General features: G+C 69.0%; 73 protein-coding genes, 1 rRNA gene, 1 pseudogene and 1 riboswitch. Of the genes and pseudogenes, 45 read left to right on the forward strand and 30 right to left on the reverse strand.

What is annotated here, in order from left to right:
* The 6 genes from VKQ35_RS00800 to VKQ35_RS00825 form a co-directional block, all read left to right on the forward strand.
* Nucleotides 1–888: potassium-transporting ATPase subunit KdpA (locus tag VKQ35_RS00800; protein ID WP_324358035.1), on the forward strand; the 888-nt coding region annotated here is incomplete at its 5' end.
* A 109-nt stretch (nucleotides 889–997) separates the two neighbouring features.
* Nucleotides 998–2,983 carry a potassium-transporting ATPase subunit KdpB gene (kdpB, locus tag VKQ35_RS00805; RefSeq protein WP_324358152.1) on the forward strand — a complete coding sequence of 662 codons (1,986 nt, stop codon included), beginning with the start codon at nucleotides 998–1,000 and terminating at the stop codon, nucleotides 2,981–2,983.
* A 41-nt stretch (nucleotides 2,984–3,024) separates the two neighbouring features.
* Nucleotides 3,025–3,618, forward strand: a complete 594-nt coding sequence (gene kdpC, locus VKQ35_RS00810) for a potassium-transporting ATPase subunit KdpC (RefSeq protein WP_324358037.1) — start codon at nucleotides 3,025–3,027, stop codon at nucleotides 3,616–3,618.
* Between the two features lie 42 nt (nucleotides 3,619–3,660).
* A complete protein-coding gene (locus VKQ35_RS00815) occupies nucleotides 3,661–6,351 on the forward strand; it encodes a sensor histidine kinase KdpD (protein ID WP_324358039.1) in 2,691 nt (896 codons plus the stop codon).
* Entirely contained in the window at nucleotides 6,348–7,070 is a 723-nt protein-coding gene (locus VKQ35_RS00820; protein WP_324358041.1) for a response regulator, read from the forward strand. The genes VKQ35_RS00815 and VKQ35_RS00820 overlap by 4 nt, the downstream gene beginning before the upstream one ends.
* A 202-nt stretch (nucleotides 7,071–7,272) precedes the next feature.
* The gene (locus tag VKQ35_RS00825) at nucleotides 7,273–9,693 is read left to right on the forward strand and encodes a TonB-dependent receptor (protein WP_324358042.1); all 2,421 of its coding nucleotides are present in this window, start codon (nucleotides 7,273–7,275) and stop codon (nucleotides 9,691–9,693) included.
* A 48-nt stretch (nucleotides 9,694–9,741) separates the two neighbouring features.
* Here VKQ35_RS00825 and VKQ35_RS00830 read toward each other — a convergent pair whose 3' ends face one another.
* Nucleotides 9,742–10,185 carry a hypothetical protein gene (locus tag VKQ35_RS00830; RefSeq protein WP_324358043.1) on the reverse strand — a complete coding sequence of 148 codons (444 nt, stop codon included), beginning with the start codon at nucleotides 10,183–10,185 and terminating at the stop codon, nucleotides 9,742–9,744.
* 359 nt (nucleotides 10,186–10,544) lie between these two features.
* Between VKQ35_RS00830 and VKQ35_RS00835 the strand changes: the two genes are divergently transcribed.
* Nucleotides 10,545–11,258 carry a response regulator transcription factor gene (locus VKQ35_RS00835; RefSeq protein WP_324358045.1) on the forward strand — a complete coding sequence of 238 codons (714 nt, stop codon included), beginning with the start codon at nucleotides 10,545–10,547 and terminating at the stop codon, nucleotides 11,256–11,258.
* Nucleotides 11,259–11,365: 107 nt separating this feature from the next.
* Here VKQ35_RS00835 and VKQ35_RS00840 read toward each other — a convergent pair whose 3' ends face one another.
* On the reverse strand, nucleotides 11,366–11,773 hold the full coding sequence (locus VKQ35_RS00840) for a heavy metal-binding domain-containing protein (RefSeq protein WP_324358047.1): 408 nt from the start codon (nucleotides 11,771–11,773) through the stop codon (nucleotides 11,366–11,368).
* A 440-nt stretch (nucleotides 11,774–12,213) separates the two neighbouring features.
* On the opposite strand from VKQ35_RS00840, the gene VKQ35_RS00845 reads away from it, so the two are divergent.
* The 3 genes from VKQ35_RS00845 to VKQ35_RS00855 all read left to right on the forward strand — a co-directional run bounded on the left by VKQ35_RS00845 (nucleotide 12,214) and on the right by VKQ35_RS00855 (nucleotide 15,183).
* The gene (locus tag VKQ35_RS00845; RefSeq protein ID WP_324358049.1) at nucleotides 12,214–13,881 is read left to right on the forward strand and encodes an outer membrane beta-barrel protein; all 1,668 of its coding nucleotides are present in this window, start codon (nucleotides 12,214–12,216) and stop codon (nucleotides 13,879–13,881) included.
* Nucleotides 13,882–13,925: 44 nt separating this feature from the next.
* Nucleotides 13,926–14,579 carry a TetR-like C-terminal domain-containing protein gene (locus tag VKQ35_RS00850; RefSeq protein WP_324358051.1) on the forward strand — a complete coding sequence of 218 codons (654 nt, stop codon included), beginning with the start codon at nucleotides 13,926–13,928 and terminating at the stop codon, nucleotides 14,577–14,579.
* Nucleotides 14,580–14,712: 133 nt separating this feature from the next.
* Nucleotides 14,713–15,183, forward strand: a complete 471-nt coding sequence (locus VKQ35_RS00855; protein WP_324358052.1) for a hypothetical protein — start codon at nucleotides 14,713–14,715, stop codon at nucleotides 15,181–15,183.
* 4 nt (nucleotides 15,184–15,187) lie between these two features.
* Here the strand turns inward: VKQ35_RS00855 and VKQ35_RS00860 are convergent, their stop codons facing one another.
* Complete coding sequence (locus VKQ35_RS00860) at nucleotides 15,188–16,042, reverse strand: DUF4118 domain-containing protein (RefSeq protein ID WP_324358053.1); 855 nt, start codon at nucleotides 16,040–16,042, stop codon at nucleotides 15,188–15,190.
* A 231-nt stretch (nucleotides 16,043–16,273) separates the two neighbouring features.
* On the opposite strand from VKQ35_RS00860, the gene VKQ35_RS00865 reads away from it, so the two are divergent.
* Entirely contained in the window at nucleotides 16,274–18,409 is a 2,136-nt protein-coding gene (locus VKQ35_RS00865; RefSeq protein WP_324358054.1) for a TonB-dependent receptor, read from the forward strand.
* 21 nt (nucleotides 18,410–18,430) lie between these two features.
* Here VKQ35_RS00865 and VKQ35_RS00870 read toward each other — a convergent pair whose 3' ends face one another.
* Nucleotides 18,431–21,106: a TonB-dependent receptor gene (locus tag VKQ35_RS00870; RefSeq protein ID WP_324358056.1), complete on the reverse strand. Its 2,676-nt coding sequence runs from the start codon at nucleotides 21,104–21,106 to the stop codon at nucleotides 18,431–18,433.
* A 257-nt stretch (nucleotides 21,107–21,363) separates the two neighbouring features.
* Here VKQ35_RS00870 and VKQ35_RS00875 point away from each other — a divergent pair, with 257 nt between their 5' ends.
* Nucleotides 21,364–22,395 (forward strand): YncE family protein, encoded by a 1,032-nt coding sequence (locus tag VKQ35_RS00875; RefSeq protein WP_324358058.1) that lies wholly within the window; start codon nucleotides 21,364–21,366, stop codon nucleotides 22,393–22,395.
* A 10-nt stretch (nucleotides 22,396–22,405) separates the two neighbouring features.
* Here VKQ35_RS00875 and VKQ35_RS00880 read toward each other — a convergent pair whose 3' ends face one another.
* Nucleotides 22,406–23,461 (reverse strand): hypothetical protein, encoded by a 1,056-nt coding sequence (locus tag VKQ35_RS00880; protein ID WP_324358059.1) that lies wholly within the window; start codon nucleotides 23,459–23,461, stop codon nucleotides 22,406–22,408.
* Between the two features lie 253 nt (nucleotides 23,462–23,714).
* Here VKQ35_RS00880 and VKQ35_RS22015 point away from each other — a divergent pair.
* Nucleotides 23,715–23,912: pseudogene (locus VKQ35_RS22015) on the forward strand (TetR family transcriptional regulator); the annotation flags it as partial.
* Between the two features lie 34 nt (nucleotides 23,913–23,946).
* Nucleotides 23,947–24,387 carry a hypothetical protein gene (locus VKQ35_RS00885; protein ID WP_324358060.1) on the forward strand — a complete coding sequence of 147 codons (441 nt, stop codon included), beginning with the start codon at nucleotides 23,947–23,949 and terminating at the stop codon, nucleotides 24,385–24,387.
* A gap of 24 nt (nucleotides 24,388–24,411) precedes the next feature.
* Here VKQ35_RS00885 and VKQ35_RS00890 read toward each other — a convergent pair whose 3' ends face one another.
* From VKQ35_RS00890 to VKQ35_RS00925, 8 genes are all read right to left on the reverse strand, one after another.
* Nucleotides 24,412–24,693: a hypothetical protein gene (locus tag VKQ35_RS00890; RefSeq protein WP_324358062.1), complete on the reverse strand. Its 282-nt coding sequence runs from the start codon at nucleotides 24,691–24,693 to the stop codon at nucleotides 24,412–24,414.
* A 60-nt stretch (nucleotides 24,694–24,753) separates the two neighbouring features.
* Nucleotides 24,754–25,317, reverse strand: a complete 564-nt coding sequence (gene pal, locus VKQ35_RS00895) for a peptidoglycan-associated lipoprotein Pal (protein WP_324358064.1) — start codon at nucleotides 25,315–25,317, stop codon at nucleotides 24,754–24,756.
* Nucleotides 25,318–25,485: 168 nt separating this feature from the next.
* Nucleotides 25,486–26,994 carry a Do family serine endopeptidase gene (locus VKQ35_RS00900; protein WP_324358065.1) on the reverse strand — a complete coding sequence of 503 codons (1,509 nt, stop codon included), beginning with the start codon at nucleotides 26,992–26,994 and terminating at the stop codon, nucleotides 25,486–25,488.
* Between the two features lie 155 nt (nucleotides 26,995–27,149).
* Complete coding sequence (locus VKQ35_RS00905; protein ID WP_324358067.1) at nucleotides 27,150–27,638, reverse strand: MarR family winged helix-turn-helix transcriptional regulator; 489 nt, start codon at nucleotides 27,636–27,638, stop codon at nucleotides 27,150–27,152.
* 423 nt (nucleotides 27,639–28,061) lie between these two features.
* Entirely contained in the window at nucleotides 28,062–28,877 is an 816-nt protein-coding gene (locus tag VKQ35_RS00910) for a DUF1775 domain-containing protein (protein WP_324358068.1), read from the reverse strand.
* 16 nt (nucleotides 28,878–28,893) lie between these two features.
* Nucleotides 28,894–31,194: a TonB-dependent receptor gene (locus VKQ35_RS00915; RefSeq protein ID WP_324358070.1), complete on the reverse strand. Its 2,301-nt coding sequence runs from the start codon at nucleotides 31,192–31,194 to the stop codon at nucleotides 28,894–28,896.
* An 80-nt stretch (nucleotides 31,195–31,274) separates the two neighbouring features.
* On the reverse strand, nucleotides 31,275–31,655 hold the full coding sequence (locus VKQ35_RS00920) for a DUF2946 family protein (protein ID WP_324358072.1): 381 nt from the start codon (nucleotides 31,653–31,655) through the stop codon (nucleotides 31,275–31,277).
* 65 nt (nucleotides 31,656–31,720) lie between these two features.
* Nucleotides 31,721–32,689, reverse strand: a complete 969-nt coding sequence (locus VKQ35_RS00925) for a sugar kinase (protein WP_324358073.1) — start codon at nucleotides 32,687–32,689, stop codon at nucleotides 31,721–31,723.
* A 110-nt stretch (nucleotides 32,690–32,799) separates the two neighbouring features.
* Between VKQ35_RS00925 and VKQ35_RS00930 the strand changes: the two genes are divergently transcribed.
* On the forward strand, nucleotides 32,800–33,756 hold the full coding sequence (locus VKQ35_RS00930; protein ID WP_324358075.1) for a sugar phosphate isomerase/epimerase: 957 nt from the start codon (nucleotides 32,800–32,802) through the stop codon (nucleotides 33,754–33,756).
* A 215-nt stretch (nucleotides 33,757–33,971) separates the two neighbouring features.
* Here the strand turns inward: VKQ35_RS00930 and VKQ35_RS00935 are convergent, their stop codons facing one another.
* Nucleotides 33,972–34,580 (reverse strand): hypothetical protein, encoded by a 609-nt coding sequence (locus VKQ35_RS00935; protein ID WP_324358076.1) that lies wholly within the window; start codon nucleotides 34,578–34,580, stop codon nucleotides 33,972–33,974.
* A 145-nt stretch (nucleotides 34,581–34,725) separates the two neighbouring features.
* Between VKQ35_RS00935 and VKQ35_RS00940 the strand changes: the two genes are divergently transcribed.
* From VKQ35_RS00940 to VKQ35_RS00975, 8 genes are all read left to right on the forward strand, one after another.
* Nucleotides 34,726–35,457, forward strand: coding sequence for a hypothetical protein (locus tag VKQ35_RS00940; RefSeq protein WP_324358078.1), 732 nt, complete (start codon nucleotides 34,726–34,728; stop codon nucleotides 35,455–35,457).
* Nucleotides 35,458–35,459: 2 nt separating this feature from the next.
* Nucleotides 35,460–36,155 (forward strand): hypothetical protein, encoded by a 696-nt coding sequence (locus VKQ35_RS00945; RefSeq protein WP_324358079.1) that lies wholly within the window; start codon nucleotides 35,460–35,462, stop codon nucleotides 36,153–36,155.
* Between the two features lie 11 nt (nucleotides 36,156–36,166).
* Nucleotides 36,167–36,877, forward strand: a complete 711-nt coding sequence (locus tag VKQ35_RS00950) for a hypothetical protein (protein WP_324358080.1) — start codon at nucleotides 36,167–36,169, stop codon at nucleotides 36,875–36,877.
* A gap of 2 nt (nucleotides 36,878–36,879) precedes the next feature.
* Entirely contained in the window at nucleotides 36,880–37,653 is a 774-nt protein-coding gene (locus tag VKQ35_RS00955) for a hypothetical protein (RefSeq protein WP_324358082.1), read from the forward strand.
* A 300-nt stretch (nucleotides 37,654–37,953) separates the two neighbouring features.
* Nucleotides 37,954–38,177, forward strand: a riboswitch (cobalamin riboswitch).
* A 204-nt stretch (nucleotides 38,178–38,381) separates the two neighbouring features.
* Entirely contained in the window at nucleotides 38,382–40,382 is a 2,001-nt protein-coding gene (locus tag VKQ35_RS00960; RefSeq protein WP_324358084.1) for a TonB-dependent receptor plug domain-containing protein, read from the forward strand.
* 7 nt (nucleotides 40,383–40,389) lie between these two features.
* Entirely contained in the window at nucleotides 40,390–41,250 is an 861-nt protein-coding gene (locus VKQ35_RS00965) for an ABC transporter substrate-binding protein (RefSeq protein ID WP_324358086.1), read from the forward strand.
* On the forward strand, nucleotides 41,247–42,248 hold the full coding sequence (locus tag VKQ35_RS00970; RefSeq protein ID WP_324358089.1) for an iron ABC transporter permease: 1,002 nt from the start codon (nucleotides 41,247–41,249) through the stop codon (nucleotides 42,246–42,248). The genes VKQ35_RS00965 and VKQ35_RS00970 overlap by 4 nt, the downstream gene beginning before the upstream one ends.
* Nucleotides 42,245–43,018 (forward strand): ABC transporter ATP-binding protein, encoded by a 774-nt coding sequence (locus VKQ35_RS00975; protein WP_324358091.1) that lies wholly within the window; start codon nucleotides 42,245–42,247, stop codon nucleotides 43,016–43,018. The genes VKQ35_RS00970 and VKQ35_RS00975 overlap by 4 nt, the downstream gene beginning before the upstream one ends.
* Here the strand turns inward: VKQ35_RS00975 and VKQ35_RS00980 are convergent.
* The 3 genes from VKQ35_RS00980 to VKQ35_RS00990 form a co-directional block, all read right to left on the reverse strand.
* Nucleotides 43,015–43,698, reverse strand: a complete 684-nt coding sequence (locus tag VKQ35_RS00980) for a superoxide dismutase (protein ID WP_324358093.1) — start codon at nucleotides 43,696–43,698, stop codon at nucleotides 43,015–43,017. The two genes, VKQ35_RS00975 and VKQ35_RS00980, sit on opposite strands and share 4 nt — an antisense overlap.
* A 76-nt stretch (nucleotides 43,699–43,774) precedes the next feature.
* The gene (locus VKQ35_RS00985; protein ID WP_324358095.1) at nucleotides 43,775–44,215 is read right to left on the reverse strand and encodes a VOC family protein; all 441 of its coding nucleotides are present in this window, start codon (nucleotides 44,213–44,215) and stop codon (nucleotides 43,775–43,777) included.
* Between the two features lie 257 nt (nucleotides 44,216–44,472).
* Nucleotides 44,473–45,201 carry an N-formylglutamate amidohydrolase gene (locus VKQ35_RS00990; protein WP_324358096.1) on the reverse strand — a complete coding sequence of 243 codons (729 nt, stop codon included), beginning with the start codon at nucleotides 45,199–45,201 and terminating at the stop codon, nucleotides 44,473–44,475.
* 65 nt (nucleotides 45,202–45,266) lie between these two features.
* On the opposite strand from VKQ35_RS00990, the gene VKQ35_RS00995 reads away from it, so the two are divergent.
* The 3 genes from VKQ35_RS00995 to VKQ35_RS01005 all read left to right on the forward strand — a co-directional run bounded on the left by VKQ35_RS00995 (nucleotide 45,267) and on the right by VKQ35_RS01005 (nucleotide 49,236).
* On the forward strand, nucleotides 45,267–46,199 hold the full coding sequence (locus VKQ35_RS00995; protein ID WP_324358097.1) for a transglutaminase family protein: 933 nt from the start codon (nucleotides 45,267–45,269) through the stop codon (nucleotides 46,197–46,199).
* A 21-nt stretch (nucleotides 46,200–46,220) separates the two neighbouring features.
* A complete protein-coding gene (locus tag VKQ35_RS01000) occupies nucleotides 46,221–47,078 on the forward strand; it encodes a transglutaminase family protein (protein ID WP_324358098.1) in 858 nt (285 codons plus the stop codon).
* Between the two features lie 124 nt (nucleotides 47,079–47,202).
* Entirely contained in the window at nucleotides 47,203–49,236 is a 2,034-nt protein-coding gene (locus VKQ35_RS01005) for a redoxin domain-containing protein (RefSeq protein WP_324358100.1), read from the forward strand.
* Between the two features lie 258 nt (nucleotides 49,237–49,494).
* Here the strand turns inward: VKQ35_RS01005 and VKQ35_RS01010 are convergent, their stop codons facing one another.
* Nucleotides 49,495–50,778 (reverse strand): MFS transporter, encoded by a 1,284-nt coding sequence (locus VKQ35_RS01010; RefSeq protein ID WP_324358102.1) that lies wholly within the window; start codon nucleotides 50,776–50,778, stop codon nucleotides 49,495–49,497.
* A 163-nt stretch (nucleotides 50,779–50,941) separates the two neighbouring features.
* Here VKQ35_RS01010 and VKQ35_RS01015 point away from each other — a divergent pair, with 163 nt between their 5' ends.
* Nucleotides 50,942–51,382: a RidA family protein gene (locus VKQ35_RS01015; RefSeq protein ID WP_324358104.1), complete on the forward strand. Its 441-nt coding sequence runs from the start codon at nucleotides 50,942–50,944 to the stop codon at nucleotides 51,380–51,382.
* 1 nt (nucleotide 51,383) lies between these two features.
* Here the strand turns inward: VKQ35_RS01015 and scpA are convergent, their stop codons facing one another.
* The gene (gene scpA / locus VKQ35_RS01020) at nucleotides 51,384–53,540 is read right to left on the reverse strand and encodes a methylmalonyl-CoA mutase (protein WP_324358106.1); all 2,157 of its coding nucleotides are present in this window, start codon (nucleotides 53,538–53,540) and stop codon (nucleotides 51,384–51,386) included.
* Nucleotides 53,537–54,961: a methylmalonyl-CoA mutase family protein gene (locus VKQ35_RS01025; protein ID WP_324358107.1), complete on the reverse strand. Its 1,425-nt coding sequence runs from the start codon at nucleotides 54,959–54,961 to the stop codon at nucleotides 53,537–53,539. Before VKQ35_RS01025 ends, scpA begins: the two co-directional genes overlap by 4 nt.
* 89 nt (nucleotides 54,962–55,050) lie before the next feature.
* Here VKQ35_RS01025 and VKQ35_RS01030 point away from each other — a divergent pair, with 89 nt between their 5' ends.
* The 6 genes from VKQ35_RS01030 (at nucleotide 55,051) to VKQ35_RS01055 (ending at nucleotide 61,010) form a co-directional block, all read left to right on the forward strand.
* On the forward strand, nucleotides 55,051–55,800 hold the full coding sequence (locus tag VKQ35_RS01030; protein ID WP_324358109.1) for an alpha/beta hydrolase: 750 nt from the start codon (nucleotides 55,051–55,053) through the stop codon (nucleotides 55,798–55,800).
* Nucleotides 55,801–55,860: 60 nt separating this feature from the next.
* Nucleotides 55,861–56,865, forward strand: a complete 1,005-nt coding sequence (locus VKQ35_RS01035) for a nitronate monooxygenase family protein (protein WP_324358111.1) — start codon at nucleotides 55,861–55,863, stop codon at nucleotides 56,863–56,865.
* 342 nt (nucleotides 56,866–57,207) lie between these two features.
* Nucleotides 57,208–58,194, forward strand: a complete 987-nt coding sequence (locus VKQ35_RS01040) for a sulfate ABC transporter substrate-binding protein (RefSeq protein ID WP_324358113.1) — start codon at nucleotides 57,208–57,210, stop codon at nucleotides 58,192–58,194.
* Nucleotides 58,191–59,063, forward strand: a complete 873-nt coding sequence (gene cysT, locus VKQ35_RS01045) for a sulfate ABC transporter permease subunit CysT (RefSeq protein ID WP_324358115.1) — start codon at nucleotides 58,191–58,193, stop codon at nucleotides 59,061–59,063. The genes VKQ35_RS01040 and cysT overlap by 4 nt, the downstream gene beginning before the upstream one ends.
* Nucleotides 59,060–59,917: a sulfate ABC transporter permease subunit CysW gene (gene cysW / locus VKQ35_RS01050; protein ID WP_324358117.1), complete on the forward strand. Its 858-nt coding sequence runs from the start codon at nucleotides 59,060–59,062 to the stop codon at nucleotides 59,915–59,917. The genes cysT and cysW overlap by 4 nt, the downstream gene beginning before the upstream one ends.
* Entirely contained in the window at nucleotides 59,883–61,010 is a 1,128-nt protein-coding gene (locus tag VKQ35_RS01055) for a sulfate/molybdate ABC transporter ATP-binding protein (protein ID WP_324358119.1), read from the forward strand. The genes cysW and VKQ35_RS01055 overlap by 35 nt, the downstream gene beginning before the upstream one ends.
* Nucleotide 61,011: 1 nt before the next feature.
* Here the strand turns inward: VKQ35_RS01055 and VKQ35_RS01060 are convergent, their stop codons facing one another.
* A complete protein-coding gene (locus VKQ35_RS01060; protein WP_324358120.1) occupies nucleotides 61,012–63,690 on the reverse strand; it encodes a M1 family metallopeptidase in 2,679 nt (892 codons plus the stop codon).
* A gap of 118 nt (nucleotides 63,691–63,808) precedes the next feature.
* On the opposite strand from VKQ35_RS01060, the gene VKQ35_RS01065 reads away from it, so the two are divergent.
* The 3 genes from VKQ35_RS01065 (at nucleotide 63,809) to VKQ35_RS01075 (ending at nucleotide 68,167) form a co-directional block, all read left to right on the forward strand.
* Entirely contained in the window at nucleotides 63,809–65,677 is a 1,869-nt protein-coding gene (locus VKQ35_RS01065) for an alkyl/aryl-sulfatase (RefSeq protein WP_324358121.1), read from the forward strand.
* An 86-nt stretch (nucleotides 65,678–65,763) separates the two neighbouring features.
* Nucleotides 65,764–67,884, forward strand: a complete 2,121-nt coding sequence (locus VKQ35_RS01070) for an ATP-binding protein (RefSeq protein WP_324358122.1) — start codon at nucleotides 65,764–65,766, stop codon at nucleotides 67,882–67,884.
* Between the two features lie 43 nt (nucleotides 67,885–67,927).
* Entirely contained in the window at nucleotides 67,928–68,167 is a 240-nt protein-coding gene (locus tag VKQ35_RS01075; RefSeq protein WP_324358124.1) for a DUF2188 domain-containing protein, read from the forward strand.
* Here VKQ35_RS01075 and VKQ35_RS01080 read toward each other — a convergent pair.
* From VKQ35_RS01080 to VKQ35_RS01095, 4 genes are all read right to left on the reverse strand, one after another.
* Entirely contained in the window at nucleotides 68,164–69,648 is a 1,485-nt protein-coding gene (locus VKQ35_RS01080; protein WP_324358126.1) for an MFS transporter, read from the reverse strand. The two genes, VKQ35_RS01075 and VKQ35_RS01080, sit on opposite strands and share 4 nt — an antisense overlap.
* Nucleotides 69,645–70,109 (reverse strand): MarR family transcriptional regulator, encoded by a 465-nt coding sequence (locus VKQ35_RS01085; RefSeq protein WP_324358128.1) that lies wholly within the window; start codon nucleotides 70,107–70,109, stop codon nucleotides 69,645–69,647. Before VKQ35_RS01085 ends, VKQ35_RS01080 begins: the two co-directional genes overlap by 4 nt.
* 79 nt (nucleotides 70,110–70,188) lie before the next feature.
* Entirely contained in the window at nucleotides 70,189–70,614 is a 426-nt protein-coding gene (locus VKQ35_RS01090) for a hypothetical protein (RefSeq protein WP_324358129.1), read from the reverse strand.
* A gap of 122 nt (nucleotides 70,615–70,736) precedes the next feature.
* On the reverse strand, nucleotides 70,737–71,507 hold the full coding sequence (locus VKQ35_RS01095; RefSeq protein WP_324358131.1) for a PhoH family protein: 771 nt from the start codon (nucleotides 71,505–71,507) through the stop codon (nucleotides 70,737–70,739).
* A gap of 343 nt (nucleotides 71,508–71,850) precedes the next feature.
* On the opposite strand from VKQ35_RS01095, the gene VKQ35_RS01100 reads away from it, so the two are divergent.
* The 4 genes from VKQ35_RS01100 (at nucleotide 71,851) to VKQ35_RS01115 (ending at nucleotide 74,187) form a co-directional block, all read left to right on the forward strand.
* On the forward strand, nucleotides 71,851–72,378 hold the full coding sequence (locus VKQ35_RS01100; RefSeq protein WP_324358133.1) for a gamma carbonic anhydrase family protein: 528 nt from the start codon (nucleotides 71,851–71,853) through the stop codon (nucleotides 72,376–72,378).
* Nucleotides 72,378–72,812, forward strand: a complete 435-nt coding sequence (locus VKQ35_RS01105; RefSeq protein WP_324358135.1) for a VOC family protein — start codon at nucleotides 72,378–72,380, stop codon at nucleotides 72,810–72,812. Before VKQ35_RS01100 ends, VKQ35_RS01105 begins: the two co-directional genes overlap by 1 nt.
* A gap of 67 nt (nucleotides 72,813–72,879) precedes the next feature.
* Nucleotides 72,880–73,662, forward strand: a complete 783-nt coding sequence (locus VKQ35_RS01110) for an enoyl-CoA hydratase-related protein (RefSeq protein WP_324358136.1) — start codon at nucleotides 72,880–72,882, stop codon at nucleotides 73,660–73,662.
* A gap of 66 nt (nucleotides 73,663–73,728) precedes the next feature.
* A complete protein-coding gene (locus VKQ35_RS01115; protein ID WP_324358137.1) occupies nucleotides 73,729–74,187 on the forward strand; it encodes a DUF805 domain-containing protein in 459 nt (152 codons plus the stop codon).
* 10 nt (nucleotides 74,188–74,197) lie between these two features.
* Here VKQ35_RS01115 and VKQ35_RS01120 read toward each other — a convergent pair whose 3' ends face one another.
* The gene (locus tag VKQ35_RS01120) at nucleotides 74,198–75,016 is read right to left on the reverse strand and encodes a hypothetical protein (protein WP_324358138.1); all 819 of its coding nucleotides are present in this window, start codon (nucleotides 75,014–75,016) and stop codon (nucleotides 74,198–74,200) included.
* Nucleotides 75,017–75,128: 112 nt separating this feature from the next.
* On the opposite strand from VKQ35_RS01120, the gene VKQ35_RS01125 reads away from it, so the two are divergent.
* Nucleotides 75,129–76,787, forward strand: a complete 1,659-nt coding sequence (locus tag VKQ35_RS01125) for a choline dehydrogenase (protein ID WP_324358139.1) — start codon at nucleotides 75,129–75,131, stop codon at nucleotides 76,785–76,787.
* Here VKQ35_RS01125 and VKQ35_RS01130 read toward each other — a convergent pair.
* The 3 genes from VKQ35_RS01130 to VKQ35_RS01140 all read right to left on the reverse strand — a co-directional run bounded on the left by VKQ35_RS01130 (nucleotide 76,784) and on the right by VKQ35_RS01140 (nucleotide 83,049).
* Nucleotides 76,784–78,889 carry an HAD-IIIC family phosphatase gene (locus tag VKQ35_RS01130; RefSeq protein ID WP_324358140.1) on the reverse strand — a complete coding sequence of 702 codons (2,106 nt, stop codon included), beginning with the start codon at nucleotides 78,887–78,889 and terminating at the stop codon, nucleotides 76,784–76,786. The two genes, VKQ35_RS01125 and VKQ35_RS01130, sit on opposite strands and share 4 nt — an antisense overlap.
* An 88-nt stretch (nucleotides 78,890–78,977) precedes the next feature.
* The gene (locus VKQ35_RS01135; protein ID WP_324358142.1) at nucleotides 78,978–80,039 is read right to left on the reverse strand and encodes a 2OG-Fe(II) oxygenase; all 1,062 of its coding nucleotides are present in this window, start codon (nucleotides 80,037–80,039) and stop codon (nucleotides 78,978–78,980) included.
* 79 nt (nucleotides 80,040–80,118) lie between these two features.
* On the reverse strand, nucleotides 80,119–83,049 hold the full coding sequence (locus VKQ35_RS01140) for an insulinase family protein (RefSeq protein WP_324358143.1): 2,931 nt from the start codon (nucleotides 83,047–83,049) through the stop codon (nucleotides 80,119–80,121).
* A 114-nt stretch (nucleotides 83,050–83,163) separates the two neighbouring features.
* Between VKQ35_RS01140 and VKQ35_RS01145 the strand changes: the two genes are divergently transcribed.
* The 3 genes from VKQ35_RS01145 to VKQ35_RS01155 all read left to right on the forward strand — a co-directional run bounded on the left by VKQ35_RS01145 (nucleotide 83,164) and on the right by VKQ35_RS01155 (nucleotide 86,072).
* Nucleotides 83,164–83,883, forward strand: a complete 720-nt coding sequence (locus VKQ35_RS01145; protein ID WP_324358145.1) for a rhomboid family intramembrane serine protease — start codon at nucleotides 83,164–83,166, stop codon at nucleotides 83,881–83,883.
* 100 nt (nucleotides 83,884–83,983) lie between these two features.
* On the forward strand, nucleotides 83,984–85,531 hold the full coding sequence (locus VKQ35_RS01150) for a phospholipase C (protein ID WP_324358147.1): 1,548 nt from the start codon (nucleotides 83,984–83,986) through the stop codon (nucleotides 85,529–85,531).
* Between the two features lie 112 nt (nucleotides 85,532–85,643).
* Entirely contained in the window at nucleotides 85,644–86,072 is a 429-nt protein-coding gene (locus VKQ35_RS01155) for a CBS domain-containing protein (protein ID WP_324358148.1), read from the forward strand.
* Here VKQ35_RS01155 and VKQ35_RS01160 read toward each other — a convergent pair.
* A complete protein-coding gene (locus tag VKQ35_RS01160; protein WP_324358150.1) occupies nucleotides 86,054–86,500 on the reverse strand; it encodes an Rrf2 family transcriptional regulator in 447 nt (148 codons plus the stop codon). The two genes, VKQ35_RS01155 and VKQ35_RS01160, sit on opposite strands and share 19 nt — an antisense overlap.
* Before the next feature lie 677 nt (nucleotides 86,501–87,177).
* Between VKQ35_RS01160 and VKQ35_RS01165 the strand changes: the two genes are divergently transcribed.
* Nucleotides 87,178–87,555, forward strand: a 16S ribosomal RNA gene (locus tag VKQ35_RS01165); the annotation flags it as partial.

Consider the following 87,555-nt stretch of genomic DNA (forward strand, 5'->3'; position numbering starts at 1 on the left):
CGGATCGTGCTGGCCAAGCGCGACGCCCGCGCCCTGGTCGCGGTCATGGCGATCTTCATCTTCGTCGCTGCCTCGGTCGTCTATGTGGCCGAGACCCAGCCGGCGCCGGCCTTGGTGGCGGCCCGCGCCGATGCGTCGGTGAACATGGAAGGCAAGGAGGTCCGCTTCGGCGCGCCGTCCACCGCCATCTGGGTCGCGGCCACGACCGGCGCCTCCGACGGCGGCGTCAACGCCATGCACGACAGCTTCATGCCGCTGGCCGGCGGTATGGCGATGTTCATGATCCAACTGGGCGAGATCGTCCCCGGCGGCGTCGGCTCCGGCCTTTACGGCATGATTGTGCTGGCCTTGATCGCGGTCTTCGTGGCCGGGCTGATGGTCGGACGCACGCCGGAGTACCTCGGCAAGAAGGTGGAGGCCCGGGAGGTCAAGTACGCCATGCTGGCGGTGCTGATCCTGACGGTCTCGATCCTGGGCTTCGCCGGCGTCGCCGCGGTGGTTCCCGTGGCGCTGAAGGGCCTGGCCAATCCGGGTCCGCACGGCCTGTCGGAGATCCTCTACGCCTACTCCTCGGCGACGGGGAACAACGGCTCGGCCTTCGCGGGCCTCTCGGCCAACGTGCCCTATTGGAACGCGACGCTGGGCGTCGCCATGCTGCTGGGCCGCTTCGCCTACGCCATTCCGGTGCTGGCCATCGCCGGGTCCATGGCCATGAAGCCCAAGCTCGGGGCCACCGCCGGCACCTTCCCGACCGACGGGCCGCTGTTTATCGGCCTGCTGATCGGGGTGATCGTGATCATGGGCGGCCTGCAGTATTTCCCCGCCCTCGCCCTCGGCCCGATCGTCGAGCACTTCCAGGTGCTCCACGCCGTCGCCGCGGCCCACTGAACCCCCCGCTGAAAGCCTCAGGGCCCATCACATGACCAACGCAACCGCATCTCTGGGTGAGAACCGCCGCAAGGCCGCGACCCTCGTCGGCAGCTTCTCGGGCCCGATCATGGCCCGCGCGACCCGCGACTCCTTCGTCAAGCTGGATCCGCGCAAGCTGACCGGCAATCCGGTGATCTTTGCGACCTGGATCGTCGCGGTGCTCGCGACCATGTCCACGATCCTGGCGATCAAGGACGGCGGCGACTGGGCCTTCGCTCTGCAGATCGCGCTGTGGCTCTGGGCGACCGTCCTGTTCGCCAACCTCGCCGAGAGTGTCGCCGAGGGCCGCGGCAAGGCCGCCGCCGACAGCCTGCGGGCCACGCGGGTGACCACCAAGGCCAAGCTGCTGAACGCCGCCGGCGTGGTCGTGCTCACGCCGGCCAATGAGCTGAAGGTCGGCCAGGTGGTCCTGGTGGAGACCGGCGACGTCGTCCCCTCGGACGGCGAGATCGTCGAGGGCATCGCCTCGGTCAACGAGGCCGCCATCACCGGAGAAAGCGCCCCGGTGATCCGCGAGAGCGGCGGCGACCGCTCGGCCGTCACCGGCGGCACGACCGTCGTCAGCGACTGGCTGAAGATCCGCATCACCTCCGAAGCCGGCTCGACCTTCCTCGACCGGATGATCGCTATGGTGGAAGGCGCCGATCGCCGGAAGACCCCGAACGAAATCGCGTTGGCGGTGCTGCTGGCGGGCCTCACCCTGATCTTCCTGATCGCGGTGGTGACCCTGCTGGGCCTGGGGACCTATTCGGGCGTGAAGATCGACCCGATGGTGCTGGGCGCGCTGTTCATCTGCCTGATCCCGACGACGATCGGCGGCCTGCTGTCCGCCGTGGGCATCGCCGGCATGGACCGGCTCCTGAAGTTCAATGTGCTGGCCACGTCCGGCCGGGCGGTGGAGGCCGCGGGCGACGTCGACACCTTGCTGCTCGACAAGACCGGCACCATCACCTTCGGCAACCGCATGGCCACCGAGCTGATCCCGGCGCCGGGCGTGCGGCCCGAGATGATGCTGCGCGCGACCCTGCTCGCCTCGCTGGGCGATGAGACGCCGGAAGGCCGCTCGATCGTCGAACTGGCCCGCAACCAGGGCCTGGTGCTGGAGGCGCCGAAGGGCGCGACGGTCATTCCGTTCAGCGCCACCACCCGGCAATCCGGCCTCGACGCCGGCGGCGGCAAATGGCGCAAGGGCGCGGTCGATGCGGTGCTCAAGGACGCTGGGCTTGAAGCCAGCCAGGCGCCCGCCGAGTTCACCGCCGCGGTCGACCGCATCGCCCGCTCCGGCGGCACGCCGCTGGCGGTCTCGGAAGACGGGATCCTGTTCGGTGTGATCCACCTGAAGGACGTGGTGAAGCCGGGCGTCAAGGAACGCTTCGCCGACCTGCGCCGCATGGGCCTGCGCACGGTGATGATCACCGGCGACAATCCGGTCACCGCCGCGGCCATCGCGTCGGAAGCCGGGGTCGACGATTTCCTGGCCGAAGCGACGCCCGAGGACAAGCTGCGGCTGATGCGCGACGAGCAGGGCCGTGGCCGGCTGGTGGCCATGTGCGGCGACGGCGCCAACGATGCGCCCGCGCTGGCCCAGGCCGATGTCGGTGTGGCGATGCAGACGGGCGCGCAAGCAGCGCGCGAAGCGGGCAACATGGTCGACCTGGATTCTGACCCGACCAAGGTCATCGAGATCGTCGAGGTGGGTAAGCAGATGCTGATCACCCGCGGCGCCCTGACGACCTTCTCCATCGCCAACGACGTCGCCAAATATTTCGCGATCATCCCGGCGCTGTTCGTCGTCACCCTGCCGGCGCTCGGCGCGCTCAACATCATGGGGCTGCACAGTCCGAAGAGCGCGATCCTGTCGGCGGTGATCTTCAACGCCCTCGTCATCGTGGCCCTGATCCCGCTGGCGCTCCGCGGCGTTCGCTATCAGGCGATCGGCGCCGGCCGTCTCCTGCAGCGCAACCTGCTGATCTATGGCGTGGGGGGCGTCATCGTGCCGTTCGTCGGCATCAAGCTCATCGACCTCATCGTCTCCGGCGTGGGCTTGGCGTGACCGCGCCGTCCCGCCGCCCGCAGGCCCTTTAGGAACCCGCCATGTTCGCCCAGATCCGCCCGGCCATCGTCGCCACCCTGTTCTTCACCCTGTTGCTCGGGGTCATCTATCCGCTGGTCATCACCGGCATCGCCCATGTGGCCTTCCCGGCCCAGGCGGGCGGCAGCCTGATCCGCGACGCCAAGGGTGAGGTGATCGGCTCGTCGCTGATCGCTCAGAACTTCGCCAAGCCGCAGTACCTGCATCCGCGTCCCTCGGCGGCGGGCAACGACGGCTACGACGCCTCCAACTCGTCCGGCTCCAACCTCGGCCCGCTCAATCCCGATCTGGCCAAGCGCATCGCCAAGGACACGGCGGGTCTGCAGAGCGAAGGCCCGGGCCCGGTCCCGGCCGACGCCGTGACCACCTCCGGCTCTGGGCTGGACCCCGACATCTCGCCCGCCAACGCCAATCGTCAGGCGGCCCGGGTCGCCGCGGCCCGCGGTATTCCGGTGGGCGAGGTCGAGCGCGCGATCAGCGCCAACACCACCGGCGCCTGGCTGGGGATCTTCGGCCAGCCGCACGTCAACGTGCTAAAGACCAACCTCGCGCTCGACGCGGCGGCTCCGGCTCGGCCCACCCCGCCGGCCGGCTAGGCCCGGACGTCGAGATCCGGGCGCCCACATGCGGGAGTGGCGATGAACACCACGGACGAACCGCGCCGGCCTGACCCCGAGGCGCTCCTCGCCGCCGCAAACAAGGCGCGGCGCGGGCGCCTCAAGGTGTTTCTCGGCATGGCGCCGGGCGTGGGTAAGACCTACGAGATGCTGCGCACCGCACGGCGCCGCAAGGCCGAGGGCGATGATGTGGTGATCGGCGTCGTCGAGAGCCACGGCCGGCGCGAGACCGAAGCCCTGTTGCGCGGCCTTGAGGTGCTTCCGCGCAGGCCGATCGAATACAAGGCTCGGACTCTCATGGAGTTCGACATCGACGGCGCGCTCGCGCGCCGGCCGAAGCTGCTGATCGTCGATGAGTACGCTCACTCCAACGCCCCGGGCTCCCGCCATCCCAAGCGCTGGCAGGATGTCGAAGAGCTGCTGGGCGCCGGCATCGACATCTGGACGACGCTGAATGTCCAGCATCTGGAAAGCCTGGTCGACGTTGTCCTGCGCATCACCGGCGTGCGCCAGCGCGAGACCGTTCCGGACTCGGCGCTCTCTCGCGCGGACGATATCGAGCTCGTCGACATCACGCCGGACGAACTCCGCGAGCGGCTCGCCGACGGCAAGGTCTATGTGCCCGAGACCGCGAGGCTGGCCGCCGACAATTTCTTCAAACCTGAAAACCTGACTGCGCTGCGTGAACTGGCGCTGCGGCGTATGGCCCAGACGGTCGACGACCAGCTGATCGCCACCATGCGCGAGAAGGGCGTCGAGGGCCCGTGGGCGGCGGGCGAGCGCATCGTTGTCCTGGTCGGCGGCGACGCCATGGCCAGCGCGCTGGTGCGCACGGCGCGGCGCCTCTCGGACATGATGATGGACGCGCCGTGGACGGTCGCCCATGTCGAGCGCCCCAACCAGAAGGCCGCGTCGCCGGTGGCCCAGAGCCGCCTCAGCGAGGCTTTGAAACTGGCCGAGCAACTGGGCGGATCGACGGTCGTGCTGACCGGCGACGACGTGGTGGCCTCGGTGATGGCCTATGCGCGGCGCAACAACGTCACCCAGATCGTCATCGGCAAGTCGCGCGACAGCCGCCTGCGGGAACTGCTCGGCCGCACCCTGGCCACGGCGCTGCTGCGGCAGGCCCGCGGCGCCGCCGTCCATGTGGTCACCGAGCGTGGGGATGACGACGGCAAGGCTCCCCTGGTGGCCTTGCCGCCGTTCAGCCTGGCCGGCTGGCGCGGTCATGCCGGCGCGCTGGTCCTGGTCGCGCTGACCGGCGGCCTGGCCGGATTGCTCGACCAGTTCGCCACGGGCGCCAACCTGGCGATGATCTTCCTGCTGAGCGTCCTGGGCGCGGGCCTGGCGTTCGGCCTCTGGCCGGCGGTCACCGCCGCCGCCGCCGCGGCGCTCGCCTACAATTTCTTCTTCCTTGAGCCGCGACTGTCCTTCGTCATCGGCCATCCTACCGATGTGTTGACCTTCGCGGTGTTCTTCGTGGTGGCCATGACCACCGGTTGGCTCACGGGTCGCATCCGCGACCAGTCCCGCAGGACCTCGGCCCGTGCTTCGGCGATCGCCTCGCTTCTGGCGTCGAGCCGGCGGCTCTCGGGCTCGGCGACGCGCGACGACACCGCCCACGCGCTCGCCGACCAGATCTCCGCGGCCGGCAGCGCCAAGGCGATCGTGCTCTTGCCACAGGGCGAGGAGATCGTGCCGGTGGCCGGCGCGCCCGTGCTTGAAGACCTGGGCGCCGCCGCCATGGCCGCGGCGCGCTGGGCCTGGGAGAAGGGTGAGGCCGCCGGGTCCGGGACCGGAACCCTGCCGCAGACCAGCTGGACCTTCTGGCCGCTCCAGGGGGTCCGCAACAGGGTGGGCGTCGCCGGGGTCGAGGCCAACACTCTCACGCCCGGATCGGACGAGGAAAAGCTGGTCCTGGCCCTGCTTGACCAGGGCGCGGTGGCGCTGGAGCGCGCCGATCTGGCGCTCGCCGCCGTCGAGGCGGAGACCTTGCGGCGCTCGGACCGCTTCCGCGCTGCGCTCTTGAATTCCATCAGTCACGACCTGCGCACGCCGCTCTCGACGGTGCTGGGGTCGACCACCACCATGATCGAATATGGCGAGGGCATGCCTGCCGCCACGCGAGCCGATCTTCTGCAGAGCGTCCGTGAGGAGGCGGAACGCCTCAACCGCTACGTTGGCAACCTCCTGGACATGACGCGCCTTGAAGGCGGCGGCCTGAACATCCGCGAAGACTGGGTCGACGTGCGCGACGTCCTGGTCGGCGCCGCCGAACGCGTGTCCCGCCGGCTCGGCAAGCGACACATCGAGCGGGACTTCCCGACCGACCTGCCGCCGGTGCGACTCGACCCGAACCTTCTGGAGCAGGCGGTGGTCAATATCCTGGAGAACGCCATAGCCTACAGCCCCGACGATACCGCGATCGACCTGGCGGCCTACGAGGATCGCAACAACGTCGTCATCAGCATCGAGGACGAGGGCAAGGGCATCCCGACGGCGGAGCTGGAGCGGGTGTTTGAGAAATTCCGCCGCATGGAAGAGCCCACGGACCGGACCAAGGGCGCCGGCCTGGGCCTGTCGATCTCCAAGGGCTTCATCGAGTCCATGGGCGGGCGGATCGCCGCGGCCAGCCCGATCCATGGCGATCACGGCACCCGCGTGCTGATCAGCCTGCCGAAATCGCCGCAAAGGACCGAGGCCAACCCATGAGCGCGCATCACCCTCGTGTCCTGGTCATCGACGACGAGGCGCAGATCCACCGCTTCCTGCGGGCGGCGCTGGAGGCGGCCGGGTTCGAGCCCCTGCGCGCCGACACCGGCGCTGAGGGCCTTCGCGAGATTGCGCGCGCCGCGCCGGACGCGGTGGTCCTCGACCTAGGCCTGCCGGACATGGACGGCCGCCAGGTGCTGATCAAGGCGCGTGAATTCTACCACGAGCCGATCATCATCCTCTCGGCGCGCGACCGGGAAACCGAGAAGATCGACGCGCTCGACAACGGCGCCAACGACTATGTGGAGAAGCCGTTCGGCGTGGGCGAGCTGCTCGCCAGGTTGCGGGCGGCCTTGCGGCAACGCCTGCATGCGGGCGAGCCGCCGCCGCCGATCGTCAAGTCTGGGACGCTGACCATCGATTTTCCGCGCCGCCTGGTCACCAGGGGCGCCGATCTGGTCCACCTGTCGCCGAAGGAATACGACCTGCTCGCCAAGCTGGCGCAGAACGCCGGCAAGGTCATGCAGCACCGCGACCTGCTGATCTCGATCTGGGGGCCGGCGCACGCCGACGACACCCAGTATCTGCGCGTCTTCATCGGTCAGCTGCGGCAGAAGATCGAAAGCGATCCGTCCGAGCCGCAGGTCATCACGACCGAACCCGGGATCGGCTACCGCTTCGTCACCGACGACATGCTCCGGATCGCGCCCCAGGCCTGAACGCAGATGCCGGGCTCGCCTCCTTCCGGGATATTCATCGCCAACCGTGCGCCCAAACCCGCGTGGCTTGCCGTGCGCCGAGGGCATTGAGATCAGGCGCCTTATGTTCCGTTTATCAGTCCTTGCACGGACACGAATGGAACCCTGACGCACCCCCCTGATACCGCCGTATTGCACCGCAACATTGCGGTTGGGGAACGTCATGAATTCGCGCCGCAAAACCATCCTCGCCGTCCTGTTGAGCAGCACGGCGATCGCCTTCGCCCTGGCCGCGCACGCCGAACCCGCCGCCGGCGTCGAGGGCGGGGCCGCCGCGGGCGCCGCCGACGCATCGATGGTCGCCGAAGTGATCGTGACGGCGTCCAAGCGGGCCGGCACAGTGCAGGATACCCCGATCAGCATTTCGGCGGTGGGCGGCGGCGAACTACAGGCCCGCGGCATCACCAACTTCACCAATCTGGCTCAGTCCACGCCGAGCGTCTCGCTGAAGAGCGAGGGACCGGGCCAGACCGAGATCGAACTGCGTGGGATGACCTCGAGCGGGGGAAATTCGGCGACTGTCGGCTTCTATCTCGACGACATCCCGATGACCGCCCCCGCCGGCGCCCAGAACGGCAAGGTGGTGATCGACCCGACGCTCTATGACCTCAACCGCATCGAGGTCCTGCGGGGCCCGCAAGGTACGCTCTACGGCTCGGGATCCATGGGGGGCACGGTCAGGCTGATCACCAGTCAACCCGACCCGACCGGCTTCCACGCCTCGGCTCAGACCATCCTGTCGGATACCGAGGGCGGCGGGTTCAACCACACGGTCAACGGGATGATCAACATCCCGCTGGTGCAGGACAAGCTGGCCCTGCGTCTGGTGGGCACCGAGGCCTATACGAGCGGCTGGATCGACAGGATCGTGGCGGCGCCCGGCGCGTTCCCGCTGGTGAGCACAGACGGCTCGACGCGCGGCAATGTCCAAGCGGCTCCAATGCAAAAGGACTACAAGGGCGTCAACGACGATCAGGCCTATGCGGTGCGGGCTACCTTGCTCTGGGCTCCGACCGATCGACTCTCCATCACGCCGTCCTTCTTCTATCAGACCAGCAAGCAGAACGGGATCAGCGCCTACGACAGCGATCCGGGGACGCAGGCGCACTATCAGCCATTCGATATCGCCGAACCCTTGACCGACAGCATTGCGGTCTTCGCCCTCAATCTGAACTACAGCTTCGACGCCTTCGAGGTGACCTCCAGCACGGCGCAATGGAATCGCAAGTCGACGCAGGTCGAGGACGCCAGCGAGGACTTCAACAATCCGGACACCGGCGCGACCTTCGCCTCCAATAACGGCTTGCCGAATCCTGGGTACTATGGGCCCACCGGATCGGGGATGGTTTCCGGCAAGGAGGACGACACATCCGAGCAGCTCAGCGAGGAACTGCGCTTCGCCTCGAAGGGGGGCGGCAAGTTCAAGTGGGTCGCCGGGCTGTTCTACAGCAACTTCAAGGCCGACTGGCAGTTCGACGGGATCACCTCCAACCCTTCAGCCTACCTGGACCTGGGCACGTTCGCGCCGGCCACGACGACCCAGTGGTTCATCGCCCGGTCGCCGACCCACCTGATCCAATATGCGGTGTTCGGGGAGGGGACCTACGACATCACCGACCAGCTCAAGGCGACGGTCGGTCTGCGCTGGTACAGCTATGACTATCGCTTCTCGTCGTCGATCAGCGGCTGGGGCTCGGGCCTTGGGGCCGCAACGCCTTCGGACTCCGGCCTGATCCGCCAATCCGAGAACGGCTTCAATCCGAAGTTCAACCTGTCCTACGAGTTCGACAGCGACCTGATGGTCTATGGCACCATCGCCAAGGGCTTCCGCCCCGGCGGCGGCAACGCCGTCTATCCGGTGACCGGCCCCTATTGGAGCGCGGTATTCGCCCCCTACAATTTCCCGGGCGGCAAATGGCCGACCAGCTACCAGCCGGATTCGGTCTGGAGCTACGAGCTCGGCGAAAAGGCGCGGTTCTTCGACCGCCGCCTGATCGTCAACGCCAGCGTCTACTACGAAGACTGGGAGAATATTCAGCTCGAGGCGCTCCCCGGCGACTGGGCCCTCAACATCAATGGCAACAAGGCGACCATCTACGGCGGCGAGATTGAGACGCGCGCCATCCTTGGCGGCGGTTTCCAAATGGACGCCTCACTCGGCCTGACCCATGCCTGGGTGGATCCGGGCCCTCACTGGCAGCTGACGCCGACCCACAAGCTTTCGGACGTGGCGCCGGTGAACGCCAATGTCGGCCTCAGCTATTCGAAGGAGTTGACGCCCAAATATACCCTGACAGCGCGGGTGGAGGACGCCTACGTCGGGCAGCGCTACTCGCTGGCCTTCCCCTTCGGATTCTCGTTGAACGGAGAGTACATCCCCCTGCCGGGCTACAACCTGGCCAACGCGCGCGTGGGCGTGCAGTCGACCGACGGATGGGGCGCGTCGCTGTTCGTCAACAACCTGTTCAACAAGCACGCCCAATTGGAGAGTCTGTTCCAGGAGGCGCTGCCCAGCGCAGCTTTCAACCGGATCGTCACCAACCAGCCGTTCACGGCTGGCGTAGACCTGACCTACCGCTTCTAGGTGAGGGCGCGCGCGGTTCCGCTCGTCGGGGTCTCGCACGCGGGTCCGTCAGGCCGCCTTGCACATCGCCAGGCTGCGGCGGCGCGCGATCACCAGCCCGCGGTGGGCGCCGGTGAGCCGCCGCTCGGTGGCGAATCCGGCCTGGTCCAGCAGCCACTCGATCCCGAGCGCGCAGCCTTCGGATTCCAGGCGGTGGCGGAAGATGAAGACGCCGCCCGGCCGCACCTGGCGGCCGACGGCCAGCAGGCGTTTCAGGGCGATCTCGTCACAGGTGTGGGTCACAAGGATGGCGTCGGGCTCCTGGCGCGGCGCGTCCGCACCCGCCCAGCCGTAGCCGACGTGATCGTAGCCGTGCCGGCGAAGCCACAGCAGGGCGACGAGCGCGCCCTCGCCGGTGACCCGGATGATGCTGGATTGCGTAAGACCGGCAGCGTCGAGGAGTGCGGTGACAGCGGCGGTGCGGGAGAGGGGGTACGCTACGGATTTCGGCATGGACGCCCTCGACCGATGGAGCCGAGCTCCCATTGTCCCGATTGTCCCACGCGGGCGCGTAAGGCCTCCATTCGGATCGGCGGGTTCGCCATAAGCGAGAGATCAAGACGGCGCCGAAATCGCATCATCAGCGGGTGTTCGGAGCGCGGGCCGGACGCATAGGCCTCAGGCGCTGCGATTCTCGCGTGGCGCCTCTTTATGAAACGCTGATCCACTTTGCGCGGATTCCGAATGGTTCCCTTAGGCGCGCGCGCCGTATCACAGACCTGATGATGGAATTCGAGGTTGGCCTGTGAGGGCGGTCGTCAATCTCGTCGGACGCGGCCGGCTCGCAGCCGGCGCGAGGCAGTCGGCGGCGCATGCATAGGCTTCGGGTCCTGATCGTCGACGACGAACCGCAGATCCACCGGTTCCTGGGCCCTGCGCTGCATGCCGCCGGCTACGAAGCCGCTCGAGCCGATACGGGCCGCCAGGCCCTGGCGGAAATCGCCCGACGCCCACCGGATGCTGTGGTGCTCGATCTCGGTCTGCCCGACCTCGATGGGCAGGAGGTGCTCCGCAAGGCGCGCGATTTCTACGAAGGGCCGATCCTCATCCTGTCGGCCCGCGACCGGGAGATGGAGAAGATCGAAGCTTTCGACGCCGGCGCCGACGACTATGTCGAAAAGCCGTTCCGGGTGGGCGAACTGCTGGCCCGCCTGCGGGTCATCATCCGCCGCCAGGCGCGCCAGACCGACGCCCCGCCGGCGATCGTGCAGGCGGGCGACCTGACCATCGACGTCCGCCGCCGCCTGGTCACCCGGGCGGGTGAGCCGGTTCACCTGTCGCCGAAGGAATATGAACTGCTGATCAAGCTCGCCGAGGCGGATGGCAAGGTGCTGACGCACAAGGAGCTGCTGATCTCGCTCTGGGGGCCGGCGCACGGCGAGGATATGCAGTACCTGAGGGTGTTCATCGGCCAGCTGCGCCAGAAGATCGAAGCCGACCCGGCCGAGCCCAAGCTGATCTACACCCTGCCGGGCATCGGCTACCGATTGATGATCGACGAGGCGATCCGGCCCGCGGGCGCCTAGCCTCCCGTCGCGCCGGGGATTTGAGAAAATACCCGGTGTGGCGAGCATGGGGCTCGCCACACCGGTCCCAGACCGCGCCGGAGGGGAGGGCGCGGCCGGTGCGCGGGCTAGTTGGGAGCGGCCGCCACTTGGGGCGCGGCACGCCCGGGGCCGCTCAGCACCGCGGCATCGCCCCTGGCTACCGTCCGGTAGAGGCAGGGGTTGGGCATGCCGTTCTTGATGTCGCGCTGGTAGGCTTGGCCGACGTCGACCCGGACGTTGATCAGTCCGTTGGCGCCCATGGCGGAGGCCTTCTGGCTCAGTCGCGCCAATGCCGCGGAGCGCGCCTCCGTCGAGTCCGTCCGGCACTCCCGCACCCGCACCGAACCGATCACACGGCTCGCCGGCGGCGCGGCGGCGGCCACCTCGTAGATCGGCAGATTGGTCATCTGCGCCGCGAGCGCGGGTGCGGCGAGCGACCAGGATCCGCCCAGCAGAGCCGCAGCGGCGGCGCAAAGCTTCATGTCGAAACGCACGTCTGAATTCCTTTTTGGCTGTCTAGGCCTCGTCAGTTTGAGGCTTATCCGAAAACCCATAATGGGCTGTAATTGCCCACTATGTAGTCTCCGATAAATGGCGGAGCAACCCCAGGACCCGGCGCGGAAGAGTTTGACTATCATATTGTTTTATCGAGAAATATATGCCGATCCTTATGGCGTCCTTACGGAAAATCACCAAAGCCTCATTGTTCCCTGATGGGGCTGTCCCCTATCCATCCGGCACCAAAATGGGCTGATCAAGTCGTAAGCAAATTGGTTCCGGCCGCCTTCAGCGCGGCCTGGGTGAATCGAGGCGCTTCGCGGCCAAACACCGGCTGACGGCCAATCCGGTCCATCGGGGTGACGCCGGGATGCAACCCGGCTCCATCGACGCCGCCGGTCTGTTCGGCGGCGCTACTTCAGAGGCGTGAACATCGATGTTGAATCTAAGAGACGAGCCGAAGTCGCCGGTGCGGGCGGGACGGCGGCTGACGGCTGCGAGCATGGCCGCGCTTGGCCTGGCCGCGATGGCGTCGGGGGTGCGGGCCCAGTCGGCTGACGCCCCGACCACGACGGCGGGCGGAGACCCCAACTACACCGTCCAGGCAGTCGACAAGGCGATCGGGACCAACCCGGTCGAGCGCCTGTTCAAGTACTATGGCGCCGAGTGGGGCCAGGCTGCTGCGCCTGCCGATCCGAAAGCGCCCGCCTCGACGAAGGAGGGCTGGACGGCCCCGCCGCAAAGCGCGCCGCCCATGCCGTTCACCGACTGGCCTTATGGCGCCGCCACGCTGATCGGCAACAACCGCACCGCCTCGGTCGACAGTCCCCTGATGACGGCGATCGCGCACACAGGTCTCGGCGAGGCGATGAGCGCCGCCGGCATCCAGGCCTATGGCTGGGTGGACGTCGGCGGCAACCTCAGCACCAGCAGCCAGAAGTACGGCAACGCGCCCGCGGCCTACGACTTCAAGCCCAACTCAGCGCAGCTGGACCAGGCCGTGATCTATGTGGAACGCACGCCCGACACGGTGCAGACCGACCACGTCGACTGGGGCTTCCGGGTCTCCGCCATCTATGGCACCGACTACCGCTACACGACGGCCTATGGCGTCGCGAGCTACCAGTTCCTCAAGCACAACAACACCTACGGCTATGACTTCCCGATGGTCTACGGGGAGCTCTACTTCCCGCAGGTGGCGGACGGCCTGATGCTGCGCCTCGGGCGCTACATCTCGGTGCCCGATATCGAGGCCCAGCTCGCTCCCAACAACTACATGTATTCCCACTCGATGGGCTATTCCTTCGACAACTACACCAACGACGGACTGCAAGGGACGCTGGCGGTCAACAAGAACGTCATGCTGCAGCTGGGCGTGAACGTCGGCACCGAGGCGCCGCCTTGGCACGTGGGCGTGAAGATTCCCAATCCGGACCCCAATCCGCTGTACCCGGGAACGACGATGCTGAAGGATCCGGGCGCGAGGCCGTCTGTCACCGCCTGCGCGCGGTTCCAGACCGACACCGGACATGACGCTGCTTACTTCTGCGCCGACGCGATCAATAAAGGTGTCTGGGGTTACAATAACCTGCAGTGGTACGGCTTCACCTACTACCACAAGTTCAACGACAAAATGCACGTGTCCTTCGAGGCCTACAACACCTTCGAAGACAAGGTGCCGAACCTCAACAACCCGACCGCGGCGGCGGCGATCGCCAATGGCGGCACGCCGTTCTCGCCGCAATACGTCCCGTTCAACGCCCCGGACGCCGCCCAGTGTAAGAGCGCCACGGCGCTGACCTGCCGGTCGAACACCTACGCGGCCCTCGCCTATTGGAACTACCAGCCCACGCCGCGCGACAACATCTCACTGCGCACCGAATGGTTCGACGATACCGTCGGCCAGAGGACCGGGACCGCCGCCGTGTATGAGGATCTTGGCCTCGGCCTCCAGCACTGGCTGAGCCCGCAGATCGAACTGCGGCCGGAGATCACCTACTACTGGGCGAGCAAGACGGCCTTCAACGGCAACCCCTACACGGGGGTCGCGCCGGACAAGAAGACCGAGGCCGTCCTCTCCGGCGACATCATCTTCCACTTCTAGACGGCGACCGCCGTCCTCTCCCTGCAACGTCGAAAGGAGGAACCATGCGCGTGGATGGACGGCGGCGGAACAGCCGCGACGGGACGGAACTGCTCCGCGAACGCATCTTCAGTGTCGCCAACGCGATCGTTCGCCAGGAGGGCCTCTCGGCCCTGACCCTGGCGGCGATCGGGCGCGACCTGCACATGCGGCCGGAGACGATCCTGCGCTTTGTCCGCGACTTCGACGAGATTCGCGACGCGGTGACCGCCCGCGCTCAGACCGAGCTGGCCGAATTGGTCGAGGGCGCGATCGGCGGTCGCCGCGGGCGGCCGGCTCTGGAGGCCCTGTTCGACTCCCAACGGCTCTATGCCCAGGCGCAGCCGGGAATGTATGAGGCCGCCCTCATGCGGCCGGCCAGTTCGCGAGCCGGAAACATCCGCGAGCAGGACCCCTTGACCCGGGCCGAATGCGCCGTCCTGCGCGCCTGCGGTGTGACCGACCCTCAGGCCGAAACCCTGGCCTGGTGTTGCCGCGCCGCCGTGCACGGCGCGATCTGCCTGGAAGCCAGCGATCGGCGCAGCCGCCAACAGGAGATCGACGAGAGCTTCGATCGCCTGGTGGCGATCCTGGACGCGGCGGCGCGCGCGGCGGCGCGGGGCGAGGTGAGTGTTTCCGTCCAGCCGGAGCCGGAGACGCGGGTCCTCAGCCAAGGCTAAACTCAGCCCCGACCCACCGTTTCGCAGAGGCGGCGCGCGGACTCACGCCAACGGTGTGCGCCCTGGCCATATCGGTTGACGTCTGCCAAATGAGACCGGGGTTTGCAGGATCCGCGCCCCGGCCAGGTGAGACATGGACGACCCCACCGCAGACATCTCGGTGTTGAGCCGCCTGGAGCTTTATTTTTCCATTCGCCAGTTCACCCGAACGACCCGCCGCTTCGCGGAGATTTTCGGCTACGACTACGAGATGGTGATGATCTTCTTTGTGGTCGTCGAAGCCTGTTTCCAGGCCATCCTCAATCTGGGCGGCGCCGCCACCGACCGCGACGCGATCGAGCAGATCTACCTGGACTCCGCCGGCATGGGGGTCTCGCTCGCCGGGGTCGCTGACGCCTCCGGCATTCCCCGCGAGACCGTGCGCCGCAAGGTCAAGGCCCTGACCGACCTTGGCTATGTGGCGGTGTCCGAGAAGACCAAGAACCTCTACATCCCGATCTCGGCCTTCTTCGACCTGAACATCTTCGATGCGTTTCGGCTGTACGTCGCCGACATCGACCAGTTCGTCCGGACCCTGCAGTTCTACGCCAAGGACGCGCGTTGACCGTCTAGGCGCTGCGGCGGCGCTTCTCCCCCGGCGCGCCCGCGGCGGCGGCGGAGAGATAGGCGGCAACCAATTCCACTTGCCGGCCCGGGTCGCGCGGCCGGCCGCCGGACAGTCCTTGCAGTTTCACGCCCAGCACCAGGCGGTGGCTGGTCTGCACTGGCCAGAAGTCGAAGGCCGCCTGATCGAAGGGATAGGTCTCGCCGCGAGTCGCCTTGTCATTGGCGAGCGACCAGTGGGCGGCCTCCATATCGGCGGCGGAGGGTTGGGCGCCGCCGCCGGTGGCCGCCAGCCAGAGCTTGCCGGCCTTCTCGGCCAGCACCACAGCCGGCGCGTCGAAGATCTGGCTGAGCGCTGCGGCGGCGATCTTCAGCAGGGCGGTGGTCGGCTGGGCTTCGATCACCGCGTGGGCGAGGCGATGCAGGGCCTCGGCCTGTTCGGCGGCGCGGCGGTTCGCCAGCGCGCGGCCGCGGGACTGGGCGCCGACCGTGCTTGCGATCGCGGCCACCACCAACAGCAGGGCGAGCGCCCAAACGTCGGACGGACTGGCGACCCGGAACGTGAAGCGCGGCTCGATGAAGAAGAAGTCGTCGACGGCGACACTGAGCATGGCCGAGACCAGCGCCGGCCCCCAGCCGAAGCTGAGCGCGGCCACGATCACCGGCAGCACGAAGATCAGGGATAGATTGGGCGTCGCCACGAGGCGGTCGACGACGAACGCCACGATCCCGGCCGCTGCGACCAGGAGCACGCTCAGGCCGTAACCGAGCGCCGGCGACGTGCGCGCGGGCGGCCCGGCTCCGGCGTCTGAAACGTCCAGTTCAGGAGATACGATCGGGGCGGCGACATCGCTGGCCATGGAAGCGTCCTAAGTGGCCCAAAAGCCCGGACTTCTTAGCCGCTTCCGCATAAGGATTCGATGTGGAATTGGGGGCGCCGGCCCCACCCCGCCGCTGGACATTGGCGATTTTCAAGGCCGGTGACAGCTCTCGGTGACGCCTTGCCCCTTACACAGGACCCTGCGGCCGGCCCGGCCAGGGGTTTTGGGGACCAGATGCGTCGACTGGGGGGATTTGCGGCGGCGGTAGCCGTGGCCGGCGCGACCGGCTCGCAGGCGCTTGGCGCGCCGGCGCCCGCGCCGGGTCGCGCCCCGACCACGCCCACCGTCCAGGAGGTGGTCGTCACCGGCGAGGCGGCGCAGACCCAGACCCTGATCGACCGCAAGACCTATTCGGTCACCAGCGACCTCCAGTCCACCTCCGGCTCGGCGGCGGACGTCCTCAACAATGTGCCGTCGGTCGCGGTCGACGCCGACGGCAATGTCAGTCTGCGCGGGGATGGCAATGTCACCATCCTGATCGACGGAAAGCCGTCCGCGGAGTTCTCCGGCTCCAGCCGCGGGCAGAGCCTGCAGCAGTTCTCCGCCAGCGACATCGCCAGGATCGAGGTGCTGACCACGCCGCCGGCCCAGTTCAAGGCGGAGGGTTCGGGCGGCGTGATCAACATCATCACCAAGAAGACCCGCCAGGCCGGCCTTTCCGGCAGCGCGCAGCTCAGCCTGGGCGACCAACGGCGCTACGTCGCGGGCCTCGCCGGGGCCTACAACGCCGGCCCCTTGAAGCTGTCCGGCGCGCTTGGGCTGCGCCAGGACGCCCGCGAGCGGCTGACCACGACCAACCGCGCCGTCCTCGATCCGTCATCCAACGCCGAGGTCGCGAGCCTGCAGAGCCTGGACGAGCATCAGAAGCGGCTGACGCCGTCGGCGAAGCTGGGAGCCGACTACGACCTGAACGACCGCCAGTCGGTGGGCCTGTCGCTCAGCCACCGCGAACTGTACGGCAACCGCAACTTCAACCAGCACGACACCGACGGTCCGCTCGGCGGCGCCGTCGCCGACATCTCCGACCGGCACGACGACGGCAAGGACTGGAACGTCAACACCAGCGAAGGCTTGCGGTTCGACCAGAAGCTAGGGCGGCCAGGCGAGACGCTCGGTCTTGGCCTCCAGCGCAGCGCCGAGCACGAGCGCGAGAGCAACGCCTACCGAAACACCTTCGCGCTGCCACCCTCGGCGCCGACCTTCGACGAGCTGCACATCAGCCACGACCTGGTGAAGACGGAGTTCAGCGCCGACTACGACCTGCCGCTGGCCAAGGGCCGGGAATTCAAGGCCGGCTACGACCTTGAGCATGACCAGAATGCCTTCGACCCGCGCGGCGGGACAATCGATCCGGTCACCGGCCAGATCACCGACGACCCGAACGTCACCAACCATTTCCGCTACCGCCAGACCGTCAACGCGGCCTACGCCCAGTATGAGACGCCGCTCGGCCCCTGGGACGTCCAGGCCGGCGTCCGCTTCGAAGCCGCCAGGGCCACCACGCTGCAGATCACCGGCGACATCCCGGGCGGGCGCAGCGATTCCGGCCTCTACCCGAGCGTCCACCTGACTCGGGCGCTTGGCGACGACGGCAAGCTGTCGTTCGGCGTCAGCCGCAGGCTGACCCGGCCCGACCCGGAGATCCTCAACCCCTTCGCCGACCATCAGGACACCCACAACCTGCGGGCCGGGAACCCGAACCTCGCCCCGCAGGACACTTGGTCCTACGAGGCCGGCTACAACGGCGCCCTGCGGGCGCTGGCCTATGGGGCGACGGCCTACTACCGCTTCGACCGCAACAGCGTCACCGACATCGTCCAGCCGGTCAGCGACGACGTGGTGCTGACCACCAAGGCGAACCTGCCCAAGAGCCGCTCGGCCGGCCTCGAGCTGACCGCGAACGGCAAGCTGATCGGGCATTTCTCCTACAAGCTCAGCGGTGACCTCTTCACGACCCAGATCGACGCCACCGCGCTGGGCGCGACGGGCCTTAGGTCGACCACGGGCTTCAACATGAAGGCCAACCTGGACTGGCGGCCCACCCAGGCCGACACCGCCCAGGTCTCGTTCAGCCGCACCGACAAGCGCCTGACCCCGCAGGGCTCGGTCGCCGCCATCAACCTGGTGAACCTCGGGTTCAAGCGCCAGCTGGCGCCGAACCTCGCCGCGGTGATCACGGTCACCGACGCCTTCGACGGCCAGAAGCTGCACCGGCTGATCGTCACGCCGCTGCTGCGCGACGACTACCTGCGAAATCAGTACGGGAAGCTCGCCTACGTCGGCCTCGTCTACACCTTTGGCGGCGCGGTGAAGGCGAAGGCGGAGGGCTTCGACTACCAGCCGTGATCGTGCCGCGTCACCTCCGGCTCAGAGTTTGAAGCGCACGCCGGCCTCGTAGGTCACGTCGTAGAACTCGCGCTGGATCGGGCGGTCGGGGCTGCCCTCGTAGTAGCGCAGGGGCGTGTTCAGCAGGTTCTTGGCGTTGAAATAGACGCTGAGGCGCGGGTCGATCTGATAGCTCGACGTGAAGTCCATCGTCAGCCGCTTGTCCTGCAGCACGTCCAGCGCCTTGTCGCCGCCCAGGCCGAACAGGCTGTGGCTGACATATTGCGACGACAGCCGCAGCTGAATGCCCTGCGCCTCGTAGAAGCCGGCGAGGTTCCAGGTCACCTTCGAGGTGCCCGGCAGCAGGCCGAACTGGTTGGTCCCCGTCGCGCTGGTGGCGGCGTCGTATTCCAGGATGCGGGAGTCCACCAGGGTGAGGTTCGCCTCGACGCCCAGGCCCTCGAACGGCTCGGGCAGGAAGGTGAATTTCTGATGATAGGCGAGCTCCGCGCCCCGGGCGTGGGCCGAGGAGACGTTCAGGAAGGTCGTGACGTCGGCCAGCTGTCCCGGCGCCAGCGGGTCGGTGGTTACCCCGTGCTGCACGCGCGGCACGATGTAGTTGGAGAACTCCTTGTCGAACAGGCCGCCCTCGATGATCCCGCCGTTCGCCAGGTAGTATTCCAGCGACAGGTCGAAGTTGTCGCCGGTGATCGGCTTCAGGTTGGGGTTTCCCCGGCTGATCAGCACCGGGCTGTTGGAGAAGTCCACCGAGGAGGCGGCCGCCACCTGCTCGAAGCCGGGCCGGCCGATGCCGGTGGAAAAGATGGCGCGGGCGATCAGGTTCGGGGCGATCGCGTACTTGGCCTGCACCGTGGGGAAGACGTTGGTGTAGTCGTCCTTGCGCGCGACCAGCGCGGTGGTGGAATCGCCGGCGGCGTCGGTCGTGGTCTGGAACGCGGAATATTTCGCCCGCGTCGCCTCCACCCGCGCCCCGGCCAGGAAGTTCCATTTGCCGATGTCGGTCGAGTACTGGGCGTAGCCAGCGTAGATGTCCTCGTCGGCGGTGAAGAAACCGCCCTGATTCAGGTCGCTGGTGGTCGATCCCGCCTGGCCCACCAGGATCTTGCGGATGGCGTAGCGGTCGATGAACGGTCCGTTCGGGTAGTGGCCGTCATAGTACTGGTTCGCCGCGGTCGAGGCGGCGGCGAGGTTCAGCTGCGGCGCGACGATCCCGTCCTCGACGAACGGGTTGACCGTCTTGTCCCGGATGCGCGCCTCGGCCCCGATCTTCAGCCGGTCGGAGTCGTTGATGAGGCTGAGCGGGAACTGCAGGTTCGCCGCGTAGGAATATTCCTCGTCGACGTCGTGTTCCGTCGAATTGGTGATGCGGTTGAGGTTGTAGGCGCTGGCCGTGTCCGGATTGAATCCGCCGGGGTAGCTGAAGCTCGGCGTCGTGGCGTTGGCGATGTTGTTGTAGTCGACCGCTACGGTCGGGGCCGCGAAACGCGCGCCGATGTTGTAGCCCACGGCGAAGGTCGCCCGGCTGTACGCGGCGCGATAGTCCAGCTGCACGTCGCCGAAGCGGTCGCGGCCGCCGACCACATAGACCTGGTTGCGGTGGGTCTCCTGCTCGTCGGTCAGGGTCACCTGCGGCTGGGCGGTCGCCAGGAAGGTGGTCCCGTCGGGGCCGCGCGGCACGCTGCCGTCGGCCTGCTCGGCGCCGTCCAGGTTGCGCAGCAGGTAGAAGTTCTTGTGCACTGCCTCCGTGTAGCCGGCGATGCTGGCGCGCAGGTAGTAGCTGTGGTCGTCGTTCGGCTGGAAGTCGAACTCGCCGCCATAGCCGAAGCGCCGGCGGTGGTAGTCGTAGCGGCGGAAGTCCACGCCGCTGAACGCCTTGCCCTGGATGCCCGCGTCGGCCTTGGCGGGAACGCCGGTGTCGTCGATGTAGCTCTCTTCCAGGTCGTCCACGGCCCGCCGGTCGTCCTTGCGCGACGCATTGAGGACGAAGGAGAACGGGTAGGGGTTGGAGATCCATCCCGCGCGCACCGGCGCCTGCTGGCCGTCGCCGGCGACGATCAGGCCGTGGTCGCCAAAACCGAAGCGCGCGCCGCCGGCCAGATCTATATCGACGGGTCCGGTGTGTTTGTGCAGCGGCTCATAGCCCCAGCCCAGCGTGCCTTCCAGGAACGGCTGGACGATGTGGGCGGCGGAGCGCGGCGTGAGCTCGATCGTGCCGCCCAGGCCCTCGCCCTCCTGGTCGGGCAGGCGGGTCTTGGTGACCACGATGCCGTCGATGGCGCCGGTAGGGATGGTGTCGAACTCCACCGCCCGGCCGCCGCCGCCCGCGGCGGTTCCGCCGGCGTTGGTGTTGAGCAGGACCACCCCGCCATAGGTCGCCCCGTTCAGGTTGGCGTCGATGCCGCGGATGTTCACGAATCGGCCCTCGCCGGTGTCGCTGGACAGCGAGACCCCCGGGATTCGGCCCAGCGCCTCGGCGGCGTTGAAGTCGGGGTATTTGGCGATCGTCTCGGCCGATTGGACGTCGATGAGGTTGGGCGCTTCCTGCTGGCGCACCCGCGCCAGCGCCTCCTCGCGCGGCGCGGTGACGACCACGTCGCTGACGGTGGGGTCGGCGGCCACCGCGTCGGCCGCATGGGCGCTGGTGGCGAGCAGGGCGGCGCTCGATCCGAGCAGGGCGGCGCGAAGCTTGAGATTCATCGAATATCCCCGTGCAAAATTCCGGTGGCGGACAATCAGAGGCGGCGCCGGCGCACGGGCCGCTCACTCGGCGGTTGTGCGGCGGCTTCGTGCAGCTTGCGTGACGGTTCGCGCAAAGGTCCGCGACAAAGGCCGAGCTTGCGGGGCGCTCGGGGCGTCAGATTGGGGGTGTCACACGCCCGCCGCGGGGAGGATGCTAGCCAGGCCCTTCACCTGCGGGTCAGGCCGTCTGACCCCGGATCACCGGAGCTTTTGCCATGTCGCCTCGCTGGATCGCCGCACTGTCCTTAGGCGCCGTCCTGACGGCCTCGCTCGGCGCCCACGCCGCTGATGCGCCGCCGACCTACAAAGTGACGAAGACGGTGCCCCTGGGCGCGCCCGACCGCTGGGACTACGTCGTGTTCGATCCGCCCTCGCACCGGGTCTATGTGGCGCACGGCGACACGGTCTCGGTGGTCGACGGCCGCGATGGCCATGTCATCGGCAAGGTCGAAGGGATTCCCGGCGGAACCCACGGCATTGGCGTCTCGGCCGCCACCGGCAAGGGCTACACCGACGACGGCAAGGCGGGTGAGGCGGTGGCCTTCGACCTGAAGACCCTGAAACTCGGCGCGCATATTCCGGCGGCCGACGACGCCGACGCCATCGCCGTCGATCCGGTGACCGGCCACATCTTCATCGTCGAGGGCGATCCGGCCAGCGTCACGGTGATCGACCCGAAGACCGACAAGGCGATCGCCACCATCAACGGCGGCGGCAAGCTGGAGTACGCGGTGGCCGATGGCCGCGGACACCTGTTCGTCAACGGCGCCGGCAAGCGCGACATCGTCAGCATCAACACCCGCACCAACGCGGTCGACGCCCACTGGCCGATCCCCGATTGCGCAAGCCCCCACGGCCTGGCGATCGACCGGGCTGGCCATCGGCTGTTCGTCAGTTGCGTGAACAGCCTGATGACCGTGCTCAACGCCGACACCGGCGCGGTCGTCGCAAGCGTCCCGATCGGCAAAGGGACGGACGCGGCGGCCTATGACCCCAAGCGCCATCTGGTGTTCAGCTCGAACGGTCTGGACGGCACGCTCTCGGTGATCCGGCAGACGGGGCCTGACACCTATGTCCCGGCCGCCACCATCCCCACGGCGGTCAGCGCCCGGACCATGTCCATCGATCCGGAGACCGGTCGGCTCTACATCGCGGCCCTGGAAATGATCCCCGCCACGACGCCCGGCGGGCGCGGCACGCCGCGTCCCGGGACTTTCCGGCTGATGTTCCTGGATCCGGCGAACTAGCCCCGGGCGGCTATTTGCCGACCACCAGGACCGAGAAGGTCCCGGGCAGCATCGGGCCCCGGCGCCCGCGCCCGGGCGGCGCCGGCGGCGCGCCGGCCGCGGGCGCCGGCGGTGGGCCGAAGTCGGCGGTGATCAGCAACACGTGGTTGGTCTTGCTGTCCAGGGTGAGCGTCTTGGCGCCGACCTTGGTCTGCACGGTCTGTTCGACCACGAAGCTCGTGGGGCCGGTCTCCTTGATGACGGTGAGCGTGCCGTCGCCCTGGGAGCTGAAGGCCTCGCCGGTGGCTGGGTTGAACGCCGCGCCGTCGACGCCGACGCCGATCGGCAGGACGTCGAGGATCTTGCCGGTGTTGGAGTCCAGCATGGCCATCACCGCCGGATTGCGACAGGCGACGAAGAGCACGTGATGCTTCACGTCGAAGGCGAGGCCCGCCGGGGTCCCGCACTTGCCGTCCAGGCTGTAGGCGGCGGTCTTGGTCAAGGTCTTGGTGTCGACCACCGCGACCTGATCCTTGTCCTCCACGTCGACGTACAGGTGCCCCTTGCCGTCGGTGACCGCCTGTTCCGGCGCGCCGCCGATGTCGACCGTGCCGACGATCGCCCCGTCCACGGCGTTGATCACCGTCACGTTGGGGGCGGAATGGCTCAGCACATAGATCCACTGGCTGGCCGCGTCGCCGAGGATGCCGTCGGGATTGCCCTGCACGTCGATGGTCTTGATCGGCGCGAGCGTCTTGGCGTCCCACATCGCAACGGGCTTGCTGCTGGAGAAGCCGTGGCCCGATTTCGCATCGACCGCCGCGCCATGCCCGCTGGTCTTGGCGATCTCGCCGGCCGGCTGCAGGCTGTCGAGGTCAAGCACCATCACCCGCGCGCCGGTCCCGCCCCGCGGAATGTACAGCCGGCGGTTGGCGGCGTCGGCGTAGACGTAGTCGAAACCGCCGTCGCCCCCGGCCTGGACCGTCTTCAACACATGATAGGGGCCCGCGGCCGGCTCGCTCCGAGCCGCGACGGCCGATACGGCGAGGCCGATCGCCAAGGCGCAGATCGTCAGCTGTTTGGCCATGTCGTGGCTCCTCAATTTCGGTCCGGTCCAGGCGGCCGGTATCTCGCCGCGCGCCCAGCCGCGACCTTTCAGGTTGGACGCCCGGCATAAGAGGCCAAGATCGCCGCCGACGCACATTGGGAATCCTCAATATCGCGGTTAGGCGGGACGCCTCCGCGGCGCCGCCGGACGCCTGCCTTGGCAGGGCGCGCCGTTCGTGATCCAAGCCCCGTTACCCGCCGGGAGCTTGGCGCGCAGGTGCGCGGGAGAGGGAATGGGTCTGGTGAGCAGCGAGGTGCGGCCAAAGCGCGGCCGCGGCTCCAAGCCGCGGGTCGACGTGGCCGCGCGCCGCGAGGCCTATATCCGCATCGCCAGCCGGGTGTTCCTGGACAGGGGCCTGGGCGCGGCGACCATGCAGGATGTGGCCGACGCCGCCGGGGCGCCGAAGGTGCTGATCTACCGCGTCTTTTCTTCGAAGCAGGCTGCTCGGCGCGATCCGCGACTTCGTGCTGGCGCGGATCGAGGTCGCCTATCAGGCGCCGACCAACGTCTATGGCGGACGGGCGCAGCAGATCGCCAGGGCCGCGCGGGATTGTCCCGAGGCGTTCCTGCTGGTGTTCCGCTACGCCCAGGCCGGCGTCGAGCAGCCGGAGTGGCGGCAAGCGATCTTCGATCTGGTCGGCGACTACACGCTCGACCGCTGGTTCCGGCCAGGGCCCGACGCGCCGCCCGGCGCCGAGCAGCGCGCCCGCTACGCCTCGCGGCTCAACGTCGGCCCATTCATCGAGAACCTGATCCGCTGGATCGAAGGCGAGGACGGCCTGGATGAGGCCACCCGCCTCTATTGGTGGGGCCGCATCCAGAAGGAGTTCCACCTGTCCTCCCGCGAGGCCTTCCGGCTGGGCAGCCTGCCGACGCCGGCCTACGTCCTGCCGCGCGAGCCCTGAGGGGCGCCGCGGCCTTTCGCGGGCCTAGTCCGACGCCGCGGCGGGCGCCTGATCCTTGGCCTCGAACAGGCCGTCGAGGCGCTGGCGGACCTGGCCCATATATTCGTCGCGGGCGACCGAGCGGGGCCGCGAGAGCGAGATGTCCTTGGCGATGGCGTCCTTGATCCGGTCGACGGCGGCCTTATCGAGCACGCCCGCCCGCACGAGCTCGGCGCTCAGCTGCAAAAGGCCGATCGCAGTCGCCTGCGCGCGCAGGCCCACGAAGCTCACCGTCTCGTGGAGCCGCAGCTCCTCACTTTCGTCCATCGCCTACACTCCCCAGCGACGCGCCCCCGCGTGTCTGCCGGGGACTGTAGGACGAGGTCGTCACCTCGCTCCAGACAATATCGCGGTGTGGGCGTTGCGGTTGTGGGCCATGGCCTCTTCGGTGCCGCCGGCGTCGATCGGCTTTTCCTTGCCGTAGGAGACGGTGGAGATGCGGCTGCCGGCGACGCCGAGCGCCTGCAGGAACTCCTTCACCGCGTTGGCGCGCCGGGCGCCGAGCGCCAGGTTGTATTCCTCCGTGCCCCGCTCGTCGGCGTTGCCCTCGATGCGGATCTGGACGGCGGAATAGCGGGTGAGCCAGGCGGCCTGGGCGGTCAGGAGCGCGGTGGCGTCGGGGCGGATGTCGAACTTGTCGTACTCGAAGTAGACGCGGTCGCCGACGTTGACGACGAAGTCGCGCTCGGAGCCGGGCAGGGGTGCGGTGGAGACCGAGGCCGGCGGCGGCGCGGGCCTGGGCGCCGGACGCGCGGCGGGCGGCGGCGCCGGTGGCGGCGGGGCCGACGTGGGCGCGGGCTTCGGGTGCGAGGCGCAGGCCGCGAGGCTCGCCACGGCGGCGGTCAGGACGGCGTAGCGGGCGGTGCTGGCGAGGACGGCGGACGGGCTCATCGGCAGGTCTCCTCGGACGCGGCAAGGCCACGGCCGGCAAGGTGTCTCTCCTGACGGCAAATTACATCACGACACGATGTATTGTCGCGGGGTTTTTGCGAGATGGCCTAAAAACAGAAACGGCGGCGGATCGCGCCGCCGCCGTTTCAGACCTGTTGGCGCGCCGGATCAACCTTGGGCGGCCTCGATCTCCACCGGCAGGTAGACGTGGCGGCCGTTGTGGGTGACCAGCAGCAACACCTGCTTGTGGCCGGCCTCCTTGGCCGCCTTGATGGCGGCGGAGACGTCGGCGACCGAGTTGGCCTTCTTGCCGCCCACCTGCTCGATGACGTCGCCCGGGCGCACGCCCTTCTGGCCGGCGTCGGAGGCGGGGGAGACCCGCTCGACGGTCAGGCCGCCGCCCTCGTGCGGCGCGACCATCAGGCCGAGGCCGCCGGAGGCCGAGCCGCCGCGTTCGCCGAGCGGGCCGCCATCGCCGCCGTCATTCAGCGCGAGCTGCTCCTCGGAGGGCCGTAGGCCCGAGCGGATGGTCAGGGCCTGCGGGCGCCCGTCGCGGCGGATCTCGATCTGGATCGGATCGCCGGCCTTCACCATCGCCACTTGCCGCGTGAGGTCGCCGGACGAGGTGACGGCATGGCCGTTCACCTTCAGCACCAGGTCGCCGGACCGGACGCCGGCCCTGGCGCTGGGACCATCGGGGACGACGTCGGCGACGAGCGCGCCCTGGTGGACCGGCAGGCCGAGGCTTTCGGCGATGTCCGGAGTGATGTCCTGGATCGTCGCGCCGATATAGCCGCGGCTGACCTTGCCGTTGGCGATCAGCTGCTTGCTGACAGACGCCACCACGTCGGCGGGGATGTCGAAGCCGATGCCGATCGAGCCGCCGCTGGACGAGAAGATGGCGGAGTTCACGCCCACGACGCGGCCTTGCAGGTCGAAGGTCGGGCCGCCGGAGTTGCCCCGGTTTATGGGAGCGTCGATCTGCATGTAGTCGACGTAGCTGGAGCCGGAGACATTGGCCCGGTTCAGCGCCGAGACGATGCCAGCGGTCACGGTGCCGCCGAGGTTGTAGGGGTTGCCGACGGCGACGACCCAGTCGCCGACCCGCGGTTTGGCGCGGTCCTCGAAGCTGACGAACGGATAGTTGTGGCCCTCGACCTTGATGACCGCGAGGTCCGTGGCCGGGTCGCGGCCGATCAGATGGGCGGTCAGCGTGCGGTCGTCGCTGGTCCGCACGGTGATCTTGTCGGCGTTCTCGACCACGTGGTTGTTGGTCACCAGGTAGCCGTCGGCTGAGATGAAGAAGCCGGAGCCGGTGGCGCGCATCGGCGTCGGCCGCGCCTGCTGCGGAATCTGGCCTTGCGGGAAGAGACGGCGGAAGGCGCCCAGCGGGTCGCCATCATCGCTGTCGTCGCCGCCGAACGGTCCGCCCTCGGAGAGCGCGGTGGCCTGGCGGCTGGCGTGGCCCTCGATGTCGACGGACACCACGGCCGGGGCCACGCGGGCCACGAGATCGGCGAACGAGGGCGGCGCGGCCGCGGCGGGCGGGGCGATCGGGTGGGCGTTGACGGCGCCGGGCTCGCCCGTGGCGGCGGCGACGGCCAGGTGCCCGCCGGCGAGAAGCGCTACCGCGGCGGCGGCGCCGACGGCGCCTGAAACAAGTTCCTTCTTGGTCATGTTGTGCTCGATGCAAACGAGGTTGATGTGGGCGCCGCCGGCCGGCAGGCGCGGCGGCTCACCGGAAGGCTAACATCGCAATCCGAACCATTTTTGGGCGTTGCGGCGTTCACCTCATGGCGAAGGTTGGGCGCTTTCGCCGGAATTGGGCGCGGTCAGGCCTTGCCGCGCTTGGGCCAGGCGCCGCCGCCATCGAGGCGCCGCACGGTGTCGAGGATTTCGGCGAGGATCTCGGCGGTCTCGTTCAGCTGGCCGAGGTTGCGCAGCGAGATGGTCTCGAGGATCTCCGCCCCGCGCGGCAGGATGCGCAGCAGCACGCGGCGGCGGTCCTCGTCCGAGGCGGTCCGCTCGACGAGGCCGTTCTCCGCCATCCGCGCGACCAGTTCGAGGGCGCTGTGGTTCTTGATGAACAGGCGCTCGGCGAGGCCGCCGATGGTCAGGGCTTCCGGCCCGGGATGGCTGCGGATGGCGAGCAGGGCCTGGTGCTGCTGCGAGCTGATCCCCTGTTCGCGGGCGCCTTCCTCGCTGAACTGCAGGAACTGGCGCATGGACCAGCGGAACTGGCCGAGGGCTGCGTATTCGGCGTCGCTCAGCCGCGCCGAGCGCCGCTTGCCGGCCGCCGTCTTCGAAGGCTTGGCGCTCACGCTGTGGTCCCGGCTCTAAAGGCTCAACAATTATATCATGATACGAGGTGTTCGCCGCCGCAGCCACCCTCGTTTCGGCGCCGAGGGCGGACGGCAAGGCGACGAGATCAAGGCCGGGGAATATCCCGGAGGAGACCCCATGGCGGAACCCACCTGATCTCGCCGCCCAGCGCCCATCGCGGACCAGGCGTCGTCCGCGACAGGGCCGGCGACGCCTGGAGGGCGGCTGGCGATCCAGCGTCCAGGCGATGTCGCTTCTTCGCGGAGAGCCTTGTCGGAGGCGGCTCCTTGGCCCGCGGCGACGCGCCAGCGCCGCCCCTTCAGTCCGTCTACAGAACGGGGCGGCAAATAGATCGTGGTGCGATATTAGGGCTCGTGCAAGCGCGGCGAGGTCCGCTCAGGAAATTGTGATCGGGCGCCCGCTCAGTGGGCCAGATGCCAGAGGTTGGAGACCTTCTCGCCGGCCGGCGCCTCGCCCGGCTTGTCGCCGGAATAGGTGTAGAGGGGCTTGGTCTTGTAGGTCCATTGCGCCGAGCCGTCCTCGCGGCTGATCGGCGAGAAGTCGCCCATCGGCTTGGCGGTCTTCGGCGCCTTCAGGGGCGGCCACATGGCGGCGCAGTCGGTCTCGCAGTGCGACATGCCGACCATGGTGTCGATGTCCCAGGTGTAGAGCGGCTTGCCGGCGGCGTCGGCCAGGGCGCCGTCGGCGCGGCGCTGCACCTCCTTGGGCAGGCGTCCGCCGCCACTGGCTGTCGCCGGGGCCGGCGCCTTCTCAGGGTCCGCCGCCGCCAGGGTCACGGTCGGCGCGGGATGCGCGGGCTTCGGGCGGCCGGCTTCGACCGGCTCGTCCCAGCGCACCTGCGTCGCGCCGCAGGACTGCACCGCCACGAAGGCCACCGCCGCGCGGTCCCGGGGCATTCGCACGCGCACCGGGAAACTGTCGGCCTTGATCAGCGGCCCGCCGTCACGCCAGGACACCGCCCGGCCGCCGCCGGGCAGGGTCTCGACCGTCAGGGTCCAGCCGGCTTTCGGCTGCGGCGCCACCTCGCTGACGGACTTGGGCATCTCGACCCGCAGCGCCGTGGTGGGCTGGCCGCTGCAGCCGTGGCCGACCATGAAGTTGAGCGTTTCGGTCGCGCCGGGCGCCGCCGTCGCCGGCTGGACGACCACATGGGCCTGGGCGGCGGACGCCAACCCGAGGACGGCGAGGCAGGACGCGGCGTTCAGAAGAGCGTTCATGGAAGTCTCCAAAGGCTCAGTAGCTGTACTTGAGATCGACGACGAAGGTGCGCTGCGGGAACGGGTGGAAGAGGAAGTATTTCCGGTCGTTGAGGTTATCGACGCCGACATCGGTCGCCAGGTGGTCGTTGATCCGGTAGCGGACGTGGGCGTCCATCACGAAAAACGCGCCGAAGCCCTGATAGGTGTTGGCGTAGTGGTCGCTGTTGTCGATCGTCGCGAACATCCGGTCCTCGTAGCGGGCGGCGAGCGTGACATCGAGCTTCGGCAGGGCGGGCGGCGTGTAGGTGGCGACCACGGCGCTCCGCCAGCGCGCCAGCTGTGGCAGGCGCTTGCCCTCGGCCGCCGGCAGCACCGGGTCCTTCACCGTCTGAGCGTCGAGATAGGTGATCCATCCGGAGAGCTCGAAACCCTTCACCAGCAGGTCCCTCTGGTCGGCCACCAGTTCGACGCCTGTCGAGCGCGTGCGGTCGACGTTCTGGACGAAGGTCGCGGTCGCGCCGTTCAGCGGCCCGGTCTGGGAGATCAGCGCGTTGTGCACGTGCTCGTCGAACAGCGAGACGCGCACGGAGCCGTCCGACCAGTCCTTCTCGGCGGAGAGTTCGCTGGAGATCGCGCGCTCAGGCCGCAGGTTCGGGTTGGGGACCGAGAGGATCGCGCCCGTGGTCACCGCCTGATAGAGCTCGGAAACGGTCGGGAAGCGGTTCGCGACGCCCACTGACCCCTTGAAGGTCCAGTCAGCGAGTGGCGACCAGGCCAGCACCGCCTTCGGCGAGAAGGCCTCATCGCTGATTTCGGGCTGCTGGGTGTTGAGCGCCGGCGACGCCGAGAAGTTCAGGCCCTTTTCCGCGCGCCACCATTCATAGCGCCCGCCCAGCGTCAGCTTGACCTGCGGAGTGATCGCCCAGACGTCCTGGGCCCAGATCGCCCAGGTGTGGGTCTGGCCCTTGCTGATCGTCTGGGTCGCGCCCGGCGCCGACGCGGTCCAGTCGGCGAGCGCGAATTTCTCGCTGTCCAGCAGGTAGCTGTCGCCGTGCAGGCCGAACATCACCGTCTGGTTGGCGCCCGGTCGCCATCGCCCATCGGCGTCCAGCGTGATCCAGCCGGTCCCGTCCAGCTCCGCGTCGCTGCCCGCGCCGCCTGCGAAGGCCGCCGGAAGGGCGGTGGTCGGCGTGCGCTGATGGCTCTTGAGGTAGTTGAAGCCGGTCAGGGTGAGGTCGTAGTCGAAGGTCCCGCCGGTGTGGGAGCTGACCGACAGGCCCTGGGCCAGCTCGGTCTCGTCGAGATGGTAGACGCCGCCGTCGAAGCTTGAGGCGGCGATATTGTAGGCGCGGCCCTGGATGTTGAGGGCGCCGGCGTAGGCCGCGGCGCCTGTCGGATCGCGCAGATAGCTGTTCACCGTGGAGTCGTCGTCGTTGAGGAACAGGCCGAAGGTGTAGGCCGCCGTCACCGACGGGGTGAGGTCCCAGGTGAAGCGGCCGGAAAGGTTGTCCTGGACCTGGTGTTCCAGCCCGCTGGAGCCCAGCACCACGATCGGCGCGCTGGTGCGGTTGGCGTCGTTGAAGGCGCCCGTGACGACGGTTCCGGCCGCGCTCGCCGCCGCCGGCACGGTCGCGGTGACGTAGGTCAGCGGCTGGGCGCGGTTGTCCAGGTGGTTGTAGCTCAGCCGGAAGGCGAACGGGCCCGACCGGTCGCCGAGGCTGCCGGCGAAGCGGGCGGTCCCATAGTCCTTGTCGTCGCCGTATTTGGAGAACGACTGGCTCGCGCCCTGGACCTCGGCCTGGGCCTCCAGCTTCGACGGCATGCGGGTGACGAAGGCGATGACGCTGCCGATGGAGTTGCCGGCGTAGGCGGCCGAGAACGGGCCGTTCAGCACGTCGACCCGCTCAATGGCGTCGGGGTTGATCAGGCCCCACTTCGGCGAGGCGGAGGTGTTGTTGTTGCCGATCAGGGCCGACAGCAGGATGCCGTCCACGAACAGCATGGTGCGCGCCGAAGCGCCGACGCCGGAGGTCCGGCTGGTGATCGGCGACTGGGTGTCGCCGATGTGCCGCTGGCGAACCAGCACGTCGGGCACGTAGCGCAGGGCGTCCTCCGGCGTGAAGACGTTGGTGGTCTTCTCCAGCTGGTCGGCGGTGACCGTCGAGACGGTGTTCGGCACATCGGCCAGGTTGGCGATGGAGGAGGGCGCGGTGACCGTGAGACCGGAGATGGTCGAGGCCCCGGAGTCGAGGGCGGCGTCATCGGCCGCGCGGGCCGCTGTGGCGGCTGTCGCCAGGCAGAGCGCGCTCGCGCCGGCCAGAAGCAGATATCGCATGAAAAGTCCCTTGCAGCCGCGGCCGAGGCCGGCGGCTCAGACGTCAGGACGCGCCGCCTCTTGGGAGGCCGCGCGGCGGATCAGACGGTCTGGTAGGGAGCGGGCGGCCCGCGGGCCTTGGGCCGCACCAACGGCGGGCCGCGCGCGCTGTGGTCGGAGACCGGCGGCGGCGCGATCCAGGCGACGCTGGTCGGCGTCGGGATCGGCGCGGCGAGGGACTGCAGCGCCACGTGGGCGGCGGCGACACAGAAGGGGCAGTTGGCCGCGGCGGCGGCCTTCTTGGCGGCGTCGCCGGGCTTGGCCCCCATGCCGGGCATGGCCGACATGTCCATGCCGGGCATGTCGGGGCAGGGCATGGCCATCGGCGCGGAGGCGGGGGCCGTCCCGTCGGCCACGGCCTGCATCACCGTCGACTTGACGCCGGCGAACGTCAGCAGCGCGACGGCGAAGAACGCCGCCATGCGGGCCGCCAGATCGAGCGGCCCCGTCCTGGCGAAGTATGTCCTGGCGAAGGGCTGGCGAGGAGTCACGGTGCTTCGGATACACCCGGTCCCGAAAACGCGCCAGGGGGCTGACGCTGGGGCATCGCCTCCAGCGGGATGATCGCGCCGATGTGCTGGACGACCTGGGCGGCCAGCGTGTGGCCGGCCTCGACGGCGACGGTGGGCTCGGCGCCCTTCAGCCAGGCGGCGAGGAAGCCCGCGTTGAAGCTGTCGCCGGCGCCGGTGGTGTCGGTGGCCTTGGCGGCGGGCGGCGCGGGCAGCGTCAGGACCGAGCGGGCGCCGTGGACGTCGACCTGGCGGTCCTCGGCCCGGGCGAGGACCAGCGGCCCCTTCGCCGCCCAGCGCCGCGCGGTCTCGTCGAGCGGCGCCTGGCAGAGCGCCTCCACGTCCGGCCCGCTGGCCGAGACGATGCGGCAATGGGGGATCACCGCCTCGACAGCCGCCAGCGCGACCTCGCGCGACGGCCACAACCGGGCGCGATAGTTGGGGTCGAAGGCTACGGGCACGTCGTGGCGGGCGAGGTCGGCGAGGATTTCCGAGAGCGCCGCGCGGCCCGCCTCGCCGATCACCGCCAGCGTGATGCCGGAGACGTAGAACAGCTCGGCGGCGCGGGCCGCGGCGATGAAGCCGTCGAGGTCGGCGATCTGGAAGAACTGCCGCACCGGCGCCTGGTCGCGCCAGTAGAAGAACCGCCGCTCGCCGTCCGCGTCGCGCTCGATGGCGTAGAGGCCGGGCACGCGGCCCTCGACGCGGGTGACGAGGCTATCGCCGATCCCCTCCGCGCCCATGCGCGCGAGGATCGCGGCGCTGAACGGATCGTCGGCGCCCACCGCGGTGGCGAAGCTCACCTCCCGGCCGAGGCGCCGCAGGTAGACGCAGGTGTTGAAGACGTCGCCGGCATAGCCGATCGCCGCCTTGTCGGCGCCTGTGGAACCCGGGCCGGCCAGGCTCAGCTCCACCATGCATTCGCCGAGCGCGACCACGCCGCCCATGTCTTGTCCGGTCCCTCACTGATTTGGCCCAAAATTTGGAAGACGCACGCTAGCGTGCTTCGATCGCGGCGCATAAGCCGGTTCGTGCGAGTCTTTTGGGGGTGCTGGAGATGATCGATTTGTCCAGGCGGAGCGCGATCGGCGCGGGCCTCGCGGCCGCCGCGGCGGGACTGGCAGGCGGCGCGGGCGCGGCGGGCGCGCCGTTCTTCAAGCGCACGAAGCTGCCGATCGGGCTGCAGCTCTACACGCTGGGCGGCGACCTGCGGGCCGACGTGGACGGGATGCTGGGGCAGGTGGCGAAGATCGGCTACCGCACCGTCGAGCTGGCCGGCTATCTCGGCAAGACGCCCAAGGAGCTGCGGGCCAGCTTCGACAAGGCGGGGCTGAAGGCGACCTCCAGCCACGTGCAGGCCGAGGGCAATGGGGCCGAGCCGACGCTGGCGCAGATCGACCGGGTGGTCGCCGACAGCAAGGTCATGGGCGTCACCCACATCGTGCTGCCGAGCGTGCCGATGCCGGCGCACGTGGACGCCAAGGCGCGGCCCGGCGAGGACCTCGCCGCGCGCTTCGCCCGCGTCTACGGCCAGCTGACCGCCGAGGATTGGAAGTCGGTGGCGGACCTGCTGAACGCCAAAGGCCAGGTGCTGAAGGCGGCCGGCATGACCATGGGCTATCACAACCACAACGCCGAGTTCATGCCGCTCGCCGGCACGACCCCGCTGGAGATCCTGCTGAAGAACACCGACCCGAAGCTGGTCTCGTTCGAGATGGACGTGGGCTGGGTGGTGGCGGCCGGCGGCGACCCGTTCGCGCTGATGAGGGCGCACAAGGGCCGCTTCAGCCAGATGCACGTGAAGGACGTTAAGGCGACCACCAAGCCCAACTTCGCCTTCCAGCAGGACCCCACCGAAGTCGGCAGCGGCATCATCCCCTGGCCCAAGCTGCTCCCCGCCGCCTACGCCGAGGGCGTCCGCGGCTTCTTCGTCGAACAGGAGCCGCCGTTCGCGCGGCCGCGGATCGAGGCGGCGAAGCTCTGCTTCGACTATCTGGACAAGGTGGTGGCGTAGGGCGCGTCGCGGCGCGCTCACCTCCCCCGCGAAGCGGCGGGAGGGGGACCGCTCGCCAAGCGCAGCGACGAGCGAGTGGTGGAGGGGGCGAGCCACCTCCACGATATCCAATGCGTCCGATCGATCTGCTGAGCCTGAGGCTCGCCCCCTCCACCATCGGCTCTTCGGCCGATGGTCCCCCTCCCGCCGCTTCGCGGGGGAGGTGAGGCGGCGCGTCAGCCGGTGTCCGCGAGGGGCGGCTTTGCGCTGGTGTTCGCGGGCGCGATGGTCTGCGCGGTGGTGACCACCAGCTCTCCGGAAAGGCGCATGTCGGCCTTCAGTTTCTGGGCCAGGACCTCGATGGGCATGTCGGCGAAGCCAGGGGCGTCTTCGGCCTCATAGAGGCGGGCGTCGAGGTCTTCGAGGAGGACTTCGTATTCTTCCTCGTCGCCTTCGGATTCGGTCCAGAGCAGGCGGTTCAGGACCGCCTTCACCCGGCGCTTCTGGTTCTCCTGCGGCGAGGGATCGGTGAGGTCGCGCAGCGTCGCCTGAGCGGCCTGCATGATGCGGCTCTCGCGCAGCTGTGCATCGGCGGCTTCAGCCGCGGCCTCCCGCGCCGCTTCGCGGGCATCCCGCGCGGCGTCGCGGTCCAACTTGGCGTCCAGCGCCAGCGTCAGGCGCACCGTGCGCGAGGTCTTCTGGAAGGCCTGCGCGAGCGCGGCCTTGTCGTCCGGCGTCTCGGCTTCACGGGCGGCCACCGCCAGGTCGCGCGACAGCATCAGGCCGAGCTCGGCGAGCTCACCCAGAATCTGTTCGACCCGTTCCTGCTTGGCGCTGCGTGACATAGAACAAAACAAGAACATACATCGACCCTGAAGTCAAGCTTTTTCGCATCGCGCCCGCGTTGCGCAGCGGGCAGGTTGCAGCCGCGCCGCGAGTCCGCTTAGCTCAAGGGGCGTAGGCGTAGTCCGCTTGGGGGAGCGGCCGGGCATGGACATCCACAAGCCGAAGCCGTGGCACGGCGTGCGCGAGTTCCTGAAGGAATATCTGACCATCGTCGTCGGCGTGCTGACCGCGCTCGCCGCCGAGGCGGTCGTCGAGAACCTGCACGAGCACCGCCTCTCCGCCGAGGCGCGCGAAGCGGTGCGGGGCGAGATCGCCACCGACCTGGGCTGGATGCAGCAGCGCCGCAACGAGCAGCAGCCCTGCATCGACCGGCGGCTGGACGAGCTGTCCGCCATCCTCGACGCGGCGCGCGAGGGCCAACCTCAGCCCGTCGTCCGGTGGGTCGGCCGGGTGATGAACCAGCCGGTCGTCTCACGGCGCTGGGCCGCGGCGTCCCAGGCCGGGCGCACGGCCCTGTTCAACAGCGAAGAGCAGGCGTCCTACGCCTCGATCTACTTCGTCCTCGACGGCTTCGCGACCCGCCAGGAAGAGGAACAGCAGACCTGGCCCGCGCTGCGCGCCCTGGAAGGCGCGAAGACCCTGTCGCCGCAGATGATCTGGGGCCTCAGCGAGGCGCTGCAGAAAGCGCGGATGGAGAACTATCTCGTCAAACGCTCCACCGACCGCGCCTTCGCAAGCGCCAAGGTCCTCGGGATCGCGCCGGCCGCGTCGCCGCACAACGCGGCTGACCTTGCTGTCCCGCCGGCCTGCGTGCCGATCGACACGGACCGCGCGGCGGCCTTGGCCCTGATCCGCAACCCGAGCGGGGAGCCCTGACCATGGACATCCACAAACCCAAGCCCTGGCACGGCGTCCGCGAGTTCCTGAAGGAATATGTGATCATCGTCGTCGGCGTGCTGACCGCGCTGGGCGCCGAGGCCATCGTGGAAAATCTCCACGAACGCCGCCTGTCCGCGGAGGCCAAGGAGGCGGTCCGCGATGAGATCAACGTCGATCTCACCAATGTGGCCCGCAGGGCCCAGTGGGAGCCCTGTCTTGCCCGGCGCCTGGATGAGATCTCGGCGCTGCTGGACCGCGCCGATGCCGGCGAAGCCTTCAAACCCCCGGCCGAAGTCGGCGGCCCGCTTCTCCCGACCATCTACACGCAGCGCTGGACGGCGGCGACCGCGGGCGGACGGACGAGTCTGCTATCCTCCGATGAGCAGCGGGCCTACGGCCGGGTCTACAATCAGCTGGACCATCTCGACGCCAAGCAGGGCGCCGAAGCCGAAGCCTGGCTCCGGCTGGGCGCGCTCAACACCCTGCGGCATCTGACGCCGGAGGCGATCTACGACCAGAGGTTGGCGGTCGCTAAGGCGCGCCAGATGAATCAACTTGTCCAGTCCAACATCCGCCAGATCAGGGTGTTTGCGGGCCGGCTGGGGATAAAGGGCGATGCGAACTTGCAGATGGCGCCCTCAGAGGCCGCCCGCGTGCCAACCGCCTGCATGCCGTTCTACGGGCCGGGGAAATAGGGGCGGAGGCCATGGACATCCACAAACCCAAGCCCTGGCACGGTTGGCCCGAGTTCGCCAAGGAGATCGGCACCATCGTCATCGGCGTGCTGATCGCCCTCGGCGCCGAACAGGCGGTGGAATGGCTGCATCACCGCGCCGAGGTCGCAGAGGCCCGCCGCGCGCTCAATGAGGAAGTGGCCTTCGACCTCGCGAGCTTTGACTTCTCGGTCGCCCAGACCGGCTGCATGACCCGGCGCCTCGACGAGCTGACCCTCTGGCTCAAGTCCCAGGACAGCCGCCGGCCGCTGCAGATCGCCGCCCCGCTGCCGACCATCCCGGGCATCATCTTCCGCACCTCCGTCTGGCGCGTGGCCTCGGTGGCCGCCGTCGCCCAGATGCCGTTCGAGGCGCGGGTCGACTATGGGAAGTTCTATGACGCCGTCGCCAACCACGACGGGGTGCGGCTCCGTCAGATCGAGCTCTGGCGCGATGTTTCGCGGCTGCTTCGCGCCAAGACGCTGAACGACGAGCAGCGGCAGCGCGCCGCCGACGATCTCGACCAGTTGCGGGCCGACAACGAGGGCTTGGCGGGGCGCATGAGGTTCCTGCGCGAGTATGGCGCGGCGCTCAAGGTCGAGCCCTCGGCGTCCGCCCGCGCCCGCTTCGAGACCGACCAGGCGCATTGGGTCCAGGCGTTCTGCAAGCCGCTGCTGCCGTCCGGCGCGGCCGGGAAGCCTTGAGCATGGACCTCCACAAACCCAAGCCCTGGCACGGCGTCCGCGAATTCCTGAAGGAGTACGTGATCATCGTCGTCGGCGTGCTGACCGCGCTCGGCGCCGAGGCGGTGGTCGAGAACCTGCATTGGCAGGAGAAGGTCCGGCGCGCGGAGGCGGCAGAGCGGCCGGAACTGCAGGCGCTCTATTTCGCCGCCTATGAGCGCAACCGCACCTATCCGTGCCGTGAGCAGCGCATCGATCAGTTGAAGGCGGCGCTGCTGGCCGGCCAAGGCGAATGGACGCCGCTGCCGCCCATGAAGGTCCTGGGCCGGGATGTGGCGTTGGCCACTGTGAGCCGGGGCTGGCGAGACCAGGTCTGGCGCTCGGTGGTGGCCGACGGCACGGCCTCGCATCTGCCGCCGGCCCGCGAGCAGCTGTACGCCGATGTCATGGGCCAGGCGGAGGCCATCGAGGCCCACAACACCGATGAGAACGCCCAGAACGCCCAGCTCAACCTGCTTCAGAACCGCGTGCTGCTGTCGCCGGACATGCGCGCCCAGCTGGTGGAGAAGCTCGAACAGGAACGAGGTCGCAACTGGCGCGAGGCGGCCACGGCGCGGCAGTTCATGCTGAAGATCGACAAGCTTATCGCGCCCGATCCGAAGGCCATGCAGGAACGGCTGGAAACGGCTTCGGGGACCTACGAGGCCTGCTACGACGCGGGTCTGCTTCCGCACGGCTCGCCGCCGCACCACGAGCCCTCGCCCGAGGTGGCCCGCATGCTCGGCGGCAAGTTCTAAGGGGCGGCGCATGGACATCCACAAACCCAAGCCGTGGCAGCCTTAGCGCCGGTTGCTCCTCTCCCGGACGCGGCAGCGTCGCGGGAGAGGTTGGGAGAGGGCGGCTCTGTCGGTGGGATCGCGCCGGCGTTGGATCCGGATGGCGCGTTGCGGGGCCTTGATCCAATCCTGGCGCCAAGGGGCACGGCCTGCGCCGCCCTCTCCCAGCCTCTCCCACAGCGCTTCCGCGCTTGGGAGAGGAGCGTGTGGACAACGGCTTCAAACGAGATCAAACAAGCGCCGCCCACAGCGTAACCGTGGGTGAGTACCCTGCGCGCCGATGCCCTTCGGGGCTTAATCGGGAACGCGGTAGGGGGCGTGAAACCCCTCGATCCGCGGCTGTCCCTGCAACTGTGAGCGGTGAGCGCATACGCGACGGCGGGAGGTGAAAACCCCTCGCCAGCCACTGGGCGAAAGCCCGGGAAGGTCCGCGTATGACGCTATGACCCGCGAGCCAGGAAACCGGTCGGTGCGTGTCGCTCGAGCTTTCGGATCAGTGGAATCCGAGGCGCGGAACTCCGTCTGAGCGACGAGCAGAAGCGGTGGAGAGCCGTTTCGACCGGACCGGTGAGGCGCCTCAACGCGTCAGCGCCGCCGGGCCGTCGGCCCAAGGGGTTCGCCCAAACGTGGGTTCCGCCCCGAAGGAGGCTCTCCGCCTGTCGTTCAGACGCAGGCAAACGGAGGGCTTCATGCCCCGATACTTCTACAGCGCCAGCTTGCTGGCGATCCTCGCGGCCTGTCCGCTCAGCGCGCTGGCGCAGGCGGCCGCGGCGTCGTCCACGGTCGACCCCCTGGTGGTCACCGCCAACCGCGCCGGCGACGCCACGCCCGCCGACCTGGTGCCCGCCTCCGTCACGGTGATCGACGACCAGGCCATGACCGATCGCCAGGTGCGGGTGGTCTCCGACGTGCTGCGCGACGTGCCCGGCGTGGCGGTCAGCCGCACGGGCGGCGTCGGCGCCTTCACCCAGGTGCGGCTGCGCGGGTCCGAGGGCAATCAGACGCTCGTGCTGGTGGACGGGATCAAGGCGTCCGATCCGTTCTTCGACGAGTTCGACTTCGGCACGATCATCGCCGACGAAGCCAGCCGGATCGAGGTGTTGCGCGGCCAGCAGTCGGCGCTCTACGGCTCCGACGCCATCGGCGGCGTGATCAGCTATTCGACGCTGACGGGCGCGGAGGCGCCGGGCGTTCGCGTCCGCGCCGAGGGCGGCTCCATGGGGACCTACGGCGGCGGTGTGCGCTTCGCCGGCGTCAACGGCGACCTGGACTATGCGGTCAGCGGCAGCGGCCTGCACACCGACGGCTATCCGGTGGCGCCGGGCGGCCATCGCGACCTGGGTTCCGACAGCGCGGGCCTGGCGGCCAAACTGATCTGGTCGCCGCAGGCCAACCTGCACATCACCGCCGTGGGCCGCTTTTCCCACACCCGCGCGGACACCGACGACATGGGCGAGGATTCCAGCCAGCCGACCTTCGGCCTGACCCTGGACTCGCCGGGCGTCCACTACGTGAACGACGCGGTCTACGGCCTTGTGAAGGCTGAGCTTTCGTCCCTGGACGATCACCTCACCAACGCGGTCTCGGCGCAGCTGGCGGACACCCGGCGCTCGGGCTTCGACGTCGCCAACGCCTTTGCCCCCTTCGCCGGCCAGCCGATCAGCAAGCAGAGCGGCGACCATGGGATGCGCTTCATCGAGTCCTACGAGGGCGCCTATCGCTTCGGCGACGAACATCTGAAGCAGCGGGTGACGCTGGCCTTCGACGCCGAACAGAACACCAGCCAGACGACGGTCTCGTCGTTCGGAGGCTTCCTTGGCAGGGAGCGGCTCGACAACACCGGCCTGGTGGGCGCCTACGACGCCACCTACGACAACAGGGGCTCGTTCAGCGCCTCGGTGCGGCACGACTGGAACAACCGGTTTGCCGACGACACCACCTATCGCGTGCAGGCCGGCTGGCGCTGGGACGAGGGGACGCGGGTCCACGCCGCGGCGGGGTCGGGGATCAAGGATCCGAGCTTCTCGGAGCTGTTCGATGTCTTCGTCGGCCGCTTCATCGGCAACCCGAACCTCAAACCCGAGAAGTCCGAGGGCTGGGAAATCGGCCTCGACCAGACCTTCGCCGACGGCCGCGCGCACGCCGGCGTCACCTATTTCGACAGCCGCGCCACCGACCAGATCACCACCAGCTTCGCCACCGGCGTGGCCATGCCGGTGAACCTGGCCGGGACCGACTCCCAGAAGGGCGTCGAGCTGTTCGCCGACGCGGCGTTCGAGGGCGGCTGGCGGGTCGATCTCGCCTACACCTACCTGGACGCGCCGCAGACGCTGTCGGTGATCGAGGGCGGCCGGTTTGCGACCTTCGACGGCCAGGCCGTGCGGCGCGCAAAGGACATCGCCAGCGCCAACCTGACCTGGACGCCGCCGGGGACGCCGTTCAGCGGCACGCTCACCGTCCGCTACAACGGCAAGCAGTTCGACGAGGCCTTCACCGATCCGTCGTTCACCCCGGTGCTGGTCAACCTGAAGGCCTTCACCCTGGTGAACCTGGACGCGAGCTGGAAGCTGACCCGGACCACCGAGCTCTACGGGCGGGTCGAGAACCTGTTCGACCAGGGCTATCAGGAGGTGTTCAGCTTCGAGGGCGCCGGCCGGGCGGCCTACGCCGGCGTGCGGGTGAGGTTCTAGGGAAGCCATGGCAAGCGCGCTCCGCAGCCTCGTCCTGGTCGTCGCCGCGTTCGCGGTCGGCGGGCCCGTGGCGTCGGCGGCGGGGCGCGCGGTCCCGCAGCGGATGATGTCGACCAATGTCTGCACCGACCTGCTGCTGCTGGAGCTCGCGCCCAAGTCGCGCATCGCTTCGGTGACCTTCCTGGCGCCCGAGGCGGCGCGCGCGCTGTTCCCCGGCGCCGCCGACGGCATCCCGCTGAACCACAATTCGGCGGAGGACGTGGTCAATGTCCGGCCCGACCTGATCCTCGACTCGGGCCTGTCCACGCCGCTCGTGCGCACGCTCGCGCGGCAGGTTGGCGCGCGGGTCGTGGACGTGAAGGACGCCAACAATTTCCAGGACATCCGCGATGTTCTTCGCCAGGTCGGCGACGAGATCGGCGAACGCCCACGGGCCGAGGCGCTGATCGCGCGGATGGACGCGACGCTCGCCGGCCTTGCCGCCGATCCGCCGAAAAAGCGCCTGCGCGTGGTCGCCTGGAGCGGCGGCTCGGCGGTGCCCGGCAAGGGCAGCCTGACCGACGCGATCATCACCGCCGCCGGCGCGGAGAACATCGCGGCGCGGCCCGGCGCGTCGGAGTCGAGCTTCGGCGTGGAGGAGCTGTTGACGGCCGATCCGGACGCGCTGCTGTTCGGCGGCGCGACGCTCGGCCAGCCGTCCTTGCTCAACGACGAAGGCCAGCACCGCGTGGTGCGCGAGCTCTACGCCGGCCGGCGCATCGCCTACAGCGACATCGCCCACACCTGCGGCCTGCCGCAGTCGGCCGACAGCGCCGTGGCGCTGCGCCGCGCGCTCGCCGCCCTGCCGCCGAAACGGGCGATCCGATGAAGCCCGCCAGGGCCTTGCCGGGCTACGTCCTGCCGACCGTGGCGGGGCTGCTGCTCGTCGTCGCGGCGGTGGCGTCGCTGTTCCTAGGCCGGGTGAACCTCAGCCCCGCGGACCTGATCGCCGGCCTGGCCTCGCCGCACCCGAACCTCGCCGGCCTGGTGGTGACCGAGCTTCGCCTGCCGCGCGCGGTGCTGGCGATCCTGGTGGGCGGCGCGCTGGGGCTGGCGGGCGCGGCGATGCAGGGCCTGCTGCGCAATCCGCTGGCCGACCCCGGCCTGCTGGGCGTCTCCAACGGCGCGGCGCTGGGCGCGGTGATCTCGATCTACTTCGGCCTGGCGCATGTCTTCCCGCTGGCGACGCCGCTGCTGGGCCTCGCCGGCGCCATGGGCGCGGGCGCGCTGACCTTCGCCTTCGGGCGGGGGAGCACGCTGACCCTGATCCTGGCCGGCGCGGCGGTCTCCAGCCTGATGAGCGCCTTCCTGGCCATGGCGCTGAACTTCGCGCCCAGCCCCTACGCGGCCTACGAGATGAGCGTCTGGATGCTGGGGTCGCTGGCCGAGAAGAGCTGGGACCATATCCTGCTGGCCGGACCCTTCATCCTGATCGGCATGGCGGCGCTGGCGACGCTGGGCCGGTCCATCGACGCGCTGACGCTGGGCGAGGCGCAGGCCGAGAGCCTGGGGTTCCGCATCGACCGGCTGCGGGTGATCGCGCTCGTGGGCGTGGGCCTTGCGGTCGGCGCGGCGACCTCGGTGGTGGGGTCGGTGAGCTTCATCGGCCTGGCCGCGCCGCATCTGGTGCGCCCGTTCGTCGGCTATCAGCCGAGCCGCACACTGCTCCCCTCGACCCTGCTGGGCGCGGTGCTGCTGCTGGTCGCCGACATCGGCACGCGGGTCATCCATACCAACACCGAGCTCAGGCTCGGCGTGATCACCGCGCTCATCGGCGCGCCGTTCTTCTTCTGGCTGGTCGTGCGCCTGCGGAAGGTCGCCCCATGACCCTCCTCACCGCCAACGGCCTGACGGTGCGGCGCGGCGGACGCGCCATCGTCGACGGCGTGTCGTTCGAGATCGAGGGCGGGGCGTTCGTCGCGCTGGTCGGACCGAACGGGGCGGGGAAGTCGACGCTCTTGTCAGTGCTGGCGGGCCTGCTGGCGCCGGAGGCCGGCGAGGCGCGCCTGGACGGAACGCCGCTCGCCCGCCTCGACCGCCGCGAGCTGGCCAGGCGGCGCGCCTACCTGCCGCAGAACCCCCGCGCCGAGTGGCCGATCGCCACCGAGCGGCTGGTGGCGCTGGGGCTCACGCCGCATCTGCCGGCGTTCGGCGGCCTGCCGGGCGGCTGGGAGCCCAGGCTGACCGACGCGATCGAGGCCTGCGACCTCACCGCTCAGCGCTATCAGCCGGCGACCACCCTTTCCGGGGGTGAACTCGCCCGCGCCATGCTGGCCCGCGCCCTGATCGGGAGCCCGCAGGTGCTGATCGCCGATGAGCCGATCTCCGGCCTCGATCCCTGGCATGCGCTGGACACCGTCGCCCGGCTGCAGGGCCTGGCGGGCGCGGGAAAACTGGTGATCGCCGCCTTGCACGATCTGACGCTGGCCGCGCGGTATTCGACCCACCTGCTGGCCCTTCGGGAAGGCCGCGTCGCCGCTTTCGGCCCGACCGGCCAGGTGCTGGACGCCGCCCTGATCCGCGCGGTCTTCGACGTGGACGCGCGGATCGCAGGGCAGGGCGCCCAGACCCTCATCGACTATCGCGGACCCGCCTAGGCCCGCGGCTGCTCGCCGGGCGCGTCCTTCGACGCCTTGTCGCCCGCGCCGCCCGGCGCCGGGTACTTGAACCCGTCGCCCTTACCGTCGGCGGCGAACATCTGTTGCTCGCCGAACAAGTAGCTGGCGGCGCCGTCGAGCCAGGCCTCGAGGAACCCCTTCCGGTCGTTCTGGTAGTCCAGATAGTAGGCGTGCTCCCACAGGTCGCAGACCAGCAGCGGGAAGAGGCCGTCCTTGACGAGCGTGTCCTCCGCGTCGTGGGTGGAGATCACCTTCAGCCCCTCCGACCCCGTGACCAGCCACACCCAGCCGGAGCCGAAGTGGCCCACGCCCGCCTCGGTGAAGGCGTCCTTGAACGAGTCGACCGAGCCGAAGGCCTTTTCGATCGCCGCCTTCAGCTGGCCGGTGCAGGCCTTGCCGCCGGGCGCCATGCATTGCCAGAAGAAGGCGTGGTTCCAGGCCTGGGCGGCATTGTCGAACAGCGTCTTGTCGCCCTTGCGCGACGCTTCGCGGACCACCTCCTCCAGCGGCTTGCCGGCGAGCCCGGCCTTTTCGGCCAGCTCGTTGGTCTTCTCGACGTAGGCTCTGTGGTGCTTGTCGTGGTGGAACTGCAAGGTCTCGGCCGACATGGTCGGCTCAAGGGCGTCGTAGTCGTAGGGCAGGTCGGGGAGGGCGTACATGTGCGGGGCCTTTCTGGGTTGGCCCTTCAACACATGGCGGCGAGGGGCTGTTCCTCGACCGCCGGTCCGCCAGAGGTCAGCCGCGGATCATCGAGATCAGCTCCAGCTCGCGCCCTTCCGGATCGAGCACGAAGGCGACGCGCATGGCGCCGGTGTCCCAGGGCTCGCGGTGGGCCGTGGCGCCCTGGCTGACCGCGTGGGCATAGGCCGCGTCCACATCGCGCACGAACAGGCCGAGCGGCCCGTGCGCCGTGCCGACCGCCGTCTCGCGCCGATCTTGACCAAGGGGGGCCTTGTTCCAGTAGAGGATCAGGCTGAAGCCGGTCTCTTCGCCGGGGCGGCGCATGACCAGCTCGGTGATGTCCGGCAGGTCGATGGTCTGGGCGACCGTGAGGCCGAAGGCGCGCTCGTAGAAGCTGCGCATGGCCGCCAGGTCCTGCACCACGAACTTCACGAACCCGAAGCGGGCCGAGGGCGGTGCGGTCTTGGCGGCGGGCGCGGTTGCGGTCTCGCTCATGGGTCTTCCTCCTACTGTCTTTCCCGCATCCTGCGCGCGAAGCGGAAGAAAGATAGTCACGGAAAACACGGAAGCGCGCGGGAAGAGGATTCAACCACGGACGGACACAGACGCACACGGACCTGTCCTGCCGCTTGAAAGGCCGAAGGCCATCTTCCGATAGGCTCTGCTTAGGATCAGAAGGCGAGCTGCGCTCGCCAAGGGCAAGGCGCGTCCGTGTGCGTCTGTGTCCGTCCGTGGTTCCAAGTCTTGCTTTGCTAGACGTCCGCAAGCGCGGCGGGGAGCAGGCGGGCGACGATCTCGGCCATCTCCGCTTGGCCGGCAGGGTCGGCGACCAGGTCCTGGCGGACTTCCAGCTCCAGATAGTCGAGGCCCCGGCCGCCGGCGTGGTGCGGGATGGTGAAGTCGACCTCGTCCATCCTGTAGGGCTCGTTGTCGCCGACCACGGCCTCGCCGAACTCGGCGCGCAGGCGGGCCAGGACCGCCTTGGAGTAGGGGCTGTTGTCGGCGTGCAGGACGCCAAAGCGCCAGGGGCGGTCGAAGCCGGCCATGCGCGGCGTGAAGGAGTGCAGGGCGATGAGCGTGGTCGGCAGGCCGCGCGCGGCCCGCCGGTCGAGTTCGGCGGCGATGGCGGCGTGGTAGGGCGCTGCGACCTCGGCGACGCGGGCCGCGCGGTCGGCGGACGAGAGGCTCCGGTTGCCCGGGATCGCCGCCCCGTCGCTGATCTCGGGGATGGCGTCGCCGCGGGCCGGGTCGCGGTTGCAGTCGATGACCAGGCGCGAATACCGCTGGCGGATGAACGGCGCGTTCAAGACCTCGCTCAGGAGGGCGCCGTAGCCTGCGATCCCGATATCCCAGGCGATGTGCCGGTCGAGTTCGGCTTTCGGAAGTCCCAAGTCCGCGAGCGATTGTGGGATTTCCCGGCCGGCATGGTCGCCCAGAAGCAGGAAAGGCGACGCGGCGCCCGATTTCAGCGCAATGGCCACGCTGCGCTCATCTGGCGCAAGCAGCGGTCTGGAACTGTTAACGGAATCGACCCCACGGTTGAGCAATGGCCTTGGTCTCCATCCGCCACCTGACGGCTTACCGCTACCGCAACCCGGTGGCGCTCGGCGAGCATCGCATGATGCTGCGGCCGCTGGAGAGCTACGATCAGCGGCTGATCTCGGCCGAATTGTCGATCACGCCCGAACCCTCGGTGCTGCGCAACGTGCACGACGTGTTCGGCAACTGTGTGTCGATCGCCCGGTTCGCCGGCCGCGCGGACCGGCTGGCGGTCGAGAGCCGGATGACCCTGGACCACACGCCGCAGCCGGCCTTCGATCGGGACGACGACGGCTGGACGTCGGGGCTGCCGGTCGCCTACAGCCCGGAGGATCTGGCCGATCTCGCGCCGTCGATCGAGCGGCAGCACGCCGATCCGGCCGGCGAACTTGAGGCCTGGGCGCGGCGGTTCGTGCGCCGGGTGGGTCCGACCAGCCTTCGCACGCTCCTGACTGACATGACCCACGCGATCCACGGCGAGTTCGCCTACGGAACGCGGCTCACCGGCGCGCCCCAGGCGCCGCTTGAGACCTTGGGCCTGGGGACTGGCAGCTGCCGCGACTTCGCCGTCCTGATGATGGAGGCGGCGCGCAGCCTGGGCCTCGCGGCGCGGTTCGCGTCCGGCTACGTCTACTCGTCCTCGCAAAAGGGCGGGCGACCGAAGGACGGAAAGAGGGGCGGCGGGCACACCCACGCCTGGGCGCGCGTCTTCCTGCCGTCCAGCGGCTGGGTGGAGTTCGATCCGACCAACGGGATCGTCGGCAATTCCGACCTGGTGCGCGTAGCGATCGCACGCGATCCGCGTCAGGCGGTGCCCCTGCACGGAACCTGGGCAGGATTGCCCGGCGACTATCTGGGCATGGACGTGGAGGTGGAGGTTTCTGTGGAAGCCTGCGCAGGTGCGCAACCGGCTCCGTTGCGGAGAGTTGCGCAGGGGTAGTCAGCCAGAGCCAGGACACCCATGCGTATTCGATGCGGCTTCGAAATCACCTACGAATGTCCGCAGCCGACGCCGATGCTGGCGTTGCTCAACGTCCATTCCTCGCGGCACGGGGATCTTGAAACCCTCGACACTGTTCGGACCGATCCGCCGCTGGCCATCGGCCAGTACCACGACGGGTTCGCCAACCTCTGCTCGCGCCTGGTGCTGCCGGCGGGGCGCACGGTGCTGTCGGCGGATTTCGTGGTGCGCGACAGCGGCGAGCCCGACCAGGTCCACCCGGAGGCCTGGCAGCATCCGGTGGAAGACCTGCCCGACGACGTGATCGTCTTCCTGCTGGCCAGCCGCTACTGCGAGACCGAGCACCTGAGCGAACTGGCCTGGAAGCTGTTCGGCGACGTGTCCCCGGGCTGGGCGCGGGCTCAGGCGATCGTCACCTACGCCCACCAGCGGATCACCTTCGGCTACGAGCACGCGCGGGCGACCAAGACGGCCTTCGAGGCGCACGAGGAGCGGGTGGGCGTCTGCCGCGACTACGCGCACCTGGCGATCACCCTTTGCCGCTGCATGAACATCCCGGCGCGCTATTGCACCGGCTACCTGCCCGACATCGGCGTGCCGGTGGATGGCGAGATGGATTTCAGCGCCTGGTTCGAGGCCTATCTGGGCGGCCGCTGGCACATCTTCGACGCGCGCCACGACCGGCCGCGGATCGGCCGGGTGCTGATGGCCCGGGGCCGTGACGCCACCGACGCGGCGATCATCACCAGCTTCGGCCCCAACCTGATGACCGGCTTCAAGGTGATCGGCGAAGAAATCTCCGACTTTTCTCAGGGCGCCCCGCATCCGATCTCACAGGCGGCGGCGACTACCGGATGACACGTCGCCGCATGCAAGCGCGGCAATATTCGTGTAACGAAGGTGGGCGATATACGCCGTGAGGCGCGCCCGCCCATGCGGGCCATTTGTGATTCCCGGAACGGGATCAGGGGAGCGACTGACGATGACCAGTGCGAAATTCGGAGTTCTGGGCCTGCTGGCCGGCGCCGCCCTGGTGGTCGGCTGCACGAGCGACGCCACGACGCAAAGCGCCATGGCCCACGGCTCCGGCGTCGCGGCGACCGCGCCGGCGATGACCAAGGTCGACAACTTCATGCTGGTGGATTCCAACATGGAGGCCCACGAGCTCTATCGCGTGGCCGACGCCCCGGCCGTCGTGCTGGTGACCCAGCAGAACGGCGACGCGGTGGTCCAGAAGCTGGCCCCGCAGCTCAACAAGATCGCCGCCGACTATGGCCAGAAGCGCGTCGAATTCATGATGCTGAACTCGTCGGCCAAGGACTCCATGGAGGCCATCCAGGCCGAGGTGACCAAGGTCGGCTACAAGATTCCCGTCCTGATGGACGACAAGCAGATCATCGGCGAAAGCCTGGGCGTCACCCGCTCGGCCGAGGCCTTGGTGATCAATCCGAAGACCTGGACCGTGACCTATCGCGGCGCCGTCTCCGGCGTGCCGGGCGCGCTCGACGCCCTGCTGGCCGGCAAGACCGCGCCGGCCATGGGTCCCGCCAGCAGCGGCGCCCAGATCGCCTTCGGCGGCGCCATGAAGGTCTCCTACGCCAAGGACGTCGCCCCGATCCTCGAGGCCAAGTGCGTCGCCTGCCACGAGGAAGGCGGGATCGGCCCGATGGCCTTCAACAGCTACGCCATCGTCAAGGGCTTCTCGCCGATGATCCGCGAGGTGATCCGCACCGATCGGATGCCGCCCTATCACGCCGACCCGCGCGTCGGACACTTCTCCGACGACAAGCGCCTGACTCCACAGGAGATCAAGACGCTGGTCAGCTGGGTGGAACAGGGCGCGCCGCGCGGCGACGGCGCCGATCCGCTGGGCGCGGTGAAGCACGTGGCCGCCGAATGGCCGCTCGGCAAGCCGGACCTGATCATCGACGTGCCGGCCTTCAAGATCCCCGCCTCCGGCGTGGTCGACTACCAGCGTCCGGCCGTGCCGGGCACGCTGACCGAAGGCAAGTGGGTCCGCGCCTCCACCGTGAAGCCCGGCGCCCGCCAGGGCGTGCACCACCTGCTGAGCGGCTGGATGGAAGAGATGCCCAAGGATGGCCACGCGTCCGAGACCAAGTGGGCCGCGTCGCTGGGCGCGGGCTATGCGGTGGGCGCGGAGAGCTCCGTGGAGCCCAAGAACGCCGGCGTCTATCTGCCCCCGGGCGGCGCCTACGGCTTCCAGATGCACTACACGCCCTACGGCAAGGAAGTGGTCGATAAGAGCCAGGTCGCGCTCTACTTCTACGACAAGCCGCCGGAGCTGATCATGCACGGGGTGACGGTGATCAACACCAACATCGAAATCCCGGCGGGCGAGGCGCGGCACAAGGAAACCGCCTATGTGCAGTTCCCGAAGGACGCGCTGCTCTACTCGGCCTTCCCGCACGCCCACTACCGCGCCTACTCGTCGGACCTCTGGATCCAGTATCCGGACGGCAAGATGAAGCAGCTGCTGAGCCTGCCGCGCTACGACTTCAACTGGCAGCGCAGCTACACCTTCGCCGAGCCGATCAAGGTGCCGGCCGGTTCGAGGCTGGTGGCGCACTACGTCTATGACAACTCGGCGCGCAACCCGTCGAACCCGGACCCGAAGATCAACGTCTCGTGGGGCGAGCAATCGTTCCAGGAGATGTTCTTCACCTCGCTGAGCTACCGCTGGGCCGACGAAACCGCGTCGCACCGGGTCAACTATGAAGAGGACATGGGCAAGACCCGCATCCTCGGCATGCTGGACTCGAACCTGGACGGCAAGCTGGAGAAGGCGGAGCTGAAAGGCCGGATGGGCGCCCAGCTCGCCAAGTACTTCGACATGCTCGACAAGAACCACGACGGCTATCTCGACGCGAGCGAACTGGCCGCGGCCCAGGGCATGATGGGCGGCCGCCGCTCGGCCGCCGACGCGCCGCCGGCCAAGCCGAAGTCGGAAGCCGCCGAACAGGCCGCCGCCTTCAACGCCAGCCCGACCAACCGCTAGGCGTCAGGCCTCTCAAGACTGGAAAACGCCGGGGTTCGCGCCCCGGCGTTTTTTTACCTCCCCCGCGCAGCGGCGGGAGGGGGACCATCCGCCGAAGAGCGGATGGTGGAGGGGGCGAACCTCAAGCGCGGCGGACAGATTGGCGGCAGGAACGCCGCGGATGGGGCTCGCCCCCTCCACCCCTCGCTCTTCCCCCGCCCTTCGCCGGGGTCGGCGAGCGGTCCCCCTCCCGCCGCTGCGCGGGGGAGGTAGGTTAGCCTAGGCCCGCCGCCGCGCGCGGCGCAGACCCATGACGATGACCGCGGCGCTGAGGAAGGCCACGGGCAGCAGGGTGAGCCCCAGGTGGAAACCGCCGGTCCTGTCCTTGGCCACGCCCCAGAGCCAGGGGAACAGGAACGAGCCCACCTGTCCCAGGCTGTTGATCGCCGCCACCGTCACCGCCATGGCGCGGGGGTGCACGACCTCGGAGGGCGTCAGCCACATCGAGCCGCCGACCGCGAAATAACAGGCCATCATGGCCAGGAAGACGGCCATCACCACGGCCGGCGCAGGGCCGGCGGCGAGGATCGCGAAGCAGACCGCGACCAGCCCCAGCGGGATCGCCAGGTGCAGATAGCGCTCCCGCATCCGGTCCGAGCTCCAGCCGATGAAGGCCATGCCGATCGCCCCGGTGATTCCGCCGGCCGCCACCAGGTAGCCCACATGGGCGGCGTCGAGCCCGGTCGCCTCCTTGAGGATGGTGGGGGCCGAGAGGGTGAAGGCGTAGTAAGGGCCCAGGTAGAGGAAGTTCACCGCCACCAGGGCGATCACCGCGGGGCGCAACAGGGCGCGGAACTGGCTGTGGTCGGGCGCGCCGACCGCGGCGTTGTCGGCGGCGATGCGGGTCTCCAGCCAGGCGCGCTGCTCAGGCCTGAGCCAGGCGGCGTTTGCGGGCCGATCAGGCAGGAATTTCAGGAAGACGAAGGCCAGGATCACCGCCGGCGCCCCTTCGGCGATCAGCAGCCACTGCCAGCCGTGCAGCCCAAGCCGGCCGTTCAGCCCCAAGAGGCTGCCGGCCACCGCGCCCATCACCACCGAGGCCAGGGGCGCCGCGATGTAGAACCGCGAGATCGCCCGGCCCTGGTAGGCCCTCGGGAACCAGAGGCTGAGGTAGTAGATCACCCCCGGAAAGAAGCCCGCCTCGGCGGCGCCCAGCAGGAAGCGGACCAGGTAGAACTGCCAGTCGGTGCGGACCAGCGCCATGCTCATGGCCACCAGCCCCCAGGTGATCATGATCCGCGCCAGCCAGCGCCGCGCGCCGACGCGCGCCAGCGCCAGGTTCGAGGGGATTTCCAGGATCGCGTAGCTGATGAAGAACAGGCCGCCGCCGAAGCCGTAGACCGAGGCCGTGAACCCCAGCTGCGCGTTCATGGTCGGCGCGGCGAAGCTGATGTTCACCCGGTCCATGTAGGAAGCGAGATAGCCCAGCATGATCAGCGGCAGCAGCCGCCAGGCGACGGTGCGTAGGGTGGAGCGTTCGAGCTCAGTGTCCAAAGCCGTCATTGCTGTCCCCGCCTGTCTTGCGGGAGAAGGGCACAGCGGCGGCGCGCGGTCGAGCCCGCGCAGCGGCTTGCGTCGAGGTTGGCGGTCCTTACCCGCAGACCGCGCTGGCTGGAGCCCTTTTGAGGGGGCTGGTACGACCACCATATCAACCGTGGGGGATCCGATGATTCGAAGCTTGTCGTTCGCCGCCGTTCTGGCGCTCCTGCCGCTGGCGGCCCACGCCGCCGAGACCAACCAGCACTTCCCAGCCACACCCGGAGGCGCCGGTGGGCCGACCCCGCCCTACAGCGGCGCCGTGCTGGCCGGCAAAACCCTCTATCTCGCCGGCACGACCGACCGCGGCCCGGTGGCCGGGGACACGGGCGCGGCGGCGGCCAAGCGCGTGCTCGACAACGTCAAGCGGGAGGTGGAGTCGGGCGGCCTGACCATGGACGATCTCGTCTGGGTGCAGATCTTCTCGTCGGACCTCGCCGACTATGCGGCGTTCAACGAGGTCTACCGGACCTACTTCAAGGGCCCGATGCCGGCGCGCGCCTACCTGGGCGTCGACCACCTGCTGGGCGGCGCCAAGTTCGAGGTGATGGGCATCGCGGTGAAACGCTAGCCTATTCCGCCGCCTGCTCCTGGGCGTAGCCGAGCAGCTTGTTCAGCCGCTCGATGACGCTGATCGCCGCGTCGGGCACCGTCGTGCCGGGCGTGAAGATCGCCGCCACGCCCATGTCGCGCAGCGCCGCGAAATCCTCTGGCGGGATGACGCCGCCGACCACGACCATGATGTCGGCGCGGCCGAGCTTCTTGAGTTCCGCCTTCAGCTCCGGCACCAGGGTCAGGTGGCCGGCGGCGAGGCTCGACGCGCCCACCGCATGCACCCCGTCGGCGACGGCCTGGGCGGCGGTCTCGGCCGGGGTCTGGAAGAGGTCGCCGATCTCGACGTCGAAGCCGAGGTCGGCGAAGCCCGAGGCGATCACCTTCTGGCCGCGGTCGTGGCCGTCCTGGCCCATCTTGGCGACCAGGATGCGGGGTTTCCGGCCGTCGGCCTGGGCGAAGGCCTGGGCCATCGCCTGAGCCTGCCGCGCCCGGTCGGTGACGCCGCTCTCGCGCAGGTAGACGTCCTTCACCGCATCGGCGTGGGCCTTGTGGCGGTTGAACACCTTCTCCAGCGCGTCGGAGATTTCGCCGAGCGTGGCGCGGGCGCGGGCGGCGTCGACGGAAAGCTCCAAGAGGTTGCCGCCGCCGGCCGCGCCGTTGGTGAGCGCGGTAAGCGCGCTTTCCACCGCCGCCGGGTCGCGCTCGGCTTTCAGGCGCGCGAGCTTGGCGAGCTGCTGCTCGCGCACCGCGGTGTTGTCGACCTTCAGCATCGGGATCTCGTCGGCGCGGTCGGGCCGGTAGCGGTTGACGCCGACCACGCTCTGGATCCCGGCGTCGATGCGCGCCTGGGTCCGCGCCGAAGCCTCCTCGATGCGCCGCTTGGGGAGGCCGTTCTCGATCGCCTTGGCCATGCCGCCCAGCGCCTCGACCTCGGCGATGTGCTGCAGGGCGCGCTCGGCCAGGTCGGCGGTCAGCCGCTCGACGTAGAAGCTGCCGCCCCAGGGATCGATCACCCGGGTCTGTCCACTTTCCGCCTGTAGGAAAAGCTGGGTGTTCCGCGCGATGCGCGCGGAGAAATCCGTCGGCAAAGCAAGGGCTTCGTCCAGAGAGTTCGTGTGCAGGCTCTGGGTCTGGCCGCCCGTGGCGGCCATGGCTTCCACGGTGGTGCGGGCGACGTTGTTGAACACGTCGTGCGCCGCCAGGCTCCAGCCGGAGGTCTGGGTGTGGGCGCGCAGCGAGAGGCTCCGCAGGTCCTTGGGGTCGAACTCCTGCTTCATCAGCTTGGCCCACAGCAGGCGCGCCGCCCGCTGCTTGGCGATCTCCATGAAGGTGTTCATGCCGGCGTTCCAGAAGAACGACAGGCGCGGCGCGAACTGGTCGATGGTCATCCCCGCCGCGACGCCGGCGCGGGCGTATTCGACCCCGTCGGCCAGGGTGTAGGCGAGCTCCAGGTCGAGCGTCGCCCCGGCTTCCTGCATGTGATAGCCGCTGATCGAGATCGAGTTGAAGCGCGGCATCTCCTTCGACGTGTAGCCGAAGATGTCCGAGACGATCCGCATCGAGGGCGTCGGCGGGTAGATGTAGGTGTTGCGGGTCAGGAACTCCTTGAGGATGTCGTTCTGGATGGTGCCGGAGAGCGCCTTGTGCGCCACGCCCTGCTCCTCGCCGGCGACGATGTAGAGCGCCAGGATCGGCAGGACCGCGCCGTTCATGGTCATCGAGACGCTCATCTTGTCGAGCGGGATGCCGTCGAACAGCGTCTGCATGTCGAGGATGGAATCGATCGCCACGCCCGCCATCCCGACATCGCCCTTCACGCGGGGATGGTCGCTGTCGTAGCCGCGGTGGGTGGCCAGGTCGAAGGCGATGGAGAGGCCCATCTGACCGGCCGCCAGGTTGCGGCGATAGAAGGCGTTGGAGTCCTCGGCCGTGGAGAAGCCCGCGTACTGGCGGATGGTCCACGGGTTGGTCAGGTACATGGTCGGGTAGGGCCCGCGCAGGAAGGGCGCGAGGCCGGGGTAACCGCCCAACGTATCGAGGCCGGCGGTGTCGGCGGGGCCGTAGGCGGCGCGGACGGCGATGCCCTCGGGCGTCTGCCAGGGCTCGCCGGTCGGCAGGGCCGTGTTGGCGGGCGGCCCGAAAGGCAGGGTGGCGAAGTCGGGGAACTGGCTCATTCGAACGCCTCCGAAATCCGCATGGACTTGAGCGGCGGGCAGGCGCTGTCAGGGCCGGGCAGGCGCGTGGATGGCGCGTTGACCGCCTTGGCGGCGGCGATCTCGACCTCGACGGGCGTCGCCTTGGCCGGCGGGAAGGCGGTGACGCCGACGATCTTCGGGTCGGCGGGCCGGGCGGCGAGGGCGGCTGCGAGGCCTTTGGCGATGTGGCCGGAGGATAGGGCCGGGATGAGGCCGCCCGACACCTCGATGGCCTGGACCTGCGCCCAGGCGGCGCGGGCCATCTGGTCGGTTAGAGCCTCGACATAGCCGGAGCCGGCGGCGGGGTCGGTGACGCGGCCGATGTGGGCCTCTTCCATCAGCACCAGCTGGGCGTTGCGGCTCTGGCGGCGCGCGAACTCGGTCGGCAGGCCGAGCGCGTCGGTGAAATTCCCCAGGATCACGGTGTCGGCGCCCCCGACCGCGGCGCCGAAGCCGGCGGCGGTCAGCCGGATCATGTTGGTCCAGGCGTCCTTGGCGGTCAGCATGCGCCGGGACGAGCGGGCCTCTATGCGGGCGGTCGGATCGGCTTCGCAGGCGGCCGCGATGCGGGCCCAGACGGCGCGGGCGGCGCGCAGCTTGGCGATGGTCGTGAAGTAGTCGGCGTCGGCGGAGAGGCCGAGCGTGATGCGCCCGAAGGCGTCAGCCATCGGCAGGCCGGCGCGGACCAGGGCCTTGGCGTAGGCGATGGCGCTGGCGGCCGCGAAGGCGATCTCGCCGGCTTCCCCGCCGCCGGCCTCGTGGACCACGCGGCCCGACGCCAGGAAGAGCTGCGCCTGCGGATAGGTTTCGGCCAGCCGTGCGGCGACATTGGCCGCGGAGATCAGGTGCGCCTCGATCGGGCCGGGGCTGGCGCCGGCCTCGGCGTAGGCGCTCAAGGGGTCGAGGTGGAAACGGACGAGGGCGGTGGGCGAGGCCTTGGCGGCGGCGCCAAGCCAGTCAGCGGCGGCGGGGCCCAGGAAGCCGGCGTCCAGCGCCACCGGCGCGAATTCCAGGATCACGCCCTCCAGCACGCGGGCGAGGTCGCCGGCCGAGCCCACGGCCACGCCCGCCTTGGCGGTGGGATCGATGCGGATCACCGCCGACGCCGCCCCGCCGCGCAGGTCGGCGAGGATCTCGGCGTTGGCGCGCGCGGCGTCGGGATGGGCGGTGAGCGCCGCCACCTCCCAGGCGCGGTCGGCGGGGACCGCGCGGGCCGGCGCCTGCGATTGCGCCGCGGGCGCGTAGAGCGGTTCGATGGTCAGGCCCTCGACGGTGGCCTTTTCCAGGGAGCTGAACGGCGCCTCGCCCAGGGTCTTGTCGACCAGGGCGCGCCAGTCGGCCTCGGTGGCGGGCGCGAAATCGCGCGTGAGACTCGGCGTTAGGGCAGGGGCGTCGGCCATGGCGGGAAATGGTCCCGCAAGCCTGCCCGCGTCAAGTTCGCGCGGCGAGAGGCTTGCGCCGCGGCGCCGGCGCATGGAGCCTGGGCGCGATGCAGAGCACAGTGATCCGGACGCGCCTCGGCCCCATTCCCCTCTGGAGCCCGCCGGGCGCGCTGACGTCGGCCAAGCCGCTTGTGCTGGTGATCACCGGGGCCTGGGCCGAGGCCGATGACATGATGAAGACGCCGGCCGTCGTGGGGCCTTCCTGGGATGCGGCGGTGATGCGCCTGCCGGGCAACGGGACGCCGGCGCTCGCCGAGACCTCCATCGCGGCCTGGGCGCGGGCGGTGAGCGAGCTTGTCGAGACGGCTTTCGCGGGGCGCCCGGTGGTGCTGGTCGGCCTGTCGGTGGGCGCGCTGGTCGCGCTGGGCGTCCGCAGCGCCCAGGTGCGGCGGGTGCTGGCCCTGGAGCCGCCCCTGGTGATGAGCAAGCTCTGGCCCATGGCCGAGCGGCTGGCGGCCCGGTGGCGCGACGATCCCGCCCAGCGCCCGGTGATCGAGGCGGTGTTCGGAGTTAAGCGGCACGGCCATGTGGAGCGCGCCTGGTTCGGACTTTTCGACGGCGCGCCGCCGGTGGATGTCATCGTCGGCGATACGCCGCTCTATCCGCAGCGGGCGCTGGCGCAGTTCCCGAGTTTCGTCGACGCGCCCGAGCGCGAGTGGCTCGCGGCCCGGCCCGGTGTCACCCTGCACGTGGCCCCTGGCGCGGGCCACAACATCCACGTCTTCGCAGCCGAGACCCTGCGCGCGGTGCTGTTAGAGACCCTGGGCAAGGCTTTAGCCGAGCCCCCGTTGGCGTAGGCGAAAACCTCTGCTACGATTGATATACGTTGTAAATATAACAGCCGTTTGAGAGAGCATATGGCCCTGCCTCCCGTCCTGCGTGACCGTCTCCGTTTGCCGGTGATCGGCAGTCCGCTGTTCATTATCTCCAACCCGGACCTGGTGATCGCCCAGTGCAAGGCGGGCATCGTCGGCGCGTTCCCGGCGCTGAACGCGCGGCCGGTCTCGCTGCTGGACGAGTGGCTTTGCCGGATCACCGAGGAACTGGCCGCCTGGGACCGCGACCATCCGGAGACGCCGTCCGCGCCCTTCGCGGTCAACCACATCGTGCACAAGTCCAACGACCGGCTGGAGCAGGACGTGGAGCTGTCCACCAAGTGGAAGGCGCCGATCGTCATCACCTCGCTGGGCGCCCAGACGCCGGTGAACGACGCGGTGCACAGCTACGGCGGCGTGGTGCTGCACGACGTGATCAACGACCGCTTCGCGCGCAAGGCCATCGAGAAGGGGGCCGACGGCCTGATCCCGGTCGCCGCCGGCGCGGGCGGCCACGCCGGCCATCTGTCGCCCTTCGCCCTGATCCAGGGGCTGCGCGAATGGTTCGACGGGCCGATCGCGCTCAGCGGCGCCATCGCCCACGGGCGCTCGATCCTGGGCGCCCAGGCGATGGGCGCGGACCTGGCCTATGTGGGCTCGGCCTTCATCGCCACGAAGGAGGCCAACGCCAACCCAGCCTACCAGCAGATGATCGTCGAGAGCACCGGCGAGGACATCACCTACACCAACCTGTTCACCGGCGTGCACGGCAACTACCTCACGCCGTCGATCGTCGCGGCGGGCCTGGACCCGGCGAACTTGCCGGTCTCCGACGCCTCGGCGATGAACTTCGGCTCCGGCGGCAACCAGAAGGCCAAGGCCTGGCGCGACATCTGGGGCTGCGGCCAGGGCATCGGGTCGGTGAAGGAGATTCCCGCCGCCGCCGACTTGGTGGCGCGCCTGTCGGCGGAATACGAGGAGGCCAAGGCCGCCTTGGCGGAAAAGACCTCGTTCACCGCCGGCCGGGTGCTGATGGCGGCCGAGTAATCCTCGTCTCCTTCCTGACCCAAGAGTTCGGGAGAAGAACCGGATGGCTCCTGCAGAATTTCTGCGGACCCCCGCAGCATAAACCCACTCGTTAAGTAGGAATAAGCGGCCTAGCTTGGCCCTTGCTCAGAGCGAGGGACCGGGCATGCGCGCGCCTGCGCCACGGGATTGTGAAGTGCGCAAACCGCAGATTGCGCGGTTCGCTGTGAAACGCGGCTTCACTTCGCGGGTTGTCTGGCGAGGTGGAACCCGGCTGTCAGCGTTCCGGCAAGCGTCCCTGAGCCCCCATTTCCTTGAGGACTTGAGACCATGACGAAGCTGCACCCTTCCCGGAGAGCCGTGATGGCCGGCGTCGCAGTGGCGGCGCCCTTGCTGGCCGGCCGGGCGTTCGCCGCCCCGGCCCCGCTCACCCTGCTGAACGTCAGCTACGACCCGACCCGCGAGCTCTACAAGGACATCAACGCCGCCTTCGCCGCCTATTGGAAGGGCAAGACCGGCCAGGTCCTGGACATCAAGCAGAGCCACGGCGGGTCGGGGAAGCAGGCCCGCGCGGTGATCGATGGGCTGCAGGCCGACGTGGTCACGCTGGCGCTGGCCGGCGACATCGACGAGATCGCCGAGCGCGCCCACCTGCTGCCGGCCAACTGGCAGAGCCGTCTGCCGAACAATTCGACACCCTACACCTCGACCATCGTCATCCTGGTGCGGAAGGGAAATCCCAAGGCCGTGCGCGATTGGTCCGACCTGGTGAAGCCGGGCGTCGGCGTGATCACCCCCAATCCGAAGACCAGCGGCGGCGCGCGCTGGGCTTATCTGGCGGCCTATGCCTATGGCTCCAAGCAGGGCGGCGCGGCCGGCGGCAAGGACTACATCGCCAGGCTGTTCAAGAACGTGCCGGTGCTGGGCGCGGGCGCGCGCGACGCCACCACCACCTTCGCCCAGCGCAACATCGGCGACGTGCTGCTCAGCTGGGAGAACGAGGCCTTCCTGACCATCGACGAGTTCGGGCCGAATTTCGAGATCGTCTATCCATCGAGCTCGATCCTGGCCGAGCCGCCGGTGGCGTTGCTCGACAAGAACGTCGACCGCCACAAGACGCGCGCGGTCGCCACCGGCTACCTGAACTTCCTCTACAGCCCGGCCGCGCAGGAGATCATCGGCAAGCACCACTACCGGCCGCGCAATCCGGCGGCGGCGGCGAAATACGCCGCGGGCCTCAAGGCCATCCCGATGGTGACCATCGACCAGGCGTTCGGCGGCTGGAAGAAGGCGCAGGCTGCGCACTTCGCCGAGGGCGCCCTGTTCGACCAGATCTACAAGCCGGCATGACCGCGCCGGCGATCCTCGCTTCGCCGTTGAAGGCGCGCCGCACGCCCTGGGTGCAGCATTCCATCCTGCCGGGCTTCGGCCTGTCGCTGGGGATCACGCTCACCTACCTGGGCGCGATCGTCGTCCTGCCGCTGATCGCGCTCGCCGCGCGGCCTTGGGAGCTCGGGATCGACGGGGTCTGGCATGCCTTGGCCGCGCCGCGGGTGTTGGCCGCGTTGAAGCTCAGTTTCGGGCTATCGGCGCTGGCCGCGCTGCTGAACGCGCCGTTGGGCGTGCTGCTGGCCTGGACGCTGACCCGCTACCAGTTCCCCGGCCGGCGCATCCTCGACGCGCTCGTCGACCTGCCGTTCGCGCTGCCGACCGCGGTGGCAGGCATCGCGTTGACGGCCATCTATGCGCCGAACGGGCCGCTGGGGTCGCTGGCGGCGAAAGTGGGGATCAAGACCGCCTATTCGCCGCTCGGCATCTTCATCGCGCTGGTGTTCATCGGCCTGCCCTTCGTCGTGCGCTCCCTGCAGCCGGTGCTGCAGGAGCTGGATCACGAGGTCGAGGAGGCGGCGACCACGCTCGGCGCCAACAGCCTGCAGCGGGCGGTGCGCGTCATCCTGCCGGCGCTGGGCCCCTCGCTGATCAGCGGCGTGAGCCTCGCCTTCGCCCGCGCGGTTGGGGAGTACGGCTCGGTGGTGTTCATCGCCGGCAACCTGCCCGGCAAGACCGAGATCGCCCCGCTGCTGATCGTCATCAAGCTCGAGCAGTACGACTACGCCGGCGCCGCGGCCGTGGGCCTGGCCATGGTGGCGATCTCCTTCGGCTCGCTGGTGGCGATCAACGGGCTGCAGTTGCTGCTGGCGCGGCGGGGCCGGGCATGACCGCCGTCGCCGCCCGTCCGATCTCCAGCGTGCGCCTGCCGGGGTTGGCGATCCTGCTGGTGCTGGCCTCGGCCATCGTCATGGCGGGCCTGGTGCTGCTGCCGCTGTTCGTGGTGTTCCACGACGCCTTCGCCAAGGGTGTCGGAAAATACCTCGACGCCATTCGCGATCCCGACGCCGTCTCGGCCATCAAGCTGACCCTGCTGGTGGCCTCCATCGCCGTGCCGCTGAACGCCGTCTTCGGCGTCGCGGCGGCCTGGTGCATCGCCAAGTTCGAATTCCGCGGCAAGAGCGCGCTGCTGACCCTGATCGACCTGCCGTTCTCCATGTCGCCGGTGGTCTCGGGCCTCGTCTGGGTGCTGCTGTTCGGAGCCCAGGGCTGGTTCGGGACCTGGCTCATCGACCACGATGTGAAGATCATCTTCGCCACCACCGGCCTGGTCCTGGCGACCATCCTGGTGACCTTCCCGTTCGTGGCCCGCGAGCTGATCCCGCTGATGCAGGACCAGGGCGCCGACGAGGAGTCGGCGGCGCTCACGCTCGGCGCCGGCGGCTTCACCACCTTCGTGCGGATCACGCTTCCGAACATCCGCTGGGCGCTGCTCTACGGCGTCCTTTTGTGCAACGCGCGCGCCATGGGCGAATTCGGCGCCGTCTCCGTCGTCTCCGGCCACATCCGCGGCCTGACAACTACGCTCCCGCTTCATGTCGAGGTGCTTTACAATGACTATGACTTCGTCGGCGCCTTCGCGGCGGCCAGTCTCCTGGCCTCCCTCGGGCTCATCACCCTGGTCCTCAAGACCGGACTCGAATGGCGACATGCCGGAGAACTCGCAGCCAACCGCCGACACTGACCGCTTTTCCGCGAGGGGGGCCGCCGCGAACGGCGCCTCGCCGCTGTCGCTGGAGATCAGCGGCGTTTCCAAGTCGTTCGGACGGTTTCCGGCGCTGAACGACGTCTCGCTGCAGGCGCGCGACAAGGAATTCCTGGCGCTGCTAGGTCCCTCCGGCTCGGGCAAGACCACGCTGCTGCGCGTGCTGGCGGGCCTGGAGCGGCCCGACGCCGGCGAGGTGCGCTTCGACGGCGAGGATTTCCTGTCGATCCCGGTGCGGCGGCGCAAGGTCGGGATGGTGTTCCAGCACTATGCCCTCTTCCGCCACATGACCGTGGCGCAGAACATCGCCTTTGGCCTGACCGTGCGGCCGAGGCGCGAGCGGCCCTCGAAGTCCGACGTGGCCGACCGGGTGGCGGACCTGTTGAAGCTGGTCCAGCTCGAAGACCTGGGCGGTCGCTTCCCGGCGCAGCTGTCCGGCGGCCAGCGGCAGCGGGTGGCGCTCGCCCGCGCGCTGGCGATCGAGCCCCGCATGCTCCTGCTCGACGAGCCGTTCGGCGCGCTCGACGCCCAGGTCCGGCGCGAGCTGCGCCGCTGGCTGCGCGACCTGCACGACCGGGCCGGCGTGACCACGGTGTTCGTGACCCACGACCAGGAAGAGGCGCTCGACCTCGCCGACCGGGTGGCGATCCTGAAGGACGGGACCTTACGCCAGCTCGGCACGCCCAACGAGGTCTACGAGAACCCCGCCGATCCCTTCGTCTACGACTTCCTGGGCGCGGCCTGCCGCCTGCCGGGCGTGGTCGAGGACGGGCGGCTGACCGTCGCCGACTGGGAGACCAAGGCGCCGGCGACCGCGCCGCAGGGCCGGGTCGATGTGTTCTTCCGCCCCAACGAGGTGATGTTCGCGCCCCTCGACGGCGCGGGCCTGGCCGGCGAGGTGACGGCGGTGGCCGCCCGCGGCCCGGATGTGCGGATCGAGTGCCTGATCGAAGGGCGAACCTTCGAACTGGAAGCGCGCGGACCCGGCATCCCGAGCGGCGTGGCGCCGGGTCTGTCGCTGCGCATCAAGCCGCTGCGGCCGAAGATCTATCCGGCGCGGGCGGACGGCTAACCTACCTCTCCACGCGCGCTGACGTGTCGGGGGAGAGCGGCCGCCGCTCGGCCTCAGAGTGCGCCGCCAGCCACCGGTCGACCTGCGGCAGGCGGTTCTTGATGATGTCCTGGCGGAAGTTGATCGTGGCGATGGTGCGGGTGACCGCCGGCCGCGCCGACGCCGGCACCGTTGCGGCAAAGGCGTTCAGCTTGCCGACCATGTCCGGGTTCAGCGAACCGCTGGCCAGGCCCGCGCAGAAATTGGTGCGGCTGGTGGGCTCGACCATGGCGTCGGCCTCGGCGCGATGGGCGATGGCGAAGTCGTAGGCCTTGTCCGGGAAGGCGTTGGCCACCGCGCTGATCAGGTTCGGCGCGTCGGTGGGCGGCGGCTCCTTGGTGAGCGAGAGCGCCAGCGCCTTGTCGGCCAGCGCTGGGTCACGGGCTGTCCCCAGGTAGCTGTAGAGGCGGCTGCGGTCGGTGCTCTCGGTGGATTTCTGGGCCATGGCGTGAAGCTGGTCCCAGGTCGCCGCGTTGGCGTGGCTGGCGACGATCGACAGCACCGTCAGGCGCGCGGCGCCCCGCAGGCTTTCCGGATTGGCGACCAGGCCCGCGAAACGGCGGCGGGCCTCGGCGACCACCGCCGGATCGTCGAACTTGCCGAGCTCGCCCAGCAGACTGCGGCGCAGCAGCGCGTCGTTGTCGCTCTCGCCGGGCTTGGCGTCCCAGCCCAGGCGCGCGAAGGCCGGGGCCAGGCGGGCGCGGGCGAAGGCGCGGAAGGCGGCCTGGCCGGGCAGACCCTTGTAGTTCTCGTCGGTGGCGTCGAGCTGGGCGATCAGCGCGCGCAGCACCACCGGGTCCTGCGCCGCCTGCGCCTGCTCGGCGACCAGCAGGAAGTCGGTGAGCGGGGCGTAGCCGGCCTCGCCCAGTGCGCGGCTGTCGTAGACCAGGCCCAGCTGATCCTCAGGCGCCAGCGTCGGGAAGGCCGCGACGATGCGGGTCTCCAGCTCCGGCGAATAGCGGCTGCGGAAATAGCCGATCTGGCCGGCGTTGAGCAGCGGCGCGGCGTCGGCGCGGGCCGCCTTGCTGACCGGAGCCTTGGCGCTGACCAGGGTGCGCCAGGGCGCGCCCAGGCCGCCCACCGTCACCGGCGTGCGCCAGCTCTTCGGGGCCTTGGAGGCGGCGTCGGCGCCGAAGCGGGATTGGGTGACCGTGACGCCCTTGCCGGGGGCGGCCGCGACGCTGACCAGCGGCACGCCAGCCTGCAGGGTGAAGTCGTGCGCCATGGCGGTGATCTTCTTGGGCGAGACCTTGTCGACCTCGCTCCACAGATCATCGGTGACGGTGTTCCCGTAGGCGTGGTGGGCGATATAGTTGCGCACGCCGGCGCGGAACACGTCGGGCCCGACGTAGTCCTCCAGCATGTGGATGACCGAGTGGCCCTTCTCATAGGTGATGCTGTCGAAGGCGTTGGCGGCGGCGAAGACGTCCTTGATGGGCGTGATCACCGGATGGGTCCCGTTGCGGGCGTCGGTCCGCATGGCGCCCTGTTCGCCGCCCTTGGTCTGCAGCCAGATCTTCCATTCCGGGTGGAAGTGGTCGGTGGTCTTGTTCTCCATCCAGGAGGCGAAGCCCTCGTTGAGCCACAGGTCGTCCCACCAGGCCATGGTCACCAGGTCGCCGAACCACTGGTGGGCCATCTCGTGGGCGATATCGACGTAGACGCCCTGCTTGTCCGCCTCGGTCGAGAGCTTCGGGTCGATCAGCAGCGCATAGTCGAAGTAGTAGATCGCGCCCCAGTTCTCCATGGCGGCGAAGAACTGGCTCTGGCCGGGGCCGGCGATGAAGTCGAGCTTGGGCAGCGGGTAGGGCGTGCCGAAGTAGTCGTTGTAGAACGGCAGGATCTCGGTCGCCGCGTCGAGGGCGAACTGCGCCTGGGCGGCCTTGCCCTTGCGCACGATCACCCCGACGTCGGTCTTGCCGACCTGCCTGTGGATGCGTTCGAAGTCGCCCAGCGCGAAGAACAGCAGGTAGGAGCTCATCTTCGGCGTGTCGGCGAAGCGCGTGGTCGTAAGGCCGCCCGAGCCGGGCCTGGCGTCAGCCACCGGCATGTTGGAGACCGGCATCTCCGCGGCTGGCGCCTCGACGGAGAGGGCGTAGACCGCCTTCACGCCGGGCTCGTCCCAGCAGGGGATGAAGCGCCGGGCGTCGGAGTTCTCGAACTGGGTGAAGATGGCGCGCTGCTTCTTGCCGCCCTCGCCGGTGTAGTCGAGGGCGAAGAGGCCCGAGGCCTGCTCGTAGATCACCCCGGTGTAGTCGAGGGTGAGCGTGTAGCGGCCGGGCTTCAGCGGGTGGCCGAAGGTGAAGGTCGCAGTCTGCTGCTCCTTGTCGAGGCTGATCTTGGGCGCCGCGGTATCGCCGCTGAGGCTCGCCGTCTGGAAGGCGATGTCGGCGGCGTTGAGCTCGATGCGGCTGGTCGCTGTTTTCACGTCCAGCGCGATGGCCTCATGGCCGGAGAACTTTAGGTGGGCCGCGTCGGGCTTGATGGTGATGTCGTAGCGGGTCGGGCGCACGTCAGTGGGCAGGGCCACGTGGCCGGACTTGGCGGCGGCCGGTTTGGCCTTGGGCGCGGGCGTCGTGGCGGCCTGGGCCGAGGCGCCGAGCGCCAGGAGGGTCGCGACGACGGCGGGGATGAATTTCATGATGTGAGCGCTCGAACCGGTGAAAATTTGCGGCGAGCTTAGGCAGGCCGGCACGGTTCGCCTAGGCGCTATCGCAACCGACTTCGCATGCTAAAGCCTTGGGTCAGGGGAGGCCGACATGGATCAGCGCAAGGACGCCACGCAGGCGACAAAGGCCGCGCACGCGGCGCTCGCGGCGCGCCTGCCGCGCGAAACCGGCGCGGATTTCGCCAACGCCACGCGCGGCTTCATCTCGAGCATCCCGGAGGCCGACATCCCGGGCGCCTGGAGCCTCAAGCCCTACGCCTTCTTAGGTGACGAGACCCCGGCGCCGACGGTGAACCCGAGCCTGTGGCGTCAGGCCCGGCTCAACATGCAGCACGGCCTCTTCGAGGTGACCAAGGGGGTCTATCAGGTCCGCGGCTTCGACCTGTCCAACATCACCTTCATCGAGGGGGACGAGGGCTACGTCATCGTCGATCCGCTGACCTCGGCGGCGCCGGCGGCGGCGGCGCTGCAGCTGATGCGCGAGCGGCGGGGCGACAAGCCGGTGACCGCGGTGATCTACACCCACAGCCACGTGGACCACTACGGCGGCGTGCGCGGCGTGCTGAGCCCGGAAGACATCGAGGCGGGCGTGCCCATCGTGGCGCCCGAGGGCTTCCTGGCCGCGGCGGTGAGCGAGAACGTGCTGGCCGGCAACGCCATGGGCCGCCGCGCGACCTACATGTACGGCGCGACCCTGCCCAAGGACCCCAAGGGCCATGTGGACGCGGGCCTCGGCAAGGCGGTCTCCATGGGCGCCGTCAGCCTGGTCCCCAACACGCTCAGCATCCGCGAGACCGGCGAGCGCCTGACCCTCGACGGGGTCGAGATCGTCTTCCAGGTGACGCCGGACACCGAGGCGCCGGCGGAGATGAACTTCTTCTTCCCGCAGTTCGGGGCGCTGTGCATGGCGGAGAACTGCACCTGCCAGCTGCACAATCTCTACACGCCGCGCGGGGCGCAGGTGCGCGATGCGCGCGCCTGGAGCCACTACATCGACGAGGCGTCGGACATGTTCGCCGACGACACCCAGGTGCTGTTCGCGAGCCACCACTGGCCGCGCTGGGGCTCGGGCGAGGCCAAGCGGTTCCTGCGCCAGCAGCGCGACCTCTACAAATACATCCACGACCAGACGCTCAGGATGGCCAACCACGGCCTGACGCCGGTGGAGATCGCCGAGGACCTGGAGCTGCCGCCGAGCCTCGCGGCCGAGTGGCACACGCGCGGCTACTACGGGACGCTCAGCCACAACGCCAAGGCGGTCTACCAACGCTACCTCGGCTGGTTCGACGGCAACCCGGCCAACCTGCACAAGCTGCCGCCGGTCGAGGCCGGCAGGCGCTATGTCGAGGTGGCCGGTGGGCCCGAGGCCCTGCTGGCCAAGGCGCGGGAGGCCTATGGGCGTGGCGAGTACCGCTGGGTGGCGGAGCTGGTGAACCATCTGGTGTTCGCCGACCCGAACCATCCCGAGGCCCGCGCCCTGCAGGCCGACGCCCTGGAGCAGATGGGCTATCAGGCCGAGAGCGGGCCTTGGCGCGCCTTCTACCTGACTGGGGCGCAGGAGCTGCGCAATCCGCGTCCGGCGTCGGACAAGCCCCGGCAGGGCGCGGCGGGGCAGCTGCGGTCCCTGCCGGCGGACGCGCTGCTGGAAAGCTTCGCGGTGCGGCTCAACGGCCCCAGGGCCGGCGCCATCGGCGACCTCGCGCTCACCGTCAGCTTCAGCGACACCGGCGAGCGCTTCGCGGTCAGCGTCGAGAACGCGGTGCTGCACCACAAAGCTGGGGAGGGTGGCCCGGCGGTGACGCTCACCCGGCCGGTGCTGATCGGCTTGGTGATCGGTGAGACGACGCTGGAAAAGGCGCTGGAGGACGGCGTGGTGACCGGCGAGGGCGCCGCCGTTCTGGGCCAGCTCTTGCCGCTGCTGGACCGCTTCGATTTCTGGTTCGAGATCGTCGCGCCTTAGGTGGCGGAACGACGCAGCCGCCGAGTTTCCGGCGGGGTTACCGCGATCTTAACCCCTCGTTGATTTTCGCCCGCTTCTGTCGCGGCATGACTGAGGTCGGCGAACGGAAGACGGCGCGCAAGAGCCAGGCGGCGATCCGCCGGCTGCTGGCGCTCAGTTTCGCCCTGGTGGCCGTGGTGCTGGTGGGCGTGGCGCTGTTGCTGTTCGGCGGCGCGAAACGGCTGGACGAGCTGAAGCTCCGCGAAGACGGCTTCCTGATCGCCAACGCCGTCGACCGGATCCAGACGCGGCTGGTCTCCGACATGACGACCGCCACGGTCTGGGATCAGGCCTACGCCAACCTGCGTCCCGGCGGCGACCTGACCTGGACCGACGCCAATATCGGGACCTTCTTCGCCAACAACCGCGGCTTCGACCGCACCGTCGTCATCGACGGGCGGGACCGGCCGTTCTACGCCTGGGCCGGCAAGCATCGGGTCGACGCCGCCAGCCAGGCGCAGTTCCTGGCCGACGCCATGCCGCTGGTCCGCAAGCTGCGGGCCATCGAGGCCGGCCGCGGCGCCAACCGGGCCAAGGTCGAGCCGACCGATCCCTCGCTGGCCGAGACCGCCAAGGGCATCTTCGTGTCCGGCGGCGTCCGCTATCTGATCGGCGCCTCGACGGTGACGCCGTCCGATTTCGACGCGCCGCGCCGGCCGGGCCCCGCGGTGATGGTGATCAGCGCCCAGACCCTGGATTCCCGCGTGCTCTATTCGCTACGCCGGATGCGGGTGAACGCGCCGGCGATCGTCCCCATGGCGCGGTCGGCCGCGGCGGCGCCGCTGATCGACATCACCGGTCGCCCGGTGGGCGTCGTCACCTGGACCCCGCCGCACAAGGGCTTCGCCGCCCTGCGCGACGCAGCCCCGGCGCTGAGCGTGGGCCTGGCGCTGTTCGCCGTCCTGCTGGCCGTTCTCAGCTGGCAGATGTGGCGGGTGGTCGCCGAACTCGACGCCTATGAGCGGGCGCACGACGGGGCGGTGCGCGATCTGGAAGAGGCCCGCGATCGCGCCGAGGCGGCCAATGTCGCCAAGTCCCAGTTCCTGGCCAATATGAGCCACGAGATCCGCACGCCGCTGAACGGCATCCTGGGCATGGCCCAGGTGCTGGCGCTGGGCGGCCTGCCCGCCGACGCGCACGACAAGGTGCAGGTGATCCGCAGCTCCGGCGAGACCCTGCTGTCGCTGCTCAACGACGTGCTGGACCTTTCGAAGATCGAGGCCGGGCGGTTGGAAGTCGACGCCGAGGCGTTCGATCTGAGCCTGGTCGCAGCCGGTGCGACCGCCGCCTTCGCGGAAGCCGCCTCGCGCAAGGGCGTCGCCTTCGTGGTCGATATCGCGCCGGAACTCCGCGGCCTCTGGCGCGGCGATCCGGGCAAGATCCGCCAGGTGCTCGGCAACCTGACCGCCAACGCCGTGAAGTTCACCAGCGCGGGCGAGGTCCGCCTGACGGTCCGCGCCACTGGCGCCGGCGTCTCGTTCGCGGTCAGGGACACGGGGCTGGGCATCCCGCAGGCGCAGCTGGACCGGCTGTTCCAACGCTTCTCGCAGGCCGACACCTCGGCCACCCGCAAGTTCGGCGGCACCGGCCTGGGCCTGGCGATCTCGCGCGACCTCGTGGAGCTGATGGGCGGCCGGGTCGCGGTCGAAAGCATCGAAGGCCAGGGCTCGACCTTCACCGTCGAGCTGCCGCTGGCGTGGATCGGTCCCGTCGCCGAGGCCCCGCGGGAAAAGGCGCCCGAACCGGACCTGCCCAAGGTGCGCATCCTGGCGGCCGAGGACAACCGCACCAATCAGGTGCTGCTGAAGGCCATGCTCGACCCCCTGGGCGTCGACCTGCGGATCGCCGGCGACGGCCGCGAGGCGCTCGAGCTGTTCTGCGCCGGCCAATTCGACCTGGTGCTGATGGACATCCAGATGCCGGTGATGAACGGCGTCGACGCGGCGCTCGCCATGCGCGCCCTCGAGCGGGCCGAGAGCCGCACGCCGACCCCTATCCTGGCGCTGTCGGCCAACGTCATGCGCCACCAGATCGAGGAATACCTCTCCACCGGCATGAACGGCTTCATCGCCAAGCCGATCAACATGGCGACCCTGATCGAGGCCATCGAGACCGCGCTGAGGCCCGAGCCCGCGGCCGCGGAACGCTTCGAGATTGCGGGCCCCTAAGATCGCGCCCATGTAGGGCCCGAGCTGCAGCGGAGAGCCCCAGATGAGCCACCTGACCTACAGAATCGTCCAGCATGACGGCGGCTGGGCCTATCAGGTGGACGGCTCCTATTCCGAGACCTTCCCAAGCCACGACGCGGCCAAGGCGGCGGCTAAGCGCGCGGCCGGCGAACAGCGCGTCGCCGGCGACACCCACGGCATCGTCTACGAGACCGCGCAGGGCCAATGGCGCGAGGAGCTCTCCGACGGCCAGGACCGGCCCTGGACCGACGTCGAGGGCTAGGTCGCCGCGGCGCGGTTGTTCATCTCGTCGCCGGCGTTGGCGGGGAGACGGTAGAACCAATACATCGAGACCAAGGTCGCCGCGCCGAAGATGGCGAAGGCCGGGGCGACGGTGACGCCGGTCAGGTGGGTGTCGCCGCGCGACTTCATCAGGAAATGCAGCAAGGCGGCGGCAAGACCGACGCTCACCGACTGCATGAACTGCTGGGCCATGGAGGCGGTCGTCGTGCCCCGGCTCATCTGCGCCTGCTCGAGGTCGGCGTAGGCCATGCCGTTCAGGCTGGTGAACTGCAACGAGCGGAAGAAGCCGCCGACCGCGAGCGTCGTCATGATGATCCAGGCCGGCGTGTCGATGCGGAACAAGGCGTAGACCATGTAGGTGGCCGCGCAGATCAGGCCGTTGACGATCAGCACGCTGCGGAAGCCGAAACGGCGCAGGATCGGCGGCGCCGTGGTCTTCATGACCAGCGCGCCCACGGCCGAGATGAAGGTCATGCCGCCGGCCGCAAACGCGCTCATCCCGAAGCCCTCCTGCAGCAGCATCGCCAGCAGGAAGGGCGTGGCGCCGGGCACCAGCCGGAAGAACGACCCGCCCAACACCGAGGCCTTGAAGGTCGGAATCCGGAAGATGGCCAGGTCGATGATGGCGTGTGGCGTGCGCCGCGCATGCGCCCAGTAGAGGCCCAGGCAGGCGAGCCCGCCGGCGAACAGCCCGGCCACCGCCAGCGGCGGCAAGACGTTTCCCCGCAGGCTCTCGAAGCCGAAGATCAGTCCCGCCAGGCCGAAACCGGTCAGGAAGATGCCCGGCCAGTCGATCGGCTGAGTCTCCTGTTCCTTCACATCGGGCACGAAGGCGCGCACCAGGAAGACGCCGGCCACGGCGATCGGCAGGTTCAGGAAGAAGATCCAGCGCCAGGACACATAGGTCACGATCGCGCCGCCCAGCAGCGGGCCGACGACGGGCCCCAGAAGGGCCGGCATGGTCACCACGGACATGGCGCCGACGAGCTCGTTCTTCGGCGTCGTGCGCAGCAGCACCAACCGGCCGACCGGCCCCATCATCGCTCCCGCGCAGCCCTGGAACAGGCGGAAGATGACCAGTTCGGGCAGGTTGTTGGCGAAGCCGCAGGCGGCCGAGGCGCTGGCATAGAGCACGATGGCGATCAGGAAGATTCGCTTGGCCCCGAAACGGTCGGCCAGCCAGCCGCCGATCGGCAGGAACACCGCCGACGCCAGCAGGTACATGGTGATGGCCAGGCTGAGCCGCAGCGGCTCGACGTGCATCGCCCGGGCCATGGCGGGGAGCGCATTGTTGATCGAGGTGGCGTTCAGTGTCTGCATCAGCAGAGCCGAGCCGATGATCGCCGGAACCACCCAGCCCCGGAAGGTCGCGTCGCGGCCTTCGTTGAGGATGGCGGCGGCGTCGGCCCCGCCTTCGTCGAGGACATCGGTCTCGAGGATCTCTTCGGCGCGGGTGGTCATGCGCCCACCGTCACCAGCTTGAGCAGCGGGGCGGCGGCGGCCAGCAGGGCTTCGCGCTCGGCGGGCGTGAGCCGCACCAGCCGCTCGGCCAGCCAGTCGCTGCGGCGGCGCTGGATGGCCTCGTGCTTGCGCGCGCCGGCCGGCGTCACCGTCAGGCCCTGGCGGCGGCCGTCCTGCGCGTCGTCGGCGCGGGTGAGCCAGCCGGCGGCCTCCAGGCGCTTCACGTGGCTCGACATGGTCGGGCGCGAGATCTGCTCGAAGTCGGCCAGTTCGCTGACTCCCGCGCCCGGATTGCGTCGCAGGTAGCCCAGGATCAGGGCCTCCTGCGCCGAGAGCCCGACCTTCTGGCCCTCCTGGCGCAGCTTGCGCGACACCTTGAGAATGGGCCCTCGCAGGGCTTCTGCCAGGGCCAGCACCTCGTCGGGTTCGGCGGTCTTGGACTGAGGAACCGCTACGGGCATCGGACTCACATTAGATAGTTAGATTGCCGAACTATCTATAGAGCCCAGGCCATGCCGGTCAAGCGCGCCCCGGCGTCCGTCAGGGGCGCTCGAGCAGCTGGTCGATGATGTGGAAGCTCTGCTTGGTGTTCTCCATCGCCTTGAACTCGGCGCGCCTGGGGCCGGTGACGGTGAAGCTGCCGCGCAGGATCGAGCCCTTGACGGTCTCGAACCGGCCGGCCGACGTCCGCTGCAGGATGACAGTCTCGCCGGCCTTGCCGCCGAGCGCCTTGGCCGGGACGGTCAGGACGAAGGCGCCGGGCGCGGTTCCCGCCGCGATGGCGTAGTCGAGCGCCGGGTCGTTCTTGTCGGAAATCCACCTGCCGAGGATCTCGGTATCGCCGGCGGCGTGGCTGGGGCGCGGCGCGACCAGCAGGACCAGCGAAACGACCACCGTCAGCGTCACCGCCAACGCGATGCGGAGCGGCGAGGGGGCGGCGACGGTTCGGGCTTTCGGCTTGATCATGGGTGTCCTCCCGCATCGACTATCGACGAGGGGATGGGACCCCGGCAAGTTAACTCGCGTCCACGCTCAACGTGTCGCAGCCGGCGCTGGGCCGGCCGCGCGCCAAGCGTGGACGCAGGTTGCTAGAGAACCCCCAGCATCTCGGCCACCAGCGGGTGGCGGACGATGTCGCGGTCGGCCAGGCGGACGACGGCGATATTGCCGACGGTTTCCAGCTTGTCGGCGACGGTCCGCAGGCCCGAGAACTCCGGCAGCAGGTCCGACTGGTCCGGGTCGCCGGTGACCACCATGGTCGAGTGCCAGCCCAGGCGCGTCAGCAGCATCTTCAGCTGGGTGTAGGTGCAGTTCTGCGCCTCATCGATGACGATGAAGGCGTTGTTGAGCGTGCGGCCGCGCATGAAGCCGACCGGGGCGATCTCGATGGCGCCCTCGGCCATCAGCGCGCGGACCCGCTTCATCGACAGGCGGTCGGAGAGCGCATCGTAGAGCGGGCGCAGGTAGGGGGCGAGCTTGTCCTCGGCGTCGCCGGGCAGATAGCCAATCGATTCGCCCGCTTCCACAGCCGGGCGCGAGAGCACGATGCGCCCGACGCTGCCGCTCTCCAGGGCTTCGACGGCCTTGGCGATGGCCAGGTAGGTCTTGCCGGTGCCGGCGGGGCCGAGCGCCATGACCAGGTTCTTGGCGTCGATGGCCTTGATCAGCTCTTCCTGGCCGGGGCTCTTGGCCTTGATGGTCTTGAGATAGCCCTGCTCGCGTTCGTCGTTGGAATTGTGATGCGCGAGCGGCGACCAGCCCCTATCGAGCGGAAGCCGACGAATCTTATCGTCACCGGTGAACTGTCCGGCGTCGAACGCGCCTTCGCGCAGCTGTCGCTTCAGGGCTCGCTTGGTCATCAAAAGCCTCCGTTAGGCCAGTAAGAAAAAGGCCAAGAAAAAAGGGCGTCTCCGCGATGGAGCGCCCTTTGGGTGGTCGGGGTGAATCGAAGCAGACGACGTGCGCGGCTAAGAGGCTTGCCTGGGGATGATCCCCGGGATGCCGGTCCGGATCCGAGGATCCGGGGTGACAACACACTCAGCGCCATCAACTCCGTCCAGCGCGAGACACGGAGCCGATGAACCGGCCCCGCAGCGGAGTCCGAGAAGGCTATCGCCCCCTCGAATCGCCCGACTAATATGAGGGTAGCTTGGTTTCCCAAATGTTAAACGGACCGATTGTCGCAAGAAACGGGGTGTGCGGATGAGTGTCTACAACTTAGGCAATGTGACACCTGAATTACCGATTGATGACGAATACTGGATTGCGCCCACCGCATCCGTTATGGGCCGAGTGATTCTCAAGAAGAACGCCTCGGTGTGGTGGAACGCCACCCTGCGCGGCGACAACGACCCGATCGTCGTCGGCGAGAACTCCAACATCCAGGACGGCAGCGTCCTGCACACCGACACGGGTTCGCCGCTGACCATCGGGGCCAATGTGACGGTCGGGCACATGGTGATGCTGCACGGCTGCACCATCGGCGACAATTCCCTGGTGGGGATCGGTTCGATCGTCCTGAACGGGGCGAAGATCGGAAAGAACTGCCTGATCGGGGCCAACTGCCTGATCACCGAGGGTAAGGAGATCCCGGACAACTCGCTGGTCATGGGCGCGCCCGGCAAGGTGGTGCGCGAGATCAGCCCCGAGCAGGCGATGATGCTGGCCGGCGGCGCGGCGCACTATGTCGAGAACTGGAAGCGGTATCGGCGCGAGCTGAAGGAGGTGTGATGCCGGAGCTGACGGGCGTAACGCCCTACTTTGAGGTCTTCGACATGACCGCGTCGGTGGCCTTCTATTGCGACCTGCTGGGCTTTCGCGTCGTCTTCGCCTCGCCGGAAGTGGAGACCGCCGAAGGGCGTTTCTCGCACTTCGTCCGCCTCGGGCTGGGTGGGCTCGATCTGATGCTGAACACCGCCTACGACGCCAACGAACGGCCGCCGACCCGCAGCGAACCGCGCTGGGCCGGTTGTCGACACACCCACCTCTACCTCGATTGTGACGACGTCCCGGCGCTCTATGCCGAGATGACGGCCCGCGGGCTGCAGGCGGAACCGCCCGCGCCGACCCAATACGGCTATCTGGCGTTCCACGCTCGCGACCCGGACGGGTTCCGGCTGGTCTTCCATCAACCGCTGCCCGGAACGCCCGAGGCGGAGGCCTGAGCCTAGGAGGCGCGCTTGACGCGACCTGCGCCACCGTCAAGCGTGGTGGCGACAGGGGAGACACGCCATGGCCTATGAATTTGTGAAGGTGGACCGTGAAGGGCCGATCACCGTCGTCACGCTCAATCGCCCGGAGGTGATGAACGCCCTGCATTCCCCGGCGCACTTCGAGCTGGGCGAGGTGTTCGACGCCTTCGCCGCCGACCCGGAGCAGTGGGTGGCCATCGTCACCGGGGCCGGGGACCGCGCCTTCTCGGCGGGCAACGACCTGAAGCACCAGGCCACCGGCGGCAAGATGGGCCAGCCGCCATCGGGGTTCGCGGGCCTCACGACGCGGTTCGACCTGAACAAGCCGCTGATCGCGGCGGTGAACGGCGTGGCCATGGGCGGCGGCTTCGAGATCGCGCTGGCCTGCGACATCATCCTGGCGTCCGAGACGGCGGTCTTCGCGCTCCCGGAGCCGCGCGTGGGCCTGGCGGCGCTGGCCGGCGGCCTGCACCGGCTGCCGCGCGCCATCGGGACCAAGCGGGCGATGAGCATGATCCTGACCGCGCGACGCGTCTCGGCCGCCGAGGGCAAGGAACTGGGCTTCGTCGCCGAGGTGGCCGCGCCGGCCGACCTGATGGCGATGGCCCGAACCTGGGCCAAGGGCATCTGCGAACTGGGGCCCATGTCGATCCGGGCGTCGAAAGAAGCCGTCTACAAGGGCCTGGACGAGCCCAGCCTGGAGGCGGCGATGAAGGGTCAGAGCCACTATCCGGCGATCGCCGCCCTCTACCGCAGCGCCGACTTCGTCGAGGGCCCGCTGGCCTTCTCGCAGAAGCGCGCGCCGCAGTGGAAGGGGCGTTGACGACAACCTTGACGACGTGAACAAAAAGGGATCAGAATTGCGCCGGCGAAGCTTTTGGGGACGGGCGTGGGAAACTGGCGGAACTACTTCACCTTCCAGGGGCGACTGAACAGGAGGCCCTATTGGCTGATGAGCCTGATCATGGTGGGCGTTGCGCTCGCTGTCTTCGTGGTCATCGGGATGCTTGGCGCTGTCGCCACATTCCTATGGATTCTGGCGGCGCCCCTGTTCGTCGGTTTCATCTGGGCGGGCATGTCCATTGGCGCGAGGCGCCTCCACGACCGCAATAAATCGGCCTGGTGGCTGGTTCTCTATCAAGGTGTGCCGAGCCTCCTTGAAGTCATCGCATCAGTCGCGGCGCTAGGCGGCAGAGCGTCCGATGCGCCCGCTTTCCTTCGCTTCATCAGCTTCTGCATTTCCATGTGGGTGCTGGTGGACTTGGGACTCCTCAGAGGTGTCGCCGGCTCCAACCGCTTCGGCGAGGACCCATTGCAGCCCCAAGGCATCGCGGAAGCTTTCGCCTAAGCCCTTTAGCTCAGCGGTCGAGCGGGAAGGCCGGCGCGGCCAGCACCGAGAACAGGCCACCCAACAGCTGCTCGGTCTCGCCCGGCGCCTGCGCGGCGAGCCAGGCGGCGTCGCGCGCGCTCTGCTCCGGATCGCGGGCGATCCACATCGTGCGGCGGAAGATGTTGAGCGTGGCGTCGAAGAGCGCGCTGTCCTGTGCCTGGATCTGCGAGCCCTGGTCGGCCAACTCGGCCGGCGCAGTGAGGAACGGGACGCAGGCCCCGAAGCGGAAGTCGGGTCCCCGGGCGAGGTCGCGCAGGAAGAGGTCGATAGGCTGGTCAAGGCCCGCGGGCGCCGAAAGGGCCGCGTGCAACCGCCGCTTGGCGCCGCCGCGGACCGCATAGGCGCCGGCGCCGGCGTAGGGGATAGCGTCCAGGGCCAGAATTGAGAACTCGCCGGCCCGCGCCATCGCGTCCCGCCCACGCGCCAGCCGCAGCATCGACGCCAGGTCGAACAGCGCGACGTCGGTATAGATGACATCCCAATCGGTGAACCGACCCAGGAGGGCGTCGAGGACAGCAAGCGCCTGGGGCGCGAAGACCGTGTCGTCCTCCACGATCAGCAGCGGCTCTTCGTCGGCGAGGTGTCGCCCCAAGGCGCCGCGATGGCTGGCGAAACAGGCCTTTTCGGCGGGCTTCAGGTCGCCGGGCGTGTCGGCGACCTCCGAAGGGTCCAAGGCCTCGAAGCGGTCCAGCGTCCAGCCGGCGGTCTGGGCGGCGGCGAACGAGGCCTCGACGCTGGCGCGGCGATCCGCGGCGGCAGGCAGGTTGATGAACACACAGGCCTTCATACGGCCCCCTTAGCATCCTTCGCGGCCGGCGGGCGCGGGCCTTGCCACAAAGTGACGCCTGCGTCAGGTTCGCCGGCGACTAATCAACGATCAGGAAAGCGGCGCGTCAGTCATGGATCGCTACGACTACATCATCATCGGCGCGGGCTCGGCGGGCTGCGTGCTCGCCAACCGGCTCTCCGAGGACGCCGGAAAGACGGTCCTGCTGCTGGAAGCCGGCGGCAAGGACAAGTCGCTGATGATCAAGATGCCGGCCGGCGTCGGCGGACTGATCGGCAAGCCGGGCCCGGCCAACTGGGGCTTCTGGACCGAGCCGGAGCCGAACCTCAACGACCGCAAACTGTGGTGGCCCAGGGGCAAGGGCTGGGGCGGCTCCTCCTCGATCAACGGCATGATCTACATCCGCGGCCACGCCCGCGACTACGACCAGTGGCGCCAGATGGGCCTGCCGGGCTGGGGCTACGCCGACGTGCTGCCCTACTTCAAGAAGTCCGAGGCCTTCGAGGCGGGCGGCGACGCCTGGCACGGCGGGTCCGGGCCGCTGAAGGTGACCAAGGCGCCGTCGGTCAACCCGGTCTACCGCGCCTCGATCCAGGCCGGCGGCGAGGCCGGCTATCCGCTGACCGACGACTTCAACGGCTTCCAGCAGGAGGGTTTCGGGCCCTACCAGCTGACCATCAGCGACGGGGTCCGCTGGAGCGCGGCGCGCGGCTATCTGCACCCGGTGCTCGACCGGCCGAATCTCACCTGCCTGACGGGCGTGCGCACCACGCGCATCGTCGTCGAGGACGGCCGCGCGACCGGCGTCGAGATCTACGACGACAAGACCAAGGCCAGGCGGGCCGTCCACGCCGACGGCGAGGTGCTGCTGTGCGCGGGCGCGGTGCAGTCGCCGCACATCCTGCAGCTTTCCGGCATCGGCGATCCGGAGGAACTGGCCGCCCACGGAATCAAGGTGGTCAAGGCGCTGAAGGGCGTGGGCGCCAATCTGCAGGACCACCTGGACGTCTGCATGAGCTGGGTCTGCCCCAAGCCGATCACGCTCTATTCCATGCGCAAGGGCCCGGTGAAGACGCTGGGCATCGGCCTCAACTACATGCTGTTCGGCAAGGGGCTGGGCCGCACCCAGGGCCTGGAGAGCGGCGCCTTCCTGCGCTCGCGCCCCGATCTCGACCGGCCGGACCTGCAGGTCCACACGGTGCTGGCGATTATGCAGGACCACGGCAAGGTCTCGGTGGAGAAGGACGGCTTCACCTTCCACGTCTGCCAGCTGCGGCCGGAAAGCCGCGGAAGGGTGGGTCTGAAGTCCGCCGATCCGCTGGCCGATCCGGCGATCTTCGCCAACTACCTCTCGGCCGACGAGGACCGGCGCGCGCTGCGTGAAGGCGTCAAGATGATGCGCAAGGTGGCCGCCCAGCCAGCGCTCGCCCCCTACATCAGCGAGGAATATGCGCCGGGCTCAGCCGTGCAGACCGACGCGGAGATCGACGCCTGGATCAAGCAGACCGGCGAGACGATCTATCACCCGGTCGGCACCTGCCGGATGGGCGCCGCGGGCGATCCGTTTGCCGTGGTCGACGCCGACTGCCGGGTGCAGGGGATTTCAGGCCTGCGCGTCGTCGACGCCTCGGTCATGCCGACGCTCGTGGGCGGCAACACCAACGCGCCGACCATCATGATCGCCGAGAAGATCGCCGACTCGATCCGGGGGCGGGCGTTCCTGCCAGCCGAGGACGCGCCGGTGTTTGGGGACGGGGCGAAGGCGGCCTAGAGCGCCCGCTTCCAGTAGCCGCCGTCCTGCTCGAAGCCGTTGTCGGCGTAGAGGTGGCGGACAGGGCCGTTGCGGGCGGTCTCGACGATCTGCGCCAGGACCTGGGTGTGGCGGCTGGCGATGGCGTCGAGGATGAAGCCCAGGAACTGGTGCTCGACCTTCAGCCCGATGACCCGGCAGCTCATGGCGAAGGCGGCGATCTCGGAACCGTCCACCACGGCGGCGGCCACCAGGCCGTAGTCGCCGAACCGGTCGCGGCAGTAGGCGACGAACACCTGGCCGGCTTGCGCGAAGCTGGCGAGCTCGCTTTCCGAATAGGTCTTGCCCGTCGTGTTGAACTGGGTGGTGCGCTGGAAAAGCTCGGCCACGCGGGAGAGCGTCGCCGGATCGGTCGGGCGCTCGAAGGTCGTCACCACCTCCAGCGAGGCCAGGAAGTCGTCGCCGCCGGCGGCGAGGCCCCGCTCGCGGGTGAGCTGGGCCTTCACCAGGTCGGTGCGGGCGGCCGATTCCTCGGTGATCTTGAGCACCTGGAAGCGCGGGTCGGTGAGCAGGATGTGGCGCAGGGCGAAGGGGTCTTCGCCCAGGACGTCCACCTGCGGCAACGCTTGGCGCACGCGCTCGCGCTCCACCGGGTGGTCGTCGATGAACACGAAGGCGTCGAGCGCGAAGCCCAGCTCCTGCGCGATCGAGGCGATGTTTGAGGGCTTGTCGTCCCAGTTCACCCGCCAGGTGACAAAGTCGTCGGGGGTCAGCAGGCGGTCGTGCGGATAGTGGTCGGGGTATTTCCAGAGGTCGCGGACGATGGCCTCGTCGTTCTTGCTGACGCAGGCCAGGAGGATGCCGCGGGCCTTCAGGGCCTTCAACGCCTCGTGGAAGCCGAAATAGAGGCCGATGTAGGAGTTGTGGCCGCTGATCTCCGGCGTCCAGGCGAAGGGCGCGCCGGTCTCGGCGAGCACGCCGGGCCACAGCGTCCCGTCGAGGTCGAGGATCACGCACTTCTTGCGGCCCAGCCCCATCACCACGCTCAGGAGGTCGATGTGGGCGCGCGCGACGACGGCCTCGCGGCGGTAGAGGTCGGGGCCGACCAGGGCCTGCAGAGGGGCGGTGTCGGGGAAGGCGTTGTGCACGGCGGCCAGCTCGACGCTCGGACGCTGCAGCATCCAGCCGGGCGAGCCGAAGTGGGTGAAGCCGACCAGGGCGTCGTCCAGCAGGCGGCCCGAGCCCTCGGCGGCGAGCGTCGCGGCGATGTCGACGACATGGACGCCGCTGTATTGCGCGGCCAAGGCCTCCAGGCCCCGGTTGACGGCCCGGAAGCGGTTGCGGTGGCTGGCCGGGCCGCGGTCGGCGAGGCCGAGCGGCTGGACCGTCGGCTCCGGCAGGCCGTCGATCAGGATAGGGGCGTCGGAGTGGGCGCGCAGGCCCTCGATGACGTGGCGGGCCTCCATCAGATAGACCGCCGCCGGGTCGCCGCCGTGGTCGGCCGCACTGCCCTTGGCGACCAGATGGCGGGAGCGCAGCGCGCCGATGAAGATCGCCTGGTGCGGCCGCTCGGCGGCGAGGCGCAGGTCGTCGGGGAAGGACGCTGCGACGCGCAGGTCCACGTCGCGGCAGGCGGCCTCGCGGCGCAGGAAGTCGGCCTCCATCTGCAGGTCGCAGTCGCCGAACAGCAGCACGTCCCAGCGGTGTGTCTTGGCCCCGCCGAGGTCGTCGGCCCCCAGCGCCGAGGTCACCGACCAATAGGGGTTCGAGCCTTCGCCGGCTTGGCGGCGCAGCTGGTCCAGCGCTTCGCCCGGATCGCGGCCGTGCAGTTCGGAGAGCTTCTCGGCGACCGCCGCGGCTTCGCCGGCCGGATCGAGGTCGGTGAGCACGCCGCGCTCCATCAGGCTCGCCAGGCATCCGGCCAGCGTGTCGGCGTCGATGGTCAGCGTGGCGCGCAGGTCGGCGAGGTCGCCCGGCATGTCGCGGGCCGTCCCGAACCATTCGACGATGCCCGCCACTTCCGCATCGATCACCAGACGCAGATGGGTCAGTGCGTGGACGACCAGAACGCGGTCTTCGCCGAGCGGCGTCAGGTGGACATAGGTCGATCGGCGGATCAGCACGCGCTCAGCTCCCGGAAGGGTCAGCGGCGAGGTTAGGGCGCGTGGCCTACGCCATGGTTAACAAGCGCCGAAGTTCGCGGACGTGAGCTTAGGACGCCTTCGCCTGCTGGCTTTCGGTCCAGGCGTCGAGCTTGGCCTGGGCCGCGGCGCTGCCGAAGAAGGAGAGCAGGACGTAGCGCTGGCCCCGCGTCACCGGCATCGCCTCGTGCAGCAGCGAGGCCGAGAAGACGACCGCGCCGCCGGCGGGCGGGTTGTAACGATGGTCGTCGTACTCCGGGAACATCAGCTCACCGCCCTCGTATTCGTGCGTGTTGAGGTTCAGCGAGATGGCGAATTCGCGGAAGGCGGTGTGCGGGGCGGCGTTGTCGCGGTGGCGTTTGAAATAGCCGCCGGTGTCGTCGTAGCGGGCGATCAGGATGCGGTCGGCGTAGGCCATGTCGGTCTGGAAGGCGCGCCGGATCTCCGGGATCACCCGGTGGACGAACAGGCTCAGCACCTCGTCGTGCAGCGGCATGCCGGGGGTGAGTTCGGTGTCGCGGCGCTTCTTCTTGGTTTCGTCGAGTTTGGCGTAGGCGCCGCCGTCGTTGAACGAGGCCATGACGCCGGCCGCGTGCGGCGAGGCCTCGAAATGGTCGATCAGCGCGCGGCAAAGGGTCGGCGGCGCGATGTTGGGGATGATCAGCACCGGTGCGGTGGCGCCGCGGATCTGGGCCGGCTCGGACCAGATCCGCGGCGCATTGGCGCTGAGCCAGGCGGCGATGGGGGTGTCGGCGCTGAGCGCGGCGATATCGACCACCCGGCCGCTGCGGTCGATCAGCACCGCGGCCGCGGCGCCGGCCACCTGAGAGCGCTCCAGCCCCTCGCCGCCGGTGATATAGAGCAGCTGGTCGGCGACCGCCGGATCGGTGGCGAAACGGCCGGTGAAGTCCTCGGTCGCGGGCACCAGCGGGGCGACGTCGACGCCGGCCGCCTGGAACAGGGGTCCGGCCTCGCGCAGCTTTTCGAGGATCGTCGCGGCGGCGCCGGGGTCGAGCGCGCCCAGGGCGACGATCAGCACCGGACGGCCCGCCTGACCGTCGAGCGAGAAGAAGCGGCCGGACGCCGCCGCGGCCACAAAGCCCGGCGCGCGGTCGCCAATCGAAAACGGCAAAAGCTTCGCTCCCATATCCCCGGAACATCCAGGGTGCCGGTGAACTACGTCTTACTGATTGCCGCTTCCTTGCGAATTGTCACGGTTGCGCAGGTTGCGCGCTGGCCGCCTTCGCCTGGCCCTGCGGCTCGACCTCCAGCCGAAACGCCTTGTCGTCCTTCAGCACCAGCTGGGCGGCGCGCTTGACGTCGTCGGCGGTGACCTTCTCGGTGCCGGGGATGATGTGGCGGATGAAGTCGAGGCGCCTGGGATCGGCCTGGGCGCCGGAGAGTTCGCTCAGCCAGTACTGGTTGGTGACCTGGGCGCGCTCGAGCTTGTCGATTCGCGGCTTCTTCGCGCGCTCCAGTTCGTCGGGCGTCACGTCCTTGGTGCGCAGGTCGGTGGCGATCTTGTCCATGTCGCGGAAAAAGCCGTCGAGCTTGGCCGGCGGCACCTCGACGCTGGCGGCCAGATAGCCCCAGCCGGTCCAGGTCAGGCTGTGGGCGTAGCTGACCGAGGGCGAATAGGTCACGCCCTGGGTCAGGCGCAGCTCGTCGATCAGCCGCAGGCCCATGACCTCGCCCAGCACGTCGTTCTCCAGCGCCTGCTGGGGATTGGCCCACAGGTCGTTGGTGGGCCAGGCCATGTAGCCGATCGCCTGGTCGTCGCGGCCCTTGTGCGTGAAGAGCACCGGCTTGGCCGCGCCGGCCGGGAAACCGACCGCGCGCTGGGTGGCGGGCGAGGGTTCCGGCGCGCGGCGGGCGGGCAGCGAGCCGAAGGTGCGGGCGACGATGTCGACCGCCTTTTCGACCGTCACGTCACCGACGATCACCACCTCTATGGGGTCGTTGGTCAGGTGCGGCGCGATCTGCGCCTGCAGATCGCCGAGCTGGGCCTTGGCGATGTCGTCGCGGCTGGGGAAGGTGAAGCGGCGGTCACCGGCGTGCAGCAGGCCGGAGAGTTCGCGGCTCAGGACGCCGCCGTCGGTGCCCTCCATCTGGTCATGGACGGTCTTGCCGGCCGTTTGCTGGCGCCTGAAGGCCTCGGCGCGCCAGCCGGGATCGGCGACATAGGCGGTCAGAACCTGCATCTGGGTCGGAAGGTCGGCGGTGCGGGTCGAGCCGGACAGGACAAAGGCGTCCTCGCCGACGCCGAAGCGCGCCTCGTAGACCTTGGACGCCAGCACCCGCTCGGTGTCCTCGTTGTCGATCTGCTTCAGCCCGCCCTCGATGAAGGCGTTGCCGAACCAGGCGAGGCTCTGGCGGTCCTTGGGCAGGTCCTGCAGGCCGTGCCCGACATTGACCCGGATCAGCACCTCATCGTCGCGGAACTTGGTGGGCTTGACGGTCAGGCGCACCCCGTTCTCGAAGCGCACAAGGGCGGTGTTGAGGTCGGCGACCTCCTTAGTCTCGGCGACCTTTCCGATGGCGCCGAAGGTGGCGTAGGGCCAGACCGCGGCGTGCGGGGCGGCGGGCGCGGCGACGGCCACCTTCTGGGTCGAGGCGTATTCCGCCAGCAGCGCCTGCTCGCCGCCGGGCACCGCCTTGGGCGAGGCCATGAACAGCAGGGGCCCCTCGCCGGAGAAGGCGGCCTTCAGGGCGGCCGAGACCGTCTCGGCCTTGAGGCCTTTCACGGTGGCCTCGAGGAACTCGAGGTCCTCGGCTGGGCTGGTGACCACCTCCTGGTCGCCGAGCGAGCCCACGATTTCATCGGCGATCTGGGCGGGACGGCGGGTGGCGGCGCCGGAGAGCGCGGCCTGGGCGCTGGCGCGCTCCTCGGCGATCTCGCGGTCGAGCTCGTCCTGGCGGACGCCGTACTGCACCGCGCGGCGTTCTTCCTGATCGACCGCGGCCAGCGCCTCGCGCCAGCCGTCCGGCTGGGCCGACACGCTGACCATGGTGACGTCGGCGGAATGGCCCTGGCTCGCCTTGAAGGCGCCGGCGGCGATGAACGGCGGGTGTCCCGAACGCGCCATCGCCGACATGCGCCGGTTCAGCACCGCGAACCCGAGCTCCTGGATGAAATCCGCGCGGCGCTTGGCCAGGCGGTCGGCGCGCAGGTCCGGCGGGCGCACCCAGACGACCTGCAGGCTGAGCGACGTCCCCGGCTGGACCATCAGCTTGGCCTGGGTCTTGCGGTCGGCGACCTTGCCCAGCGCCGGTTCGGGCCCGGCCGGGCCGACCGCCTGCCAGTCGCCGAAGCGGGCGCGGATCTTGGCCTCCATGGCCGCGGGGTCGAAGTCGCCCACGGCCACCAGCACCGCGCGCTCGGGGCGGTAGTAGTGATGGTAGAAGTCGGCGATCAGGCTGGCCGGCGCCTTCTGCAGCACATCGACCTTGCCGATCGGCAGGCGGTTGGGCATCAGCTGGCCCGGCAGTTCGAAGCCCAGGCGCGTCTTGAAGACCTGATAGGCCGGGCTGTCGCTGGCCCGCTCTTCGGAAAGCACCACGCCGCGCTCCCGATCGACCGCGTCCGGCGCGATGGTCAGTTCGGAGGCCGCCTCGCGCAGCAGCTTCAACGAGGTGTCGACGGTGTCCTCGTCGGTCTTGGGCAGGTCGAGCTTGTAGACGGTCTCGTCGAAGTTGGTCGACGCGTTGGTGTCGGCGCCGAAGGCGAGGCCATGGCGCTCGAGGATCTTGACCATCTCGTCCCTGGGCACCGCCTTGGAGCCCGCGAAGGCCATGTGTTCGAGGAAGTGGGCGAGGCCCTGCTGGGCGTCGGTCTCCATCAGCGAGCCTGCGTCGAAGCGCAGGCGCAGCGCCGCCTGGCCCAGCGGGATCGCCTGGCGCTTGATGGCGTAGCGCATGCCGTTGGGCAGCGAGCCGAAACGGATGTCGGGGTCGGCCTTGACGTCGGACTTGGCCTGCGGCCACTCGCCGGGCGCGAGCTTGGGGAAGGCCGGCGCGGCGGCGTCGCCGCTGAGCTTGGGCAGGTGCGGCAAATGCGGCAGGCCGATCGCCGAGGCGAAGCCGGGGGCGGTCAGAGAGAGTACGGCGGCGAGCGCCACGCTCGCGCGCAGATGACGGATCATAGAAAAGTCCCGAAGACGTCTGAAAAGCTGGCGCACCATCGCCAAGTGAAGTGGCGGCGGCAAGGCAAGAAGGGGGCGGTGTCGCATCTGCGTCAAAGCGCCTAAATGAGGCTGATGACTGAATCGCGCTTTGAAGAGACCCCGCCGAAGCCCGGCTCGACGCCGCCCTGGTCGGGCGGGCCCGAGCCGCAGCCCGCGCCGGGGCCCGTCCACGAGCCGGTGTTCAATGCGCCGTGGCAGGCGGTCGCCGCGGTCGTGCTGATCGTCGGCGGCTATGCGCTGCAGACCCTGTTCCCGGTGGACGCGATCCTGGCGGCCTACGCCTTTTCGCCGGCGAATCTGACGCCGGGGCGCTGGGAAACGATCATCACCTCGATCTTCCTGCACGGCAGCTGGGCGCACGCGATGATGAACGGCGCCTTCGCGCTGGCCTTCTCGACGCCGCTCGCCAGGCTGTTCGGGCCGAAGCTGGAGGGCGCTCTCTTGTTCTTCGGCTTCTACGTCGTGGCGGGCGTGCTCGCGAACCTCGGCTATGCGGCGGTCCATCCCGGCGGACACGGCCTGGTCGTCGGGGCCTCCGGGGCGGTCTCGGGCCTGATGGGCGCGTCGGCGCGGCTGATCGGCGGGCACGGGCGGCCAGGGCCGGTGTTCTCCAGGCCGGTGCTCGGCATGGGCGCGGGCTGGATCCTGATCAACGTCATCATCGCCGTCGTCGGCGGCTGGTTCCTGCCCGGTCAGGGCAACGCCGGCGTCGCCTGGGAGGCCCACATCGCGGGCTTTGCGGTCGGCGTCCTCCTGATCGGTCCCTTCGCCCGGCTGGCGCCCCAGGACTGAGGTCCGCGCCAGAGGCCGCTCGCATATGGGGCGAGCCGTCTATCGCCTGTCGTAAAGCCCAGCTAGCGTCGCTCAGGCGGCGCGAGGCGGGCAGGGCACGATGAAACAGATCTGGGCGCTGGTTCTCGCCGCTCTGCTGCTGGCGATGGCGCCCGAGGCTTCGGCCGCGCCCACCGACAATGGCCTTGCGAACCTCAAGCACATCATCGTCATCTTCCAGGAGAACCGCTCCTTCGATCACTATTTCGGGGCGCTCGCCTATGCGCCCGGCTCGCCCTATCACCGCCCGGCCAAGGGCGCTTGCGCGAGCGGCGACCACGCCTGCGTCGACGGTCTCACCTGCAAGCCGGGGCCGAACGGGGCGCTGAGCTGCGCCAACTGGAACGCCCACGCCGACGGCCGCCGCGTCTACGCCTATCACGCCGCCACCCGCTGCATCGCCCCGGACCTGGACCACGAGTGGCAGGGCAGTCACCGCGACGCCAATTTCAGGCATCCCGAGCAGAGCCTGGCGCATCCGCTGAACGACGGCTTCGTGAAGCAGAACGACATCATGGCGCCCGACACCCACCGCACCGGCCCCGCCGACGGCGGCCGGGCCATGGGCTATTACACGCAGGCCGACATTCCTTTTTACTATGACGTGGCGGAGAAGTTCGCGATCAGCGACCGCTATTTCGGCTCGCTCCTGGGGGCCAGCGACCCCAATCACGCCTTCCACCTGACCGGCAGCTTCTTCGGCCACATCACCGACGAGGAGGTCTCTCCGCCGGCCGGCGGCTACAAGCCCGCGCAGGGTACGATCTACGACCTGCTGGACGCCGCCCACGTGGACTGGGCCGAGTCGTTCCAGGACATCCCTGAGGGCCTGGCCTATCGGCGCCTGGGCGATCCGCACTTCATCAAGCACGCCGACCTCCTCGACCGGCTGAAGGGCTCGGCCGGGGCCAAGGCCTTGCCGTCGGTGGTCTGGGTGAATGCGCGCAAGGGCTACTTCCAGAAGAACTCCAACAGCGACGAGCATCCTTCCACCGACATCCAGCGCGGCCAGGCCTGGGTGTCGGAGCTGCTGGGCGACCTGCGGCGCGGGCCCTACTGGAAGGATTCGGCTGTGCTGATCACCTATGACGAGGCCGGCGGTTTCTACGACCACGTCAGACCGCCGCCGGCGCCGCAGGGCGGGAAACGCACGCCGGATGGCCTGAGCCCTGGGGACTGCGCCGAAGGGCCGCTTGTTCCGGCCCGAGCGAAGGCGGGCGGCGGCGTGGTCTGCGCCCGCGAGCGCAAGATCGGCACGACCTATGATGAGATCCTGGGGATCTGCCCCCAGTACGACCCGGCCAAGCCCTATCCGGCCGCCTGTCCAAGCTTCGATCAGCTGGGATTCCGTGCGCCGCTGATGGTGATCTCGCCCTTCGCCAAGCCGGCCTACGTGTCCCATCGGGTCGCCGATCACACCTCGATGCTGGCGCTGATCGAGAAGCGGTTCCTGACCGGCCGCGATGGCAAGACCCAGCATCTGACCCTGCGCGACGGCCACGCCTGGACGCTGGAGGACATGTTCGACTTCCGCCGTTCGCCCTCGCTGAACACCGCGCTGGCCCCGCCCGCGCCGCCGCCGGCCGTCGACTGCACGCCGCACTCTTAAGCGCCGCGGGATTGGATTCGGCGCTTGGGCCCTCACGTCGGTTTGCGTTGCTCCGGCGGCCCTTCGGGGCGATGTTGCGCGTTAGAAACAAGAGATAGCGAGGAACACACCCATGCTGGTCTCCCAGATTCTGCGTTCGAAGGGCGATACGGTCTTCACCATTGTCCCCAGCGACACCATCGCGGCCGTGGCGGGATTGCTGCATTCCAGGAAGGTCGGCGCGCTCGTGGTGCTCAAGGACGAGCGGGTCGTGGGCATCGTCTCGGAACGCGACGTGGTCCGCGCCATCGCCAGCGGCGGCGCGGCCGCCCTCGACAAGCCGGTCTCCGGCGTCATGACCAAGGACGTCTTCTTCGCCCAGCCCGGCGAGACGGTCGATTCGCTGCTCACCCGCATGACCGACCGGCGCATCCGCCACCTGCCGGTCTGCCAGAAGGACCGCCTGGTGGGAATCGTCTCCATCGGCGACCTGGTGAAATCGAAGATCAGCGAGGTCGAGGCCGAGGCCGACGGCCTGAAAGCTTATATCGCCGCGAGTTGAGCCGCGACGTCGCCGGTGGAGCTCGCCGCGTCGGCCAGGCTGTAGCCTTCCAGCACGTCGGCCGTGGCGTCGCGGGCGCGGGCGAGCGCCTCGCGAAGCGTGCAGAGCGCCAGGTCCGGGCAGTCGTCGCATTTGCGCAGGCCAAGCCTCGGGCTGACGCAGGGCGCCAGCGCCAACGGGCCTTCGACCACCCGGATCACCTCGGCGAAGCTGATCTCGGCCGCGGGGCGGGTGAGCGTGTAGCCGCCGAACTTGCCGCGCCGGCTGGCGACGATGCGGTTGCGCGACAGCTCAAGCAGGATTGCCTCCAGGAACTTGCGCGGGGCGTCGGCGCGCTGCGCCATCTCGCCGGCGGTGAGCTGGGCGCCCTCGGCGCGGGCGAGTTCCACCAGCGCGCGCAGCGCATACTTGGTCTTCTGCGACAGCATGGATCCCTGCTCGCCCTCCGCCTTCCTTAGTGACCGTTCGCGCCCTCCCGGACAAGAGCGCCGGCATAGGTGTCAGAACGATGAAATTCGTTCTGTTCAAAGACGGCGATTGACAGGGGAGGGGCCCACCCCTAGATAGCGCCTCCCGCTCGGGCGGGGCCAGTTCCGGACGGTTTGGCGAGGGCCAACAAGCCTCTTGCTTTTCCAACGGAGATGGGTATTTTCCCGAGCCTCAATCGAATCGCTACCGACTGTACGAGGGTTGCCCCTCTGGCGGCCCGGTGTGGTTTTTGCGCCGTTTTTTGGAGACCGACTTAGGTTTCCAGGGTGCGGCGGAAAGGTCTGAAAAGACCGGTTGACACTAAAGAGGCCGGCCAATAGATAGCCGCCTCCGCCGACCACCGGCGCTAAACAGTGGGGCGGGCGAGAGCCGGTCGGGTCTTTGACATCGTTGAATTGGAAAGAGAAACGCAGGCGGCGGTGTCCTGGCGGTTACCCTAACCAGGTAACCTCGACACTGACGAACTTGCGGTCTCTTGAAGACACACCATGAATATCAATTCCCTTGGGCTTCGGCTCTGGGGCATCGATGTGAATGGGAACTCGTCAAGAAATACGCAGACTATATGCCAGCTCAATTCTTCGGAATTGGGTAAGCTATAAGTCAGTGCTCAACTCAACCTGAGAGTTTGATCCTGGCTCAGAGCGAACGCTGGCGGCAGGCCTAATACATGCAAGTCGAACGGACCCTTCGGGGTTAGTGGCGGACGGGTGAGTAACACGTGGGAACGTGCCCTTTGGTTCGGAACAACTCAGGGAAACTTGAGCTAATACCGAATGTGCCCTTCGGGGGAAAGATTTATCGCCATTGGAGCGGCCCGCGTCTGATTAGCTAGTTGGTGGGGTAATGGCCCACCAAGGCTACGATCAGTAGCTGGTCTGAGAGGATGATCAGCCACACTGGGACTGAGACACGGCCCAGACTCCTACGGGAGGCAGCAGTAGGGAATCTTGCGCAATGGGCGAAAGCCTGACGCAGCCATGCCGCGTGAATG

The organism is Phenylobacterium sp. (assembly GCF_035309685.1).
GTDB lineage: Bacteria > Pseudomonadota > Alphaproteobacteria > Caulobacterales > Caulobacteraceae > Phenylobacterium.

Excerpts from the sequence above, each read along its gene's own strand:
- kdpB (WP_324358152.1), top strand. The coding sequence starts at position 998 with ATGGCCCGCGCGACCCGCGACTCCTTCGTCAAGCTGGATCCGCGCAAG.
- kdpC (WP_324358037.1), top strand. The coding sequence starts at position 3,025 with ATGTTCGCCCAGATCCGCCCGGCCATCGTCGCCACCCTGTTCTTCACC.
- VKQ35_RS00815 (WP_324358039.1), top strand. The coding sequence starts at position 3,661 with ATGAACACCACGGACGAACCGCGCCGGCCTGACCCCGAGGCGCTCCTC.
- VKQ35_RS00820 (WP_324358041.1), top strand. The coding sequence starts at position 6,348 with ATGAGCGCGCATCACCCTCGTGTCCTGGTCATCGACGACGAGGCGCAG.
- VKQ35_RS00825 (WP_324358042.1), top strand. The coding sequence starts at position 7,273 with ATGAATTCGCGCCGCAAAACCATCCTCGCCGTCCTGTTGAGCAGCACG.
- VKQ35_RS00830 (WP_324358043.1), bottom strand. The coding sequence starts at position 10,185 with ATGCCGAAATCCGTAGCGTACCCCCTCTCCCGCACCGCCGCTGTCACC.
- VKQ35_RS00835 (WP_324358045.1), top strand. The coding sequence starts at position 10,545 with ATGCATAGGCTTCGGGTCCTGATCGTCGACGACGAACCGCAGATCCAC.
- VKQ35_RS00845 (WP_324358049.1), top strand. The coding sequence starts at position 12,214 with ATGTTGAATCTAAGAGACGAGCCGAAGTCGCCGGTGCGGGCGGGACGG.
- VKQ35_RS00850 (WP_324358051.1), top strand. The coding sequence starts at position 13,926 with ATGCGCGTGGATGGACGGCGGCGGAACAGCCGCGACGGGACGGAACTG.
- VKQ35_RS00855 (WP_324358052.1), top strand. The coding sequence starts at position 14,713 with ATGGACGACCCCACCGCAGACATCTCGGTGTTGAGCCGCCTGGAGCTT.
- VKQ35_RS00860 (WP_324358053.1), bottom strand. The coding sequence starts at position 16,042 with ATGGCCAGCGATGTCGCCGCCCCGATCGTATCTCCTGAACTGGACGTT.
- VKQ35_RS00870 (WP_324358056.1), bottom strand. The coding sequence starts at position 21,106 with ATGAATCTCAAGCTTCGCGCCGCCCTGCTCGGATCGAGCGCCGCCCTG.
- VKQ35_RS00875 (WP_324358058.1), top strand. The coding sequence starts at position 21,364 with ATGTCGCCTCGCTGGATCGCCGCACTGTCCTTAGGCGCCGTCCTGACG.
- VKQ35_RS00880 (WP_324358059.1), bottom strand. The coding sequence starts at position 23,461 with ATGGCCAAACAGCTGACGATCTGCGCCTTGGCGATCGGCCTCGCCGTA.
- VKQ35_RS00890 (WP_324358062.1), bottom strand. The coding sequence starts at position 24,693 with ATGGACGAAAGTGAGGAGCTGCGGCTCCACGAGACGGTGAGCTTCGTG.
- pal (WP_324358064.1), bottom strand. The coding sequence starts at position 25,317 with ATGAGCCCGTCCGCCGTCCTCGCCAGCACCGCCCGCTACGCCGTCCTG.
- VKQ35_RS00900 (WP_324358065.1), bottom strand. The coding sequence starts at position 26,994 with ATGACCAAGAAGGAACTTGTTTCAGGCGCCGTCGGCGCCGCCGCCGCG.
- VKQ35_RS00910 (WP_324358068.1), bottom strand. The coding sequence starts at position 28,877 with ATGAACGCTCTTCTGAACGCCGCGTCCTGCCTCGCCGTCCTCGGGTTG.
- VKQ35_RS00915 (WP_324358070.1), bottom strand. The coding sequence starts at position 31,194 with ATGCGATATCTGCTTCTGGCCGGCGCGAGCGCGCTCTGCCTGGCGACA.
- VKQ35_RS00920 (WP_324358072.1), bottom strand. The coding sequence starts at position 31,655 with ATGGCGGCGTTCTTCGCCGTCGCGCTGCTGACGTTCGCCGGCGTCAAG.
- VKQ35_RS00925 (WP_324358073.1), bottom strand. The coding sequence starts at position 32,689 with ATGGGCGGCGTGGTCGCGCTCGGCGAATGCATGGTGGAGCTGAGCCTG.
- VKQ35_RS00930 (WP_324358075.1), top strand. The coding sequence starts at position 32,800 with ATGATCGATTTGTCCAGGCGGAGCGCGATCGGCGCGGGCCTCGCGGCC.
- VKQ35_RS00935 (WP_324358076.1), bottom strand. The coding sequence starts at position 34,580 with ATGTCACGCAGCGCCAAGCAGGAACGGGTCGAACAGATTCTGGGTGAG.
- VKQ35_RS00940 (WP_324358078.1), top strand. The coding sequence starts at position 34,726 with ATGGACATCCACAAGCCGAAGCCGTGGCACGGCGTGCGCGAGTTCCTG.
- VKQ35_RS00945 (WP_324358079.1), top strand. The coding sequence starts at position 35,460 with ATGGACATCCACAAACCCAAGCCCTGGCACGGCGTCCGCGAGTTCCTG.
- VKQ35_RS00950 (WP_324358080.1), top strand. The coding sequence starts at position 36,167 with ATGGACATCCACAAACCCAAGCCCTGGCACGGTTGGCCCGAGTTCGCC.
- VKQ35_RS00955 (WP_324358082.1), top strand. The coding sequence starts at position 36,880 with ATGGACCTCCACAAACCCAAGCCCTGGCACGGCGTCCGCGAATTCCTG.
- VKQ35_RS00960 (WP_324358084.1), top strand. The coding sequence starts at position 38,382 with ATGCCCCGATACTTCTACAGCGCCAGCTTGCTGGCGATCCTCGCGGCC.
- VKQ35_RS00965 (WP_324358086.1), top strand. The coding sequence starts at position 40,390 with ATGGCAAGCGCGCTCCGCAGCCTCGTCCTGGTCGTCGCCGCGTTCGCG.
- VKQ35_RS00970 (WP_324358089.1), top strand. The coding sequence starts at position 41,247 with ATGAAGCCCGCCAGGGCCTTGCCGGGCTACGTCCTGCCGACCGTGGCG.
- VKQ35_RS00975 (WP_324358091.1), top strand. The coding sequence starts at position 42,245 with ATGACCCTCCTCACCGCCAACGGCCTGACGGTGCGGCGCGGCGGACGC.
- VKQ35_RS00980 (WP_324358093.1), bottom strand. The coding sequence starts at position 43,698 with ATGTACGCCCTCCCCGACCTGCCCTACGACTACGACGCCCTTGAGCCG.
- VKQ35_RS00985 (WP_324358095.1), bottom strand. The coding sequence starts at position 44,215 with ATGAGCGAGACCGCAACCGCGCCCGCCGCCAAGACCGCACCGCCCTCG.
- VKQ35_RS00995 (WP_324358097.1), top strand. The coding sequence starts at position 45,267 with ATGGCCTTGGTCTCCATCCGCCACCTGACGGCTTACCGCTACCGCAAC.
- VKQ35_RS01000 (WP_324358098.1), top strand. The coding sequence starts at position 46,221 with ATGCGTATTCGATGCGGCTTCGAAATCACCTACGAATGTCCGCAGCCG.
- VKQ35_RS01005 (WP_324358100.1), top strand. The coding sequence starts at position 47,203 with ATGACCAGTGCGAAATTCGGAGTTCTGGGCCTGCTGGCCGGCGCCGCC.
- VKQ35_RS01010 (WP_324358102.1), bottom strand. The coding sequence starts at position 50,778 with ATGACGGCTTTGGACACTGAGCTCGAACGCTCCACCCTACGCACCGTC.
- VKQ35_RS01015 (WP_324358104.1), top strand. The coding sequence starts at position 50,942 with ATGATTCGAAGCTTGTCGTTCGCCGCCGTTCTGGCGCTCCTGCCGCTG.
- scpA (WP_324358106.1), bottom strand. The coding sequence starts at position 53,540 with ATGAGCCAGTTCCCCGACTTCGCCACCCTGCCTTTCGGGCCGCCCGCC.
- VKQ35_RS01025 (WP_324358107.1), bottom strand. The coding sequence starts at position 54,961 with ATGGCCGACGCCCCTGCCCTAACGCCGAGTCTCACGCGCGATTTCGCG.
- VKQ35_RS01030 (WP_324358109.1), top strand. The coding sequence starts at position 55,051 with ATGCAGAGCACAGTGATCCGGACGCGCCTCGGCCCCATTCCCCTCTGG.
- VKQ35_RS01035 (WP_324358111.1), top strand. The coding sequence starts at position 55,861 with ATGGCCCTGCCTCCCGTCCTGCGTGACCGTCTCCGTTTGCCGGTGATC.
- VKQ35_RS01040 (WP_324358113.1), top strand. The coding sequence starts at position 57,208 with ATGGCCGGCGTCGCAGTGGCGGCGCCCTTGCTGGCCGGCCGGGCGTTC.
- cysT (WP_324358115.1), top strand. The coding sequence starts at position 58,191 with ATGACCGCGCCGGCGATCCTCGCTTCGCCGTTGAAGGCGCGCCGCACG.
- cysW (WP_324358117.1), top strand. The coding sequence starts at position 59,060 with ATGACCGCCGTCGCCGCCCGTCCGATCTCCAGCGTGCGCCTGCCGGGG.
- VKQ35_RS01055 (WP_324358119.1), top strand. The coding sequence starts at position 59,883 with ATGCCGGAGAACTCGCAGCCAACCGCCGACACTGACCGCTTTTCCGCG.
- VKQ35_RS01060 (WP_324358120.1), bottom strand. The coding sequence starts at position 63,690 with ATGAAATTCATCCCCGCCGTCGTCGCGACCCTCCTGGCGCTCGGCGCC.
- VKQ35_RS01065 (WP_324358121.1), top strand. The coding sequence starts at position 63,809 with ATGGATCAGCGCAAGGACGCCACGCAGGCGACAAAGGCCGCGCACGCG.
- VKQ35_RS01070 (WP_324358122.1), top strand. The coding sequence starts at position 65,764 with ATGACTGAGGTCGGCGAACGGAAGACGGCGCGCAAGAGCCAGGCGGCG.
- VKQ35_RS01075 (WP_324358124.1), top strand. The coding sequence starts at position 67,928 with ATGAGCCACCTGACCTACAGAATCGTCCAGCATGACGGCGGCTGGGCC.
- VKQ35_RS01080 (WP_324358126.1), bottom strand. The coding sequence starts at position 69,648 with ATGACCACCCGCGCCGAAGAGATCCTCGAGACCGATGTCCTCGACGAA.
- VKQ35_RS01085 (WP_324358128.1), bottom strand. The coding sequence starts at position 70,109 with ATGCCCGTAGCGGTTCCTCAGTCCAAGACCGCCGAACCCGACGAGGTG.
- VKQ35_RS01090 (WP_324358129.1), bottom strand. The coding sequence starts at position 70,614 with ATGATCAAGCCGAAAGCCCGAACCGTCGCCGCCCCCTCGCCGCTCCGC.
- VKQ35_RS01095 (WP_324358131.1), bottom strand. The coding sequence starts at position 71,507 with ATGACCAAGCGAGCCCTGAAGCGACAGCTGCGCGAAGGCGCGTTCGAC.
- VKQ35_RS01100 (WP_324358133.1), top strand. The coding sequence starts at position 71,851 with ATGAGTGTCTACAACTTAGGCAATGTGACACCTGAATTACCGATTGAT.
- VKQ35_RS01105 (WP_324358135.1), top strand. The coding sequence starts at position 72,378 with ATGCCGGAGCTGACGGGCGTAACGCCCTACTTTGAGGTCTTCGACATG.
- VKQ35_RS01110 (WP_324358136.1), top strand. The coding sequence starts at position 72,880 with ATGGCCTATGAATTTGTGAAGGTGGACCGTGAAGGGCCGATCACCGTC.
- VKQ35_RS01120 (WP_324358138.1), bottom strand. The coding sequence starts at position 75,016 with ATGAAGGCCTGTGTGTTCATCAACCTGCCTGCCGCCGCGGATCGCCGC.
- VKQ35_RS01125 (WP_324358139.1), top strand. The coding sequence starts at position 75,129 with ATGGATCGCTACGACTACATCATCATCGGCGCGGGCTCGGCGGGCTGC.
- VKQ35_RS01140 (WP_324358143.1), bottom strand. The coding sequence starts at position 83,049 with ATGATCCGTCATCTGCGCGCGAGCGTGGCGCTCGCCGCCGTACTCTCT.
- VKQ35_RS01145 (WP_324358145.1), top strand. The coding sequence starts at position 83,164 with ATGACTGAATCGCGCTTTGAAGAGACCCCGCCGAAGCCCGGCTCGACG.
- VKQ35_RS01150 (WP_324358147.1), top strand. The coding sequence starts at position 83,984 with ATGAAACAGATCTGGGCGCTGGTTCTCGCCGCTCTGCTGCTGGCGATG.
- VKQ35_RS01155 (WP_324358148.1), top strand. The coding sequence starts at position 85,644 with ATGCTGGTCTCCCAGATTCTGCGTTCGAAGGGCGATACGGTCTTCACC.
- VKQ35_RS01160 (WP_324358150.1), bottom strand. The coding sequence starts at position 86,500 with ATGCTGTCGCAGAAGACCAAGTATGCGCTGCGCGCGCTGGTGGAACTC.